Annotated in this window: 129 protein-coding genes, 1 tRNA gene and 1 pseudogene (1 of these 131 running past the window's edge); 60 read left to right on the forward strand and 71 right to left on the reverse strand. The window is 59.2% G+C overall.

Annotated elements, in window-relative coordinates; genetic code table 11:
* Positions 1-52: 52 nt before the first annotated feature.
* The 3 genes from TM1040_RS19775 to TM1040_RS12560 all read right to left on the reverse strand — a co-directional run bounded on the left by TM1040_RS19775 (position 53) and on the right by TM1040_RS12560 (position 1,852).
* Positions 53-934: a ParB N-terminal domain-containing protein gene (locus TM1040_RS19775; protein ID WP_011538965.1), complete on the reverse strand. Its 882-nt coding sequence runs from the start codon at positions 932-934 to the stop codon at positions 53-55.
* A complete protein-coding gene (locus TM1040_RS12555; protein WP_011538966.1) occupies positions 931-1,209 on the reverse strand; it encodes a hypothetical protein in 279 nt (92 codons plus the stop codon). Before TM1040_RS12555 ends, TM1040_RS19775 begins: the two co-directional genes overlap by 4 nt.
* A gap of 166 nt (positions 1,210-1,375) precedes the next feature.
* Positions 1,376-1,852 (reverse strand): hypothetical protein, encoded by a 477-nt coding sequence (locus tag TM1040_RS12560; RefSeq protein WP_011538967.1) that lies wholly within the window; start codon positions 1,850-1,852, stop codon positions 1,376-1,378.
* A gap of 379 nt (positions 1,853-2,231) precedes the next feature.
* Here TM1040_RS12560 and TM1040_RS12565 point away from each other — a divergent pair, with 379 nt between their 5' ends.
* From TM1040_RS12565 to TM1040_RS12610, 11 genes are all read left to right on the forward strand, one after another.
* Positions 2,232-2,579, forward strand: coding sequence for a helix-turn-helix domain-containing protein (locus TM1040_RS12565; RefSeq protein WP_084789020.1), 348 nt, complete (start codon positions 2,232-2,234; stop codon positions 2,577-2,579).
* Positions 2,580-2,759: 180 nt separating this feature from the next.
* On the forward strand, positions 2,760-3,428 hold the full coding sequence (locus TM1040_RS12570) for an XRE family transcriptional regulator (RefSeq protein ID WP_044026771.1): 669 nt from the start codon (positions 2,760-2,762) through the stop codon (positions 3,426-3,428).
* A gap of 816 nt (positions 3,429-4,244) precedes the next feature.
* Positions 4,245-4,502, forward strand: a complete 258-nt coding sequence (locus TM1040_RS12575) for a hypothetical protein (protein ID WP_044026772.1) — start codon at positions 4,245-4,247, stop codon at positions 4,500-4,502.
* A complete protein-coding gene (locus TM1040_RS12580; RefSeq protein WP_011538971.1) occupies positions 4,499-4,801 on the forward strand; it encodes a hypothetical protein in 303 nt (100 codons plus the stop codon). The genes TM1040_RS12575 and TM1040_RS12580 overlap by 4 nt, the downstream gene beginning before the upstream one ends.
* 123 nt (positions 4,802-4,924) lie before the next feature.
* On the forward strand, positions 4,925-5,113 hold the full coding sequence (locus TM1040_RS20320; protein WP_166485549.1) for a hypothetical protein: 189 nt from the start codon (positions 4,925-4,927) through the stop codon (positions 5,111-5,113).
* Entirely contained in the window at positions 5,110-5,814 is a 705-nt protein-coding gene (locus TM1040_RS12585) for a hypothetical protein (protein WP_011538972.1), read from the forward strand. Before TM1040_RS20320 ends, TM1040_RS12585 begins: the two co-directional genes overlap by 4 nt.
* A 191-nt stretch (positions 5,815-6,005) precedes the next feature.
* The gene (locus TM1040_RS12590; RefSeq protein WP_011538973.1) at positions 6,006-6,362 is read left to right on the forward strand and encodes a hypothetical protein; all 357 of its coding nucleotides are present in this window, start codon (positions 6,006-6,008) and stop codon (positions 6,360-6,362) included.
* Complete coding sequence (locus TM1040_RS12595) at positions 6,359-8,230, forward strand: ParB/RepB/Spo0J family partition protein (RefSeq protein ID WP_011538974.1); 1,872 nt, start codon at positions 6,359-6,361, stop codon at positions 8,228-8,230. Before TM1040_RS12590 ends, TM1040_RS12595 begins: the two co-directional genes overlap by 4 nt.
* Positions 8,227-8,586: a hypothetical protein gene (locus TM1040_RS12600; RefSeq protein ID WP_193339796.1), complete on the forward strand. Its 360-nt coding sequence runs from the start codon at positions 8,227-8,229 to the stop codon at positions 8,584-8,586. Before TM1040_RS12595 ends, TM1040_RS12600 begins: the two co-directional genes overlap by 4 nt.
* 1 nt (position 8,587) lies before the next feature.
* Entirely contained in the window at positions 8,588-8,839 is a 252-nt protein-coding gene (locus tag TM1040_RS12605; protein WP_011538975.1) for a hypothetical protein, read from the forward strand.
* Positions 8,829-10,061: a hypothetical protein gene (locus TM1040_RS12610; protein WP_011538976.1), complete on the forward strand. Its 1,233-nt coding sequence runs from the start codon at positions 8,829-8,831 to the stop codon at positions 10,059-10,061. Before TM1040_RS12605 ends, TM1040_RS12610 begins: the two co-directional genes overlap by 11 nt.
* Positions 10,062-10,782: 721 nt before the next feature.
* Here TM1040_RS12610 and TM1040_RS12620 read toward each other — a convergent pair.
* Entirely contained in the window at positions 10,783-11,424 is a 642-nt protein-coding gene (locus TM1040_RS12620) for a recombinase family protein (RefSeq protein ID WP_011538977.1), read from the reverse strand.
* A gap of 131 nt (positions 11,425-11,555) precedes the next feature.
* On the opposite strand from TM1040_RS12620, the gene TM1040_RS12625 reads away from it, so the two are divergent.
* Positions 11,556-12,071: a hypothetical protein gene (locus TM1040_RS12625; protein ID WP_011538978.1), complete on the forward strand. Its 516-nt coding sequence runs from the start codon at positions 11,556-11,558 to the stop codon at positions 12,069-12,071.
* Here TM1040_RS12625 and TM1040_RS20325 read toward each other — a convergent pair.
* On the reverse strand, positions 12,050-12,457 hold the full coding sequence (locus tag TM1040_RS20325) for a hypothetical protein (protein WP_166485550.1): 408 nt from the start codon (positions 12,455-12,457) through the stop codon (positions 12,050-12,052). The genes TM1040_RS12625 and TM1040_RS20325 overlap by 22 nt on opposite strands.
* Before the next feature lie 140 nt (positions 12,458-12,597).
* Between TM1040_RS20325 and TM1040_RS12635 the strand changes: the two genes are divergently transcribed.
* Positions 12,598-12,879, forward strand: a complete 282-nt coding sequence (locus tag TM1040_RS12635) for a hypothetical protein (RefSeq protein WP_044026776.1) — start codon at positions 12,598-12,600, stop codon at positions 12,877-12,879.
* Positions 12,880-12,978: 99 nt separating this feature from the next.
* On the opposite strand, the gene TM1040_RS12640 is transcribed toward TM1040_RS12635, so the two are convergent.
* Genes TM1040_RS12640 through TM1040_RS12680 form a run of 9 tightly spaced genes read right to left on the reverse strand, consistent with a single transcriptional unit; the run spans position 12,979 to position 22,854 of the window.
* On the reverse strand, positions 12,979-13,377 hold the full coding sequence (locus tag TM1040_RS12640) for a hypothetical protein (protein WP_011538981.1): 399 nt from the start codon (positions 13,375-13,377) through the stop codon (positions 12,979-12,981).
* Entirely contained in the window at positions 13,374-14,183 is an 810-nt protein-coding gene (locus TM1040_RS12645; RefSeq protein WP_011538982.1) for a glycoside hydrolase family 108 protein, read from the reverse strand. The genes TM1040_RS12640 and TM1040_RS12645 overlap by 4 nt, the downstream gene beginning before the upstream one ends.
* Before the next feature lies 1 nt (position 14,184).
* Entirely contained in the window at positions 14,185-14,619 is a 435-nt protein-coding gene (locus tag TM1040_RS12650; protein WP_011538983.1) for a hypothetical protein, read from the reverse strand.
* Positions 14,616-14,912 carry a hypothetical protein gene (locus tag TM1040_RS12655; protein ID WP_011538169.1) on the reverse strand — a complete coding sequence of 99 codons (297 nt, stop codon included), beginning with the start codon at positions 14,910-14,912 and terminating at the stop codon, positions 14,616-14,618. Before TM1040_RS12655 ends, TM1040_RS12650 begins: the two co-directional genes overlap by 4 nt.
* A 6-nt stretch (positions 14,913-14,918) precedes the next feature.
* Positions 14,919-15,266 (reverse strand): DUF1353 domain-containing protein, encoded by a 348-nt coding sequence (locus tag TM1040_RS12660; RefSeq protein WP_011538939.1) that lies wholly within the window; start codon positions 15,264-15,266, stop codon positions 14,919-14,921.
* On the reverse strand, positions 15,244-15,876 hold the full coding sequence (locus TM1040_RS19780) for a DUF4376 domain-containing protein (RefSeq protein WP_011538985.1): 633 nt from the start codon (positions 15,874-15,876) through the stop codon (positions 15,244-15,246). Before TM1040_RS19780 ends, TM1040_RS12660 begins: the two co-directional genes overlap by 23 nt.
* Complete coding sequence (locus TM1040_RS12670) at positions 15,873-17,390, reverse strand: YncE family protein (protein ID WP_044026777.1); 1,518 nt, start codon at positions 17,388-17,390, stop codon at positions 15,873-15,875. Before TM1040_RS12670 ends, TM1040_RS19780 begins: the two co-directional genes overlap by 4 nt.
* Entirely contained in the window at positions 17,387-18,331 is a 945-nt protein-coding gene (locus TM1040_RS12675; protein WP_011538987.1) for a hypothetical protein, read from the reverse strand. The genes TM1040_RS12670 and TM1040_RS12675 overlap by 4 nt, the downstream gene beginning before the upstream one ends.
* On the reverse strand, positions 18,328-22,854 hold the full coding sequence (locus tag TM1040_RS12680; RefSeq protein ID WP_011538988.1) for a tail tape measure protein: 4,527 nt from the start codon (positions 22,852-22,854) through the stop codon (positions 18,328-18,330). Before TM1040_RS12680 ends, TM1040_RS12675 begins: the two co-directional genes overlap by 4 nt.
* Before the next feature lie 28 nt (positions 22,855-22,882).
* Here TM1040_RS12680 and TM1040_RS12685 point away from each other — a divergent pair, with 28 nt between their 5' ends.
* Entirely contained in the window at positions 22,883-23,221 is a 339-nt protein-coding gene (locus tag TM1040_RS12685) for a hypothetical protein (protein ID WP_011538989.1), read from the forward strand.
* A gap of 40 nt (positions 23,222-23,261) precedes the next feature.
* Here TM1040_RS12685 and TM1040_RS12690 read toward each other — a convergent pair whose 3' ends face one another.
* The 28 genes and pseudogenes from TM1040_RS12690 to TM1040_RS12810 all read right to left on the reverse strand — a co-directional run bounded on the left by TM1040_RS12690 (position 23,262) and on the right by TM1040_RS12810 (position 39,258).
* Positions 23,262-24,212 carry a hypothetical protein gene (locus TM1040_RS12690; RefSeq protein ID WP_044026780.1) on the reverse strand — a complete coding sequence of 317 codons (951 nt, stop codon included), beginning with the start codon at positions 24,210-24,212 and terminating at the stop codon, positions 23,262-23,264.
* A 193-nt stretch (positions 24,213-24,405) separates the two neighbouring features.
* A complete protein-coding gene (locus TM1040_RS12695; protein WP_011538991.1) occupies positions 24,406-24,744 on the reverse strand; it encodes a hypothetical protein in 339 nt (112 codons plus the stop codon).
* Positions 24,745-24,842: 98 nt separating this feature from the next.
* Positions 24,843-25,292: a hypothetical protein gene (locus TM1040_RS12700; protein WP_011538945.1), complete on the reverse strand. Its 450-nt coding sequence runs from the start codon at positions 25,290-25,292 to the stop codon at positions 24,843-24,845.
* A gap of 98 nt (positions 25,293-25,390) precedes the next feature.
* On the reverse strand, positions 25,391-25,840 hold the full coding sequence (locus TM1040_RS12705) for a hypothetical protein (protein WP_011538946.1): 450 nt from the start codon (positions 25,838-25,840) through the stop codon (positions 25,391-25,393).
* A gap of 60 nt (positions 25,841-25,900) precedes the next feature.
* Positions 25,901-26,185 (reverse strand): hypothetical protein, encoded by a 285-nt coding sequence (locus TM1040_RS12710; protein WP_011538947.1) that lies wholly within the window; start codon positions 26,183-26,185, stop codon positions 25,901-25,903.
* A 41-nt stretch (positions 26,186-26,226) separates the two neighbouring features.
* A complete protein-coding gene (locus TM1040_RS12715) occupies positions 26,227-26,580 on the reverse strand; it encodes a DUF3168 domain-containing protein (RefSeq protein ID WP_044026782.1) in 354 nt (117 codons plus the stop codon).
* Positions 26,580-27,035, reverse strand: coding sequence for an HK97 gp10 family phage protein (locus TM1040_RS12720; protein ID WP_011538993.1), 456 nt, complete (start codon positions 27,033-27,035; stop codon positions 26,580-26,582). The genes TM1040_RS12715 and TM1040_RS12720 overlap by 1 nt, the downstream gene beginning before the upstream one ends.
* The gene (locus TM1040_RS12725; protein WP_011538994.1) at positions 27,032-27,370 is read right to left on the reverse strand and encodes a phage head completion protein; all 339 of its coding nucleotides are present in this window, start codon (positions 27,368-27,370) and stop codon (positions 27,032-27,034) included. Before TM1040_RS12725 ends, TM1040_RS12720 begins: the two co-directional genes overlap by 4 nt.
* Positions 27,370-27,942 carry a head-tail connector protein gene (locus TM1040_RS12730; protein WP_011538995.1) on the reverse strand — a complete coding sequence of 191 codons (573 nt, stop codon included), beginning with the start codon at positions 27,940-27,942 and terminating at the stop codon, positions 27,370-27,372. Before TM1040_RS12730 ends, TM1040_RS12725 begins: the two co-directional genes overlap by 1 nt.
* Positions 27,939-28,121 (reverse strand): hypothetical protein, encoded by a 183-nt coding sequence (locus TM1040_RS12735; RefSeq protein ID WP_044026783.1) that lies wholly within the window; start codon positions 28,119-28,121, stop codon positions 27,939-27,941. Before TM1040_RS12735 ends, TM1040_RS12730 begins: the two co-directional genes overlap by 4 nt.
* Positions 28,122-28,183: 62 nt before the next feature.
* Positions 28,184-29,395 (reverse strand): phage major capsid protein, encoded by a 1,212-nt coding sequence (locus tag TM1040_RS12740; protein ID WP_011538996.1) that lies wholly within the window; start codon positions 29,393-29,395, stop codon positions 28,184-28,186.
* A gap of 24 nt (positions 29,396-29,419) precedes the next feature.
* Positions 29,420-30,106 carry an HK97 family phage prohead protease gene (locus TM1040_RS12745; RefSeq protein ID WP_011538997.1) on the reverse strand — a complete coding sequence of 229 codons (687 nt, stop codon included), beginning with the start codon at positions 30,104-30,106 and terminating at the stop codon, positions 29,420-29,422.
* Entirely contained in the window at positions 30,090-31,286 is a 1,197-nt protein-coding gene (locus TM1040_RS12750) for a phage portal protein (RefSeq protein ID WP_254658891.1), read from the reverse strand. Before TM1040_RS12750 ends, TM1040_RS12745 begins: the two co-directional genes overlap by 17 nt.
* Positions 31,287-31,313: 27 nt before the next feature.
* Positions 31,314-33,095, reverse strand: coding sequence for a terminase large subunit (locus TM1040_RS12755; protein ID WP_011538999.1), 1,782 nt, complete (start codon positions 33,093-33,095; stop codon positions 31,314-31,316).
* Entirely contained in the window at positions 33,073-33,480 is a 408-nt protein-coding gene (locus TM1040_RS12760; protein ID WP_011539000.1) for a P27 family phage terminase small subunit, read from the reverse strand. The genes TM1040_RS12755 and TM1040_RS12760 overlap by 23 nt, the downstream gene beginning before the upstream one ends.
* A 158-nt stretch (positions 33,481-33,638) precedes the next feature.
* Entirely contained in the window at positions 33,639-33,968 is a 330-nt protein-coding gene (locus TM1040_RS20625; protein WP_084789022.1) for an HNH endonuclease, read from the reverse strand.
* 102 nt (positions 33,969-34,070) lie between these two features.
* Entirely contained in the window at positions 34,071-34,205 is a 135-nt protein-coding gene (locus TM1040_RS20575; RefSeq protein ID WP_256378198.1) for a hypothetical protein, read from the reverse strand.
* A gap of 308 nt (positions 34,206-34,513) precedes the next feature.
* Complete coding sequence (locus TM1040_RS12765) at positions 34,514-35,083, reverse strand: hypothetical protein (protein WP_011539002.1); 570 nt, start codon at positions 35,081-35,083, stop codon at positions 34,514-34,516.
* A gap of 22 nt (positions 35,084-35,105) precedes the next feature.
* Positions 35,106-35,360 carry a hypothetical protein gene (locus TM1040_RS12770; protein WP_084789023.1) on the reverse strand — a complete coding sequence of 85 codons (255 nt, stop codon included), beginning with the start codon at positions 35,358-35,360 and terminating at the stop codon, positions 35,106-35,108.
* The gene (gene ssb, locus TM1040_RS12775) at positions 35,360-35,836 is read right to left on the reverse strand and encodes a single-stranded DNA-binding protein (protein WP_011539004.1); all 477 of its coding nucleotides are present in this window, start codon (positions 35,834-35,836) and stop codon (positions 35,360-35,362) included. The genes TM1040_RS12770 and ssb overlap by 1 nt, the downstream gene beginning before the upstream one ends.
* Positions 35,836-36,057: a hypothetical protein gene (locus tag TM1040_RS12780; RefSeq protein WP_044026787.1), complete on the reverse strand. Its 222-nt coding sequence runs from the start codon at positions 36,055-36,057 to the stop codon at positions 35,836-35,838. The genes ssb and TM1040_RS12780 overlap by 1 nt, the downstream gene beginning before the upstream one ends.
* A complete protein-coding gene (locus TM1040_RS12785; protein WP_011539005.1) occupies positions 36,054-36,815 on the reverse strand; it encodes a hypothetical protein in 762 nt (253 codons plus the stop codon). Before TM1040_RS12785 ends, TM1040_RS12780 begins: the two co-directional genes overlap by 4 nt.
* 349 nt (positions 36,816-37,164) lie before the next feature.
* Positions 37,165-37,353 (reverse strand): annotated as a pseudogene (locus tag TM1040_RS20630) (helix-turn-helix domain-containing protein); the annotation flags it as partial.
* The gene (locus tag TM1040_RS12790; RefSeq protein ID WP_011539006.1) at positions 37,350-37,706 is read right to left on the reverse strand and encodes a hypothetical protein; all 357 of its coding nucleotides are present in this window, start codon (positions 37,704-37,706) and stop codon (positions 37,350-37,352) included. The pseudogene TM1040_RS20630 and the gene TM1040_RS12790, both read right to left, overlap by 4 nt.
* The gene (locus TM1040_RS12795) at positions 37,703-38,275 is read right to left on the reverse strand and encodes an MT-A70 family methyltransferase (protein WP_011539007.1); all 573 of its coding nucleotides are present in this window, start codon (positions 38,273-38,275) and stop codon (positions 37,703-37,705) included. Before TM1040_RS12795 ends, TM1040_RS12790 begins: the two co-directional genes overlap by 4 nt.
* Positions 38,275-38,577, reverse strand: a complete 303-nt coding sequence (locus TM1040_RS12800; protein WP_011539008.1) for a hypothetical protein — start codon at positions 38,575-38,577, stop codon at positions 38,275-38,277. Before TM1040_RS12800 ends, TM1040_RS12795 begins: the two co-directional genes overlap by 1 nt.
* Positions 38,578-38,580: 3 nt before the next feature.
* Entirely contained in the window at positions 38,581-38,811 is a 231-nt protein-coding gene (locus TM1040_RS12805; protein WP_044026789.1) for a hypothetical protein, read from the reverse strand.
* A gap of 3 nt (positions 38,812-38,814) precedes the next feature.
* Positions 38,815-39,258: a hypothetical protein gene (locus TM1040_RS12810; RefSeq protein WP_011539009.1), complete on the reverse strand. Its 444-nt coding sequence runs from the start codon at positions 39,256-39,258 to the stop codon at positions 38,815-38,817.
* Positions 39,259-39,530: 272 nt separating this feature from the next.
* Between TM1040_RS12810 and TM1040_RS12820 the strand changes: the two genes are divergently transcribed.
* The 14 genes from TM1040_RS12820 (at position 39,531) to TM1040_RS12875 (ending at position 48,511) form a co-directional block, all read left to right on the forward strand.
* A complete protein-coding gene (locus TM1040_RS12820; RefSeq protein WP_254658821.1) occupies positions 39,531-40,334 on the forward strand; it encodes a S24 family peptidase in 804 nt (267 codons plus the stop codon).
* Between the two features lie 284 nt (positions 40,335-40,618).
* A complete protein-coding gene (locus TM1040_RS20060; protein WP_011539012.1) occupies positions 40,619-41,020 on the forward strand; it encodes a type II toxin-antitoxin system HicB family antitoxin in 402 nt (133 codons plus the stop codon).
* Positions 41,021-41,318: 298 nt separating this feature from the next.
* Positions 41,319-41,711 (forward strand): hypothetical protein, encoded by a 393-nt coding sequence (locus TM1040_RS20330; RefSeq protein ID WP_011539013.1) that lies wholly within the window; start codon positions 41,319-41,321, stop codon positions 41,709-41,711.
* A gap of 10 nt (positions 41,712-41,721) precedes the next feature.
* Entirely contained in the window at positions 41,722-41,928 is a 207-nt protein-coding gene (locus TM1040_RS12840) for a hypothetical protein (protein WP_166485552.1), read from the forward strand.
* Positions 41,925-42,188 carry a hypothetical protein gene (locus tag TM1040_RS20065; RefSeq protein ID WP_011539014.1) on the forward strand — a complete coding sequence of 88 codons (264 nt, stop codon included), beginning with the start codon at positions 41,925-41,927 and terminating at the stop codon, positions 42,186-42,188. Before TM1040_RS12840 ends, TM1040_RS20065 begins: the two co-directional genes overlap by 4 nt.
* A gap of 108 nt (positions 42,189-42,296) precedes the next feature.
* Positions 42,297-43,274, forward strand: coding sequence for an ATP-binding protein (locus TM1040_RS12845; RefSeq protein WP_011539015.1), 978 nt, complete (start codon positions 42,297-42,299; stop codon positions 43,272-43,274).
* Between the two features lie 20 nt (positions 43,275-43,294).
* Positions 43,295-43,999, forward strand: a complete 705-nt coding sequence (locus TM1040_RS12850) for a 3'-5' exonuclease (RefSeq protein WP_011539016.1) — start codon at positions 43,295-43,297, stop codon at positions 43,997-43,999.
* Entirely contained in the window at positions 43,999-44,172 is a 174-nt protein-coding gene (locus TM1040_RS20335) for a hypothetical protein (protein WP_166485553.1), read from the forward strand. Before TM1040_RS12850 ends, TM1040_RS20335 begins: the two co-directional genes overlap by 1 nt.
* An 11-nt stretch (positions 44,173-44,183) precedes the next feature.
* Entirely contained in the window at positions 44,184-44,516 is a 333-nt protein-coding gene (locus tag TM1040_RS12855; protein ID WP_166485554.1) for a hypothetical protein, read from the forward strand.
* Positions 44,513-44,890, forward strand: coding sequence for an HNH endonuclease (locus tag TM1040_RS12860; RefSeq protein WP_011539018.1), 378 nt, complete (start codon positions 44,513-44,515; stop codon positions 44,888-44,890). Before TM1040_RS12855 ends, TM1040_RS12860 begins: the two co-directional genes overlap by 4 nt.
* A gap of 123 nt (positions 44,891-45,013) precedes the next feature.
* On the forward strand, positions 45,014-47,107 hold the full coding sequence (locus tag TM1040_RS12865; RefSeq protein ID WP_011539019.1) for a DNA cytosine methyltransferase: 2,094 nt from the start codon (positions 45,014-45,016) through the stop codon (positions 47,105-47,107).
* Positions 47,104-47,259: a hypothetical protein gene (locus TM1040_RS20340; RefSeq protein WP_166485555.1), complete on the forward strand. Its 156-nt coding sequence runs from the start codon at positions 47,104-47,106 to the stop codon at positions 47,257-47,259. The genes TM1040_RS12865 and TM1040_RS20340 overlap by 4 nt, the downstream gene beginning before the upstream one ends.
* Positions 47,259-47,468, forward strand: coding sequence for a hypothetical protein (locus TM1040_RS12870; RefSeq protein ID WP_044026792.1), 210 nt, complete (start codon positions 47,259-47,261; stop codon positions 47,466-47,468). The genes TM1040_RS20340 and TM1040_RS12870 overlap by 1 nt, the downstream gene beginning before the upstream one ends.
* Positions 47,465-48,511, forward strand: coding sequence for a tyrosine-type recombinase/integrase (locus TM1040_RS12875; RefSeq protein WP_011539020.1), 1,047 nt, complete (start codon positions 47,465-47,467; stop codon positions 48,509-48,511). Before TM1040_RS12870 ends, TM1040_RS12875 begins: the two co-directional genes overlap by 4 nt.
* Positions 48,512-48,633: 122 nt before the next feature.
* Here the strand turns inward: TM1040_RS12875 and TM1040_RS12880 are convergent.
* From TM1040_RS12880 to TM1040_RS12890, 3 genes are all read right to left on the reverse strand, one after another.
* A tRNA-Leu gene (locus tag TM1040_RS12880) sits at positions 48,634-48,717 on the reverse strand.
* 87 nt (positions 48,718-48,804) lie between these two features.
* Entirely contained in the window at positions 48,805-49,374 is a 570-nt protein-coding gene (locus TM1040_RS12885; protein ID WP_044027173.1) for a tetratricopeptide repeat protein, read from the reverse strand.
* 51 nt (positions 49,375-49,425) lie between these two features.
* On the reverse strand, positions 49,426-49,902 hold the full coding sequence (locus TM1040_RS12890) for an Lrp/AsnC family transcriptional regulator (protein WP_011539022.1): 477 nt from the start codon (positions 49,900-49,902) through the stop codon (positions 49,426-49,428).
* A gap of 112 nt (positions 49,903-50,014) precedes the next feature.
* Here TM1040_RS12890 and putA point away from each other — a divergent pair, with 112 nt between their 5' ends.
* From putA to TM1040_RS12905, 3 genes are all read left to right on the forward strand, one after another.
* Positions 50,015-53,422: a bifunctional proline dehydrogenase/L-glutamate gamma-semialdehyde dehydrogenase PutA gene (gene putA, locus TM1040_RS12895; RefSeq protein ID WP_011539023.1), complete on the forward strand. Its 3,408-nt coding sequence runs from the start codon at positions 50,015-50,017 to the stop codon at positions 53,420-53,422.
* 101 nt (positions 53,423-53,523) lie between these two features.
* Positions 53,524-54,294 carry a rhomboid family intramembrane serine protease gene (locus TM1040_RS12900; protein WP_011539024.1) on the forward strand — a complete coding sequence of 257 codons (771 nt, stop codon included), beginning with the start codon at positions 53,524-53,526 and terminating at the stop codon, positions 54,292-54,294.
* Between the two features lie 25 nt (positions 54,295-54,319).
* Entirely contained in the window at positions 54,320-54,706 is a 387-nt protein-coding gene (locus tag TM1040_RS12905; protein ID WP_011539025.1) for a GFA family protein, read from the forward strand.
* Positions 54,707-54,877: 171 nt separating this feature from the next.
* Here TM1040_RS12905 and TM1040_RS12910 read toward each other — a convergent pair whose 3' ends face one another.
* Both TM1040_RS12910 and TM1040_RS12915 read right to left on the reverse strand, forming a co-directional pair.
* Positions 54,878-55,663, reverse strand: a complete 786-nt coding sequence (locus tag TM1040_RS12910; RefSeq protein ID WP_011539026.1) for an inositol monophosphatase family protein — start codon at positions 55,661-55,663, stop codon at positions 54,878-54,880.
* Between the two features lie 180 nt (positions 55,664-55,843).
* On the reverse strand, positions 55,844-56,749 hold the full coding sequence (locus TM1040_RS12915; RefSeq protein WP_011539027.1) for a LysR family transcriptional regulator: 906 nt from the start codon (positions 56,747-56,749) through the stop codon (positions 55,844-55,846).
* A gap of 157 nt (positions 56,750-56,906) precedes the next feature.
* Between TM1040_RS12915 and metF the strand changes: the two genes are divergently transcribed.
* Together metF and TM1040_RS12925 are read left to right on the forward strand one after the other, a co-directional pair.
* Positions 56,907-57,776 carry a methylenetetrahydrofolate reductase [NAD(P)H] gene (metF, locus tag TM1040_RS12920; RefSeq protein ID WP_011539028.1) on the forward strand — a complete coding sequence of 290 codons (870 nt, stop codon included), beginning with the start codon at positions 56,907-56,909 and terminating at the stop codon, positions 57,774-57,776.
* Positions 57,777-57,834: 58 nt separating this feature from the next.
* Complete coding sequence (locus tag TM1040_RS12925; RefSeq protein WP_011539029.1) at positions 57,835-58,317, forward strand: PaaI family thioesterase; 483 nt, start codon at positions 57,835-57,837, stop codon at positions 58,315-58,317.
* A 16-nt stretch (positions 58,318-58,333) separates the two neighbouring features.
* On the opposite strand, the gene TM1040_RS12930 is transcribed toward TM1040_RS12925, so the two are convergent.
* Positions 58,334-59,338: an alpha/beta hydrolase gene (locus TM1040_RS12930; RefSeq protein ID WP_011539030.1), complete on the reverse strand. Its 1,005-nt coding sequence runs from the start codon at positions 59,336-59,338 to the stop codon at positions 58,334-58,336.
* 51 nt (positions 59,339-59,389) lie between these two features.
* On the opposite strand from TM1040_RS12930, the gene TM1040_RS12935 reads away from it, so the two are divergent.
* Positions 59,390-60,013, forward strand: coding sequence for a GNAT family N-acetyltransferase (locus TM1040_RS12935; RefSeq protein ID WP_011539031.1), 624 nt, complete (start codon positions 59,390-59,392; stop codon positions 60,011-60,013).
* A 21-nt stretch (positions 60,014-60,034) separates the two neighbouring features.
* Here TM1040_RS12935 and TM1040_RS12940 read toward each other — a convergent pair whose 3' ends face one another.
* Both TM1040_RS12940 and TM1040_RS12945 read right to left on the reverse strand, forming a co-directional pair.
* A complete protein-coding gene (locus TM1040_RS12940; RefSeq protein ID WP_011539032.1) occupies positions 60,035-61,120 on the reverse strand; it encodes a DUF2235 domain-containing protein in 1,086 nt (361 codons plus the stop codon).
* A complete protein-coding gene (locus TM1040_RS12945) occupies positions 61,098-63,407 on the reverse strand; it encodes a xanthine dehydrogenase family protein molybdopterin-binding subunit (protein ID WP_011539033.1) in 2,310 nt (769 codons plus the stop codon). Before TM1040_RS12945 ends, TM1040_RS12940 begins: the two co-directional genes overlap by 23 nt.
* An 836-nt stretch (positions 63,408-64,243) precedes the next feature.
* Between TM1040_RS12945 and TM1040_RS12950 the strand changes: the two genes are divergently transcribed.
* From TM1040_RS12950 to TM1040_RS12990, 9 genes are all read left to right on the forward strand, one after another.
* Positions 64,244-67,291, forward strand: a complete 3,048-nt coding sequence (locus TM1040_RS12950) for a valine--tRNA ligase (RefSeq protein WP_044027175.1) — start codon at positions 64,244-64,246, stop codon at positions 67,289-67,291.
* A gap of 210 nt (positions 67,292-67,501) precedes the next feature.
* A complete protein-coding gene (locus tag TM1040_RS12955; RefSeq protein WP_011539035.1) occupies positions 67,502-67,795 on the forward strand; it encodes a DUF1330 domain-containing protein in 294 nt (97 codons plus the stop codon).
* Positions 67,796-67,817: 22 nt separating this feature from the next.
* Positions 67,818-68,276 carry a TerB family tellurite resistance protein gene (locus TM1040_RS12960; protein WP_011539036.1) on the forward strand — a complete coding sequence of 153 codons (459 nt, stop codon included), beginning with the start codon at positions 67,818-67,820 and terminating at the stop codon, positions 68,274-68,276.
* 8 nt (positions 68,277-68,284) lie between these two features.
* The gene (locus TM1040_RS12965; protein WP_011539037.1) at positions 68,285-68,728 is read left to right on the forward strand and encodes a TerB family tellurite resistance protein; all 444 of its coding nucleotides are present in this window, start codon (positions 68,285-68,287) and stop codon (positions 68,726-68,728) included.
* Complete coding sequence (locus tag TM1040_RS12970; protein ID WP_011539038.1) at positions 68,725-69,495, forward strand: phosphate/phosphite/phosphonate ABC transporter substrate-binding protein; 771 nt, start codon at positions 68,725-68,727, stop codon at positions 69,493-69,495. The genes TM1040_RS12965 and TM1040_RS12970 overlap by 4 nt, the downstream gene beginning before the upstream one ends.
* 180 nt (positions 69,496-69,675) lie before the next feature.
* Complete coding sequence (locus TM1040_RS12975; protein ID WP_011539039.1) at positions 69,676-70,455, forward strand: ABC transporter ATP-binding protein; 780 nt, start codon at positions 69,676-69,678, stop codon at positions 70,453-70,455.
* A gap of 39 nt (positions 70,456-70,494) precedes the next feature.
* Positions 70,495-71,202 (forward strand): transporter substrate-binding domain-containing protein, encoded by a 708-nt coding sequence (locus TM1040_RS12980; protein ID WP_011539040.1) that lies wholly within the window; start codon positions 70,495-70,497, stop codon positions 71,200-71,202.
* 108 nt (positions 71,203-71,310) lie between these two features.
* Positions 71,311-72,204, forward strand: a complete 894-nt coding sequence (locus tag TM1040_RS12985) for an ABC transporter permease (protein WP_084789047.1) — start codon at positions 71,311-71,313, stop codon at positions 72,202-72,204.
* On the forward strand, positions 72,201-73,007 hold the full coding sequence (locus TM1040_RS12990) for an ABC transporter permease (protein ID WP_011539042.1): 807 nt from the start codon (positions 72,201-72,203) through the stop codon (positions 73,005-73,007). Before TM1040_RS12985 ends, TM1040_RS12990 begins: the two co-directional genes overlap by 4 nt.
* 57 nt (positions 73,008-73,064) lie before the next feature.
* Here TM1040_RS12990 and phaC read toward each other — a convergent pair whose 3' ends face one another.
* Positions 73,065-74,894 (reverse strand): class I poly(R)-hydroxyalkanoic acid synthase, encoded by a 1,830-nt coding sequence (phaC, locus tag TM1040_RS12995; protein ID WP_011539043.1) that lies wholly within the window; start codon positions 74,892-74,894, stop codon positions 73,065-73,067.
* A gap of 148 nt (positions 74,895-75,042) precedes the next feature.
* On the opposite strand from phaC, the gene phaZ reads away from it, so the two are divergent.
* Positions 75,043-76,314, forward strand: a complete 1,272-nt coding sequence (gene phaZ, locus TM1040_RS13000; RefSeq protein ID WP_011539044.1) for a polyhydroxyalkanoate depolymerase — start codon at positions 75,043-75,045, stop codon at positions 76,312-76,314.
* An 11-nt stretch (positions 76,315-76,325) separates the two neighbouring features.
* Positions 76,326-76,919, forward strand: coding sequence for a DUF6151 family protein (locus tag TM1040_RS13005; RefSeq protein WP_011539045.1), 594 nt, complete (start codon positions 76,326-76,328; stop codon positions 76,917-76,919).
* Positions 76,920-76,922: 3 nt separating this feature from the next.
* Here TM1040_RS13005 and TM1040_RS13010 read toward each other — a convergent pair whose 3' ends face one another.
* The 3 genes from TM1040_RS13010 to TM1040_RS13020 all read right to left on the reverse strand — a co-directional run bounded on the left by TM1040_RS13010 (position 76,923) and on the right by TM1040_RS13020 (position 79,199).
* Positions 76,923-77,816, reverse strand: a complete 894-nt coding sequence (locus TM1040_RS13010) for an alpha/beta fold hydrolase (protein WP_044026795.1) — start codon at positions 77,814-77,816, stop codon at positions 76,923-76,925.
* A 121-nt stretch (positions 77,817-77,937) separates the two neighbouring features.
* The gene (locus TM1040_RS13015) at positions 77,938-78,363 is read right to left on the reverse strand and encodes a VOC family protein (RefSeq protein ID WP_011539047.1); all 426 of its coding nucleotides are present in this window, start codon (positions 78,361-78,363) and stop codon (positions 77,938-77,940) included.
* Between the two features lie 92 nt (positions 78,364-78,455).
* Positions 78,456-79,199: an alpha/beta hydrolase gene (locus tag TM1040_RS13020; protein ID WP_011539048.1), complete on the reverse strand. Its 744-nt coding sequence runs from the start codon at positions 79,197-79,199 to the stop codon at positions 78,456-78,458.
* A 240-nt stretch (positions 79,200-79,439) separates the two neighbouring features.
* Between TM1040_RS13020 and thrS the strand changes: the two genes are divergently transcribed.
* The 5 genes from thrS to TM1040_RS13045 all read left to right on the forward strand — a co-directional run bounded on the left by thrS (position 79,440) and on the right by TM1040_RS13045 (position 84,212).
* Positions 79,440-81,386 carry a threonine--tRNA ligase gene (gene thrS / locus TM1040_RS13025; protein WP_011539049.1) on the forward strand — a complete coding sequence of 649 codons (1,947 nt, stop codon included), beginning with the start codon at positions 79,440-79,442 and terminating at the stop codon, positions 81,384-81,386.
* Positions 81,387-81,606: 220 nt separating this feature from the next.
* On the forward strand, positions 81,607-81,912 hold the full coding sequence (locus TM1040_RS13030; protein WP_011539050.1) for a BufA1 family periplasmic bufferin-type metallophore: 306 nt from the start codon (positions 81,607-81,609) through the stop codon (positions 81,910-81,912).
* Between the two features lie 130 nt (positions 81,913-82,042).
* Positions 82,043-82,894: an MNIO family bufferin maturase gene (locus tag TM1040_RS13035; RefSeq protein ID WP_011539051.1), complete on the forward strand. Its 852-nt coding sequence runs from the start codon at positions 82,043-82,045 to the stop codon at positions 82,892-82,894.
* Positions 82,894-83,640, forward strand: a complete 747-nt coding sequence (locus TM1040_RS13040) for an HvfC/BufC N-terminal domain-containing protein (protein ID WP_011539052.1) — start codon at positions 82,894-82,896, stop codon at positions 83,638-83,640. Before TM1040_RS13035 ends, TM1040_RS13040 begins: the two co-directional genes overlap by 1 nt.
* 8 nt (positions 83,641-83,648) lie before the next feature.
* Positions 83,649-84,212, forward strand: coding sequence for a DoxX family protein (locus TM1040_RS13045; RefSeq protein WP_011539053.1), 564 nt, complete (start codon positions 83,649-83,651; stop codon positions 84,210-84,212).
* A 79-nt stretch (positions 84,213-84,291) separates the two neighbouring features.
* Here the strand turns inward: TM1040_RS13045 and TM1040_RS13050 are convergent, their stop codons facing one another.
* Positions 84,292-84,609: an ArsC/Spx/MgsR family protein gene (locus tag TM1040_RS13050; RefSeq protein WP_011539054.1), complete on the reverse strand. Its 318-nt coding sequence runs from the start codon at positions 84,607-84,609 to the stop codon at positions 84,292-84,294.
* A 220-nt stretch (positions 84,610-84,829) separates the two neighbouring features.
* Here TM1040_RS13050 and TM1040_RS13055 point away from each other — a divergent pair, with 220 nt between their 5' ends.
* Positions 84,830-85,036: a cold-shock protein gene (locus tag TM1040_RS13055; protein WP_011539055.1), complete on the forward strand. Its 207-nt coding sequence runs from the start codon at positions 84,830-84,832 to the stop codon at positions 85,034-85,036.
* 84 nt (positions 85,037-85,120) lie between these two features.
* Here TM1040_RS13055 and TM1040_RS13060 read toward each other — a convergent pair whose 3' ends face one another.
* Together TM1040_RS13060 and TM1040_RS13065 are read right to left on the reverse strand one after the other, a co-directional pair.
* Complete coding sequence (locus TM1040_RS13060; protein ID WP_011539056.1) at positions 85,121-85,612, reverse strand: dihydrofolate reductase; 492 nt, start codon at positions 85,610-85,612, stop codon at positions 85,121-85,123.
* Positions 85,613-85,639: 27 nt separating this feature from the next.
* Positions 85,640-86,473 carry a thymidylate synthase gene (locus TM1040_RS13065; protein ID WP_011539057.1) on the reverse strand — a complete coding sequence of 278 codons (834 nt, stop codon included), beginning with the start codon at positions 86,471-86,473 and terminating at the stop codon, positions 85,640-85,642.
* 137 nt (positions 86,474-86,610) lie between these two features.
* On the opposite strand from TM1040_RS13065, the gene TM1040_RS13070 reads away from it, so the two are divergent.
* Positions 86,611-87,039: a VOC family protein gene (locus TM1040_RS13070; RefSeq protein ID WP_011539058.1), complete on the forward strand. Its 429-nt coding sequence runs from the start codon at positions 86,611-86,613 to the stop codon at positions 87,037-87,039.
* 569 nt (positions 87,040-87,608) lie between these two features.
* On the opposite strand, the gene TM1040_RS13075 is transcribed toward TM1040_RS13070, so the two are convergent.
* The 3 genes from TM1040_RS13075 to TM1040_RS13085 all read right to left on the reverse strand — a co-directional run bounded on the left by TM1040_RS13075 (position 87,609) and on the right by TM1040_RS13085 (position 88,862).
* Positions 87,609-88,106 carry a MarR family winged helix-turn-helix transcriptional regulator gene (locus TM1040_RS13075; RefSeq protein ID WP_011539059.1) on the reverse strand — a complete coding sequence of 166 codons (498 nt, stop codon included), beginning with the start codon at positions 88,104-88,106 and terminating at the stop codon, positions 87,609-87,611.
* 79 nt (positions 88,107-88,185) lie between these two features.
* Entirely contained in the window at positions 88,186-88,464 is a 279-nt protein-coding gene (locus TM1040_RS13080) for a succinate dehydrogenase assembly factor 2 (protein WP_011539060.1), read from the reverse strand.
* On the reverse strand, positions 88,461-88,862 hold the full coding sequence (locus TM1040_RS13085) for a helix-turn-helix domain-containing protein (protein WP_011539061.1): 402 nt from the start codon (positions 88,860-88,862) through the stop codon (positions 88,461-88,463). The genes TM1040_RS13080 and TM1040_RS13085 overlap by 4 nt, the downstream gene beginning before the upstream one ends.
* Before the next feature lie 84 nt (positions 88,863-88,946).
* Between TM1040_RS13085 and TM1040_RS13090 the strand changes: the two genes are divergently transcribed.
* Positions 88,947-90,149 carry a pyridoxal phosphate-dependent aminotransferase gene (locus TM1040_RS13090; RefSeq protein WP_011539062.1) on the forward strand — a complete coding sequence of 401 codons (1,203 nt, stop codon included), beginning with the start codon at positions 88,947-88,949 and terminating at the stop codon, positions 90,147-90,149.
* Positions 90,150-90,422: 273 nt separating this feature from the next.
* Positions 90,423-90,839, forward strand: a complete 417-nt coding sequence (locus tag TM1040_RS13095) for a hypothetical protein (protein ID WP_011539063.1) — start codon at positions 90,423-90,425, stop codon at positions 90,837-90,839.
* Between the two features lie 69 nt (positions 90,840-90,908).
* Here TM1040_RS13095 and TM1040_RS13100 read toward each other — a convergent pair whose 3' ends face one another.
* From TM1040_RS13100 to TM1040_RS13115, 4 genes are all read right to left on the reverse strand, one after another.
* Positions 90,909-92,327 (reverse strand): MATE family efflux transporter, encoded by a 1,419-nt coding sequence (locus tag TM1040_RS13100; protein ID WP_011539064.1) that lies wholly within the window; start codon positions 92,325-92,327, stop codon positions 90,909-90,911.
* A gap of 161 nt (positions 92,328-92,488) precedes the next feature.
* Positions 92,489-93,571, reverse strand: a complete 1,083-nt coding sequence (locus TM1040_RS13105) for a nickel/cobalt transporter (protein ID WP_011539065.1) — start codon at positions 93,569-93,571, stop codon at positions 92,489-92,491.
* 4 nt (positions 93,572-93,575) lie between these two features.
* Positions 93,576-94,214, reverse strand: coding sequence for a DUF1007 family protein (locus TM1040_RS13110; RefSeq protein WP_011539066.1), 639 nt, complete (start codon positions 94,212-94,214; stop codon positions 93,576-93,578).
* 96 nt (positions 94,215-94,310) lie between these two features.
* Positions 94,311-94,919: a peroxidase-related enzyme gene (locus TM1040_RS13115; RefSeq protein ID WP_011539067.1), complete on the reverse strand. Its 609-nt coding sequence runs from the start codon at positions 94,917-94,919 to the stop codon at positions 94,311-94,313.
* 212 nt (positions 94,920-95,131) lie between these two features.
* On the opposite strand from TM1040_RS13115, the gene parE reads away from it, so the two are divergent.
* Positions 95,132-97,090 carry a DNA topoisomerase IV subunit B gene (gene parE / locus TM1040_RS13120; protein WP_044027176.1) on the forward strand — a complete coding sequence of 653 codons (1,959 nt, stop codon included), beginning with the start codon at positions 95,132-95,134 and terminating at the stop codon, positions 97,088-97,090.
* 105 nt (positions 97,091-97,195) lie between these two features.
* Here the strand turns inward: parE and TM1040_RS13125 are convergent, their stop codons facing one another.
* The 5 genes from TM1040_RS13125 to TM1040_RS13150 all read right to left on the reverse strand — a co-directional run bounded on the left by TM1040_RS13125 (position 97,196) and on the right by TM1040_RS13150 (position 100,516).
* A complete protein-coding gene (locus tag TM1040_RS13125) occupies positions 97,196-97,627 on the reverse strand; it encodes a c-type cytochrome (protein ID WP_011539069.1) in 432 nt (143 codons plus the stop codon).
* Positions 97,628-97,768: 141 nt separating this feature from the next.
* Positions 97,769-98,635, reverse strand: coding sequence for a copper resistance D family protein (locus TM1040_RS13130; RefSeq protein ID WP_011539070.1), 867 nt, complete (start codon positions 98,633-98,635; stop codon positions 97,769-97,771).
* A gap of 2 nt (positions 98,636-98,637) precedes the next feature.
* Positions 98,638-98,979 carry a copper resistance CopC family protein gene (locus TM1040_RS13135; RefSeq protein ID WP_044027178.1) on the reverse strand — a complete coding sequence of 114 codons (342 nt, stop codon included), beginning with the start codon at positions 98,977-98,979 and terminating at the stop codon, positions 98,638-98,640.
* Positions 98,980-98,990: 11 nt separating this feature from the next.
* Complete coding sequence (locus tag TM1040_RS13140; protein WP_011539072.1) at positions 98,991-99,422, reverse strand: c-type cytochrome; 432 nt, start codon at positions 99,420-99,422, stop codon at positions 98,991-98,993.
* 569 nt (positions 99,423-99,991) lie between these two features.
* Positions 99,992-100,516 carry a hypothetical protein gene (locus tag TM1040_RS13150; RefSeq protein ID WP_254658823.1) on the reverse strand — a complete coding sequence of 175 codons (525 nt, stop codon included), beginning with the start codon at positions 100,514-100,516 and terminating at the stop codon, positions 99,992-99,994.
* 363 nt (positions 100,517-100,879) lie between these two features.
* Here TM1040_RS13150 and TM1040_RS13155 point away from each other — a divergent pair, with 363 nt between their 5' ends.
* Positions 100,880-101,671 carry an EAL domain-containing protein gene (locus tag TM1040_RS13155; RefSeq protein ID WP_166485556.1) on the forward strand — a complete coding sequence of 264 codons (792 nt, stop codon included), beginning with the start codon at positions 100,880-100,882 and terminating at the stop codon, positions 101,669-101,671.
* Between the two features lie 105 nt (positions 101,672-101,776).
* On the opposite strand, the gene TM1040_RS13160 is transcribed toward TM1040_RS13155, so the two are convergent.
* Positions 101,777-102,676: a LysR family transcriptional regulator gene (locus tag TM1040_RS13160; RefSeq protein ID WP_044026797.1), complete on the reverse strand. Its 900-nt coding sequence runs from the start codon at positions 102,674-102,676 to the stop codon at positions 101,777-101,779.
* A gap of 96 nt (positions 102,677-102,772) precedes the next feature.
* On the opposite strand from TM1040_RS13160, the gene TM1040_RS13165 reads away from it, so the two are divergent.
* Entirely contained in the window at positions 102,773-103,420 is a 648-nt protein-coding gene (locus TM1040_RS13165) for a class I SAM-dependent methyltransferase (RefSeq protein ID WP_011539077.1), read from the forward strand.
* A gap of 102 nt (positions 103,421-103,522) precedes the next feature.
* Here TM1040_RS13165 and TM1040_RS13170 read toward each other — a convergent pair whose 3' ends face one another.
* Entirely contained in the window at positions 103,523-104,203 is a 681-nt protein-coding gene (locus TM1040_RS13170; RefSeq protein ID WP_011539078.1) for a type 1 glutamine amidotransferase domain-containing protein, read from the reverse strand.
* A gap of 130 nt (positions 104,204-104,333) precedes the next feature.
* Here TM1040_RS13170 and TM1040_RS13175 point away from each other — a divergent pair, with 130 nt between their 5' ends.
* The 3 genes from TM1040_RS13175 to TM1040_RS13185 form a co-directional block, all read left to right on the forward strand.
* Positions 104,334-105,233 carry a LysR substrate-binding domain-containing protein gene (locus tag TM1040_RS13175; protein WP_011539079.1) on the forward strand — a complete coding sequence of 300 codons (900 nt, stop codon included), beginning with the start codon at positions 104,334-104,336 and terminating at the stop codon, positions 105,231-105,233.
* Positions 105,234-105,667: 434 nt separating this feature from the next.
* Positions 105,668-105,874, forward strand: coding sequence for a cold-shock protein (locus tag TM1040_RS13180; protein ID WP_011539080.1), 207 nt, complete (start codon positions 105,668-105,670; stop codon positions 105,872-105,874).
* 25 nt (positions 105,875-105,899) lie between these two features.
* Positions 105,900-106,000: the 5' portion of a hypothetical protein gene (locus TM1040_RS13185; protein ID WP_044026798.1), read on the forward strand. Its footprint extends 115 nt past the window's final position; only the first 101 of its 216 coding nucleotides appear in the window; it begins with the start codon at positions 105,900-105,902; its stop codon lies beyond the right edge, outside the window.

Here is a 106,000-nt window from a genome sequence, read left to right on the forward strand (position 1 = left end):
CGGACCGCCCTCAGCATGGGGCGATTTGCGTTTCCACCGAAACCACCCGCGATCATCCCTCATCTCCCTCAGAAGGAAGATATGAGCCAATCTCGCCGCTGCGCGCCGATTGGCGCAGGAGAGCCTTGAACGATTTTGCCGCGAGCGCGTAGTCAGACCATTTCGCAAACTCAGGTCTCTCGCGCATCACGCCGATCCGGTCCCGTACACTGACCAGATTTGCTTTCGACACGAAGGCCTCGAGGTTCAGCTCACACATCTCAGGTTCATCCCAGAGGGTGGCAAACCAGGGCCGCAGAATACGGGCTTGATACAGCTGCGGATCCTCGGCGCATGCGGATCCGGATAATGCCCGCAATGCCCGCGTCACGATCGATGCACCATTCTTTTGTGACGTGTATCCCCGCACCAGCCCGATGGCATAGATCTCACGGGCCTCGCGGTTGCGAGCAGACTTATTGTACGGCATGAGCCGGCAGCCGCTGGCGCTCACAGCGGCATCAGCGATCCGCGCCGATGTATCACCCGCCGCAAGCCCAGCTTTGAACAGATGGAACGCCGAGACATTGGTCCGAGCCGAATTGATCGCCGCGAAACAGGATGCCTGCTCAGGCGGCGCAATATTCGCGACCATTGCCGGAACGCGTACCAGCCCCCTCATGGCGGCAGCATGCACGCGGTGCTGACCATCGATGATCGCAAACCTATCACAGCCCTCGCCGCTGGGGGCAACAGTGATCGGAGTAAACTTGGACCAATCGAACTTGATCGCTATTTTTCGGATAACACTCCAGTTCTTTGCCCCAAGCGGACGCTGGTAGAGGTCATTCACGACAAGATCGGAGATCTCTAACCAGCGCAATTCCGGCTCGGATACGGGCGCTTTCACCTGGACCGGTGGCTGTTCTGATACATCGATTGGTCGAAGTGTCATGCGTCATCTCCATCTGTCGAAAGATCTGCTTCAAGCTCATCGAAGCGATGCGCCAAACGGCGCAGTTGCGTCCCCATCCCGCGCTGCACGAATCCGGTGAACATCGGGCGCATAAACTTGGCTTCGGTCGCCTCACCCGCGATGAGGGCAAAAGTCTTTCCGTTCTCAGGATGATCACAGAGCTCAAACAGGATATGCCCGACGCGGAACTTTTCCCGATCAAAGGTCTTGGGATCCGGATGCCGCGAACGGCTGCGTGAGCTATGTGCGCTCATGCGACTGCCCCCTGAAAAAGGGGCGCGTAATTGCATTCGCCATCACGCGCCCAGGTTCCGCAGGGAGGAGTTGTGGGGGCTGCATGCAGGTCACCTGCCCCTCCATCGGTGGTGTCCTCGGCAAGGAGCTCGCCGACACCTGCTGCATTAACTTCCGAGCGATAGGTCACTGCACATCCCCCGCAATCGATCGACGGATTGACGCCACGCCAGCATTCAATTCGTTGAGCATCGCATCATAGGCGGCGATGGCCCGGCCACTCTGCTCGTGTACATCCGCAGCTTCTTTCCGGGCGCGCTGGATGGTTTCGCGGCTGGGCTTCTGTTCGGCACGAGCGACCGCTTCAACCATCTCGGTGCTTTCGCGCAGCATCTCGAGGTGATGCGCAAGGATCTCCTCGGCGCCGGTCGCGTCCTCGCATTCCCGGTTCAAGAGGTTCACGAAGGATCGATCCCCCGTGGCCTTGGTCAGTGCCAGCACACAGAGAAAGCTGATATCGAGGTGCCCGTTTTGCACCTTTGACAGGGTTCCGGCCGCGATCCCCTCTCCAGTCTCCGCTTCGATCGCGGCACAGGCCGCCGGGATGCCGCCTGCCCGCTTGATCAGCGCCTTGGCCATATGTGCAGAAAGCTTCTTATCCATCGGAAACTCTTATTCCTTGGGGTTTTGGGGTTCCGCGCCGAAACTGACGGCATGGAAAGCTGTGATACTCAACGATCAGGAGCCTGCGTGTACTCTTGCGATGTCCTCGAAATCGACCTTCAATCCTCGCCGTCTGGCGCTGTTCATAATCCGAAGGTGGTACTTCGCGGGAATACTCCCTCTTGCCGCCCAACGCTGCACGACGATCGGCTGCACATCAGCATCCTTGGCCAACTCTCCGCGAGACGGCCATCGATCAATCAATTCGGCGACGCTCGAAACTCTTCCATCCATGACTTGATGTAGCCCCTATCGTGTATGGCACGAAACATAATGACCATTTCGGTCATTCGTCAACTGTCCTTTTTGGTGATTGAAAATGAACAGCTTGGTCACGATAACAAGTGTCATGAGCGCCAACCGCAGTCAGACAACCGGAAAGACAAGCTTTTCCAACGAGATGCGCCCCGAGCGGATCGGCTATCGTCTGGGACTACTCAGGCGCGCACTCGGCCTTCAGCCAGCTGAGATTGCAGACCTACTAGGGATTGAGCGCACCTATTGGTCGCGCACAGAAGGCGGAAAGCGCGCTGCATCAAAAGAACTTGCTGCGCTACTGGTTGAGCGCTTCGGAGTTACGATGGACTTCGTGATTTTGGGTCAATGGGGCGGCCTTCCCTTGGACCTCGCCACTAAAATGCGAAACATCGAAAACCAAGACTCCTGAAAATAAAACTCATCAACTGTCCTACCCGTAACCACCGCCAAGCGAGACGCGAAGAAAAGCTTGGGGTTTGAAATCCAGTAAATCACTCAGATTTCCCTCAAAATACAACCATAGCACGATAGAAGCACTACGCGCTCTGCCTATGTCAAAATCAATCTTAGCTCATTGAAAATATTCAACATGCCAGAGAAAAGTCATCAGAGGTATGTGACTTGGCTAGAGCGCCGGGTTACCGAGCACTGCTATACCCATCAAGTGAGTCTCAATGACGCTTCGAAGAGAACCGGGAACAGCAGAAGCTTTCTGTCCAGCCTCTTCAAACGGCAAAGCGACATAGGGATCGGCCGATTTTTCAGAATATGTGAGGCACTGTCAATCAAACCCGACGCTCAGCTCCTCGATATCGCCGAAGGCAACGCCCCCTCCATCGATGAGGTAACGGATCTTGTAGCCCTCCGAACAAACAGCCCACTACCTACAACAATTCTTGATTTTATAGTCATCTACGCAGTTCCCGAGCCTGACGACACTACCCTCTCACTCCTACACCTCGGTGAAAAAAGCCTCGCAGCACGCGTATTGCCGATCCAATCGAACGACATGCTTCAAAGGGCGGTGGATAATTTTCCCGCCGCCGATCGCAAGAAGCTTGTCACTTCTTACCAACTCGCTGGGAAAGGTACCTGCCTTATTTCGATTGAAACCCTTGCAACACACGTGCACGGCCAGCCCGAAGTAAACGAACTCATGTATAAGCGCCTGCTATTCCCGGTCAAAGATTTCAATGGCAAACCAGCCGTCGGCGTCTATGCAATACCAGCGTCTAGTCGCGCCAACTCCAGCACTTGATCACGCCGCGAGAAGCAGCAAGCCTCGTGACTACCCCTGCCTTCTGGGAAGGGCTGAGACCAAACCTGAGCCTGCGGAATGCAGGACATCAAGCCCAATTGAAACCCAAAGCCACGACGCAAATCCCGATCCTTTAAAAACGCATAGAAGGTCTGAACACGAAAACTGAGTGCAGCGTGATAAAGCACCACTCGCCCAAAATCCTCTAACACCCTCAATTCCCGAAGTTTGGGATGAAAATAGAGGTCCCCAAAATATGCCAACTCTCCACCAAGACTGAGGTCAACAAGAGGCGACACCGAAGAAATCACATCAGCGCCATCATCGCGCGGATACTGCCTCTTTAGACTGCGCCTCCAGTAACTTGATATCGGCTCCCCATTCAGTACCTCCCTCTTTACACCTGCAGCCCCCATGACGTCGCCCTCGAGAGCCAATGACACCCAAAAGCATGAATCACGGGTGAAATCGTTCCATGCAAACGATAGCGATGGAGTTAGGTATGGCTTCCCTACAGCCTCAAGTCGCCGAGCGGCATCCTCAAAATCGTGAGTAACAGCTAATTCACACCCCCTGGAGCGCAACCGATCCATCCTGGCATTAATCGCCGAAACCAAGCTAAACACATGCTCAGTCATTAAATTTTCCGCCTCTCCGTCAATACTTGCCCTTATACAGCATCGCATTGAGTCTGACACTCGCAGGATACTGTGAGACCATACTGGACTCTCATTATGACCTTTTTGGTCATTTTTGTTATTGACGATGACCATATTGGTCACTAGCCTCGCGTCCATACAGACGGAGAGCAGCAACATGAATGACCTCACAAAGAGTGCATTTCGCATCCTCAGCACCCCCGAGGACCACAGTGAAACTCCCGAAGTGTTTCAAACCGCTTGGGCAGAACTGAAAGCGCAACGCGGTCAGGACATGCGCACCTCAAACCTTCCCGGCTCTCTGCACGATGTTCGCCCCTCTCGCAGCATCATTGAGACCGTCAGAGAGATCGCGCACCGCAAGGGGTACAAACTCGCACGACCCCGCCCTGTGCCGGGAGATCGCCGCGCATGACGCCGTGCCCTATCGCCACTTTCGCCCGCACGCTATTGGCGCTGCCAGCCAATGAACGGCGTGACAGCTTTGCCACCGCCGTGATCGAGGCAGGCGGCACCTACCCGATCGATCTGGCAGCGTGCACGCCATTTGAGGTGCAGCTCGCAGGCTATTCCGCTCTCGCACACAGCGAGGATGCCGCAATCTGCGCCTGGGCGGAGGAGGTGCTCAAGAATGCCGATCTGGTCGAGGATGATGGGTTTCTTACCATACACCCCCGACTGCAGCAGGGGCCTGTGCCCGCAGGTCCCTGCTGAGGCAGCCCGGCCGGGAGCGTTCGAGCAGGCTCCCGGCCAACCATTCCAGTTATGTCCGGGCGCGGCACGCAAATTCCATCACTCACGCGAAACCGAGCCGCGCCCAGAAGTCAGGAGACTCTCATGGCAGAGGAAAGAGTAATCGCCGCCTATGAAGCGGCCACCGAAACCGGATGGGCTATTGTCGATGCCAGAGGTTGCACCCGGCCCGCCAACGCCGAAGAAGCCCAGCGGTTTCACCAAGTGCCAAGTTTTCAAGAACTTGCAGCTGCCCGCCGCCTGTACCCGGGCTCAAAAGGAGCATCCAGATGAATTTTGACTTCGATCTTCCTGCAAAGGCACTTTTTCGCGCGATGCCGATTTGCCGTGAAAACACCCGCTTCAATATTGATGGCGTGCTGATCGATCCAGACCCGAATGGCGGCGCCTGGCTTGTCGCTACCGATGGTAAAGGCATGCTTGTCCAGTATGATCCTGACACGAAGGTTCCTGAAAAATGCGTTGTGAAGGTGAGTGCCGCGTGGCTGACTGAGACCCGCTTCGATTACGACATGAGCTTAATCGGCGATCTCAACGATATTCACTGGTGCGATACGCGTCTTGAGTTTTCAAAAGACACGATGACGGCGATGAGCAGCGACTTCGACATCGCTCACTGCCTAGCCGAGGCGGGGCCTGATGTATTCTGCCAGATCCGATACAACCCGATTTCCTTTCCCGATTGGCGCAAGGCTCTGGATACGTCCGCCAATACGTCCGAACTTGCACGCCCAGTGGAACGCCAGACCGCGCTCGATACCGGATACCTCACGGATTTGATTGGATGGTCTCGTGGGTTTCAGGTCAACCCCGCCCCAGCTGGACACGCGAGACTGATCTCTTTCGTGGGCGAGCCCAATACCTTTGCCGTACTGATGCCAATGGTCGCGGATGCGACGGATCCGCTGCCGCCGCTCCTGGAACGGGCCGGGCGCGCGGACCTGATCCAAGGCCCCCAGCGCGCGGCCGAATAGGACTGCCGGATTCCCGGCTCAGAGGTGGAGAGGGACCAGCTGCGGGGGGACGACCACACAAACGTCAAAGGTCCGCAGCCTGTGTCAAGGAACAGGCCACCACGTGCGAACCGTGGGCTGTAAATCTGAGAGAGTGAGCGGGCGCTCTTTAAATACCCCCGACCAATTCAGTCGCACTTCAGGAGGCTACTTTGGTCGAGTTCATTGGGAAACAATACGTAAGCGACGACGGCGCGGAGACGCTGGCCGATTTGCGCGTCGGTTCTACGCTGAAGCCGCAAGGGACTGCCCCTATTTCGATGCTTGCCCGTGTGCCCAGCGATGAATGTGGTTGCCCGGAAGAGCTATGGCGCCTCGACGGCATCGACCTCCTTTTCCACTTCGAGGAAGACGGCCAGAGCGAGGCCCTCCTCTTCGCCGGCGACTGGGAAATGGAAACCACCCTTCAGGCACGATCCCTCGATGATCTGCGCGCCAAATCCTTTCAGTGGTTCGCGGATGTGATGGATTTCGCGGCCGAGCCCGAAACATCTGGAGCCTCTTCATGACCAAGCACAGCCCTCTGAACCATCCCGACGCCCCGCTGCAATACCTCCCGTTGTCCGAGCTTTACTTGCACGACATGAACCCGCGCCAGGACACGCCTGACGACGACGTCGCAGCGATGGCGGATTCAATCACCGTGAACGGTCTCTTGCAGAACCTTCTGGGCTATCGCGACCCCGCAAACTCCGGCGTCGGCATTGTTGCGGGTGGCCGTCGCCTGCGCGGGTTGATCCACCTAGGCAAGAACGGCGCGCAGATGCTGGACAGCAAAGCACCTGACCTGTCGGCCATTCCCGTTCAGGTCACCGATGATGCGTTCCTCGCCCGGGCATGGGCCGGCACGGAATCCGCAACGCAAAAACCCTTACACCCGGCGGATGAGATCCGGGCTTATGCTGCATTGGCGGATCAGGGAAACTCGGCCGAGATGATCGCGCGCACATTTGCCCAGACCGTGCGGCACGTGAAGGGGCGCCTCGCCTTGGCCCACCTTTGCACAGCGACGATCGAGGCACTGCGCCGGGGCGACATCACGCTTGATGTTGCCAAGGCCCTCACCCTCGCCCGTGATCCAGAGCAGGAGCTGGAAGTCCTGCAAGGCGCGCTCGACGGCAAAAGACAGGAGTGGTGGGTCAAGCAGCAACTGACCGACAGCAAAGTTCGCGCGAGCAATTACAAGGCTGCGTATGTCGGTCGGGACGGCTATGTCGCCGCCGGCGGGCGCATGCGCGATGACCTATTCGATGATGAATCCTATCTCGAGGATCCGGATATCCTGGACGCCCTCTTCGAAAAGAAACTTGCCGACATCGCCGAGGGTATCAAGGTGCAATTCGGCTGGAACTGGGTCAAACCACACTCGGAGTCTCACATCCCATATTCACTCACGTCAAACCTGACGCAGGTGGCTGGGAAAAAGACGCCACTGTCAATGAAAGAGCAGAACGAACAGGCCGAGCTGCAGGACAAGGAATTCCGCGAGACGCTGACACCTGCAGAGGCGAAGCGCCTGAATGAGTTAGAGTCAAAGGCGAAGCCCTTCTGGGAAGAAGCGACTCGCGCGAAATGCGGAATATACGTCTATGTCGATCACCGCGGAAAACTGTGCATTGACGGCGCGTACAAGGATCAAAAGAGCACCAAGAAAAACACCAGACCTGGTGATGCCGGCGCGGAAACCGACATTCCAAGCCCAAAGCTGACGCAGGCCGGCGTCGAAGATCTTCGCAGGATCCAGCTATTGGCCTTGCAGACAGCCACCTTGGGCAAGACAGAGCTGGTTCTGGATCTCTTCGCGTGGCAGCTCGAATGCGGCTACGCGACCTACAGTGGCCTGTTCAATATCTCCCTGACCGATCCGCAGATCGAACCTGAGGCGGAAGGCGCATGGACCGTAGACGACGCGCTTTCCGATGGCAGCAATCAGCGGGAGCTCGGGAGAACGCAGGGCAACTATGCCGAAAGCTTCAAGACCTTCCAAGCCAAGGGCAAAAAGCACCGCAACACGGTGCTGACCCGTCACCTGATCCGGACAATCAACGGCCAAACCGTTAACGCGCTTGGAACGTCCCTCTTGGCCCCAATGGTCGAACCTGACATCCGTTCGGTCTGGACACCGGACGCCCCCACCTACTTCAGCCGGATCAGCAAGGCAGCGCTCGAAAGCCTCTGGCAGGATCTGGTGCTAGAGGGTCGACCCGAAGCCGACGCCGCAGACTTCAATGCCATGAGGAAGTCCGATAAGATTGAGAACCTGCATCGCTTGTTCAATGACGCTGACTTTCGCAAAGCTCTTCAGCTGGGGCCCGAGGCCGAGCATCGGATTGCGACCTGGCTGCCCCCGGAGATGGAAACCGAGGCCGCACAATGAACGCTCTCGATCGCATAATAGCTGAACGCCAGCGGCAGATCTCTGTCGAAGGCTGGAACCAGGCTCATGACGACGCCCACACCGGTGGAGAACTTGCGACTGCAGCCTTTTTGTATCTTAGCCACGGCACCGTTCACGACACCGTGTTGCGTGCCGATGGGGCCCCGAAGGGTTGGCCATGGGAACGCGATTGGTGGAAACCCCGGGATCGCCTGCGCAACCTTGAGCGTGCCGGCGCTCTGTTTCTGGCTGAGATCGAGCGCAGGAAGCGAGCGAGCCTCCCGGCACAATCGATCGAGCATGCTCTGTCGATCACTCTCAACAGGCTGGAAGACGTGTTGAAACAGGAGGGTTGAGATGCCTGTACAGCAGCTATTCGTTAAAGAGGCGGACATCGCCAAGATGCTAGGCCATGACGTCAAATGGCTGCGCTCAAACAGCGATACACTCGAGCGTCAGTACGGCTTTCCCAAGATTGATCCTGCCATTGGCATGCGTCATCGTGAGGCAGTTGAGGAATGGGCGCGAGAACGCAACACAAGAACTGCGGCAGCGCGCTCCGGGCGGTTGACGGAAAGCAACCATACGGAGAACACCGATGCGTTTTAGAGACTCGCTCTGGGACGACAGTGAACCGGCTTACGCGCCGTTCCTGAAGTACCGAAAAGACAGGGACCGCTATTTCTGGCGGCCCACCAGTAAATATCTCGATGCGGGGTACAGCATCAAAACCTATGATCTTGGGGGATCGCAAGGCGACGGGCTTGATCTAGAGCGCGCCGCTCAGTGCCGTGCCCTAACTCGAGAAATGCTTCAATGGTTCGATGGGGAGAAGCAGGGCCGCAAGCCAGGAACATGGGGATGGTTGATTGCTCGCTATCTTTCGGACGAGTTCAGCTCGTATCATGACGTTCTGCCGCAAACCCAGGACAAGTATCGTCAGATGATGGGATACATCGAGCAAGCCATCGGGAATGTCCTGATCGAAGAAACCGACTTCGAGCGCATGATGCGGTGGAAAAAAGCGATGCAAGACAAGGGCCGTTCCACTCACTACATCAAAAAGTGGTTCACCCACTGGAGGCTGGTTGTCTCTCACGGGATCAAGATCGGGGACGATCACTGCTCCAAGATCAAAGCCATCCGTGAGGAGGTCCGGATCCAGAACCCTCCCCGTCGGTCAACTTACGCGACCCGAGAACAGATCGAGGCAATTGTTGCGCAAGCAGATCGTATGGGGCGCCCGTACCTATCGCTAGCGATCTTGATGCGGTTCGAGTTCATCCTGCGCGGCGTCGACGTTCACGGCCAATGGGTGAAGGCAAAAGACCAGCAAGGAGGCGTTCGCGACGGTGGACAAATCTGGGTCGACGGCCTGACATGGGATATGTTCGACCGGGACCTGACCTCCTTCACCAAAGTGATCAGCAAAACCCGCAAAAGCCTGACAGAGCCATACACCTTCAGCCTGAAGCACACCCCAGAAATCCGAGAACGCCTTTTGGCAATCCCCAAGGATCAGCGCACCGGCCCGGTAATCAAACTGAGCTCCGGGAAGCCGCCCAAAAACGGTGTCATTTCGCGAAGCTTCAAAGAGGTTCTCCGGCAGGTCAATCAAGCTCGCAAGCGCTCCGACCTCGAGCCCTTCCCTGATGAGCTACAGATCCGGGACACGCGAGCCGGCGGCATCACCGAAGCCATGTCTCTGGTCGACCCTACAACCCTCCAGCACGCTGCTCAGCACACCCAGGGCGCCACTACCGCGATCTACACCCGCGATCGCTCAGGATCGGCAAACAACGTTGTCAAGATTCGAGCAAATCGCGGCTGAGAACGCAACGTGTACCAACTCGTGTACCGGAAGTGTACCAAGCTAATCTCACACTGATCTTCAATTTGGAAAAAGTCTATTCTCTTCATGGTGGTACGGGCGGCGGGATTCGAACCCGCACGGCTTACGCCTGGGGATTTTAAGTTCTATTTGAACCATCTAAAATCAAAGCCTTACCCAAATTCACTCACACGGACATTTCGAAAACAAAGCAAGAATGTGTGAGTCGGGCTTTGTAGGTCAATTCTGACCACTCGCACGAAAGACGACGCGCGCGCCGTGCTGGAGCGTTACCTCCAAATCTCGCGAGGTACTTGCAACCGTTCGCCGGTAAACCACTTCGGCGACCGCAAAGCTCTCGAAGTGCTCATCTGAGACAATTCGATCCTTAGCGTCTCTGATTACCACGCGGTGATCGACGTGAATTTTCCCCACTACTCGCTCCTTCAAGAACTCGGCTCGAACCGGCCGCACATTGGGTCGCCGCCATCAAAGGCTGGCTGGACCCACCTCATACCGACAGCTGCCGCAGTAGCCTCATGTTCGATTACACAGAGACATAATTCTTCGAGGTCAAAACCTTTTTCAGCCACACTATGACGGAGCAGATCCTCGTCGTTGATTACGACAGATCCAAGCGCGGCTCGGACGTCTCCGACCGTCTCCAGGCATTTATCCCCTAGCCAAGCCGTCACGCACATAGACTCGCTCCTTTTCTGGATCACTCTCCAACGATATCCGGGGCGCGGTGGCCCGCGTCCCATTCCTTCTGCCAGGCGTAGTATGCCGCCCGGCTGATCGTCGGCCCATCGAGTTCCTTCATCGCCTTCCAGACCGTGTTGCCGCGCTCACCAGCGGCAAGCATTTCCTCTGCCTTGGCAACCCGCTCCGGCGTCATAGCCTTTGGTCGGCCACCCACGTCGCCGCGCTCTTTCGCCCGCTCGATCCCGGCCTTGGTGCGCTCCACGATCAGGTCTCGCTCCAGTTCGGCGAAGACGGCCAGAAGGTGGATCATAGCCTTGCCCATAGGGCCCGTGGTGTCGATCCGCTCCGTCAGGCTGACGAAGGTAACGCCGCGGTCTGACAGCAGCTTGAGCGTATCCAGCACGCCGCCAAGGGTCCGCCCAAGGCGGTCCAGCTTCCAGACGACCAGCTCCGTCCCTTCATATTGGGCATACCTCAGCGCCCTCATGAACTGGGGTCGCTTCATGGTGCCGCCGCTGGCCCGGTCCACAAAGATCAATTCCTCTGGGACGCCGTACCGCTTCAGCTCATGGATCTGCATATCCGGGTTTTGGTCGGCAGTGGAGACGCGAGCGTATCCGATCTTGCGTGTCGGCTGGTTCTCGGATTCGGACGCCACTTTCTTACTACCTCGCGTAAAATTTTCACGCCTAATCTGGACTAACTATCTAGACAGGTCAACTGCAGCGCGATACAGTCCAGAAACATAGTCTTGTTACCAGTTCCGCGCCGCCTGAAAAGGAGCCTTAAATGCCAAGATCAGAGATTTGCAAAAACTGCTGCCCGAATGGCGGAGCCCTCTTTGACCTGAAGTACGGAGAGTTCGAAGACTTCGACACGGGCGAAGTCATGGCCGAGCCAGGCTACCGGAAAATTTGCAGGAACTGCGGGTACGCAAAGAAGGTTCGCAAACGGAAGCCTCGCCCGACCATCGACCAGATCTGCCAAATGCAAAGCCCGGAAGGCTTGCGCAATTGCAAGGATCTGGGCCGCTTCCACTACTTTGCAGAGGCGGGAGTGTGGAAGAAGCTGCAAAGCGTTTGCGACCGATACGCAGAGCTTGCGCGGGAAAGAGGCATCACCAAGTATCCTCTTTTCCTGCACTGGCGATACAACCGTCACGATGCTGAAGCCCTTTACAAGGAAATCAGCAAGTCAAGGTCCAATGCGAGGCAGGTGCGGATCCGCATCAGCCAACTGCAGGACCTTTTGGAGCGCGCTGAGGTGGCGCTCAAGAATGACTTTCAGATGAAGGCCGCAGCGTGATGAGCAGTGCCGCCCACGATGCCGTCGAATCCCAGGCGACCATGAAGCGCAGGAAGAAACATAGGCGCGAGAAAGTTTGGTTCATGAAAGGCGCAGCCTGGGCGGTCGATAGGTCTTACCACCTGCCGATCACTGACGAAGGCATGCGGCACTTCATGTGGGGAGCCGACTGCGTGAGAGAGGGCAGAATGGCGATCAACGACATCAGCTCTTTTCACCAGCATATCGAAGCGCTCCAGTCCGGCCATATCCCCGCTTAACCCAATCATGAAATCCGTTGCACTAGCAGGACCAACCCAATGAAACCTGATCACGTCCAAAATAAAGCGGTTAAACCGTCCTGGCGGCAGCTGTGGCGCGAGATCCGGTGCTGCATCGTCGGGCACCAGTTCTATGTGCCGCGCGGCGGCGGCTATCCCGGCATGCCACAGTCCCACTGCTACCGTTGCGGTGCGCCTTGCTCCTACGGGTACAAGGGCACCGATTGGGTAGACCCCAAGAAATCCTAAAAACCCCCGGAGGCCACATGACACCAGCAGAACGCTTTGAAAAATTGAGCGACGATTACCCGATGCCGTGGCAACTCGTCTGCCAGTATGTCGCTGGGGACTACATCCCGGAGCGCATCCTGGACCGTGATGGAAACAAGGTCATGGATTGCAAATGGGGAGCGGCCACAGAGGCCGGGAAGCACCTCTACGCTTGCCTTGTGGAGGCGTCGCATGACCGCGTGAAATTCGGCAATCCGTGGAACTGTATGGACGCCAACCAAATCCGCGCGCTGACCGCGAAATTTGAACACTCCTGAAATCCCCCCTCTGTGCATCAGCGCACGATCAAGAGCGGATCAAGAAACGAAAAAGCCCCGGCATTCACCGGGGCTCTCGTCTTTGAGGTTGTGCCAGATTCACCGAAGCGACTTAAGCGCTCCGACACCTGTGCCGACATAGAATAGCCAACGGATCATATCCCCGGCCCACTCCTGCATTTGCGGGGTTGGCAGATCTGCGACAGACCAGGTGAAGCCGAAGATGCTGTCGAGAATGACTGCGTTCCACCATGCGGCCAAGGGTACGAGGAAGAGCGCAGCGAACAGCCAGAACCACGGAAAGGCAAGCTTGGCGCGATTGTAGTCGGCCATGACCTGGGCTTCTTTCACGGCCTCACGGGCCAGCTCTACAGTCGTTTGGCTTCTGAGCTTCTCGCGGTCATTTTGCAGCTCCGCGCGGCGCTCCAAATGGCTGATGGCTTTGTCCACCATACCGCCGAACCCCATGCGCATGAGGAATGCGATCAAGCCCGTCATGCCGCAGCCTCCTGCGACCGCAGGAAGTACAGAGCGACGGTCACAGCGGCAATCAGCAGCGCAGCGGCCACGGCATAGGCAACAGGGCCTTGAAGCTGTGTGAGGGCGATTGCGCCGCCACCCAAAGCGCCGCCATTGGTCCACCCCTTGCCAGACGTGATTAGCTCCTTGACCGTGGCAGACAGGCTCCGTTCACCGTCTTCGGCGCGGGCTCCCGAACCATCCTCGCGATAGGACGGCGCGTGAATGACGGCAAGTTCGCGATGGAGGTAGACAGCGCGATCGATCACGCCGGTGTCGCGCGCCTGAACGCCGAGGCTTTCCCCCATCACCCGGCGTGTCCAGCCGCGGCCAAACGTGCCCCAGTGGCGCAGCTTCTTCAGCCAGGAGAACCGAGCCTGACAGATAGACTGGATCAACCCTTCGACGTCCGCGCGGTCTACGGCTTCCATGGTGTTCACGCCGACAATCCCATCAGCCTTGACGCCCAGCTGGCGCTGCATGAACTTCACTGCGCGCGAAACACCGCTATTTACCGCGAAGTCAAAGACGCAGTAGTCCAAGCCCCCGGGAAGCTCATCGCCACCCACCTTGTCCCAGTATTGGCTGCGATAGATCGCCTTCACCTCTTCCATGGTGATCAGTTTGACGCTGCGAGATGAGAGCTGACGACGACGCAGATCGGCATCATATGTGCGCTGAGTGACGCCCATATTCGTGGCTCCCCCCGGATCCTTGGGATGGTTCACATAACCGCCTTCATGGGCCAGAACCCAATCAAGGCTTCGGTCGAAGTTCTTCTGCATTCTAGCCTCCGCTGATCGTGAATGTGTTGCTGGTGCGCCTGATCTCGCGCGCCCTGCCCTGTGTCGGATGGATGCGCCAGAGAGTGTTCACACGGTATTCCCCCGGTGGCAGGTGAAGCGGATCCGCCCACGTCCACCAGCAAAGATCGAGCTTGTCCGGAAGCTGGTTTTCCGGCCGATAGTCATTGGCGCCCTGAAAGGTGCGATAGGTGGCCCAGCCATAGGAGGCGCGCCCCATGATGGTAACGGTCCAGGCGGCCTTGAATGGCCGGTTGATCTCGCGATCAAACTGCATTTCCGGACACTCACCGGATGAAGCGTCGGCAACGCGCACTTCCCCAGCCTGAAACCACCAGCTCGCGGGTAGCGCACTGGTCATAAGGCTCAGCGCAAGCACGGCGCCCCAAGCCCCGACGATAAACTTGCCCCACGTCATTTCTTGTTCCCCCGCAGAAGTCGGACGGCATCCTCAATGCCGAGGGAAAGGATCTGTCGGGCGATATGCTCACCGGTCAGCGCGATCAGGGCGCAAACTGCGTAGGTGTAGACCTCGCCATCAAGCTCCAGCCAATCCATAAGCGGCTCAGTGAACACCAGAGCGCAGCAGATCGCTGACGCGGTGGTGGTGATAGCCCCGAAAAGGGTTATTTGGGGCGAGGCGCGCAGCTTCAGCAGAATTGCCGCCGCCATAGCCAACCAGAATTCAATCGCAAACAGCAGGTCTTTCACGGTTGCTCATCTCCATTTGTGGATAGTGACGGCCAGAACCATTGCCAGCCTGCGGATGCGCGAGACGCCAGCGGCGCGCAGCGCTTCGGAAAAGGGTGCAGCCGCGCTGACCCGCCCCCAACCGAGCCGGTGGAGGGCGTAATCATGCAGCGCAGCAGCTTTCAGATAGCGGGGATCGTGCCGGTCGAAGATCCACCCGGCCCAGCGAGGAATCGAGACGTCAAAGGCAAAGCCCGGAGGCACGTAAATAAAGAGACCGGAGCCCTTGGCTCCAATCTCCCATGCGAGTTCAGTTGTGGTGAAGTATCCGTCCCCGTGGCGGATGTACCAGTTACTGCGGCCAATACCCGTCATTGGCGTAGTCTGCCGGGATGCCGCCTTGCGTGTCCTTCAGCGCCCAACTCGCGGCATAGACCTGTTCGATCCATGCAGAGCCCAAGGACCACATTTCCAGTACCTGCGCGGGCGTCAGAACGTGATCGACGTTCTCGGCGTCCCTGAAAGTGGTCTGGTGCGTGGTATTGCCATCTGCCAACCGAAGCTGTGCCGCGAAAGCGAGACCCTGAAGGTTCCGTGTATCTTCGTCGCGCCCCGAAAGGGCCACAGGGCCGTTACCGGTCACGGTCACTTTCGTGCCAGCGACCAGACGTCGAGCACGTTCTGCGTTTACCCTTGCTCGCATTTTTTGGCGTTCGGCTGCGACCTCTTCGGGTGTCTTTGCCCGCACCGTCCAGCCAAGAACCCATTGCCCTTCTACAAGCTCAGGAGTCTCTGACAGAACTGCCGTTTCGTCCATCGCTTGGGTGGGTCGCTCTGCGATCAAGACCGGGAGCATGCCATACTCTGCCAGCTTGAAGCTGGGAAGGGTGAGCGGCAGGCTCAAGCGAGGGTTGTCGCGACGAAGGTCTTCGAGGGAATAAGGGTATTGAATCAAGACGCCGTCTCGAACCAAAGCGTAAGTCATGAGTAAGTGTCTCCTCGCTTCGTGCCGTAAAAGACGACACCTCCATCATAAGTGGTGAAGTCTATCAGATCCGAGTCGCCACCTGACGCAACTGTAGGGGTGACGCCGCCCGGCCACTGTATCGTCGGGTAGGTCAAAGTGAAATCAACGTCGACATCAGCGGAGTACTGAAACATCGAGTTGTTGGCGTCCCCCGCAACGAACATTTTTGTACCATCTGGTTTGAAAACTGCGTGTTTCATCGCAGTGTCTTGAGCGGACACGGAAAACGAAACCCCAGAGTAGGTCGCCGTAGACAAGTCCCATGCTGTCGACAAGTTGTACTGAATTACAGAACTGGAGTTCTGTAAAAATATCTTCGTTCCGTCGCTTGAGATGGACATGTTCACAGCGAAACTTACAGACGGCGCAGTGAAGTCAAAATTGACGCTGTCGTAGCTAGCCGTAGACAAGTCCCACGCAGTAGAGAGCGTGAACTGAGAAATCCCCTCATTCGGACCGTACCCCTGCACGTACATCTTTGTACCATCGGGGTTAAACGCCAAGCCTTGAGGTTGTGTCACCGGTGACGGCACAAGGTACGAAACACTATCGTAACTTCCCGTGGATAAGTCCCACGCTGTTGACAGAGTGTATTGGTAGACCCTGTCACTGTTGAAATCGAGGACGAACATTTTCGTCCCGTCTGAACTAAACTCTACGCCTTCAACTACTCCCACCTGCGAAGTCACATTGAATGAGGCACTGTCGTAACTGGCGGTGGATAAATCCCAAGCTGTTGACAGACTATATTGGTATATGGAGTCCGGGGTGCTGCCGTCACTGACGAACATCTTTGTGCCGTCTGGCCTGAAGGTTATTGATTTTGGTTCAGTTCCCTGTGCCCCTACCGAAAAAGAAACACCGTCGTACGTCGCTGATGTCAGAGCGAAACCGACGTTCTCGGAACCACCTGTCAGCTTCAGGGTAAAGTTTTTGACGGTACCCGTCACAGGCGGATTAACAAAAGACAACGTCGTGTCGCCAGTGAGGGTCAAGTCGAAGAAATCAGCAGCTGACAAATCCAAAGCGGGAGACGTCCCGGTTAAAGTCAAGGCTTTGCTTGTAACTGCGGCGTTCCCGACCTCAAGCCAATCGGTACCATCAACCGGCGTAGTCCCAGCAGGCGCAGTGGTCTTTTTGACAAATTCGCTACCCGTGTAGGACACACTTTCGCCAACCGCGTATAGCGAACCGGCGTCATAGTCGCCTTGGTAATTCGCTGCACCCGATGCGGTCAGAGCAGACTGCGCGGCTTGCGAGGCGCTTGTAGACGCCGCAGCCGCACTATCAGACGCTGCGGTTGCGCTGCCCGCGATTTCGGTGACCTTTTCCGAGACCCACGAAATGACAGTTGTTACCTCAGCAGCAAATGTGACCAACCAGGCAAAGAACGCATCTCCCCGCGCGGAGAAGGTAGACGGCTGCTGACGAGATGGTGCATCTGGCGGCGGTGTGATCGTCGGATCGCTCATGTGATACTCTCCAGTTCGAGAATGCCCTCAGACTCGCTCCCGATGCGGGGAACGACCTGAAAGGACTGGTAAAATCCGTAGACGGAAAACTCATTGGCCTTGTACGGCCCATCGCTGCTGTAGACCGTCAGTTTGGCGCGGCGGCTTGCCAGACGGCTTTTCAGGTAGGAAGCGCGCGAGGTCGGAAAGACAAATGCGACGGGCATTTCGTCTGCAAAGTCTTTCTCCAACAGCGACACCCGACCAAAATCAGGGTCGCGCTCTTTGCGGGAGAAGTCCTGGATCGATAGCGGGATCTCATCAATCGTGACGCCGATCTCTTCTTTTCGGCCGATCACGATCTGCCCGACCTCTACGTCCTCTCCAGATGCCTCCGCAGTGACAGTCACCTTTGCACCCGCGTAGGGCGGAATATCTGTGATGACCAAGCGGTCACTGAGGATAATCGGGCTGGTGAGGTAGGTGTAGAGATCAACCACACCACTCTCATCCTGCAGCGAGTATGTCTGATTGTAGACCTCGGCCCCACCACTGTCGCGAACAAGGACCGTCACCGACAGGGCGTAGAGCCCGAACAAAGACACACTGTCGATGACTTTGGGCGCGGTTATCACCCATTGCGCGCTATTTGCCTGCACGCTCGGATCGCCGATATACTCATCGAAGACCCGCCAACGGTTGGTAGAGCGGATTTTCACCCATTTGGTGTTCCCCGTGTCGGTGGCAGGATCGACTGCGCCACCATGGCTGGGCCCCGAGGGAGCGACAGCGCGGTAAATGGCATGCTGCCCTACTTCGACAATCACCTCTTCTGGGTTGTCCGGATCAGAGAACGGATAGTCAGTTGATGCATCCCAGACGGGCGCGTCAGTTTCGGGAACGGTCGAGGACACAAATGCGGCGTCGTCAATCGTCTCTGGCTCGATCATTCTAAAACTCATTCGGTTCGCTCCTTCGGAACACCGTCTCTGTCCCATTTGGTCTGCGTCCGCATCGCCTTGCCCGTGTTGTAAGTCGTTGCGCGCGCATGGGATTCCAGCACCGCCAGCCGTTCACCGATTTTCCGCAATTCCTGAACCACTGCGCTGCTATCCCCCTCGGCTTGGCCACCCGAACGGTTGGTGCGCGTGTGATCGATAACTGTCTCACGAGGATGCAGCATTGCGAGGAAGCCGCCCTTTCCATCGATACCGCCAACACGCGGTCCGCTGCCGGTGTAACCACCACCATCGAAGCTGGGAGTGTCTCCAGCGGCCAGCGCCCCATCTCGGAAGGCGTTGATAAGCGCCTCGCCCTGCAGGCCTGTAGACTTCCAGAATTCGACACCCGCTGGATCTGCCGCGCGGCCCAGCATCGAGCCATACAGTGCCTCAACCGGATCAACAGGCTGCGCTGCAGAGCCGATGTTGCCAAAGCCCGGTGTCACCCCCGTCTGGGCCTCGCCCGAGGTCATCAGATCGTACTGGATGCGGCCCGCCTTGACCTGTCCGGATTGCAGAAGGTCGCCGTAAAAGTCCAAGCCAGACACATCGACATTTCGGCCAAAGACATCTTGGTAAAGGCCGTTGATCTGCGCGGCAACGCCGTCAAGCACTCCCGCGCCTTTCTCGCTCAGAATGCCATTGGTGCGGTCAAAGCTGAACTGGTCGAAGGCGTCCCGGCCCAGGCCCATCAGCCCGCCCGTACCCCCGATGCCCGAGACTGCGGAGAGCAGGGCCTGAGCAAGCGCATACATCGAGTCCTCGACACGCAGCATGGCAGCCTCGACGCCAAGCATGGCGGTCTCCAAGCGCTCCATGGCCTCTTCCAGGTTGTCGGTGTTCTGGTCTATCCCGAGCAGTGGCCCATAGAGTTCCTCGATCGCGCGCTTCTGGTTCTCCAGTACCCGGAGTTGCTGCTCTGCCTCTGTGAGCTGTTCCTCTGCGATGCCCTTCTGCTCATCCATGAGGGCGCTTGTTCTGGCGTAATCATAGGCGAAGTCCGCGTATGTGCTGAAGAACTGCTCTGCGGGCGCGTTCAAGCCCTGCACGACCTCTCTCAGCCGCTGTGGGTCATCGATCCCGGCAGAAAGCTCCGTCTTCAGCCGTTCGCGCTGCAGGCGCTGCGCCTCAAGCTCAAGCGGTGTGCGGGCGCCCAGCCCATCCGAGAGGATATCGAAGATGCCTTTGATCGAGTCACGCGCGCTTTGTGCCGATCGGATCTGCAGATCCATGATCCGCATAACGTTGTTGTACTCGACCAGTGCTGTGGCCTGCGCATCAGCGAGTTCATCCTCCGCCCCCAAGACGTCACTGGAGAAGGAGCGCACCAGCGCAGAGATGCCGCTGGCAGCAAGCGAAGCAGAGCCATACAGCTCTTCCGAAAGCTGGCTCAGATTGGCGAACTCACCGGACAGGTTAAGCAAACCTGCATAAAGCACCCTGCCCTCTTCTGTGCTGAGATCCTGCGCCTCGACCAGATCGCGGAAGGCCTCTTTGGTGGCCGGCATGGCGACATTCAAGGCCTCGAATTGATCTGCCAACAAGCCTGTGCGCGATGTCAGCTGCTCTTCTTGGCTATAGAAGTTGGTGAAGTAGCTGTTCACAGATGCATTGAAGGTATCAAGGCCACCGGCTGCATCGATCAGTTGCCGCGCCATATCTGCGCCGTAGACCGAGGTCTCAAACATCGCCCCATTGAGCAGTTCCATGGCCTGATTGGCCGAGGTGATCGAGGACACAAGCGCATCCAGCGTGGCCGCGGCGTCTTCGCCTTCGCGGATCAGCCTGCCACCCATGGCCTCATTGAACGACCCCAATGCCGCGTAGGAGAACTGATCGGCGACGGTATCGAAGATGCGCTGGATCTCAGCATTGCGCGCCGCCTCATCCAGCCCCTTGAGGCTGACCTGGATCTGCGTGGACCAGCTTGAGAAATTATCAGCAGTGAGACCAAGCTGCGCACCGGCAGCGCCAATTGAGGTGGTGATGTCTTCAATGGACTTGCGGATGGGCGCAGCCGTAGCCTCATCTGCCTCCTCAAAGGTGAGGCTGACCTTTTTGGAGAGCCCCCAGAAGCGGGACTTCTGCACCTTGTCGAACTCTTCAACCAAGGTGCCCATATTATCGGCGGTCACGCGAAGGCCGTTATCCAAGTGCTTGGTTTTGGTGGTGAAGAAGCTCACCGCTGCAGCAACAGCGCCCAGAGCGGGTAGCGCCGCGCCTACTGCGCCCCAGCCGCCCACCGAACCGGTCACCAGACCACCCAGGTTCGCAAAACTGGACCCAAGGCCACCACCTGACAGCACGCCGCCAAGGCCCGAGGAAATTCCACTCACAGCACCGCTGAACGCACCACCACTGCCCAGTCCAAGGACGTTGCCAAGCAGGCCACTACCGCCCCCGGCTGCGGCCTGGGCGACCCCACCGGCCACGGCTCCGCCACCGCTGAACGCGGCCATGAACGGAACGACGATCTCGTTTTTCAGTGCCACCGAGATCATCTGCTTGAGCCAGTTCTCGAAGGTATCCAAGATGCCGTCGAGACCGTCGGTGAAGCCGTTGAAAAGGCCATCCACGAGGCCGTCTGTCAGATCACCGACAAGCGGCAATGAGTCGGCCAGTTCGACATTCAGATCGCGCATCGCACGCGCCATTTCATCCTCGGACAAAATACCTTGGAACTTAGCCAGTTTTTCCAGCTCTTGCCGATAAGCCTCCATTGGGTCGAGAGATGCTTTGAGAGCCTTAAGCTCGTTTTCAAGCGCCTTGGTGGACTTGCCGCTGGCAGAGGACACCTTGTTCAGTGCACGCTCTCTCTCGCGAGCGGCTTCGCGCTCTTTATCCAGCATGATATCCGCAGCCTGTCCCGAGCGGAAAACCCATCTCTCTGCCTCAATCGCCATCAGCTCAAAAACATTCGCACCTTGCGAGCGGGCGTTCCAATCGGTCTCTCGATTGAATAGCTCGGCCTCTTGGCGCGCTGCCTTGATCGACTTACCGGCTTGCAGCGCTTCGATTTCCACGAATTTCGCCGCGTTAGAGAGCATGCCGCCGCCGATTGCAGACAGTGACGACATGATCGCTTGGATCTCAGAGTTGACACCCATCATGGCGTCGGCCCAGCGTATCGTCTGAGAGGTGGCCTCCTCGGTGTCGGACACAGCCCTGCTAGATGCCGTAATGATGGCCTCCAGCTGAACTACTGCATCTGTCAAAGCTGAAGGCAGCTTTTGTCCCTCAGGGTAGAACTCTCGAATGATATCTAGGGCTTCTTTGGACTCTCTTTGGATGTCCTCAAGCGCTTGTGCTCCACGAAGCTCGTCAAAGCCTGCCTTGATAGCGCGAATTTCTTCGGGCATGAGCCCGACGGCTTGAGCGGCTACATAAGCATCCTCTTCAAGTGCCTCGAAGTTCTCCTTGAATGTTTGGATCTGTTCAGAGGTGGCTCCGATCGACTTGTTTCGCTCCAACGCGGCAAGTGCATCTTCCATGGCAGAAATGGCAGATGCAGCATCACTCAGGTTCGCAAAAAGATCAAAGTTCTCAGTTTGCAAACCATCCAGTGCGCGCTTTATCGAGACCCCAGAGAGATACTCGTAGGTCTCTTTGACGTCCTCAGCAAAGATGCCAAACTCTTCTATTAGCTCCAGAGTTCCACGACGCGCGGCGTCAGCATACAGCGTGTAATCGTCGAGCGCCCCAACAAGCTCGCCCATCGCTTCAGAATTCAGGCGAGACTGTTCCTCCATTTCCCTTGAAGCATCACCTACCTCGAGTAGCCCAACAGCCATTGGCCCCAGCACGCTGATCAGGGTACCGGCTGCAATACCGGCAATACCGAACATGGCGCCAATATCGGCAGCCTGAATTGCTGCGGCTCCGAGATAGTCACCAGTAACAGATCCTTGTTGGCCCACCTGGCTCAGCTGAAGGCCAATCTGCCTCAGATCATGGCTTCGTTCCTTGGAAAACAGCCCAAGAAAGCCTCTCGTTGGCGTGGAAGCCTTATCGGCCGCTGACGACGTGCCCAAATATCGCTGCTCTGCCAGCTGCAGCACGCGGTTTGCTTCTTGCTGCGTGACAAGGCCGGAACGCACAGCGTTTTCAGCCTGCTCTACCGCAGCCTCATATCGCTTGGATGAGGCGTAGACAGGATCGAGCGTTGAGCGCAGCCGATCAAAGGATTTGGCTTGCCGATCTAATTGCCCTGCCCACAGCTTTGCAGAAGCCGAAGCCGAGTTGGACGCCCGCTCCACACCTGTCAGCGCATCGATTTGCTTCTGTGCCGCAGAAGCTGCTTTCTTGAAACCATCATCCCAAGACCGCGCCATCCCTTCGGCGTGACGCAATGCATCTCGGCTGGTCTCTTCGAAACCAGTACGCAGATAACCAAGTGCCTTGCGCGCCCGAGCACTACCGGCCTCAAAAGAGGCGGTTTCCAACGATGCTTCGGCGCGCAGGGCGCCAACTGGGATTGCAGACATATGCTTGCTCCAGTGAGGGGAAACGTGAATGATCCCCATGAATTGGATTCAGGAGGACTTTGAGGTGATGAGGTTTTTGGTTGTAGCTGCGGGACTAATCGCATTTCAGGCGCCTGCCGCAGGGGCGCGAGGCTTCGATGTTCCGCATAGGGATTGTATCAATCTCTTGGATGAGATTTACGACCTGCCCGCAGCTCTGGATAAGGTTTACGAGGCTCACTCAAGGCTACTGACGAAAGAGCAGAACCCCTCTCCAGAACTTGAAAAGATTGCAACGCACCTGAAAGAGATGCGCCGAACTCATATAAAAGAATGGAAGGGCATTCCCGAAGAGCTTCGGGCCTACTGCGAAGGATTGAAGTTCTAGCCCGCCCCTTGCGGGGCGAGCAGCCTGCAAAAAGCGTTTACTACAAATCTTCTTTACGTGCGGCGACAACCTCTCGGAAAACCATCAATGGTGTCATGCCATGCGCCGCTTTTGGTCTGCCGAGAAGAGTTCTGAATGCCGGCGCCAGATTTTCAAAAAGCTTCATGACCATTTCTTCGCCGTCGGGCGAAACATCTCGAGCGCTTTGAGAGCCTAAAGTTGGCTCCGCGTCGAGAATTCCCAACATTGCCCAATCGCCAGGAACATCTGTACCATGTTTAAGCGCGATTTCCGACGGTGGCGTAGCGAGCCCTGAGGTGTCCATAGTGCACCAAACCCTGTTACCGTTTGCGTCTAAAACTTCAGCTTGGGCAGTATGTGGCAGCGTGGGTGCCATGTCCTTGAAGAGATCAAGGCTGAATTGTGCTTCTGCAAGGGCCTCTTTGGCGATTCGGACACTTGCTCTCATCTCCGGTGTTTCTTTTACACCTTTAGGCAATTTTGGAATTGTAGGAAGGCTCTCTTGGATCTTTCCCTGCACGGACTTCATCGACCAAAGCCCCGCCACCATCTGAAGATCGAAGATCGATAACTTGCCTTTCACCAGAACGAGTTGCCCCAAGCAGGCGTCAGACAATCCTCGTTGAATTAGGCCTTTTTCATCTAGCGTGTCGAGGAGGGCCCGAGCATTTGACCACATTGGGTCATAAACGCGCTGAATCTCTTCTGCGTGAGACCGGCGGGTGATCTCCTTGGTGTCGTTCTTGGCAGACAGGACCCCAGGAAGGCCGCCGGTCACAGCTAGAGCGGCGTCGCTGTCTCTTCCCTCTTCAGCTGATTTTCCGGTGGAGACTGACTGTAAGTGCCCGGCTGGATCGAATTGGGCCAATAGCGATGCGATGCGACGTCCATCGTGATACAAAAAGTCAAAGACGGAATCGGTGATCTGACTTCCGCGCGCCTCGCTTGATGTCTCTTTTTGCTTCGTCATGTTTTCGATCAACCTCCTTGCTTTCCTCAAGGAGCTCTTCGCGGCGGTTCAAAATCCTGTTTTTCAACATCTTAAATCTACCCAAAATGCAGGCCTTTGTTTCTGGCTTTTCCTTAGCTTTTTGCATGGCCCGGCCTCGTAAAATCGGCTCCTGGAAAGCAGAACTTTAGGGACGTGACACTCACATGTCGAGTCACGACCCCGCCATTGCAGACAGAGCCGCGCCCACTTTGTCCGAAAGCTTCTTGCGCTCCATCGCAACGCCAGGATCGTTATCCGGCCTGTCGTCATAGGCTGGAGAAACCTGCATAGGCCTCTGGCCTCGCGCCATACCGGCGACATATGACACGCTCATCGCGCGGACCTGCTTGGCCTCCCACGGCTCAAGATTAAGGCCCGACTCTTTCGAGAAGGCCCGGATCTCGGACCAAGCGACCGGCTCAGCACCACCCATCTGATCGAAGGAGCACCAGCCAAGGCCCTCCTGCGCCATCATGTCCAGAAGGTATTCGACCCCGGATATATCAGGCAATGCGAAGTCGATGCCCTCTCTCTGCCAGAGCTTGAAGCGGCTGGTTTTCCATTCTTCAGGCCTTGCTGCAAGGAAACCGGCCTGGGCTGCATAGAGCGTCAGCCGGCGGAGGCGTTTCCCAAGTAGCCGCCGCGCTTAGCGGAGAACTCAGCAGCCTGTTCAGCAAATGACTTTTCGCCTTCCTGACCATTAAAGCGATTCAGGCCAAAGAACCATTTCGCGTCACGCTTCGTAGCGGGTTTGTCACCGTTGAAAACATTGTTGAAACCGACCACACGGGGAAGCAATCCTTCGACCAACTTATCGTGGATCTGGTCATACGATACACCTTCGTCATCCGTATCACCTTCGGCGTCCTGCGAATTGGCGCGCGCCTTCTGAAGCTCGCGCATCGCTGCACGAACAGACGGAGCTTCAGAACCCAGAAGGATTACCTCACAAGGCTTGCCATCCTCAGTGAACAGTGGCGCCAAGGTGGCCGGGTCTTTCAGTTGCATAGCTGCGCCTTTTTCTGCGGCAGAAACGCTGTCGAACTTGTTGAAATCCATATCATCATCCTTTGGTTCAGTGGTTCAAACAGGCCGGGGGAACGAACCACCTTCCGCCCGGCCCTACCGTTCCTGAGAACGGATCAGCGCGCGGCAGGTTAGGCTGCGGCCTTCTTCAGGATCTCGTCGGGCATGATCTCAATCGAGGTAGTCGCCGTCACAACGTCATCGACACCGCCGATGCTCGGCTTGAACGACATGACCAGACCCACAAGGTAGTAGATCGTGCCATCTTGGAGTGTCACGGCGATGTAGACAGGATCATCGCTTTCGAGAGCGGTTTCCATTGCAGCTTGGCCCGCGTCGTCGGGGTCAAGCGCGAGGCTGGGGCTCAGGGTGCCGTTATTGAAGCTACCCTTGCCTTTCTTCGTGCCGCGGGTGGCCAGCGGGTTGTGAGTCACAAGTTGCCACTCCTTGCCGAACTCACCCACGTTCGTGATTTCACCAACGGAAGTGAAGGTGAGAGCGTCAAAGCCGGTGATGTCGTGAGTTGCGGGTGCAGCGGCCGAAATGCCGAGTGTCACCCCAGAGGCGGTCTGGTGCGCCATATCAGTTTCCTTTCAGGATAGAGAGAAAGCGCCTAGGGGCGCGGATTTATAGGCCGAGGCCTATTCTTTCGGAACGACAGCCAATGGGGCGGAGAACTCAGCCATCACCTCGCCGTCGGACTCGACCGCTTCGGAGACTTTCCCCCGGTAGGTCACGCCGTTCTTCAGAGTGAACTCGAGAACATCACCCGGTTTGGGCAGCGGGCCTTTGAAAAGAGCGAAGGGATGCGTGGGCTTATTTTGCTCCATGGGCATGCGCTTCAGTTCGACACCTGTGACAACCATCGGTGCAGCGTCTTTGGATGCAGGTTTTGAGGCCGCCGAAGCGGTTTTCTTTGCGGTCATTGAATGATCCTTTCGAGGGTGATTGAGGCTGTTTCAGCCAGTCAGTCGCGATAAGTGATCGCGAATGTCAGAGAGACCCGGTGTGCAGCCGAGGCATCGCCGCTGTTGCTGTCTCGGATCGCAGTGAGAAGCGCACTGACGATCGGGCCGCCGCGGTATCCTTCCAGTAAAGCCCGGACTTCACGAGACGCGCCGATAGCTTGATTATAGGTCGCGCCCCAGCAGTCGATCTGAGTGGAGCCTTGCATCAGCCCCTTGCTGTTCAGGGTGTGGTAGCGCTTCCCCGACATACGGGTCATGGTCACGCGTGGCATGGTCTCCCCATCGCTGAAGAAGCCCCACTTCACCGGGCAACTCAGGGCGTCGGAGAGAGTTGAATACAGGTGCTCTTCCATTAGAAGCCTCGCTTTGCGCGGCGCGCCAGGGTCGCCTCGATCTCTTCTCGCAAGGACGCGGCCAGTCCCTCTAGGATCTGCCCACGGAATGCATCCCAGGAAGGTGTCAACATCGGTCGAGGCGAGACCGCACCAACGTACTTTCCGCTTTCGTGAAAGCGAGGCTCTGTGCCAAATTCCAGTAGATGCGAGTGAGGTGCGGAAGGAGTTGCGCCAACATACATAGTCACCGCAGTGGTGCTGCTTTTGGCTTTTTGCAGGTTTCTCTTGAGCTTGGAGGAAACAGCGAATGCACTGTCGTCGGCGCCAGGCCATAGCCCGTTCGCCATATCTGCGACCGGCTGCAGCTCCTTCGACAGCGCGCGGCGCACAACCGCCTTGGAGGTGGCCTTGGGCAGCGCCGCCAGTGCATTGTCGATCTCTCGAAGCCCCTCGACCTTGAATGACGCCTTCATGTGCCACTCTCGCAGATGAAATCTAGATACTGGCGCGGCTTTTCCCGGTTCGGCTCCACCGCGCGGATGTTGTAAACAGTGCCCTTACCGATATCCCGCAACTGCCACCGAGTGGTGCCATCGGTGCCGATAACCGCCGTGGATACCGACTTACGCACGGTGGCGACGATGGCCTGCGTGCCAGACAGCCGCCCAGCCTGAACCTTCTCCCCACCGCGCAGGTAGGTGAATTCGGCGCGGGTGCTGAAGCGCTCAATCGGCTCTTTGTCTTTCCCACCGAAGCTGTCACCGCCGCCGACAAGCTCGTCAAAGGCCACGCGCTCGATCAGCCTCATCAGATCGCCACCCAGCGATAGGGCCGGATTAGCGCCTCGACACCCATCGGCAGCGCCTCGCTCGGCTCCGTGGTGCGGGTCTCGTACCATGTGGCTGCCAGCGCCTTGACTGCCAGTTTCAGGTTCGCCGGCACATCGGCCGCCGCACCAAACCCGCAGGTGAATTGCACGGTGATCGGCGCCGGGTTGCCGCTCTCCAGCGTCGGTAGGCCGAAATCATCGGACAGGTGAACCAGCGTGCCGGTCGCGACCGGAAGCCGGTCGACATGCTCCGCCGCAACCGTCTGCTCGGCCCCTTCCGCATCCGCGTAACTGATCGCCACGGCGGAAACATCCGGCACCGGCAGGCACATTTCGCGCGCCCAGGACGCACGCTGCACCTGCCACGTCTGCGTGACCATGGCCCGCCCCAGAACGCCGCGGAAGCCGTCAAGATACGCAACAGCCGCGTCCCGCAGGCCGGTCAGAAGGGCATCATCGTCGGCGAAATCGACGGTTGCCTGTGCCTTCACCTCGTCCAGCGTGACGGGGCTTTCGGCCGGGGGCGCGGTGAGAATGGGGCGGAACTTCACTTGCCGCGCGCCTTGTTCTTCGGCACAGCGCGGGCCTTGTTCAGGACTTCCGGCGCCTTCTTACGCAGGACGCCGTTGACAACGAGGTGAGCCACGTCAGAAGGCTTCGCCTCGCGAGTGTCACCCTCCTCATAGAACTTATCGCCTTGGTGGCGGCGCATGACTTCATACTTTTCCATGACGGTCTCCTTTCGGCTCATAGAGAGGGCGAGCTTCCCCGCCCTCCTTGATCAGCCGACGCTTAGGCCACGTAGCCCAGATCGCCGTAGATAAACGCTTCGGGGCGGAATATCGCCAGCGCCAGACGCTCCTCGGCCAGGATGGTGACGAGGTTCTTGGTGAAGTCGTCATTCTCGTAGCCGGTTTCGACCGTCGCATCCCAGCGGTCGAAGATCTGAGCACCCATGTTGAACGCACCGGTCAGGAACTTGTCCACGGTGATCGCCTGTGTAGCCACAACCGGCAGGCCCCAGAGGGTCGGCGCGATGGTGCCTTGCGGCTTGCCGATGATGTAGTTGGCGTTGCCGTCCTTGGTCAGCTCGATCCGTGCCCAGTCGGTCGGGTGCATCACGTGTCCCGTTGCCGGGTATTCAGCCAGAGCCGCTTGCAGCATGGCGAGGCGCATCTTGTCGATTGCGGTCTCGGATGCCGGCGCAAACGCCGCCGAATAGGCTGTGGCGTTGGTGATCAGGCCGGACAGGTTCTGGCCGGTGCCGTCACCGTTCAAAAGCTGGTTTTCTTCCGCCAGCGCCAGGCCGAACAGCAGGCGCTGGTCGATCATCGAGCGCAGGGCGGAAACATCATCCAGCGCCTGGCGCGATGCCTTCATCCAGTGCGCGATCACCTTGGCAGTGGTGGTTTTCACGTCCAGCTTGATATCTGAGGACGGCTTTGCAGCGCCTTCGGCCACCGGAGCCGCGTTGTTGTTGAAACCGGTCTCCTGCACGTACTCGATGGTGTTGCCATCCATGCGGCCCTGCGCCAGCAGATCGCGGATGGTCAGGCGGCGCTGCGGCAAGCCCTGGATGCCCGGCAGGCGGGTCGGGGCTACACCATCGCCAACGGCGCCATCTGTGTCAGTGGTCGCCAGGGTCAGGGTCGCCTTGGTTTCCAGCTTCGCCTTGCTGTGACGGTCAAAGCCGCCGTCCTTGAACGACTTGAAGCCCTCGCTCTCAACGAAGCGCTGTCCCAGCGACTTTTCGCCGTCGCTACCTTCGCCGCCCGCGCCGCGCGCCAGCTTTTGCTCCAGCGCGTCCAGAGACGCTTTGAAGCCGTTCATTTCGGTCAGGGCCTCGTCGGCCTTTTCCTTCAGGTCGTTCGCCAACTTTTCGCCGCTCTGAGCTTTGCCCAGGGCTTCCTCGGCAATGGCCTTGACGGCATCAACGCTCTTGGCGTGGTCGGCTTTGATTTCGGCAGCGAGTTCCGCCACCGACCTGGTGTTTTCTTCAGCCATGATAGGCTCCTATGTCAGGTGGGTTTATGCCCGCAGTGCTTCAAGCAATGCACGGGCTTCAGTTGCCGCTGCCGGTTCCCCCGGCCCTTTCAGGTGGATGCGTGCGGCACGCTCCGCCTGTGAGTTCGAAAGCCCCAAGCTCCCCTTGAGCAGCGTTTCAAACTCTCGCTCAGTGAGCCGATCCCCGGCTTTGAGCTTTTCCGTGATTTCGTGAGCGGCCTTGGCCGCCTTCACGCTGGTGATCGTCGCGCTCTCGTTGGCTCCGATAGAGACAATCGAGACCTCGAACAGATCCAGCTTTTCGAGATACCAGACGCCATTGTCATCATCGACCCGGAAGCCGCCCGGGGTGATCCGGTAGCCGATGGACAGGCCGTCGATATCGCCCGCCTTGAGCAGAGCAGCCGCCTCGCGGCCACGCTGGACGCCCATATTCAAGCGCCCGCGGATCAGCAGGCCGGTTTCATCTTCCTCGGCCTCCAGCAACTTACCGATGGGCTGCGAGGGGTCATGCTGCCATAACAGCTTGGGCATGGTGCCTTTGGCCTTGTGCTCTGCCAGGCTGTCAGCGAAAGCCCCCGCCACCACCACATCGCCATAGCTGTCAGGCTCGCCGCCGAAAGTGCTGCCGTAGCCCTCGAATTCGCCGGTTTCCTCGTCCAGTGCCTTGATCGAAAGGATCGGAGCCGCCGCCTTATGCATCATCGTCATTTCCAGCCTCCAATTGCTTGCCTACCTCGGTGATCGGCACGTTCTGCATCTGCATTCGCGGCACCTCGCCGCCCGCCACCGGGGGCTTGTTCTCCAGCGCGCGCACCTCATTGATGGTCAGCCAGCCGTTCTGCAGGCCAGACTGGTAGAAATCGGCGCGCGACTTGCTGTCTCCGCGAAGCAGCCCTTCCAGGTTGAATTCGATCATCAGCCCGCGCGCCCGTTCAGCAGGGGTCAGGAGCTGTTTCATCAGCGCCTGCTCAATCCGCTTGATGCGGCGGCGAAGGGTGAACTTCTGAAACGCAAGGGTTTGCTGCTCCAAGCCAGTTCCCCAACTCGTGCTTTTCTCTGTGTGCCCAACCATATGCGGCGGCACGCCGAAAAACCGGCAGATTTCCTCCACCGAGAAGCGTCGGCTTTCCAGCATTTGCGCATCATCGGGGTTGATCGTGAATGGCACCCAATTGGTGCCACCCTCCAGAACAATTGGGCGCCCGGAGTTCTGCGCCCCCACCATGTCGTCAACCAAAGTGGATTTGGCCCGGGCCCGCTGCTCATCAGTCAGCCAATTGTCAAATTTCAACGCGCCAGAGGGGCGCATCCCGTTCTTGAACGTCTCACCCGCTGCTCGGTCAACCGCACGTGCCAAGCCGAAAGCATTGCGAGCGAATTGTAGGGTAGACATGCCGCCAAGCGGCGAACCTCCAAAACCGCGAACGTGCAGCACAGCGCCGTCAAGCTCCCGATGGGTTTTGCCATCTTCCGACCAACGATATTCGATTTCACCGGTCGGCAGACGGCGAACCCTCATCAGATCTGGCGCGACAGGCACTAGGCCGACGATCTTGCCATTTTCCCGCAAGATATGCGCGTAGGCGTTGCCCCACAGCTCCAGAGACGCCGCCATAAATTCCCAGAAGTCCAGCGCTGTCTGATCATAGTTCGGGCTGTCATGCAGCAGTCGGTAAACGACGTGCGAGCGGTCAACGGTGCGCGTTTGGCCGTTCCGGCGATACACCATCAACGGAAGCGAGCCGATTGTTCCCGCAATCAAGTTGGTGCAGGCCCAAACCGTCGAAATTCCGAGCGCGCTATGCCCGGTGACGATCTCCCCCGCATCACTGGCACGATGAAGTCCCATCTGGTGAGCATCAGTCAGCCCAAAGCGGCGAATGATCATGGATTTCAAGCGATCTCGCAGACCCATTTAGCCGCCCCCAAGTGAAGCAAAATAGTCGTCCAATCCGGACTTCGTTTTCATCGCCGCGGTGGCTGACCCTACGGCCATCGCTAGGGTGACAACCCCATCGATCCGGCCCCGCGAACGTGATTTGTCGAACATCCGGTTGCCGAAACCATCCTCGCGGATGATCGCGTTGCGCGCGCAGATGCTGGTGAGCTTGTTGCGATCGATCTTGACCGTGCCTTTCAGCATGTGGTCCTCAAGCTGTGTGATCGAAGTCGGCATACAGAGGAACTTTCCGTCGAAGCTGACGTTCGTGCCTTGCTTATGCCTGACAATTTTCAGGCCGCTGCCCGGCTTGTCGTCGCCTTCTTCGATCCAATACGCGAAACCCGCCTTATCGAAGGCCTCGCAGAGCTTTTCCATGTGGGCGCTGTCGATAGCCATCTGCACCACTGAGTGGCGTCCACAAAAGTCGATAATCTTCGCCGCAATGAACGTGTAGTCGATTACGCGCCCCGGCGTGACTTCTATCAGGTCCGCCGCTTCCAACTCGCGATAAGGGATCGCATCTGCCGTTGATCGCTCTTCGATCTCAAATTCACGAGTCCAATACCATGATTTGACATCGATCCTTTCGCCCTCCCACGCCACCGCGAGCGCGGTGAGGTCGTTCTTCTCGGAGAGGTCGAGCGCCAAATGCGCCCGGCGGCCGATCATCTTCGCATCATCGACCTTGCCCTGCACTTCCTTCCATGCCTGCTCAGAGGTCCAGAACCCTGCAGAGCCTACCGGGATTCCGAAATACAGGCGCTTTGTGGTCAGCTGCGTGCTGATCTGCTGTTTCGCCGTCACTACCAGCTTGCGCACGTTGTCCACCGGATAGGTGATGCCCAGGGCGGGCAACGCCTTAACCCAGCAGCTTTCGTCTTCCAGCGGGTCGTCGCCCTCGTCCACCCGCGCGATATATGCAAACACGCTGTCGTCAGTGAAGTCGCCGGTCACCACCTTCTGGCAAAACTCGCTGTAGTCCGTCCCCACCTGCTGGTCTGCGCTTGGGGTGTTCGTTCCAAGCATCAGTATGCTGTCACCGTGTTTCTTGGTGACTGCGGCCCGCCACATCTCAATCGCCTTGCCGCTTTTCATCTCGTGGATCTCATCGCCAGCCACAAGGATCGGCTTTGGCCCCGAAACGCTGTCATTGTTCGCGATGGGCCGCATGAATGATCCGCTGTCGGGATGCTCGACGCTGTAGGCAAGGTCGCCGGTGCCGCGGATCACAAACGCCGCGTCTTCCAGCGTCATGCCGCCTTTGCCTGGGATCGGCGCCCGAAGCATCGCCACCGCATCGCGGAACATAACCCGCGCCGTGTCCTTCGTTTCCCCGATGCAGTAGACCTCGGCCCGCTTCCGGCCATAGAACCCGCTGAGATAGATACCTACAGCCGCCATGAGCGGCGATTTCGCTTGCCCCTTGCCGGTTTCCAGCCACACGAACCGGAACCGGATGAAACCTTCCGCTGTTCGCCAGCCGAAAATCGACCCTACCACGAACAAGTGCCAGGGCAGCAGCTTGAATGGCTCGCCCTCCTTGGCCCCTTCGGTGATCGACAACATGGCCGGAAAGAACCGAATGGCCCGCTCGGCCTGCTCAATATCCCACTGCAACCCGCGCGCCGGGCCATGCTTCAGATCATCTAGGTGCCGCTGGCATTGCGCCCGCACGAATGCGCCCGCTACGATCTTTCCCGAAACCACATCCCGCGCGTATCGCGTGGTCTGGTCAATGCGCTCCGAGGAACTCATCTGCTGCCGTCTTTTCCGGTGTCTTCTTCGGCGCCTCTGCTTTTGCGCCTACGCTCTCAGGCGTCAGCGTGAGCGCCTTTTCCAGCTTGCCGATCTGCTCGGCCATGTTCTTCACTTGCGACCAGAGCATGTTCACGTACTGCCCGCCGTCGCCACTCTCCCGCACCGGCCCCTGCGCCACAGCCAGCGGCTGATAATGCAGATATTCGGCAGTCATGCGCACCAGCCGGTCCAGTGTCCGCGCACGCGCCCGGTTCCAAAGCCCACGAGCCTCAAGGTCGGCCTTGTATTCCTCCCAGAGCACTTTGGCCTGCTCAGCCATCGGCCCGCCCTCGTCGTGACCGGCGAAAACATCGTCATATCGGGGGCGCTGGATGCGGGTCATGGGACACCCCTACTTTCGGGAGCAGATATTGCGCACGGAGGACCGGCGATAGGTTTCCAGTGTGGAGGCCTGAACTTTGGACCTCCCCCCCCCTACCCTCAGAACGGCGCGGGAGCGGCCAAAACCAGCCCGCCACAAGGGCGAAACGCTATGGCTCGTCACCACTCCTGCCCCACACGCTCCTTGGCCTGAGCGATCAGCTCAGCGTCTCCTGCGTGTGCGGCCTCGATCGATGCGCAGTGGGTGGAGTGACAACCAGAGCAGACCAGCGCCAGGTTCGTCAATTCGTAGGCGAGATCAGGACGGAGGCGCCATGGACGGAGGTGATCCACCACAGCAGTACGTTTACCTGTCTTGCCCCGGAGGCTCGCCGGTATCGGCTGGTTGCACATACGGCACTTGCCGCCTTGCTGTGCATAGAGAGTAGCTGCGAAACGGTCACGGGCTGCGCTGCCCTTGCGGCCAGAGAATGGGTGCCTCTCGCTCATTCGCACCCCGTCTGTTGTGGAGATTGCCGGGCATCCCGCCCGATTGGTTCTATTTGTGCAACTGAGCAGCGCCCTTTCCGGTATCCTGCCGGTGGGCGATGTTCACTTTTGTGCGGTTTTGGCCTTGCGAACAGCGTCATCCAGCTTTGCGATCCGCATCGGGCGCGGGTCATCTTGCCAGCCGTCCGGCTCCTTGACTGCAAAACGCGCTAGGGCATCAAGGTACTTGCGTTCCATGTCCGTGCTCCAGTTCAAGTTCCCGCCGCCCTGCATTCAGCAGGATAATGCCATGACCCCTCTACACCTTGCTGTTGACGCTCTAGCGCATGCAGGGCTTTGACCAGTGGCGGGTGATACTGGGGAGGAATGGTGTGAGGGTGTGAGGGTGTGGTCTAAGGATGCTGCGGCGCGAAAGCCGGTTCAAGCATAGGAATTGCAGCAGCACGCGCCCTTTCCTCAGTTCCGAAACCGGGGGCGCGTGGACGGGCCGACCGGAGCGATCCTGGTGCGACCTTGCGAAGAGAATACCACATCTTGGGATTGCATCAAGAGGCAGCTCGCACATCCAGCGGATCAATCTTCACGCGCGTCAGGCGACCGAGGATCTCGATCTGCGCCTCGATCATCGGGTATGAGTCGTGTGCAGCCTCAACCATCCGGGTGAACTTCACCAGTCGCTCAGCGAAGGGGCCAGCCAGAACGTCGAGCGCCTCCCCCGGCTGAAACTGGCACATTGCAGCGCGATCGCGGCTTTCGATGATCCGTTCTGCATCAGCGTTCTCTGATTTCACCTTGGCGATGAAGGGTTTTACATGGTGCAAGACTTCTTGGGCCGGCACAGCCATGAGGGAAGCGCTCAACCCTCGGCATTGGATCGCGCGGGTAAACATGGACGCAGGGATCTCTGCGAAGATGTATCCCGGCAGATACGCGCTTGTGATCGGTTCGGCGTGGCGCTTCTTGCCGACCCGCTTAAACTCGATCCTGCGGGGGGCGTGGGCCTCGATGCCCAACGCGCGCAGCTGGCGCTCCACCGCGAACTCTCCGCGCTCTTTTTCGGCGCCGGGTTCGGGTGCGATGTGCCGGGTGGTCGTTCTGCCCAGATACCACGTCATTTTGCCTGTCTCCTGCCTTTGGTTATTTGCTGAGGTCTACGGGTTCCGGATTGAACAGGAACTCGCGCGTGCATCCAGTGAGAGCGCAGAGAGCGTCGATGTATTCATCCGGTGGTCTGGTGCCACGCGCGCGAAGGCTCGATACTGCGGCGCAGCTCTTGCCGATGCTTGCTGACCACTCAGTGAACGTGACCTGACCAACAACGAGGGCGACCTCGACGCGCTCCCAGAACTCTGGGGGCATGCGGTCTTTCAGGGGGCGTCCTCTCATAGCCATCAGAAAGGCACCTCGTCGTCATCGATGCTCTGACTGTCAGAGCCGTATCCGCTGCCCTGAGTTCCATCGGAGTCGTATCCACCGCCGTAGCCGCTATTTTCATAGCCGGACTGCTGAGTTCCTCCAGCCCCGTCCAGCATGGTTAGCGTGGAGCCAAAGCCATGCAACACGATCTCGGTTGAATAGCGGTCCTGACCGCTCTGGTCCTGCCACTTGCGGGTTTGTAGCTGGCCTTCGACATAAACCCTTGACCCTTTGCGCAGGTATTGCTCGGCCACGCGCACCAGACCTTCATTAAAGATCGCAACGGAGTGCCATTCGGTCTTTTCGCGGCGCTCGCCCGTGTTGCGGTCTTTCCAAGATTCGGAGGTCGCGATGCGGAGGTTGCAGACCTCGCCTCCGCTCTGGAAGGTCCGGACTTCCGGATCGCGGCCAAGGTTGCCTATCAGCATAACTTTGTTCAGCGATCCAGCCATCAATCGGCCTCCTTAGACGTTAGTTCGGGATATGCCGCGTCCAGAGACGCGCGATTCCAGCGAAGGCCACGGGAATAGATGTACGAGCCAAGTGCTGCCTGGCTCATTTCAAGTTTGGCCGCCACCTTGGGAAGGCTGCTGTCGATATGAGCGTGGATAGCGCGCATCTTCTCCAGTTCGTGGCGGCGAAGGATCTCGGGCCATGTCTCCGGGGCGCTCATGACGGGTCACCCATCATGCAATCGCCTCGCAGGGCGATATCTACAGCAGCCTCGCGATCTTTCCTCGACTGGCGCGGGAACATCTCGTCAACCATGGCCTGAATGCGGGCGCGTTCCTCGTTTGTTGGCGGACGGCGCTTCGGTTCCGGGTCTGGCGCGGGTTGAGACAGGGCGGCGATCATGTGGCGGCGAGGACTGGCCTTAGCCTCACACAGTCGCTCCAATTCGGCCCACGATGGGAACCACTTCCACGAATGCTGCAAAAGCGCGTGACGGACCACATCAGCGGGGTATTGCGCCAAACGAGAGGAATATGCGGTGAGCTGAAGTTCTGCCGCGATACCGTCAGTGCCGCGCCCCGCTGTGAGAACCGAAAGCTCGGCCAGCCAGCGCTCAATCTGCGGAATAGGCGCAGGCGTCTGAAACTTCTTCAGATCTTCAATCGCAGCCTCGCGCTGAGCCGTGGTCCCGTGAATGCGGCAGCCGACTGCAACCTCGTAGCTGGGGAGATACTCGCCATTGGGGCCAGTCGGATAACGGCCCTCAAATTTGACCTCCAAATTGACGCCGTGCGACCGCGCCCGCGAGACCGCCGCCTTGTCCATGTCCGCCGGGGTATGCTTGGCCAGCCATTCGGCGATTTCGGATGAATTTTGGCGCGACGTCGCGACAGCGGTTGCGCCACGTTTGCCGCCAACCGCGTCGAGACTTTCTTCCGCCAGCGTCTGTCCGGTCTGTCCAATAGGCATGAAAGTCATCTGCGATCTCCTCAATCTCGGCCTCGGTCAAATTCAATGAAAGGGCGTATTCTCGGTCTTCGTCACTGGGGCACCAGTCCTCGGGCAGCCGTGCCTTGACTGGCTTTTTCGGATTTTCCGGCTGGGGAACTACAAGGGGTAATGACGGTTCATTGATGGTTACTGACGGTTTGGGTGCATCTGGTGCGGGGGTAGACCCGCATTTCGTGCGGGGGGGGGGTGCATCTGGTGCGGGGTGCATTTCGTGCGGGGGTGCATCTGGTGCGGGGGGTGGCGTAGGTGTTGGGCGGACGAAATAGAGGTTGGACCCATTCCGCCCGGCCCCCGGTATGATCTCCACATAGCCCTGCGCCTGGAGTTTCCTGATGTTCGTCTGCACCGCTCGCTCCCCGAGCCCTGTGCGCTGGCACAGGCGGGTGATTGATGGATAGCAGCGGCCCTCGTCGTCAGCATGATCAGCGAGTGCGAGCATGATGAGACGCTCTGTGGCTCCCAGTGTTTCGCTTTCGAAAACGGCTGACATGATGCGGATGCTCATGGCTGGCCTCCAATCTCGATATAAACCGCCCCGCCCTTCTCGACGGGGCCAAACTCTGTCGGGAACACGCAGCGAAACCCCACGTCATCAACCTTCATCGCGTCGGCAATCCCATCGATGGCAGCCTTCATGGTGGCTGGCAGATTGTGGGTGTCGCGGCGGCGGCGATCAGGCGGGCAGAAACGAAACGTGAGAACCGCAGCTGGGTCTCTCGGCCACTTGGCTTCCAATGCTAGTGCCCATGCCTCCTTGCGCTGTGTGCGCTTGGCTGCGGCCCTCACCATGTGGCTGGCCTTCTCATTGTCCCAGAGGGCGCGGCGGGGCCAAGAGAGGCGAATGGTGGTGGACTTCATGCGGCCGCCCCCTGAAACTTGTCGACCTCGTTCCCGAACACGTCCCAGCCTGTCCGCTCTTGGCGGCTGAAAAGCTCTAGCCTAGGAACATCACCGCAAAGGGCCTCAGCTGCTGCGAAAGCCTCCTCTGGCTTTCGAGAATGCTCGCGCAAGGGCCCTTCGATTACCGATCGAACGTTTCTCGCGGTCTTTGGATTCCCAACGGTGCCGATCAGGAAGGGTTCACCGGCACAACGAAGGATATAGCCCGTGCCGAAGGCTTGCTTACCGCCGGAGGTCTTCTTTGACCAATGGCCTGCGGTCTTGGATTGGAACCCCCATGCCTCCATGACCTCGAAAGCCTTATCCAGCAGCGGGTTGGTGGCCCAAAGCCACAAAACGCAGCTTTCAGCCGCTAGATGACCGACCTGCATTCCCTTGATGTCGTCCAGGCCGATGCAATCATATTTCGCGCTTGCGTTCTTGTGGTCTCCTTTTGCCGACCAATTCTCATAAGACCACGGCGGATCTGCCATGATCAGGCCATAGCGGAACAGCGGCATGTCAGCGAAATTTGAGAATGCTGCCATCAGTCCTTACCCGCGGCTCTGCGCATCCGGCGGATGCAGCGGTTCATGATCCGTGTGCGCTCAGCGATAGTCTCCGCGAGGATCAGCTTCTTGCGCTCGATGCGTGGCTCAAGGGTGGCGAGGCGCGAGAGTTCCGCGTCGTCCGCATAGCGCAGCCACGGGGCGTCAATACCGAAGGGTGCTTCGATCCTCGGACCGCCGTTGTGGCCGATGTGCGCGGCGATTGCTGCAATCTTGCGCGCCTCGGCTTCCTGCTGCGCTTGTACCTTGGCGTAAATGGCCGTGAGAGGGTCATCCAGCATTGATCAATCCTCCGTCTTGTACAGTGGGTTGCGCTGTACAGGCTTCGGAGAAATCGCCCGTCCAATCGCCATGGAAAGACCAGATCGGATGTTCTGCGTGGCGTTTGATTTGGTGGCCTTACAGGGGCACTCAGCGAGAGCGACACGCAAGCTCTGCGCTCGGTCCTTCGGCATGCGGATGACCAGATCTTCGCCTTCGAGTTTCACGCTGCTGCCGCGTACCGGATCAGCCATGTCTCAGGCCTTCCTGATGGGGGTGACGCCTGCGGCCAGTGCCTCGAACCGAACGGCCATTTCATCGAATTTTGCCGAGGCCTCTCGCGCCTCCACGACTGCGGCTGCGTAATCGCCCGCATCGCCAGACTGCGCGGCGCGGATACCGGCGCACACCGCCTGGCCACCCTCTTCCGAGGCTTCACCCGAAAGCGCGTAGAGGCATGTCTCTCCCCCATCACGAACGGAGGACGCGCGGTAGGTGTCGAAGCAGTTATTTCGAGTGGCATCCATAAGGGCCCAAGCCCAGAGAAGCGGAACCTCGAGCTGCCCGTTCTTGATCTTCGTGAGAGTCCCAATGCTGATCGAGTGACCGACTGCCGAAGCGATGACAGAAGCTGCGGCCTCCTTGCCACCCGCTTGGGTCACGAGGTTGTCAAACATCTGCGCGGCGATCTTAGGCTGCATGGAAAGGCCTTTTCCTTGGGGTTCGAGTTCGCCGCACCCAACTTGAATGTATGGAAGCGGTATTAGGCATAGAGAGAGGGTTAGGCGGCGGTGTCGCGAGAGATAGCCGAGACGTGCTCACGCAAGCCCTTCGGAGGCGTGTGACCCTCAGGCCAGTTCTCAAGAAACCAAACCATGGCATTGTTGAAACGGCGGACGTCTATCCCCGCCCCACCCCGGAGAGCGGATAGCTTCTTGCTATCCTCAAAAACACGATGAGAAACCGTCCGGTCATGCTCGACCGAAGCAGCGATTTTATAGGCGTCAGCGACGGCCAAGAGAGCATGGATTGTCATCATGAGCCGGATCATGCGGTTTTTTTACCGCTTCGTCAACGGTCATCTTACCGCTCTTCGCAGATCCACACCTGCGGTAATATTACCCCCATGGATATGGGTGAGATTTTGGCTCGGATCACCGAGCGCCGTGAAGAGCTGAAGTTGTCCGAGCAGGCCTTGGCGCTCCAATCTGGAATGTCAAAGGACGGCATTCGAAATTGGAGAAGGCGCTTTGAAGCTGGAGACGACAACGCCGGAGCGAACGTCAGTTCAATCAGCAAAGTTGCCTCGACATTAGGTGTCTCAGAACTCTGGCTGCTTCACGGTATAGGCGAGAGTAAAACCCCCACCATCTCGATCGCGGGCAAAGTAGGTGCTGGCTCTCAAGTCCCTGTTTTCGACGCCTACGAGAAAGGCGATGGCCCACAGGTCGAGTGCCCACCTGGTATTGGACCGCACGGCGTTGTAGCGGTTGAGGTTGAAGGTGACAGTATGGAGCCAGTATATTCCGCTGGGGATCTACTGTTCTACTCGCGCAACGGTCATGACAGCGTTCCCGACGACGTGGTCGGCTACAAGTGCGTTTGCGAAGACGCGGACGGCATGGGCTGGGTGAAGCAAGTCAAAGCGGGTGATGAGCCGGGCCTGTTCCACCTGATCTCGCTCAACCCCACCGGCGCAAACATGTGGAACGTGCGCCTCAAGTGGGCCGCCCGCGTGCGCCTGCACTGGCCTGCGGAGTTTGCGAGGAAGAAGTAAACTTATCAAATTTTGAGGTGAGATGGCCCCTAAAAAATCACTCTTGGAGCGAATGCGCGCGAACCCTCGCGATGACTGGACAATTACCCAAGTCGAAACGCTATGCAAAAAAATTGGACTAGACGTCCGGAAGCCAAACGGTAGCAGTCACTACGTTGTGTCGAGCAAATACTTGCGCGACTCACTCTGCGTGCCCTACAAGCGCCCGATTAGGGCACTATATATTAAGAACCTTGTGAGCTACTCTGACGCCCACGCCGAAATGCAATCTAAGGATAGCAGTAATGTCTGAATACCCCATCGTGATCGCACCGCTGCCCGATGAAGATGGCGGCGGATACATTGCACTTTATCCGGACCTTCCGGGATGCATGTCCGACGGAGACACTCCAGAAGAAGCGCTCGTGAACGCCAAGGACGCCTTTGATGCTTGGATCGAAGTTCAGAAAGAGCGCGGCGCGTCAATCCCAGCACCTGGGGATTCCTCATCCGAAAATGCGAAGCGGATGGATTCACTCATGGAAGCATTGAAGGTTGCGCTGGACCGAGTCGAGCTGGCAGACCAGCACATCAAATCGCTTGAGGCTGCTTTGGAGAAAGCAATTCGGCAAAATACGGGATCTTGGCAGCCTTCCGGCATGCTTGCCCACACAACCCCAGCAGACAACATCTCTCACATTCACTAATTTTCACATCGATCAAGCGACAGGAACCCCGCTCCGGCGGGGTTTTTCTTTGCGCGCACCTCGCGGTGATTTCTGCGCCGGGAACGGAGTCGCCTGTGTGGAAAGGCTATCCGAACCCAGCGCAGCGCTTTGCGGCAAACCCGTTGTAGCATGGTGAGGTGCAGGATGCGACACGAAAGCGGTAAATAAACCGCTTTTATGTTGACGGCGGTAATTTTACCGCTTATGTGTATTCCCAACAGCCCCACCGAAGTCGCGCCGCTGGCGCAGATCGCGGGGCAACAAAGGGAGCCACGACATGCAAGTTCAAGATTTCGACCTTACCAGTTCGAAGCCAGTCATCTCCGCAACGCAAGTTGCAGCATATAGCAAAGCGAAAAACTGCCCGTGGCTCACTCTGAGTGATGTCCAGAGCTCTACCGCTGTTCAGCACCGAGTTCTTGCATTCATCAATGCAGGCTCTAACCCAATGGAGCATCACCGCGCGAAACTCGTTGACAACGGGTTGGCAGGCGCAGCTCAGACGATCAACCGCATCACCAGTCCAGAAAAGGCGAAGTTCATCGCTGGCGAGTTTATTCGCAAGGCTCGTGAAAATCGCCTTCTCGGTGGCGCGGATGTGGCGCTCGCGCTTTCTCAGGCAGCCAGATACCGCAAGGCGGCAAAACAGCACATTCAGGCAGCGGAGTGAGGTCGAAGACATGAGCTACCAAGACGTTCACACACGCATGCGCGCCAACTCCGTCACAGACGTGGCTTATGAGCGCGGCGTGCAGGTCAACCGGCTGACAATGGCGCTGGAAGACATCGCCCGGACCTCCAGCTGCCGCAGAAGCGCGGAGAGAGCCCGCTTGGTTCTGGCACAGGTAGGAGATCCCTACCCTCTTGACCGGGAGGGCGCGGCATGAGCCACCTTTCCAACGTCACCCCCATTCGCACCCCGGCGGCAAAGTCCACTACTCACGGCACGCACAGCACGCGCCGCCGGGGCCTTGGAGATCATCCAGGCATGGGAAAGCATCTGGAACGGATGAACCGAGAGCGAAATGCGTCTCGCAATCATGACCAGAAGAACTGGACGCTCACGCTGACGTTCTGGGCGCTGATGATCTTCGTCGCAATCCTGACCGCAGTGTCAGTCGGCGCCAGCCTCTCTCAGCCTTATTGAACCTCCCTGTCGGGCGCATCACTTCGCGTCCGCAACTTCCCCGGCGGTGAGGGTTTCCTCCTCCCTAACCCGAAACCGCCGGGGCCTTTTATTCCAAGGAGACACGACATGACTCTGAAAATTACAAAATCGGATGAGGTGATTGAGGTGAAGAACCTTTGTGTCACCATCTATTCCCAGCCTGGGCTTGGCAAAACCAGCCTCGCCTTCACAGCAAGTCGCCCGCTGCTTCTGGACTTTGACAAAGGCGCTCACCGCGCCGTTGATCGCAAAGATGTTGTGCAAGTCGAAGACTGGCGCGATGTGGCAGGCATCTCTGCAGGAGATCTCGCCGCCTACGACACCATTGTGATCGACACTGTGGGCAAGGCGCTGGACACCCTGTCGGCTGATATCATCCGCGCGAACTCGAAACTCTCATATGGCGGTGCCTTGAACCAGCAAGGATGGGGGCAACTTGGCGTCAGGTTTTCCGCATTTCTCAAGCTCCTGCGCAGCTTCGGCAAGGACGTGGTGCTGATCTCTCACATGGACGAAAAAGCGGACGGAGACGCCATCAAGGAGCGCTTGAAAATCTCAGGCGGATCCAAGGATCTAGTGCTTACAGACAGCGATGTGATCGCACGCATCTCGATTTACAACCGCGAACGTCACCTGATCTTTTCCCCTACTGAAACATCATTCGGAAAAGACCCGGCTAACATTGGCGCGATGCCCATTCCGGAAGCGTCGGCAGAAACATATGCCACCTGCCTCTCCGACATCATCACCCAGATCAAGGAAGGCATGAACGCGCTTTCCGAGGAGCAGGTGCAACGCAAGGCTGAGATTGATTGGTTCGCCACCAAGCTGCCTGAAATGACCAGCGCCGAGGAGATCAACGGCGTTCTGGGTCGAGCCAAGAAGGCGGGCAAGGATATTCAGAAGATGGTGGTCGCGCGCGCGAAAGAGCTTGGCTTCGACTTCGATCCTGAAGCGAGGGAGTACGTCGATCCGAGTGCGGCGCTTGCTGACGAATTGGACGATGAAATCCCGGAGTTTGACGATGCAGACGAGCCGGAAAGCCCAGCTATGGCCGCCGAGTAAAGCCACAAAGGAGAAAAGCAATGCCGCTTGATATGTCCGCCATTCAGGAAGCCTACGCTTCCCACAGTTTCGTCTACTTCGACATTGAGACTATCCCATGTCAGGATGAAAGCTACCTGATCGACCTTGAACGCAAGGTGAAGCCTCCGGCAAACCTGAAAAAGCCGGAGAGCATAGAGAAGTGGCTTGCCGAAAACCGCAAGAGCGCTGCAATCGAAGCGCTCTCCAAGACCAGCTTTGACGGAGGTCGCGGGCACGTCTGCACTATTGCATGGGCAAGGAATGACGGCCCTGTTGCAGTGCGCCACGCAAAAACCACTGCAGACGAGCGGAGCATCTTAGCCGACTTCTTCGGTGATCTGGATCCCTACCACAGTGAAACGCTTGTGGGTCATAACATCGCCGGGTTCGACATTGGGTTTCTTCGCAAGCGGGCGATCTATCTCGGCGTAAAGATGCCGGCGTCTTGCAGCTTCCCTCGCGACCCAAAACCCTGGGACCGGTCTATTGTGGACACAATGGCTGCATGGGCTGGCGGCACCAACCGCATCAGCATGGACGAACTCTGCCAGATCCTCGGAATTCAGGGCAAGGACGGTTTTGACGGCTCTCAGGTGGCTGCAGCATGGGCGGCAGGCGAACACGACAAAATTGCTGAATACTGCAAGGACGATGTGTGGCGCACTCGTGAGATCCACAAGCGCTTTCTCGCGGCGGGCTACTGATGACCACCCGCGCCGCCGTTGCCGAATACTTCCGCCGTGAGAAGGCGGCTATGAACACGCCTCAAGGCGCAGATCATGACGCCCTGATTGCAGAGGTTGCGCTCGAGTTTCGCATGAGCATTCGCATCCTCAATGACGCCGTGAAATCCGAAACAATCACGAGGCCGAACTGATGCATGACGCTATGAACAAGGCCCAAAAAGCCACTCAATATCTGATCGATAGCGCGGCAGAGATAGCTGCTGCCAAGGCCGACCTCACTAAAGCGGAAAACATGCTTCGCGTGGTGAAGGCAATGGCAATGAAGCACAGCGACGAAAAGAGCGCTGCGGCCCAAGAGCGAGAGGCATATGCGAGCCAGCAGTATCTCTCAGCCGTGAACGAGCTGGCTCTCGTGGCTGGCGAATACGAGAAGCTGCGCGCACTACGAGAGGCCGCGAAACAGCAGATCGAGTTTTGGCGTAGCCTGAACGCCAACCAGCGCGCCGCTGAGCGCGGTTACGGGAGCGCAGCATGACACGCCCTGTTGCCGAATGGATCGGCAAAACCGACGCCACCCCTGCCCCGGCTCGCGTAAAGGCACGGATCATCATGGCGCAGGATGGCATCTGCGCCTGCGGCTGTGGCGTGAAGCTCGGCGCGGCTGGCGAAGCTATCGAGTTCGATCATGAAACCGCCCTGATCCTTGGTGGCGAGAACAGGGAAAGCAATCTGCGCGCCTTACGCCGCCCATGCCACTCGCTGAAAACAAAGCAGGACGTGGCGCAAAAATCAGTCGAGGCCCGGAAGCGGAACAAGTCTCTCGGACTGCACAAGCCCAAAGGCACCCTGCCCGGATCAAAGGCCAGCAAATGGAAACGCAAGGTAGATGGCACGGTCGTGCCTCGCTGAGATGCCCACCGAGTCCGAGAAAGAGAACGAAGCGGCCCGCCTATACAGCGAATGGCGCGCCTTACCGAAACCCCGTCCTGAGTTCCTTACCTGGGCACACACCAAGCGAGAGAAGACCGCAGCATGACCGCACAGCTTCCCCTTGAATTCCTTGACGCAGCGCGGGTTTACGAGCGCCCCTTGATTGTCGACAGCTTTGCGGGCGGCGGCGGGGCCAGCACTGGCATTGAGCTCGCTCTCGACCGTAGTCCGGATATCGCGATCAATCATGATCCGGCAGCGCTTGCGCTACATGAAGCGAACCACCCCGAGGCGTTACACCTTTCGGAGAACGTATATCGCATTGACCCGCTTGAGCATTTGAGTGGAAAGCACATCGGCCTGATGTGGTTCAGCCCCGATTGCAAGCACTTCTCCAAGGCCAAGGGCGGTAAGCCGGTAGCTCGCAACATCCGCGATCTCGCTTGGATTATTCCGGGCTGGATCGAAAGGATTCAGAAGAGCGGCGGCAAGGTCGACGTAGTTCTTATGGAGAATGTCGAGGAGTTCGCTGGCTGGGGGCCACTGATCGAGACCGACAAAGGCCTGATGCCGTGCCCAGAGCGCAAGGGGGAAACGTTCGAAGCGTGGTGCAAAAAGATCCGCAGCCTTGGTGGCAAGCTAGAGCGAAGAGAACTCCGAGGCTGTGACTACGGAGCGCCAACAATTCGCAAGCGCCTATTTGTGGCGATCCGCTTTGATGGGGAGCCTGTCAGTTGGCCCACGCCCACACACGGCGATCCCAACAGCGCCGAGGTGAAGTCGGGCAAGCTCAAACCGTGGCGAACCGCAGCAGAATGTATCGACTGGAGTCACCCTTGCCCCTCGATTTTCGACAGCAAGGCCGAGATCATGGAAAAATACGGACTGCGCTCGGTGCGCCCTCTGGCCCACAACACGCTTGCGCGCGTGGCTCGTGGCCTGCATCGCTATGTTCTGCAGGCTGAGCGTCCGTTTCTGGTGAACCTGACCCACGGCGGGCGCGTCGAGGACGTCGCAGAACCCTTCAAGACAATCACGGGGGCCAACCGGGGCGAAAAGGCGATTGTTGCGCCCTCCCTTGTCAGCGTCGCGCATGGCGATAGCGGCGGTCGTCGAAAATACCCACTGACCGATCCATATGGCGTTGTAACGGCCGGAGGCGTTTCAAACGCACTCATTGCCCCCAGCATTGCACGTTTCACCACTGGCGGAACCGGACACCAAATCAAATCTCCCCTCGCAACGGTCCCGGCAAACAGCTTCATCAAGCGCCCAGGTGGTGCCGCCCCGCTTGGAGTGCTGGCACCGTACCTTGCCACCATGCGCAACAGCCTGAAGCCTTGGCAGGAGGTAACGAAGCCCACCCACACCGTCACGGCGGGCGGCGCAGGCCTTACGCTTTGCGCGCCCCACCTGATGAGCCTGAAAGGCACTGCGCGCCGGGATCGTGCTGCAGACGCACCTCATCCGACCGTTCTGGCCGGAGGCGGCCACTCCGCTCTCATGGCCCCCGTCTTGACCTACGCACAACAGGGCGGAGCCAATCGCTCTATGCTGGACCCGCATCATACGATCTGCGCGAGCAAAAAGGACCAGAACAGCCTGTTCTCGGCCTTTCTCGCCCAGCAAAACGGCGGACCGCGCATGGCGGGGCACAGTGGCCATGATCCCCGCGAGCCGATTTCCACCGTCACCGGCAGCGGGAGCCAGCAGACGCCGGTGGCCGCGTTCTTCGCCAAATATTACGGCACCGGTGATGGAGCGCGCGCGGACGCTCCGCTGCACACTATCACAGTCAAGGATCGCATGGCGCATTGCCAAGCGGATGTGATCCCAGCTCCACCGTTCACTGACGCCCATACGGAGCGCGCCCGCCAAGTCGCAAGCCTGATGCGCGACCATGGCCTTTGGGATGAACGCGAGTTCGTCACACTCGAGATCGAGGGGCAAGCTTTCATCATCGTAGATGTCGGTATGCGCATGCTCACCCCGCGAGAGCTCTTCAACGCCCAAGGCTTCCCTGCAGACTACGTGATCGAGGGAATTTGGAAGCAGGAAAGCGATGACTGGACCTTTTCCACGTTCCCCAAGGACGTGCAGGTCCGGTGCGTGGGCAATAGCGTCTGCCCACCAGTGGCCGAGGCGCTGGTGCGCGCCAACTGTTCGCACCTTATCGAGATGGAGGACTCGCAGTGAGCCCGCAAACGCTCTTACGCCAGCGCATTGAGGCTCACCGTCGCGCGATACGATCCGGGGATCTCATCGAGATCAATCGCACGTGGGACGATCTGGAGCACGTCGTAGAATACGCCAAGCCCGCAGAGGGCCAGAAGAAGGAGGCCGCTTGATGGTGAGTGTTACCCCTGCCGCCCTGAGGGAGGCCAACGCTGCCGCATACCTCGATATGCCCGTTGCCAAATTCCGGGATCTTGTGAGCCGCGGGGCTTTGCCGAAACCCGTCATTATCGCTGATGATGTGGAGAGGTGGAAATCCGAAGACCTGCTTGCCATACTAAACGGCAACGCGGCCCGGCCCAGCGAGGACTTTGAACTGTGAGACGCCCGAATAAGCCACGTATCGTCAAGCCGGGGCTTGTTTGGAAATGGGACACCCGCAACTCGATCTGGGTGCCCTATCACCGTGTGAACTGGACAGAGGGCGGCAAGAGAAAGCAGCGAACGACAAAGCTGGACTGGCGGGGCGACTCTGAGCGCCTCGACATGCTTTATTGGCAGTGCCGAGCTGGCAAACACAAAAAACAGACAGCTCCGGCGAAGTACACGTGGCGGCAACTTATCACCGCGTGGCGCGAAGATCCGCGTGTTCAGTCTCGATTGGCGGATGGAACAAAGCGCAGCTATTCCAGAACGATGGAAGCCATACTTGATAAGAACAGTGACAAGGACGTGAGGCGAACCACACGCCAAGCAATTCGAACCGCGCACTCCAAGATGTCCGAAACTCCGAGGAAAGCGGACAAGTATCTGCAGACCGTGAGCCTTCTTTGGAACTATGGCGCCGAGAAACTAGACTGGCCCCTCGGTCCAAATCCAGCGAAAGGCATTGAACACTTCGGTAAGCAGAGCGAGTATGAGCCCTGGCCGGAATGGATGGTCGACAAGCTCAAGGATGCGCCGGAACATGTGCGCACTGCCGCTGAATTGATCCTAGGGACAGGTCAGAGACCCAATGCGGCCATTCACATGAAGTTCGCACACTTTGACGGCGAATGGATGAGCGTCCTTGATGAGAAGAGCGACGAACGGATTGATGTTTATTGTCCTCCAGCCCTGCGCGAGTTCATCTCGCGAGCGCCACGCAACGGAGCTTACGTTTTAGCGAAGAACCTTACAGAGCCCCGAGGCTACTGGTCGATCTCTTCATCATTTCGCACATGGCGCGATGCACTCGGCCCGGAGGCGAAGAAGTACGTTCTGCATGGCCTGCGCAAACTCTCTATCATCCGCCTCGCCGAGGCTGGTTGCAGTGATGCCGAAATTCAAGCCGTTACGAACCAAAGCGCAGAGATGGTGGCTTACTATCGCTCTCGGGCCAGCCGCAAAGCGCTCTCACGCGCCGCTCAAGAGCGCCGAAAGTGAAATTCCACTAAACGAACAAAACGAAAACGAAACGAGACTGTGTGAGTCGGGTGTGTGAGTCACCGAAAAGATCACACTTCTAAGAGCTCAACGCATCTTCGGTTTATCGTTTAAAATCAGCTTGGTACGGGCGGCGGGACTCGAACCCGCACGGCTAAAGCCTGGGGATTTTAAGTCCCCTGTGTCTACCATTCCACCACGCCCGCGCGGCTGGACCAATTGCCACAAGCTCTACCTGCGCGTGCGGGTGGGTTCAATCGGAAAGTCAGTGATTTTCGGCGCTTGCTCTCCGGTCACAGGTCGATGGACTCGTCCGCAAGCGGGGCGCCCGGTGCAAGGAGATGGCGTTCCGACAGCCAAGGATTCAGATCGAGGGCCGCGCGCAAGGCCTCGCGGGCCTCTGCGATACGCGACAATCCCAGCAGCGAGAGCGCGCGGCCGCTCATGGCGCCGACATGACGTGGCGAGAGCGCAAGCGCGCGGTCAAGATCGCGCAGCGCCGCAGCAAAGTCTCGGCGCAGATAATGAACAAAGGCACGCTGGTTATACCCCTCGGCGTAATTCGGGCAGTAGTCGACCAGACGATCAAAATCCGCCAGCGCCCCGACAAAATCATAGACTTCGCGCCGCGACATGCCACTATCGAGGATCTCTTGCGCGCGCTCATCGGGGGCATCCGCCCAATACTCCCAGAGCTGAGTATTGATGCGTTGGGCTTCCTGCTCGTTTGCAGCGGATTGCACATCTTCCAATAATTCGGAAATCGGACCGGAGTGATCCGGGGCAGCCGGACATTCCGATGCCACGGCGACAGAGCCAACACAAAAAAACACAAGAGCGGGGACACAACAACGGATAACCATATCGAAGAAATGGCGCGGAATGAGCCCCAGGCAAGCCCTCATGGGAACGCGCTAGATCGGCCCCAGCCCTGCATCATCCTTGACCGACTGCATCGACATATAAGTCGAGGTGGAGGAAACATGCGGTAGCGAAGAGATTTTCTCCCCCAGAATCGCACGAAAATCCGACATCGAGCGGCAGCGCACCTTGAGCAGGTAGTCGAAATGCGAGGCCAACATGTGCACCTCCTCGATCTCGGCCACCTGCACCACTGCGGCATTGAACGACGCCAGCGCCGCCTCGCGGGTGTCGGTGAGCTTCACCTCGACAAAGGCCACATGATCCAGCCCAAGTCGGATCGGATCGATCATCGCCCGGTAGCCCTGAATGATGCCCTCGGACTCCAGGCGCTTGAGCCGCGCCTGTGTTGGCGATTTTGAGAGACCAATGGCACGGGCGAGGTCGGAAATGGAGGTGCGGCCATTGTGGCTCAACTCGCGCAGAATCGCCTGATCGAACCGGTCCAGCCCCGGGAAACGCGATTGCATCAAAAACCCTCCGCAAATAAGCGCATTTGACCTGTACTATTGCGACAATCGGGACAAATGACCAGTGATGACGCGATAAAAGGGGAAAAATCTCTTAACAAGGGGAACACTCATGACTCGTGATATGCGCCTACGCGACCGGATTGATGCCGGCACCTATTTGGATCAGGCCAATATGCGCGATGCGCTGGTGGCTCTGGCCGCTCTGTCCGAAGCGGATCGCTCCGCCATCTGTGCCTCGGCCACCCAATTGGTGAAAGACATCCGTGGCCATTCCTCGCCCGGCTTGATGGAAGTGTTCCTCGCCGAATATGGCCTATCGACCGACGAAGGCGTGGCCCTCATGTGCCTCGCAGAAGCGCTCTTGCGGGTGCCGGATGCGGACACCATCGATGCGCTCATCGAAGACAAGATCGCCCCCTCCGATTGGGGTAAGCACATGGGCAAGTCGACCTCCTCTCTGGTCAATGCCTCCACTTGGGCGCTGATGCTGACGGGCAAGGTTCTGGACGAGGAAAAGAGCCCCGTCGGCGCGCTGCGTGGGGCCATCAAACGGCTGGGCGAGCCGGTGATCCGCACCGCCGTGGGCCGCGCCATGAAGGAAATGGGCCGTCAGTTTGTTCTTGGGGAGACCATCGAGAGTGCGATGAAACGCGCGTCGAACATGGAAGCCAAGGGCTATACCTATTCCTACGACATGCTGGGCGAGGCTGCGCGTACCGAGGCAGACGCCTCGCGCTATCACCTGGCCTATTCCCGCGCGATTTCGGCCATTGCCAGCGCCTGCACCAGCACCGACATCCGCGAAAACCCCGGCATCTCGGTCAAACTCTCGGCGCTGCATCCACGCTACGAGATCGCCAAGGAAGAGTCCGTCATGCAACAGCTGGTGCCGCGTCTGAAGGCACTGGCGCTTCTGGCCAAGGCGGCCAAGATGGGGCTCAACATCGACGCCGAAGAAGCTGATCGCCTGTCGCTGTCGCTCGAAGTGATCGAAGAAGTGATCTCTGACCCCGCGCTCAAGGGTTGGGACGGTTTTGGCGTGGTGGTGCAGGCTTATGGGCCCCGCACCGGGCTGGCGATTGATGCCCTTTATGAGATGGCCGAAAAATACGACCGCCGCTTTATGGTTCGCCTGGTAAAAGGCGCCTACTGGGACACCGAGATCAAGCGCGCTCAGGTTGAAGGCATGGACGGTTTCCCGGTCTTCACCTCCAAGGCGCTGACGGATGTGTCCTACATCGCCAATGCACGCAAACTCCTGTCGCGCACCGATCGGATCTATCCGCAGTTTGCCACCCACAACGCCCACACCGTCAGCGCCATTCTGCATATGGCCGAAGAAGGTCAGGCCTATGAGTTCCAGCGCTTGCACGGCATGGGCGAAACCCTGCACCAGATGGTGATGGACCAGAACAAGACGCGCTGCCGGATCTACGCGCCAGTGGGCGCGCATCGCGATCTTCTGGCCTATCTGGTGCGTCGCCTGCTGGAAAACGGTGCGAACTCTTCTTTTGTGAACCAGATCGTTGACGAGGACGTACCACCGCAAGTGGTGGCAGCTGATCCGTTCCAGGAGGTCGATGACCTGACAACCGATATCCCCACCGGCCCCAATCTGTTCCAGCCCGAGCGCATCAACTCCAAAGGGTTTGATCTGCGTCACGCGCCAACCTTGGCCGCAATCGAGAAGGCCCGCGCGCCCTTCCGGGAGGCCACCTGGGACGCGGTTCCGCTGATCGCGGGCGAAGCACAGCCCGAGGCCCGCGTTGCGGTCACAAACCCAAGCGATCTCAGTGAAATCGGCAGCGTGTCTCAATCCAGTGCCGAAGACGTGGAACTGGCGCTTGCCTCGGCCAACACCTGGGACGCCCCCGCTGAGGAGCGCGCCGCCGCACTGAACAAGGCGGCTGACCTCTATGAGGCGCATTACGGCGAGCTCTTTGCGCTCTTGGCCCGTGAGGCCGGCAAAACCCAGATGGATGCCGTCGCAGAGCTGCGCGAAGCGGTGGACTTCCTGCGCTATTATGCCTCCCGCATCCCGGATGCAGCGCCAGCGGGTATCTTCACCTGCATCTCACCCTGGAACTTCCCGCTCGCGATCTTCACCGGGCAGGTTTCGGCTGCGCTTGCCACGGGCAATGCGGTGCTGGCAAAACCTGCGGACCAGACCCCGCTGGTGGCCTTCCGCGCCGTGGAACTGCTGCATGAGGCAGGTGTTCCACGCGATGTGCTGCAGTTCCTCCCCGGGCGCGGCTCCAAGGTTGGCGCAGCCATCACGGGTGATGCACGCATCAACGGCGTTGCGTTTACCGGCTCCACCGCAACCGCCATGCGGATCCGCTCGGCCATGGCCGAGCATTGCGCCCCCGGCACGCCTCTCATTGCAGAGACAGGCGGTCTAAATGCGATGATCGTTGATTCAACCGCGCTGCCCGAACAAGCGGTGCAGGCCGTGGTCGAAAGCGCGTTTCAGTCTGCAGGCCAGCGTTGCTCGGCGCTGCGCTGCCTCTACCTGCAGGAGGACGTGGCCGAAGACGTGCTGACGATGCTTAAAGGCGCGATGGAGCTCCTTGATCTTGATGATCCCTGGCATCTTGCGACCGACAGCGGCCCGGTGATCGACGAAGGATCACGCGCCAAGATCCTCGCCCATATCGACGAGGCCCGCGCTGAGGGGCGCGTCCTGAAGGAAATGCAGGCGCCACAGAGCGGCACCTTTGTGGCGCCGACAATGATTTCGATCAACGGGATCAGCGACCTCAAGGAAGAGATCTTTGGCCCCGTCCTGCATGTCGCCACCTTCAAATCGCGCGAGCTTGATGCCGTGATCGACGCGATCAACGCCACGGGCTATGGGCTGACCTTCGGCCTGCAGACAAGAATTGATGACCGCGTACAGCACGTCTGCGACCGCATCCACGCGGGCAACATCTATGTGAACCGCAACCAGATCGGCGCTATTGTCGGCAGCCAACCCTTTGGGGGCGAAGGCCTTTCCGGCACTGGTCCCAAAGCAGGCGGCCCGAACTACCTGGCCCGTTTCTGTGCTCCGGATCGCCGCCAGGTTGACGCCGCATGGAAAGACACCATGGGCGAGATCCCCGCGGCACGCGGCCAAGCCGGACATCCCGAAACCACCTCCCTGCCCGGCCCCACAGGTGAATCAAACCGCCTCACGGTCTCGGCACGCCCGCCACTTCTCTGTGCGGGCCCCGGCGCCGAGGCCGTCTCTGAACAGGCCAAACTGGTCGCGTCTCTGGGCGGCATCGCCATCGAGGCCGACGGCATGGTGGACCTGCACCGGCTGGCGCATATGGATGGGATCTCTGGCGTTCTATGGTGGGGCGATGCGGACACGGGGCGCGAGATCGAACAGAGCCTCGCCAAACGTGAGGGACCGATTGTGCCGCTCATTCCCGGCGCGCCGGATCGCGCGCGGGTGCTCGCTGAACGCCATGTCTGTGTCGACACCACGGCAGCCGGGGGCAACGCAGCCCTTCTGGGTGGCAACGCCTGATCTGACAACGATGCGCTGCCCGGCCTCTGCGCCGGGCAGCACTTCTGCCCAAGCCTTTCATTTCGCTTGACCTCCCTGCGCCGACGCCCCAGCTTCAGCGCATGTTTCCTCTGCGTGATCACAACCCCTCCGGCCGAACGCCTTATGTCGTCTACCTGCTGATGGCGGCCAATATTTTGGGCTTTCTCTGGTATTCCACCAGCTTTCCCACCGACAGAAGCCTTGCGCTTTTTTACGCCAGCTTCGCCACGGTCCCACGAGAGATCACGATGGGAGAAGGAACACTCACGCTGCTCACCTCCATGTTCATCCACGGCGGGATCATGCATCTGGCGGGCAACATGCTGTTTCTGTGGATCTTTGGCGACAACATGGAAGACGAAATGGGCCACCTGCCGTTTCTCGCCTTCTATCTCATCTGCGGGGTGGGAGCGACGTTGGCTCATGTCTGGTCCGCGCCGCTCTCGATGGTGCCACTGGTGGGAGCCTCCGGTGCAATTGCGGGCGTCATGGGCGGCTACCTTCTGATGTTTCCAAAGGCCCGCGTCGATATTCTCATCATCCTGATCATCTTCTTTCGCATCATCCCGATCCCCGCCTTCATCATGCTAGGGCTCTGGCTTGCGATGCAGTTCTTTGGTGGCCTCAACGCCGATCCGAACCTGGGCGGTGTCGCTTATTGGGCGCATGCTGGTGGTTTCTTTGTCGGCCTTGCCCTGACCGTGCCGCTCTGGATCATACGCGGGGGGCCACGGTTCTGGTCACGCACTCAGGGCCATCCACCGCATCCTGGAACCAGCTATAGCGCCAGCCGCATTCCCCGCGTCCGCCGCCGCAACACACCGCCTCGCAGCGGCCCTTGGGGCAAGTAACCCACTGCCCCCAAAGGAGCATCCCATGGAAACGCATACTGCCAGCTGCCATTGTGGCGCCGTCGAAATTTCAGCCCGCTTCCCAAACGGTCTCGCCTCAGCCAGCCGCTGCGACTGCTCCTTCTGCCTGCGCCGGGGCGCAGCCGCTGTTACAGCCACCACAGAGAGCCTGCAGATCCTGCGCGGTGCCGAAAACCTCAGCCTCTACACTTGGGGCACCCACACGGCCCAACACCACTTTTGCAAGACCTGCGGCATCTACGTCTATCACCAGCGCCGCTCCAACCCCGCAGAATGCGGTGTAAACCTTGGCTGCATCGACACCGGAAACCCGCGCACCCACGCCGAGATCTACGGCGAAATCCCCTGGCGCGATGGCGTCAATCACCCCTCCGACACTGATGGTGATTGACCACCCACTGCCTTCTTCTAACTCCAAATATCCCCGCCGGAGGCATCCGGGAGCGCTCTCAATCCGAGACGGCGCAGATCGGTCCAAAACAAAAACACCCCGGCGCGCCCATCGGCGACCGGGGTGTGAGGCTTTCACTGCACATCCGAGATCTGCAGGGTCTCGAACAGCTTAGCCGCGGATCACCTTGGTGAAATTCTCAAAAATGGGTTCATTCGCGCAGATTACCTCGCCGCTTTCGATGATCGACTCGCTGGGATCCAGCGCTTCGCACAGACCACCGGCTTCCTTGACGATGATAATCCCGGCGGCCAGGTCCCAGGCGTTTAGGCGACGTTCCCAGAACCCCTCGTACCGGCCGGCGGCCACATAGGCCATGTCGAGAGCGGCTGCACCCCAGCGGCGCACCCCGGCACAAGCAGGCATCAGGCGGGCCAGATCCTGCAGAGTCTCCGGCAGATCGGCACGACCGGCAAACGGTAGGCCGGTGGCAAAGATCGACTCGATCATGCGGTGGCGCGCAGACACCCGGATACGGGTCTCGTTCATCCAGGCCCCCGCGCCTTTTTCGGCAAAGAACATCTCGTCCTTGGCCGCGTCATAGACCACACCGGCGACAATCTTGCCTTTGTGTTCAAGCGCAATAGAGACGGCCCAATGCGGCAGACCATGCAGGAAGTTGGTGGTGCCATCGAGCGGGTCCACAATCCAGCGACGGGTCGGATCTTCGCCGGGGATTTCGCCGCCCTCTTCGGCCAGCCAGCCATAGGTCGGACGCGCGCCCAGGAGTTCATCTTTCAGGATCTTTTCGGCGGCAATGTCGGCGCGGCTGACAAAATCGCCAGCCCCCTTGGTGGAGACTTGAAGGTTTTCCACCTCGCGGAAATCTTTCACCAAAGAGCGGCCTGCCTTGCGAGCGGCCTTGATCATCACATTGAGATTTGCGCTACCAATCATTGTACGAGCTGTCCTTGCGGGGGAGATGTCGGTCAAAGGGTGCCCATACACGGGCTGTGCGCAGTTGCCAAGGGGGCGAGCCCCTTTGCGGTTAAGTTTCAGCCATGCACCCAGTGCATAAGAGCCGCTACCCCCACCTTGTGCGGGCCCTGAGCCACCATTGGACCAACGCCCACCACCCTAGACCTGCTGCAACTTGCGCGCCTCGACCCGGGCCAGACGGATCAGCTCCTGCATGAACGGTTTGCTTTCGTCCTCGCTGCGGATCGCTGCATAAAGCCGGCGGGTGATGCCCAGTTTTGTCAGCGGGCGCGTCACATAATCCGAGGAATACTTCACCTCGCGCACAACCCAGTCAGGCAACACCGAGACCCCGCGGTTGGAGGCCACCAACAACAAGATCACCGCCGTCAGTTCGACCTTCCTGATGCTCGCAGGCTCCACGCCCGCCGGGATCAAGAGCTGGCTGAACACATCGAGGCGGGTGCGCTCTACGGGATAGGTAATGAGGGTCTGACCACGAAAATCCTCGGCTTCTACATAGGGCTTTGCGGCAAGCGCGTGCTGGGCAGAGGCGACAAACACGGGATTGTAATCAAAGAGTTCAATAAAGGAGACCCCCGGCATGTCCTCGGGGTCGGAGGTCACCACCAGATCCACCTCTTCGCGCATCAAAGCGGGCATGGCCTCGAACGCGAGACCCGGACGGATGTCCACATCCACATCCCCCCAGCTTTTGCGAAAGCCCTCCAGGACAGGAAACAGCCATTCAAAACAGGCGTGGCATTCAATTGCGATGTGCAGACGCCCCGCCTCGCCCTCGCGCAGGGCGGCAAATTCTGCTTGCGCAGACTCAACTTGCGGCAGGATCTGCTCTGCCAACCGCAACAGCCGCAGACCCGCCGCAGAGAGCTTCATCGGTTTTGAGCGGCGCAAAAACAGCTCTACCCCCGCCTGCTCTTCAAGCCCCTTGATCTGATGACTGAGCGCGCTCTGGGTGATGTTGAGCTGATCCGCCGCCCGCGCCAGCCCACCGGCCTCGTGGATCGCCTTGATGGTCCGAAGATGACGAAACTCGATGTGCATACTGCGATCTGCCTCATGTTGTTCTTGAGAAATATGAATTTGATTCACTGATAGCTCTCATGTGAAAAGGGGTCAAACCTGAAGCGACACATGTGTCGCAAAACACGACATTCCGAGCCCGCCGTGAAACGCGCGCCGCCTCCGAGGAGCACCGACAGTGACCACGCCCGAGATTTCCTTTGAATTCTTCCCGCCCAAGAACCTCGAAGCCTCTTTTCGGCTTTGGGACACGGTGCAGTCACTGGCGCCGCTGGCGCCCCGTTTTGTCTCTGTGACCTATGGCGCGGGCGGCACCACCCGCGAGCTGACCCGCGATGCGGTGACGACCCTGCACAAGAATTCCGGCCTCAAGGTGGCTGCACATTTGACCTGTGTTTCTGCGACACGACAGGAAACACTTGATATCGCAGACCAATATGCAGCAGCCGGGATAACCGACATCGTGGCCCTGCGCGGTGACCCGCCCAAGGAAGAAGGTCGTTTCACGCCGACCGCGGACGGGTTCAACTCTTCGGTGGAGCTGATTGAGGCGCTCGCCGCAACCGGCAAGTTCAACCTGCGCGTTGGCGCCTACCCCGAGAGCCATCCGGAAGCCGCCAGCCAAGCGGCCAATGTAGAATGGCTCAAGCGCAAGCTTGATGCCGGTGCCGATGAGGCGCTCACGCAGTTCTTCTTTGAGGCCGAGAGCTTCTTTCGGTTCCGCGACGCCTGCGCCAAGGCGGGCATCGACACTGACAAGATCACGCCCGGCATCCTGCCAATTGAAAACTGGAAGGGCGTGCGTCGTTTTGCAGAGGCCTGCGGCACCACGATCCCGGCTTGGCTGGACGAGGCGTTCGAGAAAGCAGACCGCGACGATCGATGCGATCTCCTCGCCACAGCATTGTGCAGCGAGCTCTGCACGGAACTCCTGGATGGCGGCGTCAAGAAGCTGCATTTCTACACGCTGAACCGCCCTGAACTTACCCGCGATGTGTGTCACGCGCTCGGTGTGAAATCCAAGGCACGCCTTCAGAACGTCGCGTAACGCTTGTTACGCCTGTGGCGCCCTCCTAACGTTTGTGAAATGCATTCAGGAGGACGCCATGGCCGTCGCGGAAACACCTTCTGATCTGTTGCCGATCGAAAAGGTCGCCCAGATCTCCGGTCTCGACTTCATGACGGCCATCCTTGAAGGCCGCCTGCCCGGCCCGCCGATCGGGGAAACCCTCGGCTTTAGCCTCAAGAGTGTGGAGCCCGGGCGCGTGGTGTTTCGCGGCGCACCTGAATTCAATGTCACCAACCCGATGGGCACGGTGCATGGGGGTTGGTACGGCACGCTTCTTGACAGCGCCATGGCCTGCGCGGTGATGACACGGGTGCCCAAGGGATCCGTCTACACAACGCTGGAATTCAAGATCAACATTCTGCGCTCGATCCCGCTTGGCATGTCCATCGACTGCTGGGGGGAAATCGACCACGTCGGGCGCACGACCGGGATCGCACATGGCGAAATCCGTGGTGTCGAAGATGGCAAGCTCTATGCAACAGGATCAACCACCTGCATCGTGATGAAAGTCGCGCCCTGATGCGTCGGCCTATAGCTCAGGAGGATCTAGCCAAGATCCAGTCCGCGATCGCGTCCAGCGCCCCCGGCGCATAGGCCCCTCGTCCCGCGAGCATAAAGCGCGCATGCGCAAACCACGACCACTCATCAAAGCTCTGATAGTTATATGTTTTTGCGCGTAGCAAGCCATGGGTGGCTTCTGGCCATAGCTGCAATTTGGTCTCAGCCGCCGCTGCCGCGCGCAGGCTTCGGTAACGATCAAAGTCCCGAACCGCGTCCACATTCAGATCCTGCGCGCCCCAGATTGCCATCAGGGGCAGTTCAAGGGCTGCAAGATCGGCGCTTGCATCGCTGTTGCGATTGACCTGAATAAAGCCCCAGCGCGCGGGTGTCATCCCCGCTGGCAGCGGCGACGGGGGAATATCATGGGCAAACAGGGTTTTGTCCTGCGCTGCGGACGCCTCCAGCGCCTGCGCAATCGCCGCGCGCGTGTAGCCCGCGCGTTCAAAGCGGACCCGCGTGTGATAGGCGCCTTGCGCCTGCCATGAGACCGCAGGTCCCACCAAAACCAGAAAATCCGCAGCCCCCGGTTCAAGTTTCGGCAGCACCCAGCCTGCCTGCGAAAACCCAAGGGCACCGATGGGCACCTCCGCGATCGCTGCCTCAAGCTGCGCCAGCGCCACGCGCACCTCAAGCGCACGATCCTGCATCGATTGTTGTTGCCAGTCGCCCTCCGACGCGCCAATGCCGGGCTTATCCCAGGCCGCAACCGCGATGCCGCGATCCAGGAGCGCGTTGATAAAAGGCGCATATCCGCCGCTCGCTGTGCGATCCTGAGCGCCATCGCCATGCACCAAGACCACCGCCGCCCGCAACGGCTCATCCGGCAGCCAGAGCGTCCCCGCGATCTGTCCCTCTAGGGTGCGAAACTCAAACGTTGTCTGAGCGCGTCGCTCCAGATCGTGATCGAGTAGCCGCCAGAACACAAACGCCCCAAGCAATGCAGCACAGAGCGCCGCGGCAATAAAAACTCTCGGCTTCAATTGAATGTAACCTTGTAAAAATCCATATCTCTCTGGACTTAGGGAGGGACGATGGCGAACTCAAACCAGATGGGCCAAAAAGTCTCGATTGAGGCCAGTATTCGCCCGGAGCATCGCGCCCAGGCAGCGCGTGGCTATTGGCAGGCCTTTGCACGCAAACTGCGCTACCCGCTGGGGCCCGCTTCCAAGGCGATGGCCTTTTTTGAACGCGTGATCGACCCGGAGCACGCCCTCAGCGCGGTTTCAGACACCGGCGATTTTCTCGGTGCGGCCGGGTTCAAGACGTCGACTGGCAGTTTTATCGGCGGGCATTTCAACGATCTGAGCCGCGTCTATGGCTCCATCGGCGCAACCTGGCGCGGACTGTTGATCCACACGCTCGAACGCGACTGCGAAGAGGGCACACTGCTGATGGACGGGATTTTTGTTGAACCAGAGGCCCGCGGACTCGGGGTCGGCACCAAATTGCTGCACGCGCTAATGAACCGTGCCGAAAGCGCCGGATTGCAGCGCCTGCGCCTTGATGTCATCGACACCAATCCGCGCGCCCGAGCGCTCTATGAGCGCGAAGGCTTCGTCCCCGGCCATGAGAAAAAGCTTGGTATTCTGGCGCCGCTTTTTGGGTTCTCAACGGCGACAGAAATGGTCAAAACGCTCCGGCCAGTACAGCTCTAGAACAGGCCTGCACTGCGGCGCCTAGAGGCGGGTTTGGCGCATAAAGATACCGAGCCACCCGGCTGTCTTGTTGGGCTTTTTTGCTATCTGAACACTGGGATGCACGCGCTCACTCGGGTCGAGACCGATCTTGCGTCGGCTACGGATCAGAAAGATCTTGCCCCAGCCCGACCATGTGCCCACCGAAGGTGCATCGGGATCCACCGGAAAACGCATCCGCCAGTCCCGCGGCAGCGGCAGGCCCGACATCTCTGCGCGTTCCAGCATCCAGACCAACGACAGGTTGGCCAGCGGGCGGGCGGCGTCACATTCGCCAATCTGACCGCCAACATCGCCATGAGAGCCCCGAAACCAGACCTGCTCAAGCTGGCCTGAATAGTCTGGCGAGGTTTGCCACAGCACCGGTGCATAGGCTTCGCGCGTCTCGTCCATGGCCAACGCGTGATAGCCCGCCCGGACGTGATCCCCCAGTTTCTGATCATGGAACGCGTGTTGCACTTGCGACCAGCGCCACAGGATCGGTAGGCGAATGCCCAGCGCCTTCACGGTATCCCAGGCTCCGACCATCTCAATCTGGATCTCCGGGTGGCAATGAGCGTTGCGAAAGGCTTGTCGTACCTCATGGCCGCTTCCCATCTGGTAGTGGCGATAGGCGGTGCGGATGTGGCGCACGGTGGCGTGTTCTGTTTTCACCAGCCCAACTGCGCCGAGCATGCCGGCAAGGGAACGCGCCGCGTAGGCGCCGCGCGAGTAGCCCAGAAGATAGATCTTGTCGCCGGGGCGATAGCGCGAGGCGAGATAGCCATAGGCGCTGCGGATCTTGCGGTTGATGCCGCGCCCAACCATCACATCGGCGGTCTTGCTCCAGGCGTTCCACTGCACGCCAGCCTCGTAATAAACAGAGACCCGCGGCCCCATTTCCTTGCAGAGCCGATAGGCCATTCCCGCATGGGTTTCACGCCCCGGTTCGAGTGTCGACATAGTGCCGTCAAGGATGATCACATGAGATTGCGGACCGCGCGAAGCGGTCTCTGACGAGTGCGCGGACAGCAGCCGACGCCGCCCGAACACTCCCAGAACTGATTTACTCAGCCGCTTGAGAAACATCCCTCATCAACTCCCAAAGTTTGACCGGCGTGAACGGCATATCCACCTGCCGGATGCCCTGATCCCAGAGCGCATCCTGAACCGCATTGGCCACTGCTGCGAGGGCCCCAACCGTGCCCGCCTCGCCGCAGCCCTTCATTCCCATCGGGTTCTGCGTCGATGGCACCGGCTCCGAGGTGAAATCCACCCAAGGCATATCTTCGGCGCGCGGCATCGCGTAGTCCATGAACGTTGCCGTGAGCAACTGGCCATCCGCGTCGTAGACCACATGTTCAAGCATTGCCTGCCCTAGCCCCTGAGCGACCCCGCCATGCACCTGACCTTCGGCCAGCATGGGGTTGATAAGATTTCCAAAATCATCAACCACCGTATAGCGGTCAACGCGGGCCTGCCCGGTTTCACGGTCGATCACGACCTCGGCGAGATGGGCCCCGTTGGGGAAGGAACGTCCCGGCAGTGATGCTTCGGCCTGATGGCGCAACAGGTCTACGCGCCCCTTTTCACGGGCCAGGTCAGCCGCCTCAAGCACCGTCGGGGTGAGATTGGACCCCGGCGCGCGGAAGGTCTCACCATCAAAGTCGACAGCCTCCTCATCCACGCCCATTTCTTCGGCAAGGAAGGGGGTGAAGGCGGCCACCATCTTGTCGACGGTGGCCAATGTGGCATTGGCCTGTGTGGTCACGGAACGAGAGCCGCCGGTCCCGCCGCCCTTGGCGATGCGGTCACTGTCGCCCTGGACAACCGAAATGGCGCTGACGGGGATGCCGGTCTGGTCCGCAAGGAACGTCGCAAAGACAGTTTCATGCCCTTGCCCGTTGCTTTGCGTACCCACATAGATGTTCACCCGGCCGTCCTCCAGAAACTCGACGTCTGCAGTCTCTGAAGGATCGCCCAAAATACTTTCGATATAGTAACAAAGGCCCGCGCCCCGGTAACGACCTTCTGCCGCGTCCTGCGCGCGCCGCGCCTCGAACCCGGCCAGATCCGATTCTTTGATGAGACGGTCGAGCACGAGGTTGAAATCCCCCACGTCATAGGTCTCATCGGTGACGGTCTTGTAGGGAAACTTTTGCGGCGCGATGAAGTTCCTGCGCCTCAGGTCCATCGGATCAACGCCAAGATCGCGCGCCGCCCGGTCGATGACCCGCTCGAGCACATAAATCGCCTCGGGCCGCCCCGCCCCGCGATACGCATCCACCTGCGTGGTGTTGGTATAGATCCCATCCACTTCGAGCCACGCGGTCTGGATGTCGTAAACCCCTGCCAGCACCCGAGAAAACAGCTGGGTCTGAATGGGCTGGCCAAAATGAGAGTTATAGGCGCCGAGATTGCAATGCGTATGGACGCGGTAAGCCGTGATCTTCAGATCCGCGTCAAAGGCCAGCTCGGCCAGAGAGGTGAGATCCCGCCCGCCATTGTCGCTCAGCATGGCTTCGGTGCGATCCGACATCCAGCCCACGGGCCGCTCCAGCACCTTGGCTGCATAGGCGACGGCAAAATACTCCGGATAGGGCATTGCTTTCATGCCAAAGCCGCCGCCCACATCCGGCGTCACCACATGTACATCTTCGGCGGGGAGATGCATTTTCTTGGCCAACTGCTCCTTCATGGACCAGACGCCCTGCCCGCCATAGTAAAAATGCATGCGCCCATCCTGCCAGGTGGCGTGACAGCCGCGTGGCTCCATCGCGTTGACGATGATGCGGTTGTCGTCGACCTGCAGGCTGACCGTATGAGCGGCAGCTTCAAAGGCCGCATCGGTTGCAGCCTTGTCGCCAAGCCCCCAGTTGAAGGCGCGATTCTGAGGTGCCTCGGGATGAATCTCTGCGCCGCCTGCGGCCAGATCTAGCTTCACGTCGAGATCCTCGTAGTCAAACTCGATCAATTCGGCGGCGTCACGCGCCTGATCCATGGTGTCGGCGATGACCACGGCCACGGGCTCCCCGACATAGCGCACGCGGTGCCCTGCCAGCACCGGCCGTTCGGGAGCTGCAGCCTTGCTGCCGTCAATATTCTTGACCAAAGCACCATCAAGCGTGGCCTCAATCCCCGCATCAACCAGATCGGCCTGCGTAATCACCAGATGCACGCCTTCGGCTGCGCGCGCATCATCGACATTGAGCGTGGTGATCTCGCCATGCGCGACGGGGCTGCGAAACACATAGGCCCGCAATGCCCCCGCAGGCATGGTATCCTCGATGTAGCGCCCCTGTCCGGTCAGCAGACGCTGGTCCTCCACCCGTGCGAGCGGCTGACTCTTCCCAAATTTTTCGACCCGTTGGTTCATCGGATGGCTCCCTTTGCCTGCGCTCAGCTTGGGCGGAGCCTACTGTGCGCGACAGGCTTGTCCAGTGATCCCGCGCCCGTGGTGTAAGAAATTTCTGCCTTCTGGCGCCGTCGAAGGCGCTCAAGGTCGTACCCACCATTTGAGGAATTGCGCTGCGCGAGGCGCATCGCGGTGGCGCAGGCGCCGTGCCCCCTGGGCACGGCGCCTGCTCGGCCCAACGCTTTTGGGAGCCCGACAGGGCACCCGCAAAGGGGCGGGAGCGCGCCCTTTTGCTTTGACCTTCAAAGCTGAGAATGCTCGCCGGTCTAAAACCCAACGTGAGTTGTAGACGCCCACCTGCGATCATCTAAGGCAAGTGCAGCAAAAACTCTGACTTGATTGGGAGTCTTCTCGCCCTGAAGCACCCACTCGACACCGAGAATACGGGGCGCCCAGACGAGATCGCTAAACAGGACGCGAGTCAGCTGGCACGTGTATCGCCGTGTCAGGTCATGACACGAAGCGTATGGCTCGCCTGAAAAAGCTGCAGAAACTCGTGTACCCGGACAGGTTCGCGGCATACGCGTCAGACCTGACCGGGCACGAAAGCCGAGACTTTCTATGAGGGGGGCACGCAGTTGGGAGTGGTGAGTGGGGTGGGCTGCGTCCCTTGATGACCTTTATTTCAAATAAGACTTAAGAGCCGGTTATCAGCGCGGGCCGACAAAGAAAATTCTGCAAGTCCCCGCTGTGGGTTCGACACTTTCCCTTTGGGGCGGCATTCGTTATTGGAAGGACAACCGCGGGCGATGGCCTGCACATATATACTCCAAGACGTGACGCACGGGGCATCTGATATGGCACTGGACAAGACCTTTAACGCAGCCGAGGCGGAGAGCCGCCTGTTTGACGCCTGGGAAAAAGCGGGCTGCTTTACCGCTGGCGCAAATGCCAAACCGGGCGCGTCGACCTACTGCATCATGATCCCGCCGCCCAATGTCACCGGCGTTCTGCACATGGGGCACGCGTTCAACAACACGCTGCAGGACATCCTCATCCGCTGGAAACGCATGCAGGGCTATGACACGCTCTGGCAGCCCGGCACAGACCACGCTGGCATCGCCACGCAGATGGTGGTGGAGCGCAAGCTCGCCGAAACTCAGCAGCCTTCACGCCGTGAGCTGGGCCGTGAAAAATTCCTTGAAAAAGTCTGGGAATGGAAAGAGCAATCCGGCGGCACCATCATCAACCAGCTCAAGCGCCTCGGCGCGTCGTGTGACTATGAGCGCACCGCCTTCACCATGGCGGGCGCGCAGGGGGACACCCGCACGGGCCATGAAAACTCGCCCAACTTCCACGACGCCGTCATCAAGGTGTTTGTGGAGATGTACAACAAGGGCCTCATCTATCGCGGCAAGCGACTGGTAAACTGGGACCCGCATTTTGAGACCGCGATTTCCGACCTTGAGGTCGAAAACATCGAAGTTGCGGGCCACATGTGGCACTTCAAATATCCGCTCGCCGGAGGGGAGACCTATACCTACATCGAGAAGGACGAGGACGGGAACGTCACGCTCGAAGAAGAGCGCGACTATATCTCCATCGCGACCACCCGCCCCGAGACCATGCTCGGCGACGGCGCGGTTGCGGTGCACCCTTCGGACGAACGCTATGCGCCGATCGTGGGCAAGCTGGTCGAAATCCCGGTCGGCCCCAAGGAGCACCGCCGTCAGATCCCGATCATCACCGATGAATACCCGGACAAGGATTTTGGTTCCGGTGCCGTAAAGATCACCGGCGCGCATGACTTCAACGACTATCAGGTCGCCAAGCGCGGCGGCATCCCGATGTACCGTCTGATGGACATGAAAGGCGCAATGCGCGCTGATGGTGCGCCTTATGCCGAAGAAGCGGCAAAGGCCCAAGCCCACGCGAAGGGTGCGGCGTTCACTGAAAACGAGGTAGATGCAATCAACCTCGTGCCCGATCATCTGCGCGGGCTGGATCGCTTTGAGGCGCGCAAGCTGGTGGTGCAGGAAATCACCGACGAGGGTCTGGCGGTGATGCAGACCGTGACTAAAACCGTCAAAGACGATGAGGGCAATGAGACCGAGGTGTCCGAGGTGGTCCCGATGGTCGAAAACAAGCCGATCATGCAGCCCTTTGGCGACCGCTCCAAAGTCGTGATCGAGCCGATGCTGACTGACCAGTGGTTTGTCGACGCCGAAAAGGTTGTTGGCCCGGCGCTCGATGCGGTGCGCAATGGCGATGTGAAAATCCTGCCGGAAAGCGGCGAGAAGACCTATTACCACTGGCTGGAGAACATCGAACCATGGTGTATCTCACGTCAGCTGTGGTGGGGTCATCAGATCCCGGTTTGGTACGGGCCTGAAAAAGATCTGCCTGATCCATTTGACAAAAACAAAGTCGCCACAAAGGCATTTTGTGGTGCATCCAAAGAAGAGATTCTTCAACAAGCCAAAGACTACTATGGTGAAGATGTACAGGTCTCCATCGGCGAAGATGGCTTTGAGTTCATTGCAACCCCCGATGCGGTGATCCTTGAATCGGTTCAACTTCGTCGCGACCCCGACGTGCTCGACACCTGGTTCTCCTCCGGCCTCTGGCCGATCGGCACGCTGGGCTGGCCCGAATGGACCGAGGAGACGTCCAAGTACTTCCCGACCTCGACGCTGGTCACCGGTCAGGACATCCTGTTCTTCTGGGTGGCCCGGATGATGATGATGCAGCTTGCCGTCGTCGATCAGATCCCGTTTGACACCGTCTATCTCCATGGCCTCGTGCGCGATGCCAAGGGCAAAAAGATGTCGAAATCCACCGGCAACGTCATCGACCCGCTTGAGATCATTGACGAATACGGCGCCGACGCGCTGCGGTTCACCAATGCGGCGATGGCGAGCCTTGGCGGCGTGCTGAAGCTCGATATGCAGCGCATCGCGGGCTACCGCAACTTTGGCACCAAACTCTGGAACGCCGTGCGTTTTGCCGAGATGAACGAGGTCTTTACCGACGCCGTACCGCAGTTGACCGTGGACGACCTTGCCCCCAAGGCGGCCGTCAACGCCTGGATCGTGGGCGAGACCGCCCGCGTGCGCGAAGCGGTGGACGAGGCGATGGAAACATTCCGGTTCAACGACGCGGCGCAAGCGCTTTATGGCTTTGTCTGGGGCAAGGTCTGCGACTGGTATGTCGAGCTCTCCAAGCCGCTGCTGCAAGGCGATGACACCGAGGCGCAGGCCGAAACCCGCGCCACCATGCGCTGGGTCATGGATCAGTGCATGATCCTCTTGCACCCCATTATGCCCTTCATCACCGAAGAGCTCTGGGGCGCCACCGGACCGCGCGCCAAGATGCTGGTGCATGCAGATTGGCCGACCTACAAGGCCGCCGATCTGGTAAAGCCCGAAGCCGATGCAGAGATGAACTGGGTCATTTCCGTCATTGAGAACACCCGCTCCGCCCGCGCGCAGATGCATGTGCCCGCTGGGCTCTATGTGGAGATGCTCGTGACGGAGATTGATGCAGCCGGTCAGGCCGCATGGGAGGCCAACGAGACGCTGATCAAACGTCTGGCGCGGATTGAGAGCCTGTCCAAAATCGAGACCGCCCCCAAAGGCTGCGTGTCGATCTCTGCGCCGGGGGCGTCGTTCCTGCTGCCGCTCGCGGACATCATCGACATCGACGGCGAAAAGGCCCGGCTTGAAAAATCGCTTGGAAAACTCGCCAAGGAGCTCGGTGGTCTGCGCGGACGTCTGAACAATCCGAAGTTCATCGCTTCCGCTCCCGAAGAGGTGGTCGAGGAAGCCCGCGAAAACCTCGCCGCGCGCGAAGAGGAAGAGACCAAGCTCAAAGAGGCGCTCTCGCGGCTTGCCGAAATCGGCTGACCCGCAGATCACACTCTGAAACGCCCGGGCCCTTGGTTCGGGCGTTTTTGTCTGCACTGTCATGCATCTTGGCGACTGGCAGAGGGGCTTTCCCCGTGAAATTATCATCAATCGCCTATAGGTGGTGATTGCCAAAGCCCGGGATCTGGTACAGCTTGGGTGCAGAACACGAGAGGCCGGTCACCGGCCCGGACTACATGGGGAACGAAAATGGCCAAAGGGTATTGGGTGGCGCATGTCGATATTGACGACATGGAGCGCTATAAGGCGTATATTGACGCCAACGCGGCCCCCTTTCGTGAGTATGGCGCGCGATTTCTGGTTCGAGGCGGCGCCAAAGAGGTGCGCGAAGGACAGACGCGTGCGCGCACCGTTGTGATCGAATTCAAGGATTTTGCGACGGCCAAGGCCTGCTATGACAGCCTCGCCTACCAAGAGGCCAAGGCGCTCAGAGATCCGGTTTCGACCGGAGATATGGAAATAGTCGAAGGCTACGACGGCTGACGCCGCCGAAAAGGAGTTTTTGATGCTGAAGAAGCTGTTTCAGGCCTTTCGCCCGCCGCAAAGCCCGAACCTGCCCGACCCGGATGCGGAACTGGCGCTTGGTGCGCTTCTGGTGCGGATCGCACAGTCTGACCGGGCCTATCTTCTGGAAGAAATCAGCCTGATCGACCGCATTCTGGCGCGTCTGTACGGGCACAATGCGCTGGAGGCCGCCAAGGTGCGCGCCACCTGTGAGAAGCTGCATGCCGCAGCGCCTGAGACGGACACGTTTGGCCGCCTGATCCGCGAGACGACCGGGCTTGAAGAACGGCTGGCGGCGCTGGATGCGCTCTGGGAAGTGGTTCTGGCGGACAACCGCGAACACGAGGGCGAAATCCGGATCGTCGAAGACGCCTGCAAGGCCATGGGGCTGTCGGTGATCGACAACAAACGGGCGCGTGATCGTGCCCGCGCCAAGCTGGCCACGCAACCAACGGAGTAGGAAAGCGCATGATATTCAAGGACTTTTTGGATAAGCTATTGGCGCCTGCTCCGTCGATCTTACCAGATGAGGATGCCCGGCTCGCACTGACGGCACTGCTGGTGCGTCTGGCGCGTTCCGACAATGTCTATTCCGACTCCGAGCGGGACCGGATCGACCGGATCCTGCGCAGCCGCTTTGCGCTGGATGCGGGTGCAGCCCAGATCCTGCGCGAACAGGGCGAAGGGCTGGAAGCTGAGGCTCCGGACACGGTCCGCTTTACCCGCGCGATCAAAGAGGTTGTCCCCTATGAGGAGCGCACCGGCGTGGTAGAGACCTTGTGGGAGGTCGCGCTGTCGGATGGCAAGCGTGACGTCGAGGAAGACGCCCTGATCCGACTGGCGGCCAATCTTCTGGGTGTCAATGACGTGGACAGCGCCATGGCGCGCAAACGGGCGGAGGCCCACGCATGATTGCCTCTTTGCCGATGTATGATCGCCCCGAAACCGCTGCTGCAAATGATGCCTTCTGGGCCGCGATCCGCGCCGAACTCGGCCACGGGCCTGAGAGCCTGACACGCGACATGGATCTGTGGCAGGTCTGGCGCGCGCCCGATCTGTTGCTGGCGCAGACCTGTGGACTGCCGTATCGCGCGCGCCTCTACGGCGATGTGGAACTGGTGGGCACCCCCGATTACGGCCTGCCGGGCTGTCCGGAGGGGCATTACAACAGCGTCTTGATCGCCGCAGCCGATCGCAAGGGAACGCCCCTTCGGGATTTTGCCGGGACCCGCTTTGCCTACAATGACTCTCTGTCGCAGTCCGGCTGGGCGGCGGCCATGATGCGGATGCGTGCAGACGATATGCTTCCCGGCGAGCTGATCGAAACCGGCAGCCACCAGGCTTCGGCAGTCGCGGTTGCCGAAGGGCGTGCGGATTTTGCCAGTCTTGATGCGCTCACCTATCAGATGCTGCTGGACTACGAGCCGGACCTGATGGCAGGCCTGTGCGAACTGGAACGCACCGAGCCGACACCGGCGCTGCCGTTCATCACTGCGCTGACACAGGATGCCACCATCCTGCGCACCGCGATGGAGCGCGCGCTCGAGGCGCTGGAGCCTGAACATCGCGAGACTCTGCACCTGAAGAAGATCGTCTCGACCACCCCGAGCGACTACCTTGCAGTGCCCACCCCACCGGGTCCGACACTGGTGATGGACCGTCTTGCCCGCGCGCGCTGAAACCACGCGCGCCACTGCCTGCGCAGCGCGCGCCGCATTTGGCGCGCACATTGCGCTTTCTGGCAGTTTCCGTAGCGAAATTGCCGTTTTACGCCCGGTTGCCCCCCCTTTGCGCATTGCATTCGCCCGGAAAGTTGGTCCAATAGGGGCCACTTTATATAACAGCCGGACGATGTAACCTTGACCGACGACACCCCTGTACTCGAAATCCGCGGATTGCATAAATCCTACGGCGACTTGGAAGTGATCAAAGGGGTGGATATCACCGCCAAACGCGGCGACGTTGTGTCTTTGATCGGCTCTTCCGGCTCTGGCAAATCCACCCTTTTGCGCTGCTGCAACCTGCTTGAGGACAGCCAACAGGGCGACATCCTGTTCAAGGGCGAACCGATCACCTGGAGCGGCAGCGGCATCGCCCGCCAGCCCGCGGACGCCAAGCAAGTCCTGCGCATCCGCACCAATCTGTCCATGGTGTTTCAGCAGTTCAACCTGTGGTCCCATATGACCATTCTGCAAAACGTGATGGAAGCGCCGCTGACCGTGCTGAAACGTGACCGCGACGAGGTGGAGAAATCCGCGCGCAAGTATCTCGATCAGGTGGGCATCGGCGACAAATGCGACGTCTACCCGGCGCAGCTTTCGGGTGGCCAGCAGCAGCGAGCAGCGATTGCGCGCGCGCTCTGCATGGAACCTGAGGCGCTGCTGTTTGATGAGCCGACCTCCGCCCTTGATCCCGAGCTGGAGCAAGAGGTCGTGAAGGTCATCAAGGATCTCGCCAAGGAAGGCCGCACCATGCTGATCGTGACCCACGACATGCGTATGGCAGCAGATGTCTCCGATCACATCGTGTTCCTGCATAAAGGGCTGATCGAAGAAGAAGGCTGCCCCGACGAGATCTTTGGAAATACCCGCAGTGAACGGCTGCGGGCCTTCCTGTCGTCCACGCGACAGGCCCAATAACCAAAAACCAGACCAACACCAATAAACGGGAGTTACCACATGAAATCTCTGCTTCTTGGCTCTGCCGCACTGGCACTGTCCGCAACCTTTGCCATGGCCGACACCATCCGCCTCGGCACCGAGGGCGCCTACCCTCCCTACAACTTCATCAACGACGCCGGTGAAGTCGACGGGTTCGAGCGCGAGCTGGGCGATGAGCTGTGCAAGCGCGCCGAACTGACCTGCGAGTGGGTCACCAACGACTGGGATTCGATCATTCCGAACCTGCTGTCGGGCAACTACGACGCGATCATCGCGGGCATGTCGATCACCGACGAGCGCAAGGAAGTTGTTTCCTTCACCGAAGGCTACACCAAGCCCTCGCCCTCCGCTTACGCCGCCCTGTCCGAAGGTGTTGACGTGAACGCAAGCGTTGTTGCCGCGCAGTCCGGCACCATCCAGGCGGCACATGTGGCCGAAACCGGCGCCACCCTGGTGGAATTCCCCACCCCGGATGAGACCATCGCTGCCGTGAACTCCGGCGAAGTCGATGTGGTGCTCTCCGACAAGGACTTCCTCGCACCGATCGTTGAAGAATCCGATCTGGTCTTCCTCGGCGACGTCTACCTCGGTGGTGGCATCGGCATGGCGTTCCGTCAGTCCGACGACGAGATGCGCGGCAAGTTCGATGCGGCGATTGCCTCGATGAAAGAAGACGGTTCGCTCAACGAGCTGCTCGACAAATGGGAGATCGAGGGCAAGTTCTGATCGCCCTGATCCCTGACTGAAACACGGGAGGGGGGCATCGGCCCCCTTTCCACTTTTGCCACCGCGCATGCGGTCGCGCCCGTTCCCCATCAGATGACGAGGCCCGCCATTTTTTCCTATTGCTCTGATCCGGCCACGCTCGAGGGCTTGCAGTGGCTGAGTTGCTACCTCACTACCGGCAAGCATTGGGCCTTTTACATGTCCTTTGGGACGGTTCTGTTGCTGCTGGCGGTCACCGCCCCGATGGCGCTGGCCTTTGGTTTCTTTGGCGCCAGCGCCGCACGTTCGCGTGTCCTGCCGCTGGCTTGGTTCGGCAAAGGCTACATCGCCGTGGTGCGGGGTGTGCCCGATATTGCCTTCTTCCTGTTCTTTGTGATCGCGCTCGATCAGGGGATAGAATGGCTGCGCCATCAGGTGAAATGTCCGGACTGGGATGAGCCGATCCGGCAGGGCAACGACTTTATCGTCTGCCAGGCCGCCAAGATGCCGCTCAATACCGACCCGCAGTGGTTCCATGAGATCTATGGCTTCAGCCTCGCGGTCCTGACCTTTGCGATCGTGTTTGGCGCCTTTGCCGCCAACGTGTTGTTTGGGGCCATGCGCGCGGTGCCGCGTGCGCAGATTGAAACCGCCGAAGCCTATGGGATGACGCCCCGCCAGACCTTCTGGCGCGTGCTGGTGCCGCAGATGTGGGTTTATGCTCTGCCCGGGCTCTCGAACCTCTGGATGGTTCTGATAAAGGCGACGCCGCTTCTGTTCCTGCTCGGCGTCGAAGACATCGTCTATTGGGCCCGCGAGCTGGGCGGGTCAAAAACCACCCGCTTCACCGACTACCCCCACGGCGACTGGCGCATGTGGTACTTCCTTGGGCTTCTGGTGTTCTACCTCGCCTTTACCAAGGTCTCTGAAATCGTCCTGGCCCGTATTTCCCGCCGCCTGTCCCATGGGCAGGCCACCCTCGCCGGCGAAGCCCAACGCAAAGCCGAAGGAGCCGCAACATGAGCTGCTTTGAAACCTTTCAGGCCTATGCGCTGCGCTCAATCGGGATTGGCGAACGGTTGCTGCCGCGCAGTGACTTTACGCTCTGCGATCAATTTGTCCTGATCGGTTCCGGCCTGATCTGGAACGTCTACTTCGGCGCGATTGCGATTTTCACCGGGTTCTTCTTTGCCAATGCCCTCGCGGTGGCGAAGAACTCCCACAAGCGCTGGCTGCGCGCACCGGCAAACGGGTTCATCTTTGTGTTCCGGGGCTCGCCGCTGTTCATCCAGTTCTTCTTTGCCTATTTCGTGTTCCTGTCGCTCAAGAGTGTTTCACCGATCTTTGATCCGCTCTCGGCGGCCTGGCTTGGTGCGCTGATCGTGCTGTTCCTCAATACCTCGGCCTATTCGGCAGAGATCTTCTACGGCGCGCTGCGCTCGATCCCCAAAGGCGACCTCGAAGCCGCCGACGCCTATGGTCTGTCGGGCTGGAGCCGCTTTCGCAGGGTGATCTGGCCCACCATGATGCGGCTGGCCTGGCCCGCCTATACCAACGAGGCGATCTTTCTGTTCCACGCCACGACACTGGTCTATTTCTCGGGCTTTCCGGCGTGGCGCCAAAAGGGCGATGCGCTGTATTACGCGAACTACTTCGCGGATAAGACCTTCAACCCGTTCGTCCCCTACCCGATCCTTGCGTTCTATTTCATCCTGCTGACGCTGGCGATCATCGCGGTGTTTGGAATGATCAACACGCGGCTCAACCGGCATATGCCACAGGAGCTGCGCCGCAAGATCCGGGTGCGCCCGCAGCTGATGCGCTAAGGGCGCGACACCCGCAAAGAAAAAACGCCCCGCTGATCAGATCAGCGGGGCGTTTTCTTATCCACGCGCCTTGGCACGCACATAGTTGCCCGGCGCCTGTTCAAGCACCGGATAGGATTTATGCGCCCCTGGCACCCGCGCGGGCACCTGCTTGCCCGAACGTTTCTTGAGCCACGCCTCCCAGCGCGGCCACCAGGATCCTTCGGTGAACTCTGCGCCCTCCATCCAGTCGTCGGCATCGAGACTGAGATCGCCGTTGACATAATGACCGTATTTGTTGCGGCTCACGGGATTGACGATACCCGCGATGTGACCGGACTGGCTCACCACAAAGCTCTTGGAGCGCGAGCCCATCTGTTGCACGCCGCGATAGCATTGTTTCCACGCCGCAATGTGGTCGGTCTCGCAGGTGATCGCCATCAGCGGCACGTCCACATCGCGCACATGCAGCGTATGCCCAAAGAGCTCGAACCCGTCGGTCACAAACTTGTTGTCCTGGCAGAGCCCCCGCAAATACTGCACCGCCATTTTTCCCGGCAGATTGGCGCCGTCGCCATTCCAATAAAGAAGATCAAAGGCCGGTGGGGTCTCGCCCATCATATAGCTGCGGATGGCCGGGCCATAGACCAGATCATTGGCCCTCAGGAACGAGAAAGTCCGCGCCATGATGTAGTGCGGCATGATCCCGTCTTCGCCGATCTCCGCTTCGATCGCATCGACAAAATCGTTTTGCAGGAAGGGCGTAAAATCCCCCTGATCGGAGAAATCGGTGAGCGCGGTAAAGAATGTCGCGGACTTCACCGATTTGTCGCCGCGCTGTTTCAGGAGCGACAGCGTCAGGCTGAGCGTGGTGCCCGCAATGCAGTAGCCCACTGCATTCACTTGCTTGGTGCCGGAGATCTCCTTGGCGACCTCGATGGCCTTGAGGAACCCCTCCTCGATGTAATCCTCCATGCCGACATCAGCATAGTCCGAATTGGGATTGATCCATGAGACCACAAACAGACTGTAACCCTGATCTGTGATCCATTTGATCAGGCTGTTCTTTTCCTTGAGATCGAGGATGTAGAACTTGTTGATCCAGGGCGGGAACAGCACGATGGGCGTTTCGTGCACCGTCTCGGTGGTGGGATGATACTGGATAAGCTCCATCATCCGGTTGCGATAGACCACCTCGCCGGGGGTGGTGGCGATGTTGTGACCGATCTCAAAGGCGTTCTCATCGGCGAGGCGAACGATCAACTCGCCATCATTGGCCTCCAGATCGGCCACGAGATTCTCCAACCCGTCGATCAGGGATTGCCCGTCAGTTTCCAGCGCCTTTTCCAGAGCGTCCGGGTTTGTCGCGAGGAAATTGGTCGGAGCCATCATGTTGATGATCTGATCGGCAAAATAACCGAGCCGCTGCCGATCCACCCGATCGAGATCTTCGACCTCGTCCACAGCGGTACGGATGGCCTCCGCATTGGTCAGGTACTGATCGCGCAGGAACCGGAAATAGGGATTGGTCTCCCACATCGGATTGGCGAACCGACGATCGTTTACCGCGGGGCGCTCTGTAGTCTCGCCCTCCTCATTCTGCGCGGCGGCCAGCGTCTGTGCCATGGCCTGCTGCGCTTCTGCAAAATTTTGCACCGACTTGCCCCAATATTGAACTTGTTGTTCAAGCAGGCGGGTGGGGTTCTGTGCCATCGCAGCCCAATAGGACGATGCTGCACGCGCGAAAAGTTCCTGATTCGGAGCGTCCAATCCGGGGTTGTGACCCTTCTTCTGAGCCAAAACTTCGATCAAACGCTTGGAGAGTTGCTCTACGCGCACCAAATTTTCTTTAAGCTGGTCAATCTGTTCCGCAGATGAAGCTTCAATAGACTTGTCCGTTGTTGTCATCTTAAGGAAACCCTCATAATCTTTCTGCTGTGCAGAATACTTGCTTCGCCATTCTACGGCAAAGCGGCCTCAGCTCCCAATCTCCCGGCGTGCGTCGGCAAAGATGGGCTCAAACCGCGGCACGAAAAGCACCGCCAAGGAGACGCACATGCGCTACATGATGTCCTACGACCTGATGGAGACGGTTCGTAACGCGAACCAATGGCTTGGCGCAACCGCGCTGTCCATGGCCTCCTATCCGGCCAATGCCGCCCTGCCGAACCCGATGCTGAGCTGGATGGCCGCATGGGGTCAGGTCACAGAACGCAGTTTCGAGCGGATGGTGACCAAGCCCGACTGGGGCATCCCGGCAACCACCCTGCCTGATGGTAAGGACCATCTGGTCGAAGTCGACACAATCGTCGAAAAACCGTTTGGGGATCTCATTCATTTCCGGGTCACCGATCGCGCTGAACAGCCGCGCAAGGTTCTGGTGGTGGCGCCGATGTCCGGCCATTACGCCACGCTCCTGCGCTCCATGGTCAAAAGCTTGATCGAGAACTGCGAAGTCTATGTGACAGACTGGCACAACGCCCGCGACATTCCCGTCTCGGCCGGGAAATTCGATGTCGAGGATTACACGCTCTATCTGGTTGAGTTCATGCGCGAACTTGGCCCTGACACCCATGTGGTTGCCGTCTGTCAGCCGGCGCCGCTCACCCTGGCGGCGACCGCCTATCTCGCAGAGATCGACCCCAAGGCGCAGCCGTCTTCGCTGACCCTGATCGGCGGTCCCGTGGACCCTGACGCCACGCCCACCGATGTGACCGATTTTGGCCGCCGCGTGACCATGGGACAGCTGGAGCAGACCATGATCCAGCGCGTTGGCTTCAAATACAAAGGGGTCGGTCGCAAGGTCTATCCCGGGCTGTTGCAGCTGGCTTCATTTATGTCGATGAACATGGACCGCCACTCCAAGGCCTTTTCCGAGCAGATCATGCGCGTCTGCCGCGGCGAGGCCACGGATCACGATGCCCACAACCGCTTTTACGACGAGTATCTTGCAGTGATGGACATGCCGGCAGAGTTCTATCTCTCGACGGTAGAGCGTGTCTTCAAACAGCGCGAAATCGCCCAAAACGCCTTTACCGTCCAAGGTCACAAGATCGACATCGGCAAGATCACGGATGTCGCGGTGAAAACCGTTGAAGGCTCCAAGGACGATATTTCCGCGCCCGGTCAATGCATTGCAGCGCTGGACCTCTGCACCGGCCTGCCCGACTCGAAAAAGGCAAGCCATGTAGAACCCGGTGCCGGGCACTATGGCATCTTTGCCGGTCGTTCCTGGCGCAACAACATCCGTCCGCTTGTGATAGATTTCATGGATGCCAACGCGCGCCAACCTGTGCGCAAACAGCCCAAGAAAACCGCAGCCAAATAGAGGGCATTTTCATGTCTGACGCCCCCTCGGAACCGCTTGGGTTTTCCTGTGCCTGTGGCGCGCTCTCCGGTCACATCGAGGCGGCCTCAGTCAAGCAAGGCACCCGCCTACGCTGCCACTGCACCGATTGCCGTGCAGTGGAGCTCTATCATGGGTCTCCGGATCCAAAAGGAAGCGGGGTCGACCTGCTGCAGCTCAACCCGGATATGGTAGTGATCGACCGGGGCGCAGATCAGCTACACCTGCTGCAGCTGTCTCCCAAGGGGCTCTATCGTTGGTATGCGGGCTGTTGCGGCACGCCGCTGTTCAATGGCCTGCGCAATCCGAGGCTGCCCTTCATCGCGGTCCGCACGGCGCTTTTCTCCGAACCCGACCGCCTAGGGCGCGTGGTGGCAGAGGCCTTTATTCCACAACCGGGGAAACCGCCACGGCACAAGGGCGCGGCGCGCATGACAATGAAACTGGCCAGTCGAATGATTTCTGCCTGGGTCTCCGGGCGCTGGCGCCAAACCGCGTTTTTTGACGGTCAGAGCGGGCGACCAGTGGCAGAGCCACATGTGTTGTCCAAGGCCGAACGCAGGGCGCTGACCGCAGACAAGCAATAAATCTCAAGCGCTTGCGCGATAATTCGCAGACAAATGCAACACGTCCTCTGACAGCTCTTGCATGGGCGTATCCGCGTGCGCGATCACCGGTGCTGCGGTCTGGCGCCGCGAACGGCGACTGACCCAAAGAGGTTCATCAACCGGCTCTGCCAGCTCTCCGGTCAGAGGGCAAACCGCGTGATCTCCGATGATCCAATTGTGCAAAATGGCGCTGACACGCTCGGGTTGCTCCATCAATGGCACATGCCCTGCATCCTCGATCATCTCAATCCGGGCATTCTGCATCAGTTCCGCCGTGATCATCTGCCGTTTCACAGGCGTGATCTGGTCATGCACGCCGCAGATCACCAGCCCAGGCTGCGAGGCCCGCCGCAGGGTTGCTTGCTGATCTCGGCGTCGTTGCAACATCCGGCTTTGCGACACAAAGACATCCGGTCCCAGATCCTCTGCCATATCCGCAAGCTGTCCCATGATCTGATGCCGCAACGGTCCCGGTGCCAGGCTAGACGTCGGGATCACCTCTTCCATGACACCGCGCAGCCGTCCGGTGCGCGCACGGATGATCCAGGGTTCACGTTCTGCCGCCTTGGCCGGGGTTTCCGGCAGCGGCGTCGACCCGATGAGCCCGATACCCGCGATACGTCCGGGTTGCGCAGCCAGCATCGCCATCGCAATCGATCCGCCGAGGCCGGCCCCAAGCACGGTGAACTTCTCTGGCATATGCGTCAAAAGCGTGGCCGCGACATCCTCAATCCGATCCGCGTTGAGCACCGGCGCAATCGTGACCGGCACATGCCTCGAGAGCATTCGGACCTGGGGTTCCCAGACCCGTCCGTCACTCATGAATCCAGGCACAACCACCAAAGGATGCGCCAACAACTGCGCTGGTTCAATCATATGTATCTGCCCGTATTGAATGCGCCTATGTATGGCGCTTGGGTTCACTACACGTCCCAAAGTGCGGGGCAGCAAGGACTTTTTTACTCTGCGCAAAATTGGTTAAGGATGTGTGTCTTCCTCAATACCCATTCCAGCGGAACGCGCCCTCCGGCGAGAGCGCCGAATAGGGGTTATGCGCGATTTCCCAGATATGCCCGTCTGGCGACTGGAAATAGCCGATGGTCCCGCCCCAAAAGACCGGCCCAGCCGGGCGCAAGATGGCAGCGCCCGCAGCCTCAGCCCGCGCCAAAAGCGGGGCAACCTCTTCGGCGTCGCGCACGTTATGGCTCAGGGTCATCGCACCGGTGCCCAGGGCCTCGATCGGCAAGTTCAAATCTTCCGCCAGCTTGTCCAGCGCATAAAGACCAAGGGTCTGTGACATCAGATCAAAGGCGACAACGCCATCCGGACTTTCTGCCCGCGTCCACCCAAGTTGCTCGTAAAACTGCGCCGATGCTTCCACATCCTGCACACCAAGCGTGATCAAACTGATCCTTTGTTCCATGGTTCAATCCTTTAAAAACAAACGACGCGCCAAAACCCTTGGCGCGCCCTTTCCTTACATCAAGCAGGAACAAATTGCGAACATTTCTTCGTTTATCCGGCACAGACCTGCTCGACCGCCGATGCGATCAGAGCCAGGCAGGCCTCATCCGAGAACCGGTGATCGGCGTCTTTCACCAGCGTCAGCCGCATATCCGCGCAGTCAGCATGCTCCAACAGCCGCAATGCCGTCTCGGTCGAGACGGCCGAGTCATCCGTGCCCTGAAGGCAGCGCACCGGAAAGGGCAGATCAAGCTTTTCCCGCAACACAAGGTTTTCACGCCCGTTTTCGACCATGCGCTTGGTCACAATATAGGGCTCCATGTAATCGCTGGGCAGCTCGACATGGCCCTGGGACTCTAGTTCTTCTTTTTGCGCCACGGTGAAATTGGCCCAATAGCCATCCTCGGTAAAATCAGGGGCGGCGGCGATTGTGACCATCCCCTTGATCCGGTCCGCGCGCGCCTTGGCAAGTAACAGCGCCTGCCAGCCCCCCATCGAAGAGCCCACAGGAACGATCTCCCCCTCGGTCAGGCCATCGACAACCGCAAGCGTATCTGCATGCCAATCGCCGATGCAGCCCTCCTCAAACCGCCCCGAACTTTCTCCATGGCCGGAATAGTCAAACCGCAAGAACGCCTGCCCGCGCGCCTTGGCCCAATCCTCAAGGAACACCGCCTTGGTGCCTTCCATGTCGGACTTCAGCCCCCCAAGGAACACCACACAGGGACCCTGCCCTTCGGTCTTGTGATAAGCGATACGTCGTCCCTCTGAGGTCTCCAGATACTGCGGCGCCATGTGTTTTCTCCCAGAAATCTTGCTCTCTCTCCCATGCCACGCGGCGGAGGGATTCGCCAATTCCCCGTCTTCTAACCCCAAATATCCCGGGGAGCGCGAGGGGCAGCGCCCCTCGCCCAGGGGGCTTTAATTTCAAACCTCTATCTTGACCTTGACCGCGCCCTCCGCCAAACAGCTCAGACGCATATAACCCGCAACCGGGCGTTCTGTGGGCGCCAAACCGACGAGGAGAGCCAGACTATGGCCCAGATTTCCCTCACATTCCCCGATGGCAACGCACGTTCCTACGACGCAGGGATTACCCCTGCCGAGGTCGCAGCCGACATCTCCACTTCCCTTGCCAAAAAAGCGATCTCTGCCACCGTGGACGGTCAACACTGGGACCTGCAATGGCCAGTGACCCAGGATGCCGCCATCGCCATCCACACGATGAAGGACGAGGCGCAGGCCAATGAGCTCATCCGGCACGACCTTGCGCATATCATGGCGCGCGCGGTGCAGGAGATCTGGCCCGATACCAAGGTCACCATTGGCCCGGTCATCGAAAATGGCTGGTATTATGACTTTGATCGTGCGGAACCCTTCACCCCCGAAGATCTCGGCACGATCGAAAAGAAGATGAAAGAGATCATCAACAAGCGCGAACCCGTGACCACAGAGGTTTGGGAGCGCGAGAAGGCGATCCAGTATTACACCGACAACAACGAGCCCTATAAGGTCGAGCTGATCGACAGCATCCCCGGCGATGAGCCGCTGCGGATGTATTGGCATGGCGACTGGCAGGATCTCTGCCGCGGGCCGCACCTGCAGCACACCGGCCAGGTGCCGGGCGATGCCTTCAAGCTGATGTCGATCGCCGGCGCCTACTGGCGCGGCGACAGCGATCGCCAGATGCTCCAGCGCATCTACGGCGTGGCCTTCACCGGCAAGGAAAAGCTCAAGGCGCATCTCACCATGCTCGAGGAGGCCGCCAAGCGCGACCACCGCAAGCTGGGCCGCGAGATGAACCTTTTCCACATGCAGGAAGAAGCACCCGGCCAGGTGTTCTGGCATCCGAACGGATGGCGCATCTACACCACGCTTCAGGACTACATGCGCCGCATGCAGGATCGCGACGGCTATGTAGAGGTCAACACGCCTCAGGTGGTGGACCGCAAACTCTGGGAAAAGTCCGGCCACTGGGACAAGTATCAGGAAAACATGTTCATTGTTGAGGTCGACGAGGATCACGCCCGCGAAAAGGCCGTGAACGCCCTGAAGCCGATGAACTGCCCCTGCCACGTGCAGGTGTTCAACCAGGGGCTCAAGTCCTATCGCGACTTGCCTCTGCGCATGGCAGAGTTCGGCTCCTGCGCGCGCTACGAACCCTCGGGCGCCCTGCATGGCATCATGCGCGTGCGCGGCTTCACGCAGGATGATGGCCACATCTTCTGCACCGAAGATCAGATTACATCCGAGACCGCAAAGTTCATCGCCTTCCTCTCCAAAGTCTATGCAGATCTCGGCTTTGACAATTGGACCATCAAGCTCTCCACCCGCCCCGAACAGCGGATCGGCTCGGATGAGACATGGGACAATATGGAACAGGCCCTTGGCGATGCCTGCAAGGCCGCGGGCTACGACTATGAGATCCTCGAAGGCGAAGGCGCCTTCTATGGTCCCAAACTCGAGTTCACCCTGACCGACGCCATCGGCCGGAACTGGCAATGCGGCACACTTCAGGTGGATGCCAACCTGCCCGAACGGCTCGAAGCGAGCTTTATCGGTCAGGACGGCAGCAAGCACCGTCCGGTCATGCTGCACCGCGCCACCCTTGGCTCGTTCGAGCGCTTCATCGGCATCCTGATCGAAGAGCACGCTGGCAAGCTCCCGTTCTGGCTCGCGCCGCGTCAGGTGGTGGTCGCCTCGATTACGTCAGAGGCGGACGACTATGTGAACGAAGTGGTCGAGACCCTGCGCGCCGCCGGTGTGCGAGCCGAGGCCGATACGCGCAATGAGAAGATCAACTACAAGGTCCGCGAGCATTCGGTTGGCAAAGTGCCGGTGATTCTCGCCGTTGGCCACCGCGAGGTTGAGGAGCGCACCGTCTCCGTGCGTCGTCTTGGCGAGAAACAGACCAAGGTTGAGAGCCTCACAAATGTTACAGAGGAACTGGCAAAGGCCGCAACGCCGCCAGATCTTCTGTAATATTTACCCGGTTTTTGAACAAAGGCGGCCCCCACTCGGGGGCCGTTTTGTTTCAAAACCCCAGAAATCGCAGCAATTTGGCACCAAACGCGCGGGTTCTCTCTAACATCGACTGACGCAGGCGTGAGCCACGCGCTCGTGAGTTCCTTTGTGCCTTCATTCGCGGTTAGTCTGTATTTGTCACTCAAGACGACGCCTATCACTTCAGGAGGACACGCGTATGTCGACCACCACCAAAACTCTCGCCGTTGCAGGCGCCGTTGCCGCAGCACTGACAGCCGTCACCACGTCGCACGCCTCTGCTCAGGCCAAAGAGAAATGCTATGGCGTTTCGCTGGCCGGTCAGAACGACTGCGCGGCCGGTCCCGGCACCACCTGCGCGGGCACATCCACCGTTGACTATCAGGGCAACGCCTGGACGCTCGTCGACTCTGGCACCTGCACCGAGATGGAGCTGCCGGCGATGGCAGATGGCACCGCACGCGCAGGCTCGCTCGAGCCGCTCGAGCGCGACCTGCCAGCCTAAGCCTAAGCCATCACAGACTCCTTGGCAGGGGCGCTGCGGCGCCCTTGCCTGTTGCCGATGCGCCGCAACGAGACGCGGCCTCTCCTACACCTTACCGCTCTTCGTTTTTACGATCCCCACGAGGTCCGCTATGACCGATTTTTCCCAGCTGCCGAACGCCGCAGGTGTTGGCTATAAGCCTCAGCATTTCCAGAATATTATTGATGGCTCCGGGGCGGTGGACTGGCTTGAGATCCACGCCGAGAACTACATGGGCGACGGCGGTCGCCCGCTGGCGCAGCTGCGTCATCTCGCCGAGCGTTTCCCGATCTCCGTGCACGGTGTTGGGCTTTCCATTGGCGGCGAAGGACCGCTTGATCCGGAACACCTTGCGCGGCTCAAACATCTCGTGGACTGGCTGAAGCCCGCGAGCTTCTCCGAACATCTGGCGTGGTCCACCCACGACACGCATTTCTACAACGATCTGCTGCCCCTGCCCTACACGGATGCCACGCTTGCGCGGATCTGCGATCACATCGACATGGTGCAGACCCTGCTGGGGCGGCGTATGCTGCTGGAGAACCCCTCAAGCTATCTCGCCTTTGCCGAGAGCACATGGGAAGAGCCGGCCTTTTTGCACGAGATCGCCAAACGCACGGGCTGCGGGCTTTTGCTGGACGTGAACAACGTGTTTGTCTCCGCCACCAATCTTGGCTATCGCCCGCAGGACTATATTGATGCCTACCCGCTTGATCTGGTGGGAGAAATCCATCTTGGCGGGCATGATGAAGACGAGGATGACCACGGTCGCCCGCTCCTTATCGACAGTCATGGCGCCGAAGTTGTCGACCCGGTTTGGTCCCTTTTGTCCTATACCCTCACCCGATCTGGCCCAAAGCCCACGCTGGTGGAATGGGACACGGATGTCCCCGAATGGTCGGTGCTCGAAGCCGAAGCAGCCCGCGCAGCGAACGCGCTGCGGACGGCGAAAGTGGCCGCCTGATGACACGCGAAGCGGAGTTCACCACGGCAATCCTCGACGCCCGTCTACCGGTACCGGACGGGTTGTTGGACGGTGCAGCGCGGCCCGCCGGGCGCCGCTTCAGCGTCTATCGCAACAATGTGGCCGTCTCCCTGACAGAGGCGCTGCATCAGGGATTTCCGGTCATCGCAAAGCTCCTCGGCAAGGAGAACATGGATGGATTGGCCGCACTTTTCCTGCGCGCCCACCCCCCCTCAAGCCCGCTGATGATGCACTATGGCGCTGAATTTCCGTGCTTTATCGAGGGCATGCCGCAGCTTTCGCATTTGGGGTATCTGGGGGATGTGGCCCGGCTGGAGTTGGCTCTGCGCCAGAGCTACCACGCCGCTGATGCCGCGCCGCTTGATCCAGCAAGGCTGGCCGCGCTCTCGTCCGAGGCTCTGATGCAAAGCCGGCTGACATTTGCTCCGGCAATGACAGTGCTGCGCTCGTCTTGGCCAATCCACGCGATCTGGCGGTACAACACCGAGGATAGCGCCCCAAAGCCGCAACCGCAGGCCGAGGATGTTTTGATTACCCGACCGGATTTTGACCCCATCGCCCAGCCGCTCCCCAAGGGCGGCGCTGTTTGGATTTCAGCCCTTCAGGCCGGCGAGACCCTCGGGGACGCCACCGAAGCCGCAACACATGATTTTCCCGAATTTGACCTCAGCGTCCCCCTGACGCTTTTGATCGAGGGCTTGGCCCTCACAGACCTCTCGCAATAGGACTTCCCATGACTGCGTTGATTTCTCTCCATAACGCCGTGTTCAACCTGGTTGAGCGCTTGGGCGACTGGCTGATGCCGCTATTTGCCCGTTTCACTTTTGCCGCTGTGCTGCTGCTCTATTACTGGAACTCCGGGCTCACCAAGCTGGGCGATGGCCTCTTTGGGCTGTTTTCGCCCTCGATCGGTGCTTATAGCCAGATCTTTCCCAAACAACTCGAGGCCGTTGGCTACGATGTGTCCCAGTTCGGACTGTTGCAGTGGGTTGTCGTGATGGCAGGCACTTACGCCGAATTCCTGCTGCCGCTTCTGATCGTGATTGGCCTGGCCACGCGGATCGCCTCGCTTGGCATGATCGGCTTTGTGGTGGTGCAGTCGCTCACGGATGTCTACGGGCATGGTGCAACGGATACCAAAACGCTGGGCGCCTGGTTTGATCGCTTCTCCGACAGTGTCATCATGGACCAACGTCTGCTGTGGGTCTTTGTGCTCAGCTATCTGGTGGTGAAAGGCGCAGGTGCGCTCTCTGTGGATGCGGTGCTGCGCGCCCGCCATCATCACGCTCAGGACTGATACAGGTTTCAAATCCCTTCAGATCTGCGGCGCCTGTGATTGACCCATAGGCGCCGCTTCGTTGTCTCAGGTCCGCGTGTCAGGTCACACCGAGTGCAGCCTGCACGTCTTTGGTCCACCCCAGATGGAGCTGCCCCTCTGCCTCGATCAACGGGCGTTTCATCAGACTCGGGTGTTCTGCCAGCAGTTCAAGTGGCGGTTTTGCCCGATCTTCCTCGCTGAGGCCGCGCCAAGTGGTTGACCGCGTATTGAGCAGTTTGTCTGGAAATTGAGCATAGGCCTGCGCCATGATGTCTGCAGGCACCCCCTCGGTTCTGACATCCTTAAAGTCGGCATCTGGCAGTGATTTCAGCGCCTTGCGACATGTATCACAGGTTTTCAGACCATAAAGCTTCACTTCAGCTTCTCCTTGTGCTCGCAGGTTTCTCACAATTTACGGTAGAGTCTCACCGATTTCCTTTGATTTTTACAAACCGCGTGCCACACTGAAATGGGCCTGCGGTATCCAAAGGCTTTGATCCACCTGAAGGCGCAGCGTTCATTCGCGCCGCTCAGGCGGTTGGAAGGTACTTTGAGCATGCTCAAAGTGAAGTGCAAGTGAGAAGGAGACACGGGACATGCCTACTGGCACCGTGAAATGGTTCAACACCACCAAGGGCTATGGTTTTATTGAACCCGAAGAAGGCGGCAAGGACGTGTTTGTCCATATCTCCGCCGTTGAACGCTCCGGCCTGACCGGTTTGGCGGACAATCAGAAAGTGGGATATGAGCTGACCGAAGGCCGGGACGGCCGACAAATGGCCGGCGACATTCGCCCACTCTAAAGGCCCTTTCCCAAAAAACTCCACTGCGTCCAGGCCATGTTGTGTGGTTTGGGCGCGGTCGTTTCCATGCACCTCTGCTGCAGATTATCCCTGTGCGCGAGGCAATCTCAGATATTCGGTCAAGACACAGGCCGGGTCCTCTGCACGAAGAGGCAGCGTCGCGTTGACACGCCACTCCTCCGGAGGAAACTCCGGGAAAAACGCGTCGGCATCATCTATTTCAAGGTCCACTTCGGTAATCATCAAGCGATCAGCTCGTGCCAGCATGCCCTTGTAGATCCCGGCCCCGCCGATACCATAGAGGCGGGCGTAGCCTTCGCTTCGGGCCAGATCGATTGCCTCATCAAGACTGGCCACCACGGTGTCCGCCGCATCCGGGTTTGAGGACACGACGATATTGAACCTGTTTTTCAATGGCTTGAATGGCAAACTGTCCCAGGTGTTGCGGCCCATGATGATCGCACCTCCCAGCGTTTCCCGCTGAAACGCCTTCAGATCCTCGGGCGCGTGCCAAGGGATGTCGTTGTCTTTGCCAATGGCACCGTTTCGCGCCCGCGCGACGATAAGCGTGATCATGGGGAATCCTGCCTGAACTGAGAGGTCTTAGACCGCGACCGGGGCCTTGATGACGGGGTCGGGATCATAGCCGAGGATTTCAAAATCCTCGTATTTGAAATCAAAAATAGAAGACACATCGCGCGCAATGCGCAGCTGCGGCAGGGACTTGGGGCTGCGCGAGAGCTGCAGTTTCACCTGTTCCATGTGGTTGGAATAGATATGCGCGTCCCCCATCGTATGCACAAAACTGCCCACCTCATAGCCGGTCACATGGGCGAGCATGTGCAACAACAAAGCATATGAAGCGATATTGAACGGCACACCGAGGAACATATCCGCAGAGCGCTGGTAGAGCTGCAGGTGCATCTTGCCGCCCAGGATGCGCAGTTGCCACAGGCTGTGACAGGGCGGCAGCGCCATATCCGGCACATCGCCGGGGTTCCATGCGGTGACGATCAGACGGCGGCTGTCGGGGCTCTTGCGGATCATATCCAGCAGCTCGCTGATCTGATCCACCGTGCCTGCCCGATAGAGTGGCTCATCTCCAAGCGTGCCCTCGGCGAGCTCTAGTCGTGGAAACTTGCGCCACTGGTAGCCATAGACCGGACCAAGATCGCCGTTTTCATCCGCCCATTCGTCCCAGATCGAAACACCGTTCTCTTTGAGATATCTTATGTTTGTATCCCCGGACAGGAACCACAACAGCTCATGTATGATCGAGCGCAGATGCAGCTTTTTGGTCGTCACCAAAGGGAACCCTTCGGCCAGATCATAACGTTGCTGCATTCCAAAACACGACAGAGTGCCGGTGCCGGTACGATCCGTCGTCTCGACCCCGTGATCAAGAATATGCTGCAAAGCGTCATGATACTGCTGCATCGTGCGAGCCTCCTGTCTGCCCTCCGGTGATAGCCCGAGCATCGCAGAGTTCCAAGCGGTTTACGCGCGCTCTCGACATTCTGGACGCGCGGCTTAGGTTGGGCGTTGAATTCGCACAAATGCAAGGGGATGCCTTCATGCCACTCAAGTATCTGCATACAATGGTCCGGGTCAAAGACCTGGAGAAATCCATGGCGTTCTATGCGCTGCTCGGCCTCAAAGAAACCCGCCGCTACGACAGCGAGGCAGGACGGTTTTCGCTGATCTTCATGGCCCCTCCCGGCCAGGAGGAGGCTCCGGTCGAGCTCACCTGGAACTGGGATGGCGACGACGAACTGCCGTCTGACAGCCGCCACTTTGGCCACCTCGCTTATGAAGTCGACAATATCTACGAGACCTGCCAGCACCTCATGGACAACGGTGTTGTCATTAACCGTCCGCCCCGCGATGGGCGGATGGCGTTTGTGCGCTCACCCGACAATATCTCGATCGAATTGCTGCAGGCGGGGGATGCACTTCCACCGGCAGAGCCTTGGTCCAGCATGGAAAACACCGGTCACTGGTGATCCGATGCGCGCCGTGTGTGAGGGGGCACGCTGCCGCGTCCCCCGTGGCGCCTTCTAACGTGGCCCGGTCTAAACTGGCCCGGTCTAAACTGGAAAGTCGCTGGGCGACTGAACTTAAAAAAAAGCAGCCCGGATCTGGAAGGCTCCAGTCCGGGCTGTTTGGCAGCAAACGCTGATCGGGACGGATGATCACGGGCACCATTCGCCCTCACCCATCAAACTGCGCCCATATCACTGGGCGCTTGCGTTCTCGGTAACCGCATCGCAAAACTGGTCGGGTGTCCCATGGGGTCACCGTCGCAGCGTACCCGAAACAATGGGTAGCAACGTGTTACGCTTCTCAACTGACAGATTGCCGATTTCTCCGGCTTCGGCAGTACCTGGTTGCTCCTGCAACCGCCCCCAGCGCCCCACTCTGACCATAGATCGGTCGATGGCTTGACAGGGTTGACAGACGTGTTTCGTGGCGAGGCCAGATGCGCGGTACGGCGATGCCGAACGTCAGAATCTGGAGCCTGAAAACTGCTGTCTTAAATGTCCCACGAACCTAAAGGCCCGAAAAACGGTTCTTAATAGATGTAGCGAATCTGGTCGGACCAGTACCGCTCCATGCGTTTGAGGGAGCCAGTGATGTCCTCGATCCCTTCGGCGCTGATCACGCCTTTGGTTTCCAGACCCTCTGCGTGACGCGAAAACAGCGAGGCAACGATATCGCGAATTTCACGGCCACGGGGAGTAAGACGCACACGCACCGACCTGCGGTCGATCTCGCAGCGTTGATGGTGCATATAGCCCATCTCCACCAGCTTCTTCAGATTGTAGCTTACGTTGCTGCCCTGATAGTAACCACGGGTTTTGAGTTCCCCGGCAGTCACCTCATTGTCGCCAATGTTGAACAGCAACAGAGCCTGCACCGCGTTGATGTCAAGGACACCTACGCGTTCAAACTCATCCTTGATGACATCAAGCAACAGGCGGTGCAAACGCTCCACCAGTGCCAGGGCATCAAGATAACCAGTCATGAACCCCTTGCGGTCCAGCTGGCTGATTGGTCGTTCCATACTCATTCAGCATCTCCGAATCGAAATTGCTTCATGACAAATATGGAGGGAATTTCCTGAAAATGCGTTAAACCGGATTTCTCTTTTATTTTTGGTATGTTCTAGAGATTTCATCGACCAGAGCGTTAAAGCGTTCCGGCGCGGGTGTTTGACCTGTTACCCATTGGTAAAGATCCTGGTCGTTTTCGCGCAGCAACGCGTCATATAGCGCGAGTTGAGCATCACTCATGGCCGCGAGATTCGCGGCCGCATAGCCGGACAGGAGAATGTCCATTTCCTTGATACCGCGCCGCATCGAGCGCATGGTCAGGCGCTTGATACGGGTCTCGCGGCTTTCTTCGATGTTGGCCTGCGCTTCGATCATTCAGCCGCCTCCTGCGTGGCAACAAGACGGCGCAGGCTTTTCTCCAGACGTCCGGCGCGTTCGGCCTGCTGACGCAGCTCCTCGCGAAGGCTGCGCAATTCGCGGGCGATAGCGGCCATATCTTCGCCCAGCGTGTCCTCATTGGGCGCCGAGAGCTCATCGCCTTCGCCGGTCAGCAGCCAGCTCATCGATACATTGAGAATCCCCGAGAGCGTCGAGAGTTTGTTGGCCCGGGGCTCGGACAGATCCTGCTCCCAACCGATCAGGGTGGATTTTTTCACCCCCATACGGCGTGCCAGCTGGCCTTGTGTCATGCCAGCGCTTTCACGTGCGGCCGCGACGCGATCTCCAAAAGTTGCGGCATCGGGGCCATACCAGTCGCTCGTCGTGTCGGTCATGCGGTCTCTCCTAAGTGGACGACTTGATTGCCGTTTGGCGCCACCCTAAGAGTTTTGCAGATGACATTCAAATCGAGGTCCGACATGTCCGTTCTTTCTGCGACACTTTCCCGCGTGAAGCCTTCCCCGACCATTGCCGTCACCAATAAGGCGCGTGAATTGAAAGCCGCCGGTCGCGACGTGATCGGCCTTGGTGCGGGGGAACCGGATTTCGACACGCCACAATCCATCAAGGATGCCGCTGTCCGTGCCATTGCCGAGGGCAAGACCAAATACACAGCCGTCGATGGCATCCCGGAGCTGAAGCAGACCATCTGCGAAAAGTTCAAGCGTGACAATGGCCTGGACTATCGCCCGGAGCAGGTCACGGTAAACTCTGGCGGCAAGCAGACGCTGTATAACGCCCTGATGGCGACCCTCAATCCCGGCGATGAGGTGATCATCCCCGCGCCCTATTGGGTGAGCTATCCTGACATGGTGCTCCTTGCAGGAGGCACTCCGGTTCCGGTGGAGGCCAGCCTTGAGAGCAGCTTCAAACTGACGCCCGATCAGTTGGAGGCCGCCATCACCGACAAGACCAAATGGTTCATCTTCAATTCTCCCTCCAACCCGACCGGAGCCGGATATTCGCGCGCCGAATTGAAAGCTCTGACGGATGTCTTGATGCGTCATCCCCATGTCTGGGTGATGACCGATGACATGTATGAACACCTCGCCTATGACGATTTCGAATTCTGCACACCGGCGCAGGTTGAACCGGGACTCTATGACCGCACCCTCACCTGCAACGGGGTTTCCAAAGCCTATGCGATGACTGGCTGGCGGATCGGCTATGCGGCGGGTCCGGAAACTCTGATTGCGGCGATGCGCAAGGTGCAGTCGCAGTCTACCTCGAACCCCTGTTCGGTCAGCCAATATGCCGCGCTCGAAGCGCTCACGGGGCCGCAGGATTTCCTCGCCAGCAACAATGAGATCTTCGTGCGGCGGCGCAATCTGGTGGTGTCGATGCTGTCGGAGATCGATGGCTTGACCTGCCCGGTGCCGGAGGGCGCTTTTTATGTCTACCCCTCGATCGCGGGTCTCATTGGCAAGACAACGCCAAAAGGCGTAACCATCAACAGCGATGAGGATTTTGCCACCGCCCTTCTGGAAGAGGCCGATGTGGCCGTGGTGTTTGGCGCAGCCTTTGGCCTCTCGCCGAATTTTCGTGTGAGCTATGCAACCTCCGATGACGCCCTCAAGGAAGCCTGCACGCGCATCCAGCGCTTCTGCGCCTCGCTCAGCTGATCTCTGAGCGCCACGACACAAAGTCTTGCGCTGCGCTTTGCGCATCGCGGTGGGGCGGCGGCGGCCGCCGCCCGGCCCAACCGGGCCAATGTGGCGTGCCTCGGCACAGCGCATGTCTGGGCGGGAGTTCTCCTCGGCTTCAATCTGCAGACCGTAAAGGTTACAACCTAGCCTCCTGCCTCTCACGTCCTCCCTCCTCGCGCCCGCACCTCCTTGCCAGAGACCACAGGCCTGATAGGTTCGGTGCGATCGCAGATCTGGATCAGGAATGTCATGACAACCGCCCTCCCCGAATATTACTTTCGCGTCCGCGAGAACGGCGCCATGGTGTTCCGTCTCGACACGGAGAACCGCAATCGACGCATCGAGATGGATCAGATCGCGGTGATCAATCTCAAGAAGGGAGAGATCAAACCGCATGGCGACCGAAGCCTCAGCGCTGAGGATCTCAGCGCAATCGAGGCCTGGATGGAGGAGCGCAGAACGCTCCTCGCTCAGCGCGAGATGGATGATATTCTACGCGCGGTGGATCACTTGAACCTCACCGCGCAATGGGCGCAGTCGCGCGCCAGTGACGCACAGTTGGAGAGGGTTACGGATACGCTGTTGATGGCCATGCATGACCTGCGCAGTGTCCTGGTCCGCAAAAAGGCGGATCGTCTGGCCAAGGCCGAAAAAGCATCTGGCTAGCACCAAGAGAGAAATCGCCGCGCTGTCCTTGCGGCAATTGTGGTCTCGCCTTTGGGCTCGGTTGCTGGTCTAGACGGGATCGGCCATGATCTCATCCGCGCGCATCTCTCCTGTGGGCGCTGTGGGCACCCGACGCAACGCGTGGAACCAGAAGCGCAACAGCAACAAAACGCCGGCGGTGCTAAGACCGAGGATCAAACCGATCCAGACACCTACGCCGCCCATCTCGGCCCGAAAGCCAAGGATGTACGAGGTCGGAACCCCCACCGCCCAATAGCTGAGTGCGGCCATCACCATCGGCACCCCCGTATCAAGAAGCCCCCGCAACAGACCAAGTGCAATCGCCTGCATCCCGTCCATCAGCTGAAACAGCCCCGCCATCGCCAGCAGCGATACACCAATCGCAAGGATCTCGGTCTTTTGCGGATCTTCTGGATCGAGAAAGAGCAGGATAAGGGGTTCAGGCGCGAGGAAAAACACCATCGCAGTCGCCACCGCGATCCCGAGCGAGGCCAGGGTCACAACAATTGCCCCCCGCACCATATGGGTCTTATCCCCCCGTCCGAGCGCGTTTCCAACCCGGATGGTGGCCGCATTGGAGAGCCCAAGATGCGCCATGAATGTCAGCCCTGCAACAGAGACGGCGATCCCATGTGCCGCCAGCGGCACGGTACCAAGCCAGCCCATCATCAGGGCAGAGGCTGAAAACAAGCTCACTTCGCACAAGGTGGTCAGGCCGATGGGCAGGCCATGGCGCACGATCTCGCGCATCATCTCCCAGTCAGGGCGTTGCAGGTTGCGCAGCAGGTCATGCTCCGGCAAACGCCAGAGCGCATAGGCGACCACGGCGACGACCGACACGGTCTGTGTCGCCAGCGACGCAAGGGCCGCGCCCTGAAGGCCCATCTCCGGCAGGCCCAGATGCCCAAAAATCAGCACATAGTTCACGATGGCATTGATCACCGCCGCGAGCACAGTGATCCAAAGGACCACCTGCGTGCGCTCCAAGCCCGCCAGATAGGATTTGAACACCATGACCAGAAGCGCCGGAAAGATCCCCCAGCCTGCAATCCGCAGATAGGTGCCTGCATCAGCCGCCACCTGCGCCTCTTGCCCGGCCGCCAGCAGGATCGTCTCGGAATACCACATCAAGGGCATGGACAGCACGCCATAGACAATCGAAAGCCACAGCCCCATCCGGGTTGCCCGCCGGATCCGGCGATGGTCGTCGGTCGCAGTGGCCGAGGCCACCATCGGCATCACCGCAAAGGCAAACCCAGCGCCGAGGATGAACCACACAAAGAAGAACGACCCGGCCAGTGTCACTGCAGCCAGCTCGTTCACCCCGTACCAGCCCAGCATCACCGTATCGGTGAGACCAATGGCAAACTGCGCCAGATGCCCGCCGATCAACGGCAGACCAAGAATGGACACGGCGCGGATATGGCCGCCGTAGCTCATCTGGGGGGTGGGATCTATGCGCGCCATCGTAACGGTCTCCTTCAACACTTCAGCCATTAGGCCGCTCGCAATGTGTCGACAAGACAGTTTGCGTACCGATACAATTGCACAAGGATTGGGCAGAATAGAAACTCTGAAACAGCCAAACCCCACAGCGCCTGTCTGCGTGTGCGACCGCGAGAGTGCAATCAGAGGCTGCGCAGCAACAGCTGCAGACAGAGCGCCAGCACCAGCGCCCCGGCGGCAATCTCGAGGGCGGCCGCCATCTGCGCGCCGCGATTGCCCCCCGCCGAAAGCACCCGCATAAGGAGCCCGCCACGTACGCCAGCGGCGAGAAGCGCGACGCAGAGGGTGACGCTCGCTGTCCCAAGCCCCATCGCAAAAGTCCCAGCCACACCGGCCCCGAGCACATCCAGTCTCCAGGTCAGCAGGAGCAGGAACACTGCCCCTGTGCAGGGCCGCGCGGCAATGCTCAGAATGATGGCCACGGCCTCGCGCCAAGAGCGCAGGCTTGCCGCTTCCTGCAGGGTTGGGCCGTGGCGATGGCCGCAACTGGCGCAAACTTCGCCCGGACCATGGGCGTGATGGTTGTGGCCGTGGTCATGATGATCGTGGTGATCATGGTCATGATGCTGATGGTCATGATGATGGTTATGATGCGTCCCGACACTCTGGAGGGCGACAGGCGCATGGTCCTGCGCACCACCTGTCCCTGCAGGCACGTGGTGATGATCCGCATGTGCGTGCGGCCCGGCCTCAGCCGCGCGCAGCCGCCAGCCCCGTCGCAACCCACGCAAGAGCAGATAAAGGCCCAAAAGCGCCATCAGCGCATAAGACACCGGTGCCAACAGATCCTCTGCCGTAGCCGTCAGGCGCTCTCGCCCCCAATCAAACAGCCACACACCAGACAGCACCAAGAGCACCGCAGTCGCCGCCTGCGCCAGCGACGACGCCACCGCCAGCGCCGAAAGCCGCCAAAGCGTCACCGCACTGCCAAGACCATAGCCGCCGATGACCAGCTTGCCGTGGCCCGGACCTGCCGCATGAAAAAAACCATAGGCAAAACAGACCCCCATGAGCCCCCACCATGCGCCGGGCTGGCCGCCTTTCAGCGCGCGCAATCCCCGTGCCATCGCGTTTTGCGCATCACGCTGCGCCTCGGAAGCCGCGCGCAGGATATGATCCGCGCCGCCAAGCCCCCAGAGCCAGATCGCAAGCGCAGCAAGGGCAACCAGCGTGATCGCCAACACAATCCCTGGGAGGTGCCGCACCCTCTCAGCCCTCACACGCCACGGCGACGGTGGATGCAAACGCGGAGCCAACCTCCGGGAACGCGTCCTCGGCCTGCTCGGTGGGCATCGAATAGAGCAGCTCTTCGACCAATGTGTAGGCCTGATCCAGATTGGGCGGCGTCACCTGCGCGGCGCAGGGCCCGGTGATCTCGACCCCTCGGTTCAGATCATATGCGGTGTAATAGGTCGGATCATACATCCGCGCCGTCACCCCATTGGCCAAAACCGGGACAGGTTCTGTCACCGGGCGCCGATGCCGGGTGATGATCACGCCATCGCGGACCTCGGTGCTCAGATGCTCTGGCGCGCCAAGACTGAGTTGCGTGTCGCGCTGGGTGAGATAGAGATCGCCCTCGTAGCCCTCGACCCAGTTGAGATCAAATCCCTTCAACCGCTCGAGTTCAGCGGGCGTCAGCGCGCCGTCGAAATCGCTGTCGAGCATCATGTCTTCGAAGACAAGAAGCGTGTAAAAGTCATCATAGACCCAGGTCACTTCGGCAGCTTTGAGAAAGCCCTCGGCGTCCACCTCGAGTTTGAGACCGCTATCGACAAAAATATGCGGGTGCGCCAGCACAGGAAGCGGCGCAGCAAGAACGGCAAGGGTGGCAAATGTCCTGATCATGACCGCGACGCTAGAGAACTGTCTGCAGTGCTTCAAGGGCGGAAACCCCGGCCCCCGCCGGGTGTGCCGGAATTCGCCACTGGCACGTGCAGCGCCTCAGGCGTGCCCCCAATCCGTGGGGTCGTCACTGTTGCCGGGGCTAAGGCCGAGAACGTCGCCTTCGGTCGAGCAGCCCAGCCCGAGCACCGTGCGATTGGCATAGGCGAAATAGGCCACCACCTGATTGATTTCGAGGATATGACCATCGCTCAGCCCTTCTGCGCGCAGGGGCTCGAGATCCGCGGCCATCATCTCGGTCGGGGCCTGCGTCAGTTTCCGGGCATAATCCATCGCGGCCATCTCGCAGGCGCGCACCGGCAGGGCCTTGATGTCGCGCGCCTCGATCGCGGCGCGGATGGCTTCGGCACGCGCATCGTCCCGCATCAGCCGTTTCAGCCCGGCAAAATGATGCTCCACGCAATAGGCACAGCCGTTGAGAGAGGACACCCAGACGCCAATCATCTCGAGCACCCATTTGGGCAGCTCGTTGCCGCTGTGGTGCAGGACGTTCTTGTAAAGGGCCATATGCCCTTCCATCGTGTGCGGGCGCAATGAATGCGCCATCATGATATTGTCGACATTGCCGCCGGGGCCAGTCACCCGATCATAGAGTTTGCGCAGTTTTCCCGTGGCGTCGCCGAATGCGACCGTCTTGATCCATGCCATCGACAACCTCCTCTGATGCGAGATCCATCCTATTGCCACAGTGTGATGTTTCAATTGTTAAGCGCGCTGGATTTGATCACATTTCGTCAGACCTGTGTTCCACGCCCCCGCAGAGCTCCATTTGCGTTGACCCGCGCAGACCTCTTTCCCCGCCCGATGACATGCGCCATAATGAGATCAAACCACATCAAAGAATGAGCAGCGATCCGCACATGGCAGATGACCTTCTGAGCCCCTCTTCGTCTGACACCTATGACGCCTCCTCGATCGAGGTTCTCGAGGGCCTCGAACCGGTGCGTCAGCGCCCCGGCATGTATATCGGTGGCACGGATGAGCGCGCGTTGCATCACATGGTGGCCGAGATCCTCGACAACTCCATGGACGAGGCGGTCGCGGGTCATGCCAACCGCATCGAGGTGGAGCTGCACGCGGATTATTCGCTGACCGTGCGCGACAACGGGCGCGGCATTCCAATTGATCCGCACCCGAAGTTTCCCGACAAATCCGCGCTGGAGGTGATCCTCTGTACGCTGCACGCAGGCGGCAAGTTCTCGGGCAAGGCCTACCAGACATCGGGCGGCCTGCACGGGGTTGGCTCTTCGGTTGTAAACGCGCTCTCGGATTCGCTGGTGGTTCAGGTGGCCAAGAACAAGGAATTGTTCGAACAGCGGTTTTCGCGCGGCAAGCCCTTGGGCGGTGTGGAAAAAATCGGCGCTGCCCCCAATCGGCGCGGCACCACGGTGACATTTCACGCTGATGAGCAGATCTTTGGCTCGCACCGGTTCAAACCGGCGCGCCTGTTCAAGCTCGTGCGCTCCAAGGCCTATCTTTTTTCGGGCGTCGAGATCCGTTGGAAATCCGCCATTGATGACGGAGAGACCCCACAGGAAGCGACATTCCATTTCCCTGGTGGTCTGCGCGATTACCTCACCGAAGTGCTGGGCAAATCCTCGGTTTATGCCGATGCCCCCTTTGCAGGCAAAGTCGAGTTTCGCGAGAAGTTCGGCGAGCCGGGTTATGTGGAATGGGCGATCAACTGGACGCCCTCGCGCGACGGGTTCACCCAGTCTTATTGTAACACCGTCCCCACCCCGGAAGGCGGCACCCATGTCGCGGGGTTCTGGTCCGCGATCCTCAAGGGGATCAAGGCCTATGGCGAGCTGGTCGGCAACAAGAAGGCAGGCCAGATCACCCGCGACGACCTGATGGCGGGTGGCTGTGCGCTGGTCTCTTGTTTTATCGCTGACCCGGCGTTTGTGGGCCAGACCAAGGACCGCCTGTCGACCGAAGCCGCGGCCAAGATGGTTGAAAACTCGGTGCGCGACCATTTCGACAACTGGCTTGCGGCCGATACAAAATCCGCGGGCGCCATCCTTGATTTCCTGATCCTGCGCGCCGAGGAACGTCTGCGCCGCAGACAGGAAAAGGAAACCGCCCGTAAATCCGCCACCAAGAAACTGCGCCTGCCGGGCAAGCTCACGGATTGTACATCCAAGGATCGCTCGGGCACCGAACTGTTCATCGTCGAGGGGGACTCGGCCGGTGGCTCCGGCAAAGGCGCGCGCAACCGCGAGTATCAGGCGCTCCTGCCGCTCAAGGGCAAGATCCTGAACGTGCTCGGTGCGGCCTCGGGCAAGCTTACCTCGAACGCCGAGATCCGAGATCTCTGCGAAGCGCTGGGGGTGGGGCTAGGAACCAAGTTCAACCTTGATGACCTGCGCTATGACAAGATCATCATCATGACCGATGCGGATGTGGACGGTGCACATATCGCGTCGCTTCTGATGACCTTTTTCTTTACCCAGATGCGGCCGCTGATTGACGGTGGCCATCTCTATCTCGCCTGCCCGCCCCTGTTCCGCCTCACCCAGGGGGCCAAGCGCGTCTACTGCCTCGACGAGGCCGAGCGCGACATGTGGATGGAAAAAGGTCTGGGCGGCAAAGGCAAGATCGACGTGTCGCGCTTCAAGGGTCTTGGTGAAATGGATGCCAAGGACCTGAAGGAAACCACGATGGATCCCAAGACCCGCAAGCTGATCCGCGTCACCATCGACGAGGACGAGCCCGGCGAGACTAGCGACCTTGTGGAACGCCTGATGGGCAAAAAGCCCGAGCTGCGATTCCAGTACATCCAGGAGAACGCCAAGTTCGTCGAGGAACTGGACGTTTAAGACCCCGTTGGGCAGTGCCTCAATCGCGCTGCCCTATGCCCGCTTTATGCGCATATCTGTGAAAGCACTGTGGGCGCCTGCGCCGGGGAGCAGTCTGCGCAGGTGTCAGTCGTGGCGTGGGTTTCGGTCTGCGTGGATATCCTGAACCCGTTTGGGCCAGGTGGAGCGGATATAGGCCAGAATATCCCAGATCTCTTCATCGCTGAGGCTGTCAGCAAAGGCTGGCATGCCGCTGGGAAAACCCGACACTCCGCGCGCAGCCAGAGCCTCGGCGCCGCCTTGTTTGGTGTAGTCAAACAAAAGCTGGTTGTCGTGATGCCAGGTATGTCCCGTCTCGTCATGTGGGGGCGCCGGCAGGACCCCATCCGCCCCCGGCGTTTGCCAGTCGGGCTGGCCTTCGAGGTTTGCGCCATGACACGCGGCGCAATAGTCCCCGTATAGCGCCTGCCCCCGATCAAGGTCACGGCCCTCAAGCTCATGATCAGCCATTGCGCCACTTGCCACAAGACAGGTGGCGATCGCCAGAAAACGTCTCATTCTCTCTCCTAAGTCATCTATCCCGCGCGGCGCGGGGCTCCATCCCCCCGGTGCATCGGCGGGTAAACATGGCCCGGAGGATGCGGTCCCTCCCGGCCACGCGAATTTTCTGTTTTTCCCGTCGGCTGTGTGGCTGCTCGCTCAACCGGGCACGGAAAACAGGCTGGTCAATGCCGCGGTTGCGCTGAGCACTGCCAAAAAGGCAGCGCCCTCAACCCGCAAGGATATGGCAAGATGGCGCGCAGCCGCACTGTCGCCTGCCGCCATCGCCGGAACAAACCGCAGCTTGTTTGCTGCCGCCAGAGCAAGGATCGCGCCAACAAGCGCAATCTTGGTCACAAAGGCCAGCCCGTAAGACGTGCCCAGCAACGCCGAGACACTCCCGAGAAGCAAGGCCCCCAACACCGCCCCCGCACCGACAAGTGCGGGCACACCATATTGGGCAATCTGTCCAAAGCGATGGCCAAGCTGCGCCGCCGCCTGCAGGTGGTCGCGCCGTTGGCACAACCAGTGCAATGGCGACAGAACCCCGATCCAGAACGCAACCCCTAGAAGATGCAGAAACAACAGCGCTTGGACGCCGGTCTGCGCGAGGTTCGGCACATGTCCGACCTGCGCAAAAGACCAGAGCAACAAACACCCTCCCGCCAAGGCGCCCCATTCGCCGACACGCAAGAATGCAGGCCCAACCACAAGCAGACTCGCGCCGATCAGCCGGTAGAGCAGCACATCCCCCACCGGGGTTTGCCACAAAAGACCAAGCATCTCGGGGTCGGTCATCCCGTCGAGCCCCCCGGTCAACGCGGCCCCCTGCAAGCTGAAGCCAAGGCCCGCCGCGATCAGAGCGACCGCTCCAAGACTTCGGATTTGTCGGCGCAACAGCGCCTCGGCTGGTGCCGTCTGTGCGGCAAAGATCAGCCGTATCATCACCAGACCGGTTGCACCCAATGCCCCCACATACAGGAGCACTTTTACCAGTATCGCGGCCTGCGCCCAAATATCCGGCATGCTTACTCCACTTCGAAAGTAAAGCCGCCCTGCATCGCATGGCCGTCAATGCTGAGCCCGCGCCACTCGATCTGGTAGGTGCCCGCCCCCATGTCGTTCAAAGGCAGGTTGAACGCGCGATCAAAGCTCTTTTGATCGCCCAGGTCCAATTGCACCGACGGATGCTCTGCGTGGGTCATTTCGACCCGCGTGAGACGAATGTCATCCGCAAAATCAAAGCTGATCTGCGCCGGAACCTCCGACATGACGTCGCCATCCGCAGGGGTGGTCGTATCCACTCTGGAATGGGCAAACGCGCCTGAAGAAATGCAGGCAAGCCAAACGATCAGTGCGGTTTTCTTCATGGTCTTCATCCTCAGTTTATCCCGTTGGCGCGCTGAACCGCGCGAATATAGTCGATCACCATGGCCACATTGCCCCGTGTGAGACCCTCGACCGGGGGCATGTCACCAAAGTGCCAGTGATGCGCGCGCACCCCGTTTGCGACGGCGCGTTGAAAGCTTTCGTCGCCATGATGGCTCGGTTCATAGATTTTGTGAATAAGCGGCGGCCCCGCTTCGGGGTTGCCGCCGCCCTGAGCACCATGGCAGGCCGCACAGCTTGTCTCAAAGATATTGCGACCGACGATCTGATTGCCCGCAAGATCCGGTATCGTGATCGCCGCAAGGCTGGCCGTGTCACCTGAGGGGGACCGCGCCGCCGTCCCTGACGCCTCCGGTCGAAGAAAAACAAAAGCAGCAGCAGCCAGTGCGACGCTGGCACCTAGGATCAGGTATTTCTGGTTCATGGAGTTCTCCTAACAGTCTGAATACAAAGCTAGACGCCATCCGGGGCGTTGCCTTGTTCAGCTGTTAGGTGGCCGATCAAGCGCGGAGGGCCCCTGAGAGAGTGGGGAGAGGTCAATCTGAACCCAGGAGCTTGTCTGAAACGTGAGGGGATGCACCATCGCCGGCACCCCAACCAGCGCAGCGGCCTGGCAGGCCATCAGCGCACAAGTGCCCTTCATGGCCAGATCGTCCCCGGCGCTCGCTTCCATCTGAGTGCTTGGATCGGTCTTTGAAACCTCAGTCTTTGAAACCAAGGTTTCCTCTGGTCCGCGATCACAGCATTGCACGTTAAGACAACCTGCCCCTTTGGCATGCGCTGCGCTCTCGATCAGAGGTCCGATCAAGAACAGGGCAATCAAGGGGATCGCAAATATGGCGCGCAGGATGCTCACCCCACCTGCCTAGCGGAGTGAGCGCGTTGAAACAACTGTCATGCCGTGGCGCCCGCATGACATTTTCGTGCTGAACACCGGACAAATGCGCAATACATCGCGCCCGTATCATGGCCCGGGAAAGGCGATCGTTGCGCCTAATGCACTGCGCACCCTGAGGCGATCACTTCGCCGGGGTAGACTTCGTAGTTGGGCTTGGGATCTAGATACACCATCTGCACCGCGGTGATCTTGTACTGGCATTTCTCAGATTGCGCCGGGCTGACCGTTTGCCCCCCGACCCAGAGATCCAGCCACGGATAGCCCCGCGCGCCGGTATGACAGGGACCATCTTGCGGGCGCGGACCGTCGCCGCAAGTGTCCTCTACGATTGCATATTTCTTGAGACGCGGGAGATAAAACACTGTCCCAGCGGGAAAATCGAGAATGTCACGGCGCCCTTTCAAAGTGTGGCCTACAGCGAGGGTGATCGGGTCGCGATAAGTGCCAATCCCGCCGGCTCGCCGGTGTTTCACCGGGTGCGAGATCGCGACGGATCCTGGGGGCGTGTTATCCCAGAACCCGTAGCCCGTGATATAGGCCGCAAATCGCTGCTCCTGCGCCGCTGCCTCTGACGGACCGCTAAAACTGGCGATGGCCCCACCGAATGACACTGCGGCCATTCTGAAAAATTGACGTCCAAACCCATTCATCATTCCCCTCCCTTCGGATAGGGGTGAATGAAGCGCGCAAACAGGTCACAGCGGACTATGTTCCGCCTCACGCCTCAGCCCCACACAGCTATCGTAGCACAGCGCAAAAACTCTTCATAGTTGTACACACCTCCAATTGATTTTCCAAAGGTTGAATATGCAACCTTTTGCAGCGCGCCCGCGCGTCTTTTTCTGCAGGTTTCGCGCCAGTGTGAGAGGCCCGTTCCAGACAGAACCGCCCGGCTCAGAATGCTGCGGGACAAGCGAATAGCGCTCTGGACAAGGGTTTCTTCACCTTCTTGCCATAAAGAAGAGCTTAGAGATGGAAGGGAGATGACCTTGACGGATACAGAAAAGTGCAAAGCATGTCGCAACGGCAAAGGCTTCGAAGTCCCCATTTCCATGGCTTTTCATCCGATTGTCTCCGTCGGCTCCGGCAAAGTATTTGCCTATGAGGCCCTGGTGCGCGGACAGGATGGGTCTGGTGCTGCGCAGGTCTTTGAGCAGGTCAATGACGACAACCTCTATGCCTTCGACCAGAAATGCCGCAAGACCGCGATCGAACACGCCAGTCGCCTTGATCTCGGCGACACCGGGTCGCTCTTGTCGATCAACTTCTTGCCCAATGCGGTTTATGATCCCAAAGCCTGCATTCGCCTGACCTTGGAGACCGCAAAAAAGACCGGGTTTCCCGTGTCCCAGATCATGTTTGAGTTCACCGAGGTCGAACGGATCTCTGCGCCGCATCTCCTCGACATCCTCAGCACCTACCGTCGCCTTGGTTTTTTGACCTCGATCGACGACTTCGGCGCTGGATACGCCGGGTTAGATCTATTGTCCCGGTTTCAGCCGGATGTCGTGAAACTCGACGCCGAACTCACCCGAAATATTGATCAGTCAAGCGTCAAACAGACCATCGTGCGGCACGTCATCTCCATGCTGGAGCAGCTTGGCATCATCATCGTTGCAGAAGGTATTGAAACGCAGGGGGAATTCTCCTGCCTCTATGACCTAGGAGTTGACCTGATGCAGGGCTGGCTGTTTGCAAAACCAGGGTTTGAGACCCTTCCGGATGTCCGCTGGCCCGACGCGCTTCGGAGTGTCGAGGAAAGCAAAACCGCCTGATGCCCTCGCAGGCGCGTCGTCCGCATCCGGCGTGCGAGCCGAACATGGGTATATAGCCGGCTCGAGGGGCCCCCGAAGTGCGGAACTCTGCGCCAAACGAGTGCCTTAAGAGGTTTCTCTCGCCTTAAATTGCTCGGCCAATTGGTCAAAAACCAGCCTGATCCGACGTGCGGTGTGCAGCTCTGAATGGGTTGCCAGCCAAATCGGAAACGCAAAAGGATCTCGGTCCGGCAAAATTCTCTCAATTCCGGGGGTTGGGGCTGCTACATCATCTGACATGACACTAACGCCAAAGCCTTGGCGCACCAGTTCCCATGACACGACCCCGCTGTGCGATCCGATACGGAAATTTTTGCGCGTTACCGGAATGCCCGCCGGATTGAGAAACCCGATGAACCTCTCGACATCGCCAAAGCTGACAAAGTCCAACTGAGCCAGCTCTTCCTCGCTTCTGGGCCGTCCGACCTGATCCAGATAGGAGGAAGCCGCATAGAGATGCGCGCTCGCCTGCGCCACAAGCCGCGCGATCAAATCCGGCTGCGTCGGGCGGATGTGCCGGATCGCGATGTCGGCCTCGCGCCGGTGAAGGTCCCGGAGATCATTGGCGGCAACCACGTCGATTTCGAGCCGGGGCGCCGCAAGCCTGATCTGTTTGAGCATGGCAGGCAGTTGATAGGTCGACATCACATCGGACGCGGTGATCCTGACCTGCCCTTCGACAGATTGCGACTGGCCGGTTGCAGTCAGCGAAATCTTGTTCGCGACATCCGCCATCTCCCGGACATGGACCAATAGCTCCGTACCCGCCGTCGTAAGTCGGAGCGACTTGCCGACACGCTCAAACACGGTGACCCCAAGCGCCTCCTCGAGTGCGCCAACCTGACGGCCCACGGTCGGCTGCGTCTGGTTCAGCACGCGCGCGGCAGCCGAGAACGAGCCTTCCTCGGCAGTCGCCAGAAAGGATCTCACCTGGTTCCAGTCAAAGTTGATTGCACTCCAGTTCATGCATAAATGCATAACCATCCTGCAAAGCGGATCAATTCCATAAAACTGTGTTTGGATGTAAAGGTTGCTCTGACACCACAAACGGAAAGTAGAGATATGGCCGCTTCTTCAAAGGATGCCGCGTTCTGGAGCAAGATCTCGCGCAAGTATGCGGCGGACCCGATCCGCAACATGGACGGCTATCTGCAAACGCTTGATCGCACAAAATCCTACCTGAAGCCGGAGGACCATGTGCTCGAGATCGGCTGCGGCACGGGATCGACCGCTTTGCTGCTGGCGCCGCATGTTGCGCATATCACCGGCACGGATCTGGCACCGGGCATGATCGAAATTGCTGCCGAGAAACGTGCGAAAGAAGGGCTCGAAAACGTGACGTTCAAAGTGGCCGAGACGCTCGACCACAACCCTCAGGACGGCGCCTATGACGCCATTTTGGCGCATAACCTGCTGCATCTGTTGCATGATCTTGATCAATCGCTGCAGCGGATCGCTGCGCTGACCAAAACCGGCGGGGTCTTTATCTCAAAAACTGTCTGCGCCCCAAAAGCCGGTGGCATCAAATACGCGCTCATTCGTGCGCTCGCGATCCCGCTGATGCAGCGGATCGGAAAAGCGCCCTATGTGAATTTCATTTCGGTGCCGGACCTTGAGCGTCGTATTGAACGTGCCGGATTCGAGATTTGCGAGGTGATTTCCCAGCCCGGACTGATGCAGAGCCACTATGTTGTGGCGCGCAAACTCTAACGCCTTTCCTGCGCCAGCCGCTGAAGCCACCGAACGCAGGCGCATCGCTTGCTGCGATATAGAGGCGGGCGGTGCCCCTATCCGAGGCACCGCCCAATGGACTTACAATAGCGCCAGAACTTCCTTGGCTGCAGCTTCCGAAGAGGCTGGGTTCTGACCGGTCACCAATTGACCATCGGCCACCGCAAGAGGCTGCCAATCCGCGACATTCTCAAACTCTGCGCCAAGTTCGCGCAGCTTGGTCTCAAGCAGGAAGGGTACCGCTTTTTCGAGCCCTACGGCCGTTTCTTCACTGTTGGTGAAAGCGGTCACTTTGCGCCCCTTGACGATGGGCTCGCCCTTGGCATCCACAACCTTGGCAAAGGCCGCAGGGCCATGGCAGACCGACGCGACGACCTTGCCGCTGTCCCAGGCCTTGCCAATCGCGGCTGCTGCCGTCGCGCTCTCGGCGAGGTCATACATCGCGCCGTGCCCGCCCGGAATGTAGAGCGCATCATAGGCGGTGACATCCTCGTCTTCGAGGCGACCGGGCTTGGCGAGCAAGGCTGTTGCCGCTGCATCTGCGCGAAACCGCGTGACCGAGGCCGGCGCCGCATCGCCAGTTTCGTCGGAGTTCGGATCAATCGGTACAGGCTTACCTTCGAGCGTCACCAGCGTGACCTCGTGACCGGCATCGAGGAACGCGTAGTACGGGGTAGCCAGCTCTTCGTACCACACGCCCGTCGGTTTTCCGGTGTCGCCCAGTACATCGGCTGCGGTGGAGAGGATCAAAATGCGTGCCATGTTTATATATCCTTACGTGGTCCAGTGACGCCCCAGGAGGAGTGTGCGGGGCGCGTCTCACCTCATATAAGCAGGATCAGAAGATCGAGAAATTGATGCATACCATGACAGAAATCGATATTCTGGACATATGACTGTTGATATATCGCTCCTTCGCGTCTTCCACGCCGTTATGGAAGAGCGCAATGTCACTGCCGCTGCGCGCCGTCTGGGACAATCACAAAGCACGGTCAGTGCAGCGCTCGCACGGTTGCGGGATGCGTTGGGCGATGAGTTGTTCCTGCGCGCACGCTATGGTGTTGAGCCAACTGAAAAAGCGCTACAGATCGCGCCCGACATCGCCGCCGGCCTCGATCGACTCGAACAGGCGTTTCGCGCTGCAGAACCCTTTGACCCCATTCGCAGCACCCGGCGTTTCCGGTTACTGCTGGGCCCTTACGCCGAAGTGGTGCTGGCGCCGGATCTGGCCGAAGCCTTTGCTCAGCACGCCCCCAAAGCCCAGCTTGAGCTTGCGCCGATCGGTCCTGACCTAGATCCACGCAAGCTCGCCGCCCAAAGCTTTGACCTCGCCATTGGCCGCTTTGCACCGCCCCCCGACGATCTTGTGGTCTCGGATCTCTTTAGTGACGGGTTTCGCTGCATCGTCGCCCCAGCCGCTCTGCCCGAGGGCGCCAGTCTGGATCTCGATCTCTATGAGACCCTGCCCCATGTGATCGTCGCGCCCCCCGGCAGATGGCGGACAGGAGTGCATAAGTTGACCGCTGCCAGCGGCTTGCAGCGCAATACAGCCGTGGCAGTGTCGCATTTTCTGACGGCCGCCCCGACCGTGGCCCGTATCAACGGGATCGCCACTGTCCCTGCCCGCATCGCCGCCATGGTCGCGGCACCTTATGGGCTGCGCAATGTTGCAGTGCCGCGCGATCTTGGGACTTTTCCAACCCAGATCGCCTGGCACCCGCACCAGCGCAGAGATCCCCGTCATGTCTGGCTGAGAGACCTACTTTTGTCTCTCACCGCGACAAGCACCTGATTTTTCGGAGCTTTCAGCCCCACCACGGTCTTATGGCCGCCTTTATGCCACGCCTTTTTGGGAGCCCCATCAAAGTCGCCAGCGCAATCGCTTCGCCGACGCTGAGCGCGCATTGGGCGCCGACGCGACTGCAAGGACCGCAAGGCCGAATATGCGCAACGCTGTCGATGCAATTCTGCCAGACCGATTGTTGGACTTGGTCGCTGAGGTCCTGCGATCCGTTGAAAACTTTGAACCCTACGCCCCGCACCCGCTTGAAGACAGACGCAAAAAGAATCCTTGCGATCTCATCAAGAAAGGCGTAGGGGTGAGCCGCTAACGTTTCTTCTCTTCGAATTTCTGCTTCCGTGAAAACGGTATCGGTTGGTCGACTTGGATCGACTTTTGCCGAGCTGTCGCAATCACGCGGACAGATTTATTTGGAGACTACGGATATGGCCAATGGCACCGTAAAATGGTTCAACGCAACCAAAGGCTTCGGCTTCATTCAACCGGAAGATGGCACCCAGGACGTGTTCCTGCACATCTCTGCAGTTGAGCGTGCGGGCATCAATCGCATCGACGACGGTCAGAAAGTGACCTTTGACCTCGAAAACGGTCGCGACGGACGCACATCGGCAAGCAATCTCGCGCTTGCTTGAGAACCTGAGCTGGGGAGACGGACAAATGACCAACACCCCGGCAAAGGATGACGACGTCGATATTTTTGCACATCTCTCTGTATCTGCAGCGAAGTCAAAGACTTCGGATGTGATGTCGGCGGCGGA

The organism is Ruegeria sp. TM1040, assembly GCF_000014065.1.
Taxonomy (GTDB): domain Bacteria; phylum Pseudomonadota; class Alphaproteobacteria; order Rhodobacterales; family Rhodobacteraceae; genus Epibacterium.

What these genes read in the sequence shown, in the direction of transcription:
- TM1040_RS12960 (WP_011539036.1), top strand. Translation starts at nt 67,818, where the DNA reads ATGCTGAAGAAGCTGTTTCAGGCCTTTCGCCCGCCGCAAAGCCCGAAC.
- TM1040_RS12560 (WP_011538967.1), bottom strand. Translation starts at nt 1,852, where the DNA reads ATGGATAAGAAGCTTTCTGCACATATGGCCAAGGCGCTGATCAAGCGG.
- TM1040_RS12700 (WP_011538945.1), bottom strand. Translation starts at nt 25,292, where the DNA reads ATGGATTTCAACAAGTTCGACAGCGTTTCTGCCGCAGAAAAAGGCGCA.
- TM1040_RS13015 (WP_011539047.1), bottom strand. Translation starts at nt 78,363, where the DNA reads ATGGAACAAAGGATCAGTTTGATCACGCTTGGTGTGCAGGATGTGGAA.
- TM1040_RS13100 (WP_011539064.1), bottom strand. Translation starts at nt 92,327, where the DNA reads ATGGCGCGCATAGATCCCACCCCCCAGATGAGCTACGGCGGCCATATC.
- TM1040_RS12945 (WP_011539033.1), bottom strand. Translation starts at nt 63,407, where the DNA reads ATGAACCAACGGGTCGAAAAATTTGGGAAGAGTCAGCCGCTCGCACGG.
- TM1040_RS13165 (WP_011539077.1), top strand. Translation starts at nt 102,773, where the DNA reads ATGGCCGCTTCTTCAAAGGATGCCGCGTTCTGGAGCAAGATCTCGCGC.
- TM1040_RS13070 (WP_011539058.1), top strand. Translation starts at nt 86,611, where the DNA reads ATGCCACTCAAGTATCTGCATACAATGGTCCGGGTCAAAGACCTGGAG.
- TM1040_RS13090 (WP_011539062.1), top strand. Translation starts at nt 88,947, where the DNA reads ATGTCCGTTCTTTCTGCGACACTTTCCCGCGTGAAGCCTTCCCCGACC.
- TM1040_RS19780 (WP_011538985.1), bottom strand. Translation starts at nt 15,876, where the DNA reads ATGACTTACGCTTTGGTTCGAGACGGCGTCTTGATTCAATACCCTTAT.
- TM1040_RS13080 (WP_011539060.1), bottom strand. Translation starts at nt 88,464, where the DNA reads ATGATCGAAGCGCAGGCCAACATCGAAGAAAGCCGCGAGACCCGTATC.
- TM1040_RS12585 (WP_011538972.1), top strand. Translation starts at nt 5,110, where the DNA reads ATGAATTTTGACTTCGATCTTCCTGCAAAGGCACTTTTTCGCGCGATG.
- TM1040_RS13085 (WP_011539061.1), bottom strand. Translation starts at nt 88,862, where the DNA reads ATGACCGACACGACGAGCGACTGGTATGGCCCCGATGCCGCAACTTTT.
- TM1040_RS13180 (WP_011539080.1), top strand. Translation starts at nt 105,668, where the DNA reads ATGGCCAATGGCACCGTAAAATGGTTCAACGCAACCAAAGGCTTCGGC.
- TM1040_RS13010 (WP_044026795.1), bottom strand. Translation starts at nt 77,816, where the DNA reads ATGATTGAACCAGCGCAGTTGTTGGCGCATCCTTTGGTGGTTGTGCCT.
- TM1040_RS12890 (WP_011539022.1), bottom strand. Translation starts at nt 49,902, where the DNA reads ATGCAATCGCGTTTCCCGGGGCTGGACCGGTTCGATCAGGCGATTCTG.
- TM1040_RS13155 (WP_166485556.1), top strand. Translation starts at nt 100,880, where the DNA reads ATGACCTTGACGGATACAGAAAAGTGCAAAGCATGTCGCAACGGCAAA.
- TM1040_RS12595 (WP_011538974.1), top strand. Translation starts at nt 6,359, where the DNA reads ATGACCAAGCACAGCCCTCTGAACCATCCCGACGCCCCGCTGCAATAC.
- TM1040_RS12855 (WP_166485554.1), top strand. Translation starts at nt 44,184, where the DNA reads ATGAACAAGGCCCAAAAAGCCACTCAATATCTGATCGATAGCGCGGCA.
- TM1040_RS13150 (WP_254658823.1), bottom strand. Translation starts at nt 100,516, where the DNA reads ATGGCCGCAGTGTCATTCGGTGGGGCCATCGCCAGTTTTAGCGGTCCG.
- TM1040_RS20060 (WP_011539012.1), top strand. Translation starts at nt 40,619, where the DNA reads ATGTCTGAATACCCCATCGTGATCGCACCGCTGCCCGATGAAGATGGC.
- TM1040_RS12565 (WP_084789020.1), top strand. Translation starts at nt 2,232, where the DNA reads ATGAACAGCTTGGTCACGATAACAAGTGTCATGAGCGCCAACCGCAGT.
- TM1040_RS12690 (WP_044026780.1), bottom strand. Translation starts at nt 24,212, where the DNA reads ATGACGAAGCAAAAAGAGACATCAAGCGAGGCGCGCGGAAGTCAGATC.
- TM1040_RS12865 (WP_011539019.1), top strand. Translation starts at nt 45,014, where the DNA reads ATGACCGCACAGCTTCCCCTTGAATTCCTTGACGCAGCGCGGGTTTAC.
- TM1040_RS12800 (WP_011539008.1), bottom strand. Translation starts at nt 38,577, where the DNA reads ATGCTGGATGACCCTCTCACGGCCATTTACGCCAAGGTACAAGCGCAG.
- TM1040_RS13175 (WP_011539079.1), top strand. Translation starts at nt 104,334, where the DNA reads ATGACTGTTGATATATCGCTCCTTCGCGTCTTCCACGCCGTTATGGAA.
- TM1040_RS20065 (WP_011539014.1), top strand. Translation starts at nt 41,925, where the DNA reads ATGAGCCACCTTTCCAACGTCACCCCCATTCGCACCCCGGCGGCAAAG.
- TM1040_RS20320 (WP_166485549.1), top strand. Translation starts at nt 4,925, where the DNA reads ATGGCAGAGGAAAGAGTAATCGCCGCCTATGAAGCGGCCACCGAAACC.
- TM1040_RS13060 (WP_011539056.1), bottom strand. Translation starts at nt 85,612, where the DNA reads ATGATCACGCTTATCGTCGCGCGGGCGCGAAACGGTGCCATTGGCAAA.
- thrS (WP_011539049.1), top strand. Translation starts at nt 79,440, where the DNA reads ATGGCCCAGATTTCCCTCACATTCCCCGATGGCAACGCACGTTCCTAC.
- TM1040_RS13160 (WP_044026797.1), bottom strand. Translation starts at nt 102,676, where the DNA reads ATGAACTGGAGTGCAATCAACTTTGACTGGAACCAGGTGAGATCCTTT.
- TM1040_RS13095 (WP_011539063.1), top strand. Translation starts at nt 90,423, where the DNA reads ATGACAACCGCCCTCCCCGAATATTACTTTCGCGTCCGCGAGAACGGC.
- TM1040_RS12780 (WP_044026787.1), bottom strand. Translation starts at nt 36,057, where the DNA reads ATGAGCGCCCCGGAGACATGGCCCGAGATCCTTCGCCGCCACGAACTG.
- TM1040_RS12570 (WP_044026771.1), top strand. Translation starts at nt 2,760, where the DNA reads ATGCCAGAGAAAAGTCATCAGAGGTATGTGACTTGGCTAGAGCGCCGG.
- TM1040_RS13055 (WP_011539055.1), top strand. Translation starts at nt 84,830, where the DNA reads ATGCCTACTGGCACCGTGAAATGGTTCAACACCACCAAGGGCTATGGT.
- TM1040_RS12885 (WP_044027173.1), bottom strand. Translation starts at nt 49,374, where the DNA reads ATGGTTATCCGTTGTTGTGTCCCCGCTCTTGTGTTTTTTTGTGTTGGC.
- TM1040_RS13005 (WP_011539045.1), top strand. Translation starts at nt 76,326, where the DNA reads ATGTCTGACGCCCCCTCGGAACCGCTTGGGTTTTCCTGTGCCTGTGGC.
- TM1040_RS12980 (WP_011539040.1), top strand. Translation starts at nt 70,495, where the DNA reads ATGAAATCTCTGCTTCTTGGCTCTGCCGCACTGGCACTGTCCGCAACC.
- TM1040_RS13065 (WP_011539057.1), bottom strand. Translation starts at nt 86,473, where the DNA reads ATGCAGCAGTATCATGACGCTTTGCAGCATATTCTTGATCACGGGGTC.
- TM1040_RS13140 (WP_011539072.1), bottom strand. Translation starts at nt 99,422, where the DNA reads ATGAACCAGAAATACCTGATCCTAGGTGCCAGCGTCGCACTGGCTGCT.
- TM1040_RS12625 (WP_011538978.1), top strand. Translation starts at nt 11,556, where the DNA reads ATGCCAAGATCAGAGATTTGCAAAAACTGCTGCCCGAATGGCGGAGCC.
- TM1040_RS12580 (WP_011538971.1), top strand. Translation starts at nt 4,499, where the DNA reads ATGACGCCGTGCCCTATCGCCACTTTCGCCCGCACGCTATTGGCGCTG.
- TM1040_RS12845 (WP_011539015.1), top strand. Translation starts at nt 42,297, where the DNA reads ATGACTCTGAAAATTACAAAATCGGATGAGGTGATTGAGGTGAAGAAC.
- TM1040_RS12555 (WP_011538966.1), bottom strand. Translation starts at nt 1,209, where the DNA reads ATGAGCGCACATAGCTCACGCAGCCGTTCGCGGCATCCGGATCCCAAG.
- TM1040_RS12760 (WP_011539000.1), bottom strand. Translation starts at nt 33,480, where the DNA reads ATGACCCGCATCCAGCGCCCCCGATATGACGATGTTTTCGCCGGTCAC.
- TM1040_RS12870 (WP_044026792.1), top strand. Translation starts at nt 47,259, where the DNA reads ATGGTGAGTGTTACCCCTGCCGCCCTGAGGGAGGCCAACGCTGCCGCA.
- parE (WP_044027176.1), top strand. Translation starts at nt 95,132, where the DNA reads ATGGCAGATGACCTTCTGAGCCCCTCTTCGTCTGACACCTATGACGCC.
- TM1040_RS12670 (WP_044026777.1), bottom strand. Translation starts at nt 17,390, where the DNA reads ATGAGCGATCCGACGATCACACCGCCGCCAGATGCACCATCTCGTCAG.
- TM1040_RS12935 (WP_011539031.1), top strand. Translation starts at nt 59,390, where the DNA reads ATGGCGAACTCAAACCAGATGGGCCAAAAAGTCTCGATTGAGGCCAGT.
- TM1040_RS12710 (WP_011538947.1), bottom strand. Translation starts at nt 26,185, where the DNA reads ATGACCGCAAAGAAAACCGCTTCGGCGGCCTCAAAACCTGCATCCAAA.
- TM1040_RS19775 (WP_011538965.1), bottom strand. Translation starts at nt 934, where the DNA reads ATGACACTTCGACCAATCGATGTATCAGAACAGCCACCGGTCCAGGTG.
- TM1040_RS12795 (WP_011539007.1), bottom strand. Translation starts at nt 38,275, where the DNA reads ATGGCAGCATTCTCAAATTTCGCTGACATGCCGCTGTTCCGCTATGGC.
- TM1040_RS13020 (WP_011539048.1), bottom strand. Translation starts at nt 79,199, where the DNA reads ATGGCGCCGCAGTATCTGGAGACCTCAGAGGGACGACGTATCGCTTAT.
- TM1040_RS13115 (WP_011539067.1), bottom strand. Translation starts at nt 94,919, where the DNA reads ATGGCATGGATCAAGACGGTCGCATTCGGCGACGCCACGGGAAAACTG.
- TM1040_RS12990 (WP_011539042.1), top strand. Translation starts at nt 72,201, where the DNA reads ATGAGCTGCTTTGAAACCTTTCAGGCCTATGCGCTGCGCTCAATCGGG.
- TM1040_RS12685 (WP_011538989.1), top strand. Translation starts at nt 22,883, where the DNA reads ATGATCCCCATGAATTGGATTCAGGAGGACTTTGAGGTGATGAGGTTT.
- TM1040_RS12600 (WP_193339796.1), top strand. Translation starts at nt 8,227, where the DNA reads ATGAACGCTCTCGATCGCATAATAGCTGAACGCCAGCGGCAGATCTCT.
- TM1040_RS12610 (WP_011538976.1), top strand. Translation starts at nt 8,829, where the DNA reads ATGCGTTTTAGAGACTCGCTCTGGGACGACAGTGAACCGGCTTACGCG.
- TM1040_RS12720 (WP_011538993.1), bottom strand. Translation starts at nt 27,035, where the DNA reads ATGAAGGCGTCATTCAAGGTCGAGGGGCTTCGAGAGATCGACAATGCA.
- TM1040_RS12650 (WP_011538983.1), bottom strand. Translation starts at nt 14,619, where the DNA reads ATGACGTGGGGCAAGTTTATCGTCGGGGCTTGGGGCGCCGTGCTTGCG.
- TM1040_RS13135 (WP_044027178.1), bottom strand. Translation starts at nt 98,979, where the DNA reads ATGAAGAAAACCGCACTGATCGTTTGGCTTGCCTGCATTTCTTCAGGC.
- phaZ (WP_011539044.1), top strand. Translation starts at nt 75,043, where the DNA reads ATGCGCTACATGATGTCCTACGACCTGATGGAGACGGTTCGTAACGCG.
- TM1040_RS12750 (WP_254658891.1), bottom strand. Translation starts at nt 31,286, where the DNA reads ATGATCATTCGCCGCTTTGGGCTGACTGATGCTCACCAGATGGGACTT.
- TM1040_RS13125 (WP_011539069.1), bottom strand. Translation starts at nt 97,627, where the DNA reads ATGAGACGTTTTCTGGCGATCGCCACCTGTCTTGTGGCAAGTGGCGCA.
- TM1040_RS12575 (WP_044026772.1), top strand. Translation starts at nt 4,245, where the DNA reads ATGAATGACCTCACAAAGAGTGCATTTCGCATCCTCAGCACCCCCGAG.
- TM1040_RS12860 (WP_011539018.1), top strand. Translation starts at nt 44,513, where the DNA reads ATGACACGCCCTGTTGCCGAATGGATCGGCAAAACCGACGCCACCCCT.
- TM1040_RS12635 (WP_044026776.1), top strand. Translation starts at nt 12,598, where the DNA reads ATGACACCAGCAGAACGCTTTGAAAAATTGAGCGACGATTACCCGATG.
- TM1040_RS13040 (WP_011539052.1), top strand. Translation starts at nt 82,894, where the DNA reads ATGACACGCGAAGCGGAGTTCACCACGGCAATCCTCGACGCCCGTCTA.
- TM1040_RS12955 (WP_011539035.1), top strand. Translation starts at nt 67,502, where the DNA reads ATGGCCAAAGGGTATTGGGTGGCGCATGTCGATATTGACGACATGGAG.
- TM1040_RS12840 (WP_166485552.1), top strand. Translation starts at nt 41,722, where the DNA reads ATGAGCTACCAAGACGTTCACACACGCATGCGCGCCAACTCCGTCACA.
- TM1040_RS12785 (WP_011539005.1), bottom strand. Translation starts at nt 36,815, where the DNA reads ATGACTTTCATGCCTATTGGACAGACCGGACAGACGCTGGCGGAAGAA.
- TM1040_RS20625 (WP_084789022.1), bottom strand. Translation starts at nt 33,968, where the DNA reads ATGAGCGAGAGGCACCCATTCTCTGGCCGCAAGGGCAGCGCAGCCCGT.
- TM1040_RS12970 (WP_011539038.1), top strand. Translation starts at nt 68,725, where the DNA reads ATGATTGCCTCTTTGCCGATGTATGATCGCCCCGAAACCGCTGCTGCA.
- TM1040_RS20335 (WP_166485553.1), top strand. Translation starts at nt 43,999, where the DNA reads ATGACCACCCGCGCCGCCGTTGCCGAATACTTCCGCCGTGAGAAGGCG.
- TM1040_RS12725 (WP_011538994.1), bottom strand. Translation starts at nt 27,370, where the DNA reads ATGAGGCTGATCGAGCGCGTGGCCTTTGACGAGCTTGTCGGCGGCGGT.
- TM1040_RS12705 (WP_011538946.1), bottom strand. Translation starts at nt 25,840, where the DNA reads ATGGCGCACCAGACCGCCTCTGGGGTGACACTCGGCATTTCGGCCGCT.
- TM1040_RS13045 (WP_011539053.1), top strand. Translation starts at nt 83,649, where the DNA reads ATGACTGCGTTGATTTCTCTCCATAACGCCGTGTTCAACCTGGTTGAG.
- TM1040_RS12715 (WP_044026782.1), bottom strand. Translation starts at nt 26,580, where the DNA reads ATGGAAGAGCACCTGTATTCAACTCTCTCCGACGCCCTGAGTTGCCCG.
- TM1040_RS20575 (WP_256378198.1), bottom strand. Translation starts at nt 34,205, where the DNA reads ATGGAACGCAAGTACCTTGATGCCCTAGCGCGTTTTGCAGTCAAGGAG.
- TM1040_RS12680 (WP_011538988.1), bottom strand. Translation starts at nt 22,854, where the DNA reads ATGTCTGCAATCCCAGTTGGCGCCCTGCGCGCCGAAGCATCGTTGGAA.
- TM1040_RS12950 (WP_044027175.1), top strand. Translation starts at nt 64,244, where the DNA reads ATGGCACTGGACAAGACCTTTAACGCAGCCGAGGCGGAGAGCCGCCTG.
- TM1040_RS12645 (WP_011538982.1), bottom strand. Translation starts at nt 14,183, where the DNA reads ATGCAGAAGAACTTCGACCGAAGCCTTGATTGGGTTCTGGCCCATGAA.
- TM1040_RS12850 (WP_011539016.1), top strand. Translation starts at nt 43,295, where the DNA reads ATGCCGCTTGATATGTCCGCCATTCAGGAAGCCTACGCTTCCCACAGT.
- TM1040_RS12805 (WP_044026789.1), bottom strand. Translation starts at nt 38,811, where the DNA reads ATGGCTGATCCGGTACGCGGCAGCAGCGTGAAACTCGAAGGCGAAGAT.
- TM1040_RS12910 (WP_011539026.1), bottom strand. Translation starts at nt 55,663, where the DNA reads ATGATTGGTAGCGCAAATCTCAATGTGATGATCAAGGCCGCTCGCAAG.
- TM1040_RS13130 (WP_011539070.1), bottom strand. Translation starts at nt 98,635, where the DNA reads ATGCCGGATATTTGGGCGCAGGCCGCGATACTGGTAAAAGTGCTCCTG.
- TM1040_RS13170 (WP_011539078.1), bottom strand. Translation starts at nt 104,203, where the DNA reads ATGGCACGCATTTTGATCCTCTCCACCGCAGCCGATGTACTGGGCGAC.
- phaC (WP_011539043.1), bottom strand. Translation starts at nt 74,894, where the DNA reads ATGACAACAACGGACAAGTCTATTGAAGCTTCATCTGCGGAACAGATT.
- TM1040_RS12740 (WP_011538996.1), bottom strand. Translation starts at nt 29,395, where the DNA reads ATGGCTGAAGAAAACACCAGGTCGGTGGCGGAACTCGCTGCCGAAATC.
- TM1040_RS12660 (WP_011538939.1), bottom strand. Translation starts at nt 15,266, where the DNA reads ATGACGGGTATTGGCCGCAGTAACTGGTACATCCGCCACGGGGACGGA.
- TM1040_RS12810 (WP_011539009.1), bottom strand. Translation starts at nt 39,258, where the DNA reads ATGCAGCCTAAGATCGCCGCGCAGATGTTTGACAACCTCGTGACCCAA.
- TM1040_RS12900 (WP_011539024.1), top strand. Translation starts at nt 53,524, where the DNA reads ATGTTTCCTCTGCGTGATCACAACCCCTCCGGCCGAACGCCTTATGTC.
- TM1040_RS12790 (WP_011539006.1), bottom strand. Translation starts at nt 37,706, where the DNA reads ATGAAGTCCACCACCATTCGCCTCTCTTGGCCCCGCCGCGCCCTCTGG.
- TM1040_RS12640 (WP_011538981.1), bottom strand. Translation starts at nt 13,377, where the DNA reads ATGACGGGCTTGATCGCATTCCTCATGCGCATGGGGTTCGGCGGTATG.
- TM1040_RS12905 (WP_011539025.1), top strand. Translation starts at nt 54,320, where the DNA reads ATGGAAACGCATACTGCCAGCTGCCATTGTGGCGCCGTCGAAATTTCA.
- TM1040_RS12765 (WP_011539002.1), bottom strand. Translation starts at nt 35,083, where the DNA reads ATGACGTGGTATCTGGGCAGAACGACCACCCGGCACATCGCACCCGAA.
- TM1040_RS12940 (WP_011539032.1), bottom strand. Translation starts at nt 61,120, where the DNA reads ATGTTTCTCAAGCGGCTGAGTAAATCAGTTCTGGGAGTGTTCGGGCGG.
- TM1040_RS12965 (WP_011539037.1), top strand. Translation starts at nt 68,285, where the DNA reads ATGATATTCAAGGACTTTTTGGATAAGCTATTGGCGCCTGCTCCGTCG.
- ssb (WP_011539004.1), bottom strand. Translation starts at nt 35,836, where the DNA reads ATGGCTGGATCGCTGAACAAAGTTATGCTGATAGGCAACCTTGGCCGC.
- TM1040_RS12745 (WP_011538997.1), bottom strand. Translation starts at nt 30,106, where the DNA reads ATGACGATGATGCATAAGGCGGCGGCTCCGATCCTTTCGATCAAGGCA.
- TM1040_RS12820 (WP_254658821.1), top strand. Translation starts at nt 39,531, where the DNA reads ATGCTCGACCGAAGCAGCGATTTTATAGGCGTCAGCGACGGCCAAGAG.
- TM1040_RS12675 (WP_011538987.1), bottom strand. Translation starts at nt 18,331, where the DNA reads ATGAGTTTTAGAATGATCGAGCCAGAGACGATTGACGACGCCGCATTT.
- TM1040_RS12915 (WP_011539027.1), bottom strand. Translation starts at nt 56,749, where the DNA reads ATGCACATCGAGTTTCGTCATCTTCGGACCATCAAGGCGATCCACGAG.
- TM1040_RS13035 (WP_011539051.1), top strand. Translation starts at nt 82,043, where the DNA reads ATGACCGATTTTTCCCAGCTGCCGAACGCCGCAGGTGTTGGCTATAAG.
- TM1040_RS13075 (WP_011539059.1), bottom strand. Translation starts at nt 88,106, where the DNA reads ATGAGTATGGAACGACCAATCAGCCAGCTGGACCGCAAGGGGTTCATG.
- TM1040_RS12770 (WP_084789023.1), bottom strand. Translation starts at nt 35,360, where the DNA reads ATGGCTATGAGAGGACGCCCCCTGAAAGACCGCATGCCCCCAGAGTTC.
- TM1040_RS13110 (WP_011539066.1), bottom strand. Translation starts at nt 94,214, where the DNA reads ATGATCAGGACATTTGCCACCCTTGCCGTTCTTGCTGCGCCGCTTCCT.
- TM1040_RS12925 (WP_011539029.1), top strand. Translation starts at nt 57,835, where the DNA reads ATGGCCGTCGCGGAAACACCTTCTGATCTGTTGCCGATCGAAAAGGTC.
- TM1040_RS12735 (WP_044026783.1), bottom strand. Translation starts at nt 28,121, where the DNA reads ATGGAAAAGTATGAAGTCATGCGCCGCCACCAAGGCGATAAGTTCTAT.
- TM1040_RS12605 (WP_011538975.1), top strand. Translation starts at nt 8,588, where the DNA reads ATGCCTGTACAGCAGCTATTCGTTAAAGAGGCGGACATCGCCAAGATG.
- TM1040_RS12755 (WP_011538999.1), bottom strand. Translation starts at nt 33,095, where the DNA reads ATGAGTTCCTCGGAGCGCATTGACCAGACCACGCGATACGCGCGGGAT.
- TM1040_RS13030 (WP_011539050.1), top strand. Translation starts at nt 81,607, where the DNA reads ATGTCGACCACCACCAAAACTCTCGCCGTTGCAGGCGCCGTTGCCGCA.
- putA (WP_011539023.1), top strand. Translation starts at nt 50,015, where the DNA reads ATGACTCGTGATATGCGCCTACGCGACCGGATTGATGCCGGCACCTAT.
- TM1040_RS20330 (WP_011539013.1), top strand. Translation starts at nt 41,319, where the DNA reads ATGCAAGTTCAAGATTTCGACCTTACCAGTTCGAAGCCAGTCATCTCC.